The organism is Endozoicomonas sp. OPT23 (genome assembly GCF_009653635.1).
Taxonomy (GTDB): Bacteria; Pseudomonadota; Gammaproteobacteria; order Pseudomonadales; family Endozoicomonadaceae; genus Endozoicomonas_A.
Map to the genome: position 1 here is coordinate 116,753 of NZ_PPFD01000001.1, position 115,343 is coordinate 232,095.

The window sequence follows — 115,343 nt, forward strand, 5'->3', positions numbered from 1 at the left end:
GGGCAAGGTTCTGATTGTCTTCAAGGGCGCCGGCAACCTTGTTGCCAACCTGAGCATCAGCAAAGAAGGCCTTGGCTTCACAGTCTTTAACGATATAACTGATCTCATCAGCAGCCAGATGCCAGTTAACCGGCGTCAGTCGTGCACCAATCCGGTTGGATGCCATGGCAACAATGACAAACTCAGGGCGGTTGGTGCAGCAGAGAGCCAGAGGATCCCCCTCTTTCAGGCCAATAGAGCGCAGCTTGTGGCAGAGCTGGTTTATCTTGTTGTTCAGTTGTTCAAAGGTAAGGTCGCCAAATTCACTGTAAACAGCAGCTCGGGTTGGGTCCATTTCAGCAACTACGGCGATTTCCATACCTTCCGCAGCGCGAGCCAGTGCGGCTTCGAAAATACTTTGTGACATGATTTAACTCGTTATTCTTTTTATTGTTTGAACTACCTCCTCACATAATGAGAAAACAGTTCTTCTGTATAAGAGTCTGTTTACGCAGCCGTAAATTCTGGCTGACGCTTTTCGGTAAAGGCCTTGGTGCCTTCTCGGGCATCCTTGCTCATCATTACCACAGCGGATTCGTCAGCTTCTTTTTGGAAGGCGTCATTCCAGTTTTCGGTATAGCTGTCCAGAGCCGTACGTTTGATAGCTTGCAGTGCCAGAGGTGCATTCTTCGCCACCTGCTCAGCCAGCTCTTTCGCTCTTTGTTTCAGGTTGGCAGCAGGAACCACTTCACTGATCAGCCCGATTTTCTGAGCCGTATTGGCATCAATGGCCTCGCCAGTCAGCAGAATCTTCATGGCGTGGGCGTAAGGCAACTGGCGAACCAGCCGTACCATTGAACCACCGCCAGGCACGATGCCGCGCTTGGGTTCTGGCAGGCCAAAGCTGGCGTTTTCTGAAGCCAGGCGGATATCAGTTGCCTGTAGGATTTCACAGCCACCGCCGAGAGCCCGTCCATTGATCGCAGAGATAATGGGTTTGTAGAGAGGCTCAACCTTAAGCATAACCTTGTTAACGGTTTGGGGATCGTCGAGCAGCTTACGTTCGATGTCGTTTTCTGGCTGTTTGGCACCGGTCCACAGTGGAATAACACCGGCAAGGTCACCGCCACAGCAGAAGTCTTCTTCACCTTCGGCGGTGAGAATAGCTACACGGATATCGTCGTCATTACGCACCTTGTCCCAGCATTCGTTGAGCAGGACAAAGGCTTCGGCATTGAGCGTGTTTTTAGCTTTGGGACGATTGATGGTAATCCAGGCAATATGCCCTTCTTTTTTAAACTCTATCGCTGACATAGAGAGGCTTTCCGTATTGTTATTATTCTTATTGATGTTTTCTTGAGTCGTACTGTTTTGAACTGCATGGTCAGTCCTTATTTGAAACGAGGTCAGGCAACGAGGTGCCCGACCGGCATCAAAATCAGACTTCTTCCAGCAGGCCATTGAGACGGTCCAGTGACTCAAGATATTCATTCAGCATATCGAACATGATGGTTTTGCAGCCTTTCTCATCGTTCATCATGCCGACCACCTGACCTGTCGGGTAGAAAGCCAGTTCCTTGTTTTTTGAACGTGCGATACGGGTGTTGGCATCAGCGACAATCATGCCCTGCAGAGGCATAGGCAAAGTACCAGGACATTCTTCGCTGACCCACTCTTCTGTCCACTTGGACTTCAACACTCGAGCGGGTTTGCCGGAAAGCATCTTCGAACGAACGGTGTCTTCGCTGGTGGCATCAATCAATTTCTGCCTTGGCACATCATCCACTTCCGATTCAGGAGAGGTCAGCCATACGGAGCCACACCATACGCCTTCCGCGCCCAGAGCCATGGCTGCAGCCATCTGACGGCCACTGGCAATACCACCTGCCGCCAGAACCGGCGTTGGATAAACCGCATCAACCACCTGAGGAACCAGAACCATGGTGGTTACTTCACCGGTATGACCGCCAGCTTCGTGACCCTGAGCAATAATAAAGTCGAGACCGCCTTTCTTGTGGGCAATGGCGTGTTTAACACGACCCGCCAGAGCGCCTACCAGAATGTTTTTTTCCTTACAGATATCGAGAAGGTCCTGAGGTGGTGTTCCCAGCGCATTCACCATGACTTTAAGGCCCGGGTACTGGAATGCGATCTCTAAAAGCTCACGACAGATTTTGTGTGTCCAGCCAATCTCTGAACCACTGGCACCTTCATGACCACTGCGCTGATAATTGTCTGGCAGTGCTGGAATGTCGTATTTCTGCAGTACGGTTTCAACCCAGGCTTTATGCTCTTCCGGAATCATTGCTTCCAGATCGGGCACATCGTCACCGACATAGCTGGTAGGCATGATGACGTCGATACCAAAAGGCTTGTCGCCAATCTTGTCCTGAATCCAGTCTAGTTCCAGCTTTAGCTGTTCCGGAGTAAAACCAGCGGCACCCAGTACGCCAATGCCGCCAGCCTTGCTGACTTCTACAACAACGTCACGGCAGTGAGTGAAAGCAAAGATAGGAGCATCAAGACCCAGTTTCTTGCAGAGATCGGTTTTCATGGGAGATTACCTCTTTTTCTATTCTTGTTGTTTTCAGCGATCCGCCATCATTTGAATCCGAGGCGTTGCTTGATTGAGGTTTGCGCTTAAGCGCATCAAGAGCTTCTATACGGCTTTGAATCTCAAGAATTCTGGTTTCCAGCTCGCTGGCCAGCTCTGGTGCAGCCCAGGCTTTGATCAGCAACAGGAAATGGAATTTGCTGGTGTCGCAGTAACGTTCCAGGTCAATAACGCCGGCCGACCAGTTCTGCAGCAGGAATATCTGGGTAACCAGCATCTGTTGTGAAAGCAGTTGCGCGCTGATGTCTGGCAACATACGTCCAGAGTCTTGCAGCTGATTAATGGCGCTGACAAAAAGGGTTCGATTGTTATTAGCCGTCAGAAAAACAGGTGCTGAGTGGTCACGGGAAATATTGATCTGGAATACGGCTTTCAGAATAGCCTGATACTTTGCGATGTCCTGATTAAGGAACTCATAGGCTGAGTCACTGACTGCTTCAATAATGGCAATGGGGTCCTGAGACTCGGTAATCGGTTTGAAAGCCGATTTAAATTCATTAGAGAGCTGCTCAACCATCACGTCGAGAATACTGTCGATTGAACCCATCAGGTTATAGAGTGTTGCGACACTGACTTCAGCGCGTTCAGCAATCTTTGACGTTGAGAGTGCGGCAAAGCCTTCATCACAGAGAATGCTGACAACAGCATCAATGATCTGCTGTTTTCTGCGGGCTTTGCCTTTCTCTCTCAAGCTCATTGGAGTATCCGATAAGTATCATTAATTTCGATACTTAGAATACCTTTCTAAAAATAGAATGCAATTATAATTTTATGATTCCTGAGATCATTATCTGAATTTTTCTGCATCTTTATCTTCCAGCCTGCATCGAAGTATCGGGGATTTTTGATCATCAGAACGTGTCCATATTCTTTCTTGTCCCATAAAACCCCAGTAGGCATAAAGCTTCAGAGTATTGCCGACTACTTTCCAGTTTGAGCTATAGAACCCTATATACATCGGGTTAGAGGAAGAGCTTAAAAGTGTTCCGGTAGCAACTCCCGGTTTCTTTGCATCAGGTTTTAAGTTACCAGCTACAATCAGTCCCTCCGTATCAGGTTCTCTGCCAAGATATCTGGCGCAGCTGGTGCATGTTCCGCGATCCTGATCTCTCAATATTTTGCCAACCCATGCACGACAGCGCTCGTTATTACACTCAATGGCTACCTTGCTTACAGGCTCTTTTGTTTCTGGATCATAAGTAGTCCAGCAACCATTTAGAGGTTGCTCGGGATTTCTCTCAGGGCAATGGGTGTAATAAAGGTCTGGATCAGAAGGTGGTAGCGGTAGGGAAAGAGCTGTTACAGGAGAGGTCTTTTGGTTTACCGGAGGCACCTCTGGTTTCGGACTTGCTCCTACGGGCTCGTATGCATCCAGCGATTCCAGCGGATGATCTGAAAATGGATTTGATGAAAGCTGTTGTACAGAGGTTTCATGCTGACTGTTTGGTAGCCATGAACATTTTTTGGGGTCCATAAGGCAACTGGCTGCACTGCTGACCCAGGTCGATAAAGTACTCCATGATGAATGCTGCTGTATTTCTGCATAGGAATTCTGATTTTCGCTAACAGACGGTTTGCCTTGGCTGGGTGTACTTTCGTCGTTGGTTGATGTGCTTTTCTCACCGCCATCATCCGTAAGGCCACCTTCTGCCACTTCACTGCTTTTGGTGCGGTCTGGGATATAGAGAATCATGAGGTTGTTTAAAGAGAGGTCTGCTTTCAGTTTAATGCTGGTCAGTGTTTTTGAATGTTCATCTTTATCAGGCTCGCCCTCCTGACTATCTTCCATATAGCTGTGTCTGTGTGCTAGCTCTGAAGTCAGGTGTTGTTTTACAGTGTTTTCAGGAGGAGTGTCGAATGTGCTGATTTTGCTGTAAAACTCTCCGGATTTCTTCTTTTTAACAAGAAGACTGAGCATGAGATCCTTCTCTTCATCCTGCCATTTTGAAAGTTGGTTTTGCCAGCGCTTTTGCATGGCTGGGTTGCCAGATTTACGAATTTTTTCTAATAGCTCTGCCAGAGTCGGATCGACCAAAGTAAGCAAGTCAGGTAATGACAGCTCGGGAGTAAGCGATATTGTGTCTTCTGCTCCGAATTTAACCATATACACCGGTGTGGCAGAGGAATCTGTTTGAATGTGAAGAATCCATGGTTGTTCTTCAGAACCCTGAAGGTTGAGCTGATAACTGGTCTGAATACTATCGATAGATACAGAGGTGCTTGTAATAGAGCCCGACTGGTAGCAGGCTATTTTTTGCGGAGTTGTTTCAAAGCAGTTACTGGATGCCTCGATTGATAACTTCAGCATGCCTGTTGCATCGTCAGCACTTAAAGATGAGTAAGTGCCTAGTGAGGCGGTAGACAACCACTCCAGTTGCGTTGTTGACACATCCTTGTCAGGTTGTAGAAATGTTGAAAATGAACTAGTTGCATCGAGAGGCAGCTCAGAGAGTTGGCCGTAAGCAGTTGGTATAAAAAAAAGAATGACCTTGAGTATTCGAACCAGATTGAAGCCATTCTTGTGACTTATGTTCAGCACTTGTAGCTCCTGACAGGGAAACTAATAGAGCCTTAAAGTAGTTCAATTTCAAAGTGTTTCAAAAAATCTATTCATGAAGCTTAGATTATGACTTTGCGCCAAACGCTTCCGTCAATCGTGTCTGTTCGGAAGAAATGAGTAGAGAATTTTTTGCAGAACGGACTTTTGACAATAGGCTGAAGGGCATTGCAGTTATGAAAAAACAGGATGTCGCCTTTGTCTTCCAGAAACCCTTCTGCACTGATAAAAGCCAAGTTGTCGTCGTCGTATATTTCCTGTTCGGATGACGCCCATACAACGGTGTCATCGTTTTGAACAAGAAGGTGTGATGAGCTTGAATTATAGGCATTCATATCCTGCATGGTGAGATCACTGTCCTGCGGATCATACAGATAATAAAGCAGGATGCAGGGCAGCCCGAAAAGCCCTTCCTGCCTGTATTGTGCAGTGACAGAACGCCACGCTTCAGCAATTTTTTCAGAGTCTGCATTGAGATTTTGAACGGTACTATTAGCAAGATGTTCATTCTCTTCTGAGCTGACAGTTACCCGTTGAAGTTCTCTGACAGTCAGGCAGATATTTATTTTTTCCTGATTGATGATAAACAGGTTGTGCTCTGTTTTCTTATTGCCCAGTTCCGAAAAAGGAATGCTTTTTGATGTAAGGACGGTTTTCAACAGCTTTTCTGAATGAAACATAGTGTTGAGTTTGAATTGCTGAATGAGAAGCTGTTGAGAACAGCGGTGGGTTAATGCAGTTACATGACAAGCCTAGTCATCATTCAGGTATTAACAACAAGTAATAAGTACCAATACCTTGGAGTTGGTGAGCTGTTTTACTGTCCCGGAAGAGGAGAGGGTGTATAAAAATAAGGTAAAAAAAAGCCAGCATGGGCGCTGGCTTTTTTGAGTAAGAGAGAAACTTCTCTTAGAACTGCTTCAGAATACCTTCAACAGTGTCGTGTGCATCACCAAAGAGCATGCGGGCATTCTCTTTGAAGAACAGCGGGTTTTGAACACCAGCATAGCCGGTAGCCATGGAACGCTTGAACACAACTACTCGTGCAGCTTCCCATACTTTCAGAACCGGCATGCCAGCGATTGGCGAGCCTGGATCTTCAGAAGCAGCCGGGTTCACTGTGTCGTTGGCACCGATAACCAGAACAACGTCAGTTTCAGTGAAATCGTCGTTCAGTTCATCCATCTCTTCTACGATGTCATAAGGCACTTTGGCTTCAGCCAGCAGCACGTTCATATGACCTGGCAGACGACCAGCAACCGGGTGAATACCAAAGCGAACCTTGATGTTCTGGGCTCGCAGCTTATTCACCAGTTCACGCAGAGGGTGCTGAGCCTGAGCAACAGCCATACCGTATCCCGGCGTGATGATAACGCTGGAAGCGTTTTTCAGCAGCTCGGCGGTATCTTCCACGTTGATTTCAACATGCTCACCCTGTTCACCATCAGAAACAACGGTACCGCTTTCAGTACCGAAACCACCCAGGATTACAGAGATAAAGGAGCGGTTCATGGCCGCACACATCAGGTAAGACAGAATCGCACCGGAAGAACCCACCATGGCACCAGTGATGATCAGCAGGTTGTTACCCAGCATGAAACCGGTAGCTGCAGCCGCGATACCTGAGTAAGCGTTCAGCATGGATACAACCACTGGCATGTCGGCACCACCGATGCCCATAACCAGAGTGATACCGAACACAAAGGCCAGAGCGGTCATTACAACCAGAGCCAGAATGCTGTCCTGTTGCACGTATACCACGCCCATCAGAATGGCAGCAGCAATAACGGCAAGGTTTGCCCAGTGGCCGCCTGGTAGAGAGGCTGGACGACTGTTAATAGAGCCGTTCAGTTTCAGGCAAGCAACAACAGAACCGGAGAAAGTGATCGCACCAATGATGATGCCGATGAAGATCTCGATGCTGTGAATCAGCTGCTCAGTAGGCGACAGTTCTACGATGAACTTGCCTACGATTGGAGCAGCTCGCAGGTTGATGGCTTCAATCGCACTGGAGAAACCGATCAATACGGCAGCCAGACCACCAAAACCATTAAGAATGGCGACCAGCTGAGGCATTTCAGTCATCTCGACTTTCTTTGCCAGATACAGACCGATTGCTGCGCCTGCCATCATCAGCAGGGTGATCAGTGTGAGGCCTTCAGTAGCAGCATGTCCGAGAGTGGCCAGTACGGCGACTGCCATACCCACCATGCCGTACAAACTACCGGTTTTGGCTGATTCCTGACGGCTCAGCCCCGCGAGACTCATGACAAACAGCAGCGCTGATATCAGGTAAGCGGATACTAATAATCCTTGTGACATTCCTGTAACTCCTCGCGCCCTTAATCCCGAATGAACATCTTCAGCATCCGCTGGGTTACAGCGAAGCCACCGACAATATTGATCATGGCTACCATCAGGGCTATGCCCGACAACGCCAGAATAATGTTGTTATCACTGCCCATTTGCATCAGGGCACCGACAACGATGATGCCGGAGATAGCGTTGGTCACACTCATCAGAGGTGTGTGCAGTGCAGACTTCACATTCCAGATCACGTAGTAGCCGACGATGGACGACAATACGAAGACGGTGAAATGTTCAAGAAACGCTGCTGGAGCAGAGTTGGCAATCCAGCCAAACAGGCAGGCACCAAAAGCCATCATGGCTGGTTTCACCCAGGGCTTAGCTGGCTTTTCTTCTTTCGGTTCTATTACTGGCGCAGGCTTGGCCGCAGGCGCAGCACTGACCTTAACCGGTGGTGCAGGCCAGGTGATTTCACCGCCCTTAACAACAGTCAGGCCGCGAACTACTTCGTCTTCGAAGTCGATGACCAGTTCACCGTCTTTTTCCGGTGTCATCAGCTTCAGCATGTTCACCAGGTTGGTGCCGTACAGCTGTGACGACTGATTCGGCAGACGACTTGGCAGGTCGGTGTAGCCAATCACGGTTACACCGTGTTTCACAACAACCTTGTCCTTCTCTGTGCAGTCACAGTTACCACCGGTCTGAGCAGCAAGATCGACAATAACAGAGCCCGGTTTCATGGCTTTAACCATGTCTTCCAGAATCAGTTTTGGTGCTGGACGACCAGGGATCAATGCTGTGGTGATGATGATGTCGACTTCTTTAGCCTGTTCCATGAACAGTGCCATTTCAGCATCGATAAAGGCCTGGCTCATTTCCTTGGCGTAACCATCGGAAGAGTCCTGCTCTTCTTCGTAGTCCAGCTCCAGGAACTCGGCACCCATACTTTCTACCTGTTCCTTAACTTCAGGACGGGTATCGAAAGCACGAACAATGGCACCCATGGAACCGGCAGCACCCAGCGCAGCAAGACCTGCAACACCGGCACCGATAACCATCACCTTGGCTGGTGGAATTTTACCAGCGGCAGTAATCTGGCCATTAAAGAAGCGGCCAAACTGGTGAGATGCTTCAACAACCGCACGGTAACCACCGATGTTGGCCATGGAGCTCAAAGCATCCAGAGACTGTGAACGGGACAGACGTGGCACGCTGTCCAGAGCCAGTACGTTGATGTTGCGCTGGCTGAGTTTTTCCATCAGTTCCTGGTCTTGACCAGGCCAGATGAAACTTGCAAGAGAAGCGCCGTCTTTCAACAGAGCGATTTCTTCGTCTGTTGGCGGGTTCACTTTCAATACAATATCGGAAGACCAGACATCAGTCTTGTTTCCAATTTGAGCACCAGCTTCAGCAAATGCCGCGTCACCAAAGCTGGCTTTTTCACCGGCTCCACTTTCAATGACAACGTCATAGCCGAGCTTTTGCAGCTTGCCAACCGTATCTGGTGTGGCGGCCACCCGGTTTTCGTTGGCCTGGATTTCTCCAGGGATCCCTATCCGCATATCGGTCACCTAATGGTTAAGTAACAAACCTTTCCTGAATGCCCACTGTCTTGTATGCAGTAGTCAGGTGCAGTCTTTCTATAAGTCCATTCAAACCCGTTGCAGTGTATCCAGACACTCGAAATCATATGTCACTTTCCCGCCACTGGCGGGAAAGTGACTAGCTAATATTCGATTCTGCTGTCTATACACTTAACGAATTGATCGTTAACGGGTTGATTGCTAAATGCCCTGATCAGAACCGGCTTCGACGATCAGTCGATACTTCAGCAGGCAGTGAGCAGGACACTGTCATTCGGGCCTTATTCTGCATCTGGTATTGAGAATGCTGTTGTCAGCTAATGGTATGATTTCGCCATTTAGCCCAGCAGCTCTACAGCAATGAGGGATGAAGCTCATTGCTGATGGCTTGGCCTTGGAAAGTCGACTAAAGTCGAATTTCATTCACAAAGCGCACATACTATGTGATTTTACGTTAAAAGGGTAATTAACTACCTAGGCAGTATGGAGTACATGCCGGTAGAAATTGACTGGTAAGGCCGTAACCCTTTGCAATTCTGAACAAGGCTTAACTAATGGTGTCAGCATTGAACATGGTGTAAATATTGATACTGATGTTTTATGCTTTTTTTGAGAATAAATATGTTTTCTATTTTTTCTCTTTGCGAGTCTTATTGTTATTCTTTGGTATAAAATGTTTCTTGTTTTTCACAAATACGACTTCAAACCTGCAAACAGTTTAAGCAATAGCCGGAATTTTTGCGTAACGTGTTTGTGGGAGCGAGCTTGGTCACTGCCTTCGGGTGAAAACTGTTAGTAGTAATCTTATCTCAGCGTGTATCTTGCGCAGAATTGTTAATACCTATAGTGCTGATAGGTTGCTTGAATGATAGTTGTTGAACAGCTCCTTAGAAAAAGCAGGCAGTAAAAAAGGACTGGAAGTTTCCTTCACAGTCCTTTTGATTTATCGAGCTTTCCAGTTATCAGCCAAACTGATTCATGGTGTTATCTTCACCCGATGCTTTCAGCGCCGCATCACCAGAGAAGTATTCCTTGTGGTCGTCGCCCATATCGGAACCGGCCATGTTCTGGTGCTTAACGCAGGCGATACCCTGACGGATTTCCTTGCGCTGTACACCAGCCACGTAGCCCAGCATGCCCTGCTCACCGAAGTACTCTTTCGCCAGATTGTCAGTGGACAGTGCAGCAGTGTGGTAAGTCGGCAGCGTGATCAGGTGATGGAAGATACCTGCTTCACGAGCTGCATCTGTCTGGAAGCTCTGGATACGACGATCAGCTTCTACAGACAGATCAGTCTGGTCGTACTCTGCAGACATCAGGCTGTTACGGTCGTAAGCAGAAACGTCTTTACCTTCTTCAGTCCAGGCATCGAATACCTGCTGACGGAAGTTCAGAGTCCAGTTGAATGATGGACTGTTGTTGTATACCAGCTTGGCATTCGGGCAGGTTTCACGAATCTTGTTAACCATTTCAGCGATCTGGCCAACATGAGGCTTCTCGGTTTCGATCCAGAGCAGGTCGGCACCGTTCTGCAGGGAAGTGATGCAGTCGAGTACAACACGATCAATACCAGTATCTTTACGGAACTGGAACAGATTGGAAGCAAGACGCTTAGGCTTCAGCAGCTGGCCATTAGCCTTGATCACTACGTCGCCATTGGCAATGTCTTCAGGACCACTGACTACGTCACCGTCGAGGAAGCTGTTGTACTGGTCGCCCAGATCGCCAGGCTCATTAGTAACAGCAATTTGCTTGGTCAGGCCGGCACCCAGGGAGTCGGTACGAGCTACAATAACACCGTCGTTCACACCCAGTTCCAGGAAGGCGTAACGAACTGCGCGGATCTTGGCGAGGAAGTCTTCGTGCGGAACAGTTACCTTACCGTCTTGGTGGCCACACTGCTTCTCGTCGGACACCTGGTTTTCAATCTGGATGCAGCAGGCACCGGCTTCGATCATCTTCTTGGCCAGCAGGTAAGTGGCTTCAGCGTTACCAAATCCGGCGTCGATATCAGCAATGATCGGTACGATATGTGTCTGATGGTTGTTAATTTGATCCTGAAAGTTTTTCTTTTCTTCAGGAGTGGATGCTTTATCCATATCGCGGAACAGGCCACCCATTTCACGGGCGTCAGCCTGACGCAGGAAGGTGTACAGTTCTTCAATCAGGGCAGCAACGGATGTTTTCTCATGCATGGACTGATCCGGCAGAGGACCGAACTCGGAACGCAATGCCGCAACCATCCAGCCTGACAAGTAGAGGTACTTGCGGTCAGTACTGTTGAAGTGCTTCTTGATGGAGATCATCTTCTGCTGACCGATGAAACCGTGCCAGCAACCCAGAGACTGAGTGTACTGTGACGTGTCAGCGTCGTAACGAGCCATGTCTTCACGCATGATTTTGGCCGTGTAACGGGCAATGTCCAGGCCAGTCTTGAACTTGTTCTGAGCCTTCATGCGGGCAGCGTATTCAGGATCGATCGCATTCCAGGAAGAACCCTGAGTAGCCTTGAGAGTAGCAATCGCGTCGATATCTTGCAGGTACGTAGACATGATCATTCCTTTTATGGTTTGCGTTGCCTGTTGCACTCGTGAAAATCGTGCTGACAGTGGCTGATGTTTTTCTTGTTGGTCATCAACCGTGTGATTGCATTCTATGGAATTGTTAACTTTTGTGACTATCCAGTGGTTTTTATCTCTGCTATTCACTGAATGAATACTCGTGGATTTACGTGAGAATCTGGTAAGTTTTTCGAATCGTTTTTTAATGTATGGAATTGTAAAAACATTAAATATATCAATGTTATGAGAGAATATTTTTTGTGTTTTAAGGTCAGTCATTAAAATACGTCTATGCCTTAACAATTTTGATGAATACCCTTTATCACTCTGAGTGATTAAGGGGGAGTAATAACCAATTTTGAGATGTTGTTTGTGAATGTTTGTTAGATTGTTTTAGGTAAAAAATCAGCGTTAGGGCGTTTATCCGCGAGTGATTGCGGATTAATCGAAATGAGAGTTAGATAGCGCCATTAAAAATGAGTATGTCATCCCAATGATGCAGATTAATGATCCTGCCGTGCAGGAAACTACGACTCCGCTTTTTCGTCTGGCCTTCAGACCCTTTTTTCTCGGCGGTGCCTTGTTCAGTGTTATTTCTTTACTGCTGTGGGGCGGGAGTCTTTTTTATGGCGCCCGGTTTACGCCCTACGGAGGAATAGTCTGGTGGCACATGCATGAGATGATCTTTGGTTTTACTCTGGCAATTATTGCCGGTTTTCTTCTGACTGCTGTACAGACATGGACGGGTATTAAAAGCATCAAGGGTATGCCATTGGCTGCATTCTGTTTACTCTGGCTGGCTGCGAGAGTGATGCTGCTGTTTCCGGATGCGGTAAATCCATGGCTGGCTGGCATTGTCGATATCGCCTTTCCACTGGTGACAGCAGGTTTAATGGCCAACTGTGTTTTACGCAAAAAAATGTGGAAGAACCTGGTGTTTGCACCTGTGCTTCTGTTGATGACGCTGGCCTCCGGCATGATGCACTGGGGAGTGATCAATCAGGACTATGCCCTTGCCCATCAGGGAGCGTATGGCGGTGTTTATCTGATTGCCTTGCTGATGGTAATACTGGGAGGCAGGGTTATACCTTTTTTTACCGTGAATAAAATGGGTTTTGAAAAGTCTGTACCCAGTAAACCACGGGAGCTTTGCGCCATTATTCCTCTCGCTTTGATAGTATTGATGATGCTCTCGGGCTTGAACAATCAGCTGCCAATGGCTGTAGCCGTTCTGGCAGGAGTCAGCTTTGTGGCCAACTTGTTGAGGATGGTTAGCTGGAAAGGATGGAAAACAACTCCTGTGCCATTGCTTTGGTCGTTGCATGTTGCTTATCTGTTTATTGTATTGGGTCTTCTGTTTATGGCTATGCATTATGCAGGTCTGGCGATTGAGCCCACAATTATGATTCACGCTATGACGGTTGGTGGTATTGGTGGCTTGGTGCTGGCGATGATTTCCCGGGTTTCTCTGGGCCATACTGGTCGACCATTGAATGCAGGGATGCCGATTCAGTTTGCTTTTCTGATGATTGTTATGGCGGCTGTTGTACGACTGCTTCCTACTTTTATGCCCTCGCTTTATAACTCGCTTGTGCTGACCAGTATCTGCCTGTGGTCTCTGGCATACGGTATTTTCTTCATTGTATATCTGCCAATTTTGAGCCAGCCACGAGTGGATGGTAATCCCGGCTAAATACTATTATCAGACCTCAGAATGAAAAAAGCCCCGCCTATCTGAGATAGAGCGGGGCTTTCTTTTGACTAAAGACGCAACCCATTATTTTACAGGGCTGGGTTACTCTTCAGATCAATCTGGTAGTTAGCGAAACCAAACTCGTCACGATCACCAACCTTGGTCATCTTGCGTTGCTGGTAGTCGTTAATAAACTTGCTGGCCAGCTCAGTGTCCTGAGTCTGGAAGCGGACATCCAGTTTGGCAGCAGAATCAATGGCCTTGAAGTCCCAGTTATTGTCAGCAGATGGATCGACCTTGCCACCGTTTGCGGATTCGCTGGTGATGTAGGCCGCCAGCGCATCACGGTTCATGTCAGGCAATTCAAGAACAACATGGTCAGCACCGGTGCCGGCAAATTTGCCACTGAAAGCACGGTAGTTATTAGTCACTACAATGAACTCTTTCTCAGCCAGTTTGTTGCCAGTGAATACTTTGCCATTGTTGTCTTCAAAGGTCAGATCAACAATACGGCTGGCATCAGCGTTTACAACTTTGCAGCTGCCGTCAAACTTACTTGGCTGAGTTACATCAATCTTGTATGTCACACCATCAACAACATCAAAGTTGTAGGTGCGGTGACCACTCCAGTTGATCAGAGACTGTGGTTCGCTGCTGTTCGGGTTAATCTGATTGAACTGGTTAGCAGAACATTCCAGCCAGTCTTTCAGCTCAACACCGTTGATTTTCAGAGCTACGACAGTGTTCGGGTAGAGGTACAGGTCAGCAGCGTTTTTGTAGGTCAGCTGGCCTTTGGCAACTTGCACGTATGAGTCTGCATCAGCAACAGTACTGTGACGACCACCGGCTTTGAACGGCGCTGCAGCAGACAGAACTGGCAGTGCTTTCAGAGCCTTGTTTTCAGGCGTATTGGTCATGGCCTGAATCTTTTCGTTGATGTAGACCAGTTGTGCATCGGATACGATCTGTACAGTCGGGTCGTCCTGAACCAGTGACAGGAAGCTGAACATATCGCCAGTGGACTCACCGATAGGCTGGTTCACATAGTTCAGAGTACCTTCATGGTCTTCACTGACCAGCTTCTGAATACGGCTGACTTCCTGCAGGTTGGCCGTCACATCAGCGGTTTCAATCTTCTTGCGATCCTTGTTCTTGGTGTAGATAGGACGCGCTTTGGCAGTACCGGAAACAATACTCCAGTTGCCGTCTTTCAGTTCCAGCTGGAAATCAATCTGACCCATATTGTCGCCCCAGCGACCAGGCATAACTGCTGGAACACCGTTAATGGTACCTTTTTCCAGATCGATACCGAGACCTGCATACTTATCGCCAGAGAAAGTCTTGCTTGGGAAAACAGAGTGGCTGTGACCAAACATGATGGCATCAATGCCATCAACCAGGGTCAGAGCGTAGGTGGCATTTTCTTTACTGGTGTCAGTCGGGTTTTCTGAACTGCCGATACCGGAGTGTGGAATCGCTACAATGATGTCCGCACCCTTGGCTTTCATTTCAGGTACAAACTTCTCTGCGGATTCACGAATGCCCATCACAGAAACTTTTCCGGTCAGGTTCTGTTTATCCCAAACAAGAATCTGTGGCGGTACAAAACCAATGTAGCCGATCTTAACGGTTTGTTCTTCGCCGTTGCTGTCGACAATGGTTTTCTCTTTGATGATGTAAGGCGTAAAGAGGTTGTCGCCTTCTTTCTTATCATCCCAGCAGTCTGCTTTGCAGAGTACGTTAGCATTGATGTACGGGAAGTCAGCGTTGTCGATAGCACGCTTTAGAAAGTCCAGACCGTAGTTGAACTCGTGGTTACCAATATTGCCTACCACGTAATCCATTTCATTCATGGCTTTGTGAACAGGGTGGGTATCGAACTTATTGCCCTTTTTGTATTCAGCGGCAATGTAGTCACCCATCGGGCTACCCTGAATCAAGTCACCATTGTCGACTAATACGGTGTTGGCCACTTCACCCTTTGCAGTAGCAACGACAGCAGCTGCACGAGCCAGACCAATAGTGTTGTCTTTTCTGCCCTTGTAGTAATCAAAGTCCATGACGTTGGCATGGATGTCTGATGTTTCCATCAGCCTTAACTGTGCAGTTACCTTGTCACTGTTACCGGATTCAACTTCGTTTTTAGCCGCGCAACCAGATATGGCTACAGCAGAGCCAACTAACATAGCAAGCAGTGTCTTTTTCAATGTACACCTATCAAGGACAAAAGAAGGTAGGTATGAAGCAGATGCTTCATCTTTATGCAGAAGGATTATATGAAATAGTTTTGACTGTTTTGTGACCTGAGTCACGTGTTGTGACAATTGTTGTTTATTTGGTAAATATCGCTAATAAACAAGCATATAGAGGGAATTATCAATACCTAAAAACAGACTCTGGACTCAAACGTGTTAGTAACTGTTTTTATTTCACTCGATAAATATCTTTTGAATAAATTCTTCCTTCAGGATTTGTATAGCTGACACCTCGAATGTCAGGTTTGATCAGATAGTTGTTGCTGTTCCAAAAAACGGGAGCTATAGGCATGTCATTGGCCAGAATCAGTTCAGCCTTAACGTAGAGCTGGTTTCTCTGCTTTCTGTCGAGAGTTACACCAGCTTCGTTGAGCAGCTGATTATAGGCAGGGCTGTTGTAGAAACTGCTGTTATTGGCATGTTCCGGTGTGTGGTTATCCAGCATGGTCATAGCATCATCGTAGTCACCGCCCCAAAGTGCCCGAGCAATCTGGTAGTTGCCTGAAAGCTTATTTTGCAGATAGGTTGCCCATTCCTGACTTTCCAGGGTTAGAACAACAGGTAAATGCTTTTGCCACATCTCCTGAACAGCAATGGCTATTAGACGGTTGATGCCCGTGTTGTTATAGAGATAAGTCAGTTTGAGAGGGCTTTTCTTGTTGTAACCAGCGTCTTCTAACAGCTCTCTGGCAAGATAAATCCTTTCGCTGTCAGACATAGCCTGATAATCAGGAATAGGGGGGATAAAACCGGTCACTGTTGGTGGTGTAAAGGTATAAGCGGGCTTCTGACCCAGACCAAGAATACTGCTTGCAATCTTTTCTCTATTAATGGCAAAAGCGAGAGCTTTTCTTACCTTTTTATTATTAAGGGGAGGCTTTCTGGTATTGAAGGTCAGGTAGTAAGTACTGAGTGTTGGAGTTGATTTCAACTGGTCAGGCACTTTGTTAGCCAGAGATTTATAGTGGCTGGCGGGTATCCCGGAAACTATGTCTACTTCATTTGCCTTGTATCTTAATAAGGCGGCTGTTTCGCTTTCGATAGGCAGAAAAGTTACCTGAGTCAGGACTGTTTTGTTGTTATTCCAGTAATTATTGTTGCGATCAAGAGTCAGGAATTCCCTGATGACCCGCTTGCTCAGTATAAAGGGGCCGTTCACAACGATATTGTTTGCCATAACCCAGTTTTTGCCATGTCTTTCCGTAGCGTGCCGGGGAACTGGTTTAACGGAGCGGTGAGTTAGCATGGGGAGCAGGTATGGCGTAGGTTGAGAGAGCTCCAGTACAAGTTGATGATCAGATTGTGCCCGTATCCCCAGTTCAGAGGGAGGGGTTATGCCTTTAGTGATGGAGTTGGCGTTTTTAATTGACATAGATGCCAGATACCAGGCATAGGGTGAAGCTGTTTCAGGGTTAGCCAATCTTCTGAAACTGTAGACAAAGTCATGGGCGTTTAGTGCCTTGCCGTCAGACCATTTAAGTCCCTTACGAATATTAAAAGTCCAGACTTTGCCATCTGTGCTGGCTTGCCATGACTCCGCCTGGCCAGGAATGATATTTCCTTGAAGGTCTTGAGTTACCAGCCCTTCAAACAGCTCTCTGATCACATGGTCTTCAGGTATGCCAATAGCAAGGTGTGGGTCGAGAGATTCGGGGTCACCGTGAAGGGTTCGTTTGATGGTTTGGTTATCAGCGAGGTGTATCCCATTGGGCAAGTCGGCAGCCTGCAGGTTCAGGCTAAGAATTAGGGCGCATAGCCCTATGACTGTAGGCGTCAGGCTAGTCATTGGAAGTCAACAATCATTCGAATGAAAGCTTGTAAGGTAGCATATGAATAGCATGTTGCTATTCCTTTTTTACGCGGAATTGGCGCGAGAAGTGGTCGAACATAAGTTCTAAATTATCACTGTATTCAGAATCATCTGAACTCGAAAACTGAGATCAGATAGCATGGCTTCACGGCTGGTGCCAGCCCTTGCTCTTAAAACGTAGCCCTGACGTAGATCGAACATCAGGCGAGCACGTTCAAGAGAAGGGAAGTTTTCTGGCAAGTTGCCAGCATTCTTCTCACTGTCAAAACGGGCGGCTAGCCTGAGATCAGCTGCCAGAATAGCTTCCTGAAGAAGCTCCTGCACACCTTCAACGGTTCCGGCGCTGGTGGATACGCAGTTAGTCATAAAACAGCCCAGATGTTCCGGCGTTTCAGTGGCGTAATCCAGAGTTGCCTTCATAAAAGCACAGATGGCTTTTTCTATACTTTCTTCAGACTCAAAAGCGTCCATAGGGCCGCAGGATTCATTGTTCATATAACGCTGAATCGCCTGAATATAGAGACCTTTTTTATCACCAAATACTGAGTAAAGGCTAGGGCTGTTGATACCCATAGCCTGAGTCAGGTCTTTCATGGATGCGCCGTCGTAGCCTTTTTCCCAGAACACATGGATAGCGCACTGAAGAGCGGTATCGATATCGAAATTTCTTGGGCGTCCTACTTTCTTGCTTGGGGCCATTTAGGTCTATGTCCGACTCAAACTATTAAGCCAGACATTAAATGATGACTACCAGGTAACATCAAGGGCGTGGTGCTGGATAGTTTCTTTAACCTTCAGACAGTGGGCGCAGAAAAATCTGTTCACGAATAACCTGCCAACGTTCGTCTTCAAAACGAAACTCAATATTGCAAAGCAGTTTCATCTCTTCGCCGTTCATTCCACTGTGTATACGGCTCAGTACACATACAGCGGTGTCACCCAGAACATGGAAGTCATGCCAGTCGGCCCAGGTATTTAATTGGGTTTTGCCTTCTTCTGTCTGTTTTCTGAAGTGGGTAATAAATTCCTGTTTGTTATAGGTCTGCACGGTGCTATCTGGCATGACCAGAGTCGTGTGGAAATCCCGGTGATAAATAGTCTCCAGAGCATCAACATCGAAGTGGGTGGCGCGGTCGATCAGGTGATCCATGGCTGCACGGATCGCTTCATTGGTATGGGTAGATTTGGTCATTTCTCTTACATCTTCAAAGTGATTTAATTTTGTAATGACCGTTATTAAATTGAAATAAGAGATCTTAGTCAATGATTTTTTGTACTGATTGTTATGAAATTCATTAACCATTGAAAAGTAAGAGCTGAATGGAGGCGTGTTTTCTTAAAACACGTTGTGTATAGCAGCATGAAGTCGTCTACTGGATAGTAAAAAATACCATGGATTTCTTTGCAGCCGTCACGGTTTGACGTCTGTGATAGAGTAACTTCTTAGCCTGCCTGTGAAATTGAGTGATGAAAAACTGGAAACATCCGCCTCTTGATTCCGAGATCGCTCAGTACGTTGACTGTTATTGGTTTCTAGAAAAAACCAATACAGATATAAGTCACGATTCCCCTAGATTAAACCCGTACCCTGAAGCTCATCTCATACTGGCTCCGATAGATCAGCCCTATCATTACACTATGAATGAAATCGATACATCAGGCTTCGGTCCCCATTTGTTACTGCCGAGTAAGCACAGTGTGCAGCTGCATCACGCCGATCCTTTCATGTTTATTGGGGTCAAGTTTCGGGTAGGGGCTTTTTACTCTTTGTCTCTAACTTCAGACCAGCCTCAACTGAATCAAATCATAGAGAACCCTGATTTCTTTGGTTCTTTCAACGCATCTTTGATCGACCAGGCATCAAATACATCAACTTCAAACAGTATTCATAGGCTCTGTGCCATGCTGGACGAATGGTTGCGGCCTTTATTGGTAAATGCTCACGAAGATAAGTTCAGTAAGTTGGTGCGTACGACACTGTCTTTACTGAAGTATGTCGAGATAGCTGCACTAAATACACATCTGCATTGCTCACGAAGAACGATTGAACGATCGTTCTTGCGAGTAACAGGGCTTACTCTTAAGCAATATAACTCTATGCGTACGCTGGATGATCTGCTTACTTATCTGCATCGACGTAAAGAGAACTCGCTAGACTGGTCCGATATAGCGGCAAAATTCGGTTTCAGTGACCAGCCTCATCTTATCCGCTATTTAAAATCAACCATTCAGGCTACCCCGAACAATTACCTGAAACAGCGTGATTTGACCATTGATGTGTATGGGGACTTTGAAGAGTAAGAAAGATTGTCGCGATTATTCAATCCACAAGCGCTTCGAGTGATTAGTCTTGATTCCGAATTAAATCTGACTCTTAAGGAATCATGATGACACTGATCATTAGACCCTACACTGACTCTGACCTTCAGAGCGTTCTTTCGACTTGGGAAGAGGCAAATAGTTTAGCGCACCCTTTTTTGACTTCGGCATTCGTAGACAAAGTTCGCCACGATATCCCCAAACTGTATCTGCCGAATGCTGATACCTGGGTTGCTGAAGAGAATGGTTCTGTCATGGGATTCATTGCACTACTCGGTAACGAGGTTGGAGCACTTTTTGTTCAGCCGGAACGGCATGGAAAAGGAATCGGTAAAAAGCTGATGGACAAAGCTGCAGAGCTCCATCAGGAACTTGAGCTGGAAGTATTCAAAGCCAATTCAATCGGGCGTAATTTTTATTCCAGATATGGATTCAAACTGATATCTGAAGACATTCATCTGGAAACGGGTCAAGAGATTTTACGGCTAAGATACGCAAGTTAACTTTTTCAGTGTCTGGAGTGTATCCAGTGAATTGAACTTCTTAGTACCCCAACAAACTGGGGCACTAAGAATTATCTTAATGCTTTGGTTATCGCATCGTCACAAATTCTTCAGAAGACGTTGGATGAATAGCAATCGTATTATCAAAGTCTGCCTTGGTAGCACCCATCTTCAGAGCAACAGCAAATCCTTGCAGCATTTCATCAGAACCATGACCGATGGAGTGAATGCCGACGATTTTCTCTTCTTCGCCTACTGTCACCAGTTTCATTCGGCTTGGTTGACGGTGGCTGGTCAGGGCACTGTACATGGCAGTAAAGCTGCTCTTGTAGACTTTAACGTTTTCATCGCCGTGCTGTTCGATGGCTTCCTGCTCGGAAAGACCCACTGTACCGATAGGTGGGTGACTGAATACAACAGTGGCAACATTGTCGTAGTTCAAATGCTCTTCAGGTTTATTGTTGAACAGTCTTTCAGAAAGACGACGGCCAGCTGCTACAGCAACAGGGGTCAGCTCAATCTTACCGATATTGTCGCCTACGGCATAAATGCCGGAAACGTTGGTGTTCTGGAACTTATCAACCGGGATATAACCTCTTTCATTGGTTTCCACACCAGTGACTTCAAGGTTAATGCCTGAGGTATGCGGCTTGCGACCTGCCGCCCAGATCACGGTATCAACATTGAGTGAGCTGCCGTTTTCCAGATGAACAGTCAGGCTGCCGTCACCTTCTTTGGTGATTTCTTTTGGAACAGAGTGCGTGTGCAGCTTTGGTCCTTCAGCTTCCATGACTTCAACCAGAGTGTCGGAAAGCATCTCATCAAACGTACGCAGAGGCTTGTGTTTGCGAACCAGCAGGTGAGTTTCACTGCCCAGCGCATGCAGTACACCGGCAACTTCTACAGCAATATAGCCCGCACCCAAAACAGCTACACGGTTTGGACGGTCTTCCAGGTCAAAGAAGCCATCGGAATCTATACCGAGTTCAGCGCCAGGGATTTGAGGAACAGCAGGCTGGCCACCGGTAGCGATGGTGATATGGTCTGCAGTGTATTGAGTGCCATTAACTTCAACGGTTTTGGCATCAACAAAGCGGCCGTAACCTTTGATGACTGCTACCTTGTTGTTACCCAGCACACGATCGTAAGACTGGTGAATACGACCGATGTAAGCATCACGGCTTTCACACATCTTTTTCCAACTGAAGCTTTTTAGAATTTCTTCGCGATTCAGGTCAAAGCCGTAGTCAGGACCATATTGAACGGCATCAGAGATCTGGCCGGCAAACCACATGGCTTTCTTTGGAACGCAGCCTACGTTCACGCAAGTGCCGCCAAGGTGTTTGGCTTCGATCAGGCCAACCTTTGCACCATGCATGGAAGCACGGTTGGCTGTTGCGATACCGCCGCTACCGCCGCCGATTACGAGGTAGTCAAAATGTGTGTCTGCGCTCATGCTGGATTCCAGGTTAGATTTGTAATTGAGTACTTATATAGTGGCACTGTATGCGATTTAAAAGGCTATCGGCCAATTAGCTCTGTTTATCATCCTGATAGTTATCGTCAACGAGTGCCACTTTTCTTAAAGAGATGGTTGCTGAGCAAAATGATTATTAGAAGAAAAGTGGCACTGAATAGATGCAGGTGTGGTGCTCAATAGGCAAAAAAAGTGTCATTTTGCCCTGTGCAGAAAAATAAACTAAAACCGAAGGTGTTACTTGAGTGTTTACCTGTTACTGACAAAGTGTGCGAGGTAACGCTTTTGGAGTAGTCCTACTGTTACCGTATCAATGTCGTTTTTTGTGGAAACTACGTATCACAAGGGGTGCAGAGAGTTTTAAAAAAGTTGGCACAGGGTTTGTATATATACGAGCACAACCAAAAAATTTGCCACTAATAAAAATAATAACAGGCAAAGAATATCGACTGACAATAAAAATAATAAGGGTCGGTAGCAGTACAAGCGGATTGGTTTACAGGGTGTTTTTTTGTGGTGTAGCTACCAACAGGGAAACCGGAAAGCTGAGAAGATTGCGCAAAGCAACGCGAGCAAACCGGGCGGCTAAGGAAGGAAACTAAAGCCATTAACCACACAGCCTGCAAACCAATCCGCTTTTTCTTTTCAAAACTTTTTCTGTTTTTAAAAACGCCTCTTTTACCTTGCCTCTCTCGTTTTTCTGTACTTCAGTTCAAAGCTCTTTTGACCTTCATGATCCGCTACATAGCCGTATAACCGATATTCGTTACCAACGTGAAGCACCTGCTCCAGATAAATTTCTTCATTGTCGTATAGATGCTGAAACTTGGGGCTGGCATCAAGCACACGAACCGGCTTGCTATTATTGCCGTAGTCAAAATAGATATGCAGCTTATACATCAGGCTCTCATCCATAAGTTTTGAGAAAGCTATCTGTTGGTCGTCTGTTATGTATAGAACAGGTGCATATTCTTCAGGTTCAAAGGACTTCCGCTGACACTGATCAGGAGGAGGGGGAACCGCTTCTGTGGAACCTATCTTTGCTTCATAGAAACACTCGGAGTAGCTTTTGCAGTTTCCGGAATCGTCTTCAATTTGATAGGCAAAAATAAAGGTTTCTTTTGCCCAGTTAATCCCAGCTATACGCTCATCATGGTGAGTGAGAGGCGCGTCAATACAGGTGCCTTTATCGAGGTCACAGATACCCTGGTAGGTGTCTTTCGCATGGTGAATGATGGAGCTGTCTTTGGCTTTCAGGTTGAAGCAGTTGAGCAGTATCCTGTTTTGAAATCGCTGATAGCCAAGGTTCAAATCAATATTGCAGCGGAACAGCTCACTGTCTCCATCTGAACTTCTTCTTGCCATGGCCATGGGGAAGTTGACTATATCCTCAGTGCTTCTGATGGCGTAGGTTGCTTCAAGATCTCTTTTGGCACGTCTCTCGAAGTTCAATAAAGTGTTGGGGTTTGAAGTAGCTGTAAGTTCTGCAGAGAGTGCTGAAGTAGGAATTGTTTCTTTGACTTCATAGATAGATAACCGGTTACCTGTGCTGATTTGGCAGGCATTTTTGTTACTTTCAAAATCATACTGAGTGACATGATAATGGTCACCCTCGAGATCAATTCTTGCAGGCTTAAATCGGCAGCCTATTTCTGACTCTGTGGATTCTTCCCAGGTTTCACAGCCATAAATTGAATTGTTCACTGCTGCTTGTGCAAAGAAAGAGCTATTTCGGCTGTTCATAAATGGCTGAGACAGCTTAAGGCTCAATAGGTTTATGTAGGCACTCTGCTGGTGACCCGATTGATTGTAATAATTTACACCGGTCTGATTCGGGCTGATATAAAAAGTCAGTGGATGAAGCCTGCTGAAGTTAGAGATGTCTTCATCGTCATTCGGACAGCTGGATGACTTTGGTCGTAAGCCTGTAGCAGGTGTTGCTTTGTCGGTTAGGATTTCGCGATAGGTGTACTCGTAACCATCCCCATAACCTGAAGTAACCGGATACCACTCTTCACCCTGAGTGCTGCGATAGTCATTTACTGGCAGCGAGTTTGCGAACAGTGGTGTCATAAGAAAACATAAAAGAATAGACGCTCGTACATTCGGCATATATGGCTCCAGAAACTTCATCCGAATCGAAGTAGCTCAGGAGTATAGGTGAATATGAGCTTTGAATAGTTTTATGAAGAGTCAGTCGACCAATGGTATTTCTGAGGCATAAAAAAAGGCCGGATATACCGGCCATAATAGAGATTCAAACAATCAGCGTTGAGCGTCTTCGCCAATATGGTGGAAGTCTATATGCTCTTCATCCACGGCCGCATGCACGTTATTGAAGACATCGAAATCGAGCTCTTTTTCACTCTTGGCAACAATACAGCTGACAACACTATCGCCAGTAATATTGACTGCGGTGCGAACCATATCCAGCAGACGATCCACACCCATGATCAGAGCAATGCCTTCCAGCGGTAAACCAACCTGTTGCAGCACCATTGCCAGCATAACCAGACCAACACCTGGTACACCAGCTGTGCCTATAGATGCCAGTGTTGCTGTGACGATGACCATCATGTAGTCGCCCATGGACAGGTCAACACCAAAAGCCTGAGCAATAAATACGGTGGCAGCGCCCTGCATAATTGCAGTGCCGTCCATGTTAATGGTGCTGCCCAGAGGGACAGTAAATGATGCTACCTTGTTGGACACACCCATACGACGAGTGACGGCTTCGAGAGTCACTGGGATAGTGGCGTTACTGGAAGCTGTTGAGAAGGCAAACATAAAGGCGTCCTGAATCTTGGTAAGAAACAGCCAGGGGCTCAGTCCGGTGAACGCTTTCAATAGGCCTATATAGGTAATGAATAGCTGCAGTGCAAGAGCTCCGAGCACCACCAGGAAGTACTGAATCAGGTTGCCTATAGCACCAAGGTTAATAGTGAAGAACAGCTTCGCCATCAGGCTCATAACACCGTACGGTGCAAGGTGCATAATCAGGGTAACCAGCTTCATCATCACTTCATTAAGAGCGACAAACAGCTTGGCGATAGGCTCGGCAGGCTTGCCTGCTGCGGCAATAGCGATACCGAACAGTAGTGAAAAAACGATAATCTGAAGCGTATTACCCTCAGCCATAGCTTCAATAGGGTTTGTGGGGAACATTCCGATAATAACTTCAGAAATAGAAGGAGCAGTTTTTGAAGCGAACTCGGATGTACTTTCAAGGTTTGCGCCAATACCCGGACCGACAAGGAAGGCGAGCCCCATGGCGAGGCTGATAGCAATACAGGTAGTAGCCAGATAGAAAACAACGGTTTTGATACCCAAACGACCCAGTACGCTGATGTCCTTGAGCGAACAGGCACCACAGACTATGGATGCAAAGACGAGAGGGACAACAATCATTTTCAGGGATACCAGAAATATCTTCCCAATGACGTGAAATATGCCACCGACAAGATATTGTTCAACAAAAATGCTGCCTGAAAACTGTCTCATGATAAGGCCGATCAACAATCCTGTGACCATACCTATCAGCACCTTTGCTGTAAGGGATAAACTGCTCCAACGCTTCATAGAATTATCCTGATTTGCCTGACAAATAGTTCTTTCCTGCCGAACCATTCCTGTGGAACTCGACACTAATAATAGTGTGATTGCAGGGTTTTCAATTAGCTGATTAAGTATTTATTCTGAGGCGGCACAGCTTAAGCAGGCTTGGAAATAATACGGTTGATACGAGTCAATAATTGGCTAATCGATAACCATAGGGTGCTATTGAAGCGTTTATTTTTCGAGAATGGTTGCTTTTGCAGGCAAATAAACTGGGGTTTTAAGACTGTTTTAGCCGCTTTCAGCTGTTTTAAGTGAAAAACGTACTGATATGAATCAATAGGGTAATGAGGCAATAGTAATAAAAGCGTCCATAGTGGTGTTCTATGGACGCTGATGCTTTTTAGTAGAAAGACAGTTTAAGTAGAAAAACAGCTTTAGCAGAAAGACATACGAATACGTTTGTACTCAGGGTGCCAGCGTTTACTTCTGATGCGATGTTCGAGTTCTGTCATTTCGGTCACAGTAGCCAGACCTTCTTTTTGTGCCTGGAGGGCAACAGCAAGAGCAATGTCATTGGTGACCTGCTGAATGCGATCCAGCAGTGGTAACAGAGGTGCGTCTTTGCTGATCAGGGCAGGAGAAGACAGTGCCAGTGTTTCTACCGCTGCATCCAGCATACTGTCAGAAATACGGGAGGCACCGGATGCCAGAACACCCAGCCCCAGACCAGGGAAAATATAGATGTTGTTGCACTGGGCAACAGGGTAACTGTTTTCCTTGTACTGTACCGGGTCAAATGGACTGCCTGTGGCAATCAGGGCTTTGCCGTCAGTCCACTTGATGATGTCTTCTGGCAGTGCTTCTACCTGACTGATCGGGTTAGACAGTGGAAATACGATGGGCTGTTTATGGTTTTCAGCCATCAGCTCAATGATTTCCTGAGTAAACAGGCCAGGTTGACCGGACACACCAATAATGGCATCAGGCTTGGCGTGACGAACTACGTCCATCAGGGATGCTGAGTCACCACAGCTCCAGCTTTGGATAGTTGTCTGGCTCTGAGCCAGTTTCTGCTGGAAAGGGCGCAGGTTTTCATGCTGGTCGTTTACCAGACCATCACGGTCAACCATATAGATACGACTTCTGGCTTCCTGCTCGGAAAGTCCATTGCTGATCATCAGTCGGATGATCTGTTCAGCAATACCGCAACCTGCGGAACCGGCACCAAGGAAGGCAACTTTCAGGTTCTCAACGGACTTCCCTGCTGCTTTGGCTGCTGCAACCAGTGTTGCTGCAGTAACACCAGCTGTTCCCTGAATATCGTCGTTAAAGGTGCACAGCTCGTCGCGGTACTTTTCCAACAATGGTGTCGCATGGTTGATAGCGAAATCTTCGAATTGCAGTAGGGCATTAGGCCAACGACGTTTAAGAGCTTTGATAAAAAGCTCAAGAAATTCGAAGTACTCATCCTCCTGAATACGAGGGTGACGCCAGCCCAGGTAATTAGGATCATCCAGCAGTTTCTGGTTATTGGTGCCACAGTCGAGAGCGATCGGCAGTGTCAGGTTTGGAGTAATACCGCCAACGGCAGAGTATAGAGACAGTTTACCAATGCAGATGCCCATGCCACCGATGCCCTGATCACCCAGGCCAAGAATACGTTCGCCATCGGTGACTACGATAACTTCAATGTTACGTTTGAAGTTGGCCAGCATGGCGTCAATACGATCGCGTTCAGGGTATGAGATGTAAAGACCACGAGGGCGACGGTAGAGGTCGCTGTAACGCTGACAGGCCTGGCCGACAACCGGCGTATAAATGATGGGTAGCATTTCCTGCAGATGACGCTGTACCAGTGCGTAGAACAGGGTCTCGTTGGTGTCCTGTAATGAACGCAGGTAAATATGCTTCAGAATCGGTGTCGGTTTGATGGCAAAAGCTTTGTAAGCCCTTCGACACTGTTCTTCGAGGGTTTCTACTTTCGGGGGAAGCAGGCCGTGGAGGTCGAGTTCGCTGCGTTCCTCTTCAGTAAAGGCTGTACCTTTATTCAGCAGAGGGTTTTCGAGCAGGATGCGTCCGGAAAGGCCAGTATGAATACTGTTTATGTGGGTGTCAGTCATTGTTTTTGTGCCAGTGATAAAGCCAATCGGGCAGGTGAAGTAGCAATAAAGCCAGGAGAGGTTGGTGTCCGATTTTGTGCAGCTAAGGATAAATCCTGTTAGTGGTCAGAAACAGACAGGGAAAGCCGAAGTTATAGGTATTTTTGTAACTAGTTGCCTATAAAAAAGTCAGATGTCGTTTGTGTGGGGAAGAGTGTTACGTAGTCATCCTGCAGTTACACCTCTTCAGTGTGAGGTAACAGAATTCTTTCTCAAAAAGTGCGTGCGCTTTTCGAAGGTTGTTACGTAAACCTACGTGCATAGGGGGCTGGCGGTATAAATAAAAAAGTTGGCACGACAGTTGTATATATACAGGTACAAAAACAAAATTGGCCATAATAAAAATAATAGAGGCCATGCACTGACCGACAATAAAAATAAAAAGTGGTCAGTTACAAGTGAGTGGGAAGGTTTTTTGTATGGTGTTTTTTGAATATCCATACCCGAGCAGTAACTCCCATTCGCTTGACTGTTTTTTTTCATAAGAAATTCTCCCCATCTACTTTTTTGAAATACCTCTCTTCTCCTTTCTGACAGATATTGGATTTGCACCATACTTGGTCACTCTCTGATATATGGTTCATTTCATGTATGCCGCTCCGCAACTGGTTTTTACTTTGGCTGCTTCTGTTCTGCTGTGGTTGTGCACAGGCTGCTTTTGAGCAGTTATCGCAATTAGCGCGTAAGGAAGGTGTGCTGATGACAGCCACCATGCCTGATGACTGGGCGAACTGGGGGCAAACCTGGAGAGACATGAAGAGTTTGTTCGGCGTCACCTGCAGGGATACTGATATGAGTAGCGCGGAGGTGATATACAAAATAAAGGCCGAGAAGAAACATTCAACACTGGATATGGGCGACAGTGGTTATGAATTTGCCGGCCTTGCCAAGGCGCAAAAGGTAACCCTGCCACATAAAACAGAAAACTGGGAAGACATTCCAGAATGGGCGAAAGACCCTGAAGGACACTGGGTACTGTCCTATACGGGAACCATGGCTTTCATCGTTAATAGAGAAAAGGTTAAGAAGATACCCCGCAGTTGGTCTGAGCTGTTAAAAAGCCCATATAAGTTATCAGTGGGGCCAGTCGGTATTGGCAGTCAGCCAACCAATGCTGTTCTCTCGGCGGCCATAGCAATGGGAGGGAGTGAGAGAAACCTGATGCCAGGTATTAAGCTGTTTGCACAGCTGGCCAAAGAGAAGCGGCTCAGTATGGTGTCGCCCACTCTTTCAAATATTGAAAGGGGGGAGATAGAAGTTGCCACATTATGGGATTTTAACGCGCTCAACTATCGCTCCAGGATCAATGCAGAGCGTTTTGCTGTGTTTATCCCTTCAGATGGTGCTATTACCAGTGGTTACAGCACTATTATCAACAAATGGGCCAGACACCCTAATGCAGCAAGGCTGGCTCGGGAGTACATCCTGAGTGACAGTGGTCAGCTTAATCTTGCCCGGGGTCTGGCACGGCCAATAAGAGATATAGATATTCCCGAGAAAATACGCTCAGAACTTTTACCTGACGAGCAATATAAAAATGCCCGTCGTATTTCCAATATTAAAGAGTGGCGTCGAAGTATTCGAGAACTGTCATATATGTGGCAGGAACATGTTCTGGTTCATTTCAACTGATTCAACCACTGTGTTGTATGGGGTATTGTGTGCCTGAAAACACTCCGTCTGAAAAAGTGATACTGATTATTCTCGATGGTCTGAACTACGAGGTAGCCAGAGATTGTCTGGGTAACCTGATGGCCTATGTCGAGCTTTTTAAAGCGCGGTTATTTAAGCTCCGCTGTGAACTTCCCAGCTTATCTAGACCCATGTATGAAACCATTATTACGGGTACCAGACCCATAGACCACGGGGTGGTTCATAACGATATTATTCGCAACTCCAGAATTGAAAGTATTTTTTCTCTCGCTAGAAGTCAGAAACTGACGACCGCCGCTGCCGCTTTTCACTGGGTTAGTGAATTATACAACGATTGCCCTTTTGAGATGATGGAAGGCAGGTATCAAAACGACCCTGAACAACTGATACAGCATGGTATTTTCTATTGGCAGGAGCAGTACCCTGACAGCCATCTCTTTGCTGATGCTGAGCATCTGAGAGTAAACAACGACCCTGACTTTCTTCTTATTCATCCAATGAACATCGATCACGCCGGACACAGGTCAGGTTTACTATCTGCAGACTATCATCTGGCAGCCAAAACAGTTGATACGGTGCTGGCCGAATATATGCAGAAGTGGCTGCCTCTGGGCTATCAAATACTGGTCACCAGTGATCACGGAATGAATGCTGAGTGTAATCATGGAGGAACTACCAGAGAGGAGAGAGAGGTTCCGCTGTTTTTACTGGGAGACAGTTTTAGCTGGCTGGACGATCTTCAGCCAGAGCAGTTGCATATCTGTGGCATTGTTTGCGAAACCCTGGGGATTAGAGATCATGGCAAATTGTTGCCTTCACGACCGGGCTTGGCGTGAGGGTGGTATGAAAATCTGGCGAACAGTTGGTCTGGCATGGTTGTGCCTGATCCCATTTTTTCTAATCATTCTTTTATTTCAGATTTTGCCTTTTGCTCTGGTTCTTGTGAACAGCTTCAAGGCAGATATGGGAGAAATATGGGGGCTGGGAAATTACGCTTATCTTTTTTCCAGCAAGTTCTTTATGCAGAGCGTTACGAACAGTCTGCGTATCAGCCTTTACTCCAGTTGTGCAGGTTTACTGCTGGCTCTTCCCTGTGCCTGGAGTTTGTATAAGAGCGAAGGTCGAGTCAGGCAGTTTGCGCTGACGCTTTCTAATATGGTGGCAAACTTTTCGGGAGTCCCTCTGGCTTTTGCTTTCGTCATAATTCTTGGCAGTAATGGCTTCTTAACATTGCTGGTACTGGAAACAGGGTTGAAGTTGAATTTGAATCTTTACTCAGGCACAGGCCTTGTTCTTATTTACAGCTATTTCCAGATTCCGCTGGCAATACTGCTCATTCTTCCGGCCTTTTCCATTATTAGAAGTGACTGGCAGGAAGCAGCAAGCCTGCTTGGCGCCAGTCATTCACGATTCTGGATAAGCATTGGCTTGCCTGTACTCAGTAGCAGTTTACTCGCGACGTTTATTATTTTATTCGCAAATGCCATGGGCACTATGGCAACAGCTTTTGCACTAACGGCTGGAAACTACAACCTGATCACTATCCGTATTAATAATCTTATTTCCGGTGATATTTTTCTCGATCCCTGGTTGGCCAGTGCGCTCTCGATATTACTGGTCATTTTATTATTGATCATCACGCTTACGAATGAATGGCTGGCGACGATAAGGAGCCGTTATGGCAGAGGGTAATCATCCTGCTTACCGGCTTATTATTTCTTGTTATGTAATAGTTCTGCTATTGCCGTTACTTGGTACACTGCTCTATTCATTAAGTGATCATTGGTCTACAGGGTTAATACCAGATCAGCTCACGTTAAAATGGTATTTTAAGCTGCTTTCCGATCCTCGGTTTGTGATAGCTATAGGTCATTCTCTACTGGTTTGCAGTGGAACGTTAATATTAATGATATTGACAGTTCTTCCAGCAAGCTTTGTTGTTTTTGCCTATTACCCTTCTTTAAAACCAGTAATGAATCTGTTGGTTTTATTACCTTTTTCGGTCCCGCCAGTTGTCTCGTCCGTTGGGCTGCTTGAGTTGTTTTCTGAAGAACCTCTGCTTCTGACGGGAACTCCCTGGTTGTTATCCGGTGCCTACTTCACACTGGCATTGCCGTTTATGTACAGAGCTATTGCTAATAATCTTGATGCACTGGATCTGCAAGGTCTGATGGATGCGGCTCGGTTATTGGGTGCTGGACCTTTCAGGTTGTTCGTTACTGTTATTTTGCCCAATTTAAAAACGGGTATTCTGGTTTCCGTTTTCCTTTGCTTCTCACTGCTCTTTGGCGAGTTCGTTTTCGCCAATATTCTGGTAGGAAGTCAGTTCGAGACCATTCAGGTTTATCTTTTCAACATGCGTTTCTTCAGTGGTCATTTCAGCAGTGCGATTGTAATGAGCTACTTTCTCATATTGATGGTTTTAACGTTGCTGGCCAGTAAGTGGGGGAAAGTCTGATGATGGCACTCCGGGTTGAGAAACTGACGAAGGCGTTTCAGGAATCACAGGTCTTTTCAGAGATCAGCTTTCATATTGCTCAAGGGGAATTTGCTACTTTTCTGGGACCATCAGGTTGTGGCAAATCGACTCTTCTGCGGTGCATAGCCGGGCTCACCACACCTGATAGTGGTGAGATCTTCATTAATGAGAATAATATAACGTCTGAGCCTCCAAGGCTCAGGGGAATAGCTATGGTTTTTCAGAGCTATGCCCTGTTTCCCAATATGACGGTTTGGGACAACATTGGTTTTGGCCTGAAAATGAAGAAGCTACCAGTAACCCAGCAGAGCTCATTAATAGAGGAAGTTATTGCGCTGGTGGAATTGCAGGGCAAGGAACAAAAATACCCGGCTGAATTGTCCGGTGGGCAATGCCAGCGAGTTGCTCTTGCCCGCTCTCTGGTACTCAAACCAAAAATACTGCTGATGGATGAACCGTTTTCGGCTCTGGATACTCGAATACGGAAAAAACTCCGGGTTCAGCTGAGGACTATTCAAAAGGAACTCAACCTTACGGCTTTGTTTGTAACTCATGATCAGGAAGAAGCTCTGACCATTTCGGACCGGATTCTTTTAATGAATGAAGGGAAGATCGTTCAGGATGGAACGGCTGAGCAGATTTATACTGAGCCATCCAATTCATTTGCTGTGCGCTTTATTGGGAACTACAACCTGCTGGATAATCACCAGGCACGAACATTGTTGGGTATCACCAGTGACCATCAGATTGCCGTGAGACCCGAGTCAATCTATGTACGTGAGGACGGCCGTAATTACCCGGAACATGTTAGGCATCCGGTTAAGGGGAAAGTTATGGACAGCCTGTTGCTTGGTAATGTGATTCGTTATCGTGTTGAGGTGGCGGGGTTGGAGTTAAAGGTAGATTTGCTGAACCGCAGCTCTGAACGATTGTTTGCGACAGGAGCTGAGCTACAGCTCCTGTTTAACGCTCAGGAAATCAGGGAAGTGGATTAGAGGTCAATCAGACCTCTGGCCTGTTCAAGGCTATCGATAATGGCATGAGCCTTTTCAGCCACTTCTTCTACAGGTGAGGAAAAATCAGGAACCATGACGGCCTTACAGCCTGCTCTGATCGCTGAAAGAGCACCATTGTTGGAATCTTCAAAGACCATTACCTTTGCTGGATCAACGCCAAGCAGTCGGCAGGCTCTGCTGTATGGTTCAGGGTCAGGCTTGCTGTTTGTTACCTGTTCTCCGGTGACAATAGTATTGAATGCGTCCAAAGCATCCATACCAACAAAGTTATGGTGTACAGTCTGTTGCCGTGAAGAGGTTACAAGGCCCAGCTTCACTGGTTGGGCTCTCAGCCAGCTGAATAATTCCGCAAACCCGGGTTTTAACTCGATGGTTGCCAGGCCTATTTTTTGGTTAAAAAGCTTTCGCTTGTGTAAGTGAAGAGCCTCAGCAGGACACTGCTCGCCGAATGTATCCTTAAGCAATCTCAGGGTGTTCTGTCCTGTGAGTGAAGCACACTGCTTGAGGAAGGTGTCGTCGATGCCATAGCCGAAGCTTTTCCCTGCTTCCTGCCAGCAGGCTCTGTGATACTTCTCTGTATCAAAAATCAGTCCATCCATGTCGAAAATGATGGCCTGTAAGTCGTTCAGCATGGAGCTACTCCACATGCAGAGTTTTGAGGGGATGAGATTCTTCAGCAGGCTTGTACTATTGTTCAATTAAGCCTGTGAGAATCAGGCTGGGACTTTAACTTTAGAGTGAGACATTTTCATTAATCGATGTCATGAAAAATGATTCGATATTAAGTAAATGTCGATTTCCGTCAGCAGATGACTGAAATCTACTCTAAAATGTAATTCTTGATACACAATAGCTTTTTTGGAATAGCCTAATCTAGATAGTGAAGGAATGATAAATAGCTCTTGTGAATCACAAAAAATTTGAATAAGTAATTGTAACGAAACAAATTTATGACTGATCAGAACCATGTCTGCAGTACAGATCTTCCGGATTTATCCAAAGATCATTTGACCAGAGTTGCCTCACTCTTCAGGCTTCTTGGTGACGAAGGTCGCCTGAGGCTGGTTATGGCATGCCTGGATACGCCTCAGCCTGTGTGTTGCCTGTCAGAACTGACGGGTATGTCACAGCCGCTGACCAGCCACCACCTTCGTGGATTGAGAGAAGCCAGAATTCTCAAATCCAATAGAAGAGGCAAGCAGGTACTTTATGAACTGGATGACCATCATATCCGTCATGTAGTTCTTGATCTCTGTAGCCATGTTCTTGAAGAGTGCCATGGTACTGATTCCGAATGTGGCAATCAGCCCAAGGCAGATCAGGATCAGCCTTCCGGCGAACCCTCCTGACATCGCTGCCTGTATAGTCAAAAATTATACAGGTAGCAACAAATCCTAAATGTTTTTCATTTCTGGGCGACTTTTCTAGCAGACTTCATTCTGCAAAGGACAGCCTGTGTCTACTTCCGATAAAAATGATAAAAAATCAGCAAAAGCTGGCCAGGTTCCAGTTCTGGATATTGATGGCCAAAAAGCGCAAGGTCTTGATAGCTCGATTACCATCAAGCTCAAAGGTGTAAAGAACTATAAAGTTGCGGTTAAACCTGCTGTTGAAGCCAGGCTTATTCCCGATCCTGTTCTGGTCGCCAGAAAAGAACTGTCAGAGCAGCTGCATCCTGGAATGAATGTTCCTCCCCATGCTTCCCTGCGCAATGAACTGCTAAAAGAACGTGACCTGGAACGAATCTGTTTTAACCAGACAGACCTGACTCACTGCAATTTCCGTAACAGTAAGCTGAGAGGGGCGAGGTTCAAAGGGTGTAACCTTGCCGGAGCCGATTTTCGTAATGCCGATTTAGTGGATTGTATTTTTGAAGATTCAAACCTTGAGGGCTCTGATTTAAGGTTCTGTCAGCTGAAAAATATCAGGATTGTTGATTGCAATCTCTTCGCTGTAAATATGGACGGCAGTTGCCTTGATAATGGCATTATTGATAGTTGCAATATGGGTGCCCAGAGTTTTCATGGCAGTTCCTGCAAAGGCCTCAGGCTGTACAGTAGTCAGGTCGTTCATGGTTTTTTTGATGATGCGGATATGGAATCCTGTGAACTGAGGAATATGGAGTTCAGAAACTGCACATTGACCAATACCAGCTTCAAGAATGCCTTGATTGATGACTGCCAGTTTCGTGGTTGTGAAAGCTTTCAGGCAGGGCCTATCTTCTCTGGAGCAGTGCTCAACCTGGTATCAATGAGCGATACCGAGTTTCAATTGCCTAAAATGGTCAAAACCCGTATCACCAACAGTCAGTTTATTCGGGTTGATCTGGACTCCTGCCTGATGGATGGAACCCTGTTTGACAAGGTTGTGTTTGAGAAGGGGGAAATGAAAGAGTGTTACAGCCTTGATCAGGCACCTGTTTTCAGCCATTGCAGGCTCGATCACCTCTCGATGAATCAGCTTGAGCTAAGCGATGCCCGGTTTGACCGAAGTGCCTTTGTCGGCGCCATTATTCGTGATTCCGATTTCAGTCAATGGAATATGAGCCACACAGGTCTGGACAGTGAAACCAGCATTGAATAATTACAGGTTTCTGTAGGCGAACTCTTTTATAAAAGCGGTTATAACGAACTTCTGCCAATGTTCATCACGTCAGCGGTTTGCTCTGGCCAATTGATGTCCAGAGTAATCAGCTCCGGCTCTTTTTGATCTTTCCCTTTTTTATCCATGTTATGGATAACGACGGATGCTGTGAAGTGTTCGGGCGTGTCTTCAGAGGGGAAGAACGTTAACTCATCCAGGTTCCAGGTACTGATGTTAACAGGGTGACCATCGGTTTTTACCCGCTCAAAATCATCCTCCAGTTCACAGCCTTCCGGTAAATCCTCGATGATGATCGATTGAGCAATAGTCTCATCTTTCTGCACCAGCTTTGACAGAAATTCCAGTGATAGTGGTGGGGCATCAAAAGCGACCTGATCAGTTTTCGCCTTGGGTTGCTTCTGTACTGAGTGGTTTGTTATCAGAACCTTAATATCGAGTGTTTCAGAATGGAGCTCTGAGTCAGCAAGAACCTGAATCTTGTAGACAGGCTTCACTGTAGAAGGGGAGCCTGTTGTTCGAATATCACCTGTTTGGCCATCGATAATGAATAAGCCGCCAGCATCGTCAACCATTGAAAAGCTAATTTGCTGATCAGAGTCCTTCTGGTCAGAGTCAGCCGCTTCCAGTGTACCAATCAGCTTTTCGGGTTCAAGGCCTGAGGTATAGAAGTTCAGCCCTAATGCGTTCTCAACGGTATCAGCCAGATAGATAGCCATGATGGCATCAGAGCCGAGACAGCAGCTGGTCATCAGCAAGTCATCAATATTACCATTAAGATAACCGTCACCAGCCCAATGACTTTTCCCCAGATAGTTACCGGTACGAAACATTTTTTGCGGAACGGCGCCTTTTCTGGATTTGATCAAAGATCCGTTGCGATAGACAGACATTAAGCCTGACTCGTCTATCGTTGCCGCTATATGCACCCACTGCTCTTGCTGAAAAAAATCATTAACCTCCAGAGCGTTATAGTGATTACTGTCGTCGGAATAAACTCTAAAGCTCAAACCGTTTCCTGTATCAAGGTGGCTGAGAATGATGTTGTTATCCGCAGGCCCATTACCCAGATCAATAATTCTCGACCATGGCTGAGTGAACTCATTAAACCGAACCCAGGCAGTAATTGTCATCGGGCCTCCGGTTTCGAGTGGTGTAATTTCTGCGCAGCCTTCTGTGCCATTCATAGCGAATGTACTGCCACTGTGTTTTCTGCAGGTCATCCAGCTGGCATCACCAGCCAGCATTGCGTGATTCTGATGCCCTGACTCATCAAGTAGCTTAAGGCCGGCTCCAGTATTGCAACTGAATGCCAGAGAGATTTCTTCGAGCATTGATTTTCTTTTAATCAACGGCATAGCTGGTACCGGGGTGATTTCTTCAGGATGAGTTGCTCCAATAATCGTTGCCTGAAAAGAGAAGGTTGCAACCATGGGGAAGGGTTGCTCTGAACCAGGCTCATATTTCAGTCGACCTGTCAGCAAGTCCGAGCGGGTAATTGTTTGTCTGGAGCTCAGTAAACGGTTGTTGAACAACAGTTGCCCTGTTTCTGGCTGACCGGTTATGGCGAGCTCAAACGATAAGGCTTCTGTTTGAAACTGGAAGTCACTGTCAGTAAACAACACCGGTGTGTCATCTATTACTGAAATATCAAAGCTACCAGTCTCAATGGTTAACTGCTCACTGTCATCCTGTTGTTGCTGAGTTTCGGTGGCTTTTGTCTGAAGGGGTAATAATGCTGGCTCATGCGTTTTGCTTATGACGGGTTCAGGTTTATCAGAGTGAACCTGATTTGAACTATTTATATTAACGTGTAGCAGTTCTGAAGGCAGCTGATGATCATCGGGAGGTGAAGTAGAAATGGTCAGCTCAGCGATTACCGCAGGTTTGGAAGAAGCGTCGATAAGAAATGATAGTTGTCTGTGCAATCTGAATCCCTGAGTCGTCAGCAGATCATAACTGTAAGACAGTAACTCCGAGTGCTCTTCGTATGTGGCAGCGCTTATATTCAGGCAGTGGGAATCAGTACTGACGGTAATACCTGACTCTTTTCCTGAATCCAGCTTTAAATTTGCAACAGTATATTGATCAATTTCTTCAGGGCTTAATAAATCTACCTTAAGAATACTTCCGCCTGATGTTTTATTCATGATGGGCTCTTTGAAAGATTTCCAGGTGGATAAAACCAGTTTAGCGACTATTGCCATGAAAAATCATGATCTTTTTATTAATTAAGGTTTGCTTCGGGTTACAGGCGGGGTAATCAGGTTGATGAAGGAGAGCTGATTGCTGGGTAATTAGGCTTAACTTTATGGAAACCTTATTGGTATTTCTGAGAACGGAATTAAGTGAAATACCCCGAAGCGTCAGTATTTTGACAGGGAGAAAAAATGATTCAGTTTGATGCAGTTCGATCATTTCTAACTGAGCAATTCAGTGCTAAATCCGTTGCAGGAAATCTTAACTCTCTAAAAGGTGCTTTCAGGGGAATGTTGGCTGAAGCTGTTGAAGTAATAAAAACACAGCTTGATCGCATGGGCAGGAAATGTGTTTCTGGATATCAACCCTTTCAGAAAGTTACGGAACGAAGCATAGCCAAATGGAATGTGCTGGGTAAACGTTACTGTAAACGATGTGAGCGAATGGAGCAGGCATCAGTAGAGCTTTTGAAAAACCTGATGACTGGAATAGATAAGACCCCTTATCAAGGCATCAAGCAGCAGCGTGAAGAACTGATGCTACAGGTACAAAGCACGTATCGTACCGTCCACGGCAAAAACCCTGACAACGAGCAGTTCAATGAAATCTTCAGGCAACTGTGTGATAAAGCAGGGCACTCAGTGAAAGATTACATGACTCAAATGAGAGGCGTTGAAATAAAAGAAAAAAAGCAAGAAATTGAAGGGTATATGAAAGGTCTGATTCTGGCAGGGAGAGATAGCGAGCCAGAGAATGCTGAGCAGGGCTATCAAAAACTACGGCACGCTATAAATCAGTATTTCTTTCAATTTGAAGGTAGCTACCCAACGACAGATCAGTTTAATGACATGATTACTGATTTATGCGAATTGATTGGTTGGGAACCGGACAGGCACAGAGAAGAATTATTTCAGGTAAGAAAGCCTGAGCTCAAGAAGCTGTCACAGCGATCAGAAATAGCAGTAGGAAGTTTTATAGAGAACCTGAAAAAAGGGAAAGTAAGACGGGTAGCAGAGGGGCTCTTGAATCTTAGAGAGACAATTGGAGCCAAACTGACACTTGAAAGAGAAGGGCGTTCTTTTTCCGCAGAAGATCTTGGCTTGCAGGCAGCAAGAATGCTTCAAAAGAAGGAAATTATCCCAGGTTTTGAAACTGAAATGCAGGCATCTCTAAAGCCAGAAGGTGAAGCTTTCTCCATTCTAAAGTCCCTGTACGAGCTCTCAAATAAAAACTATCCAATAAATGGCAGGGAGCTGGGGCTTCTTGGTTATGCTGGAGAAGAAGCCGTTGTCAGTGTTGAAATGGTTCCCCTGTTATTTGCTGACCTGACTGAGCATTATTTTCCTGGTGAGGAAAATAAGGAGCAGAGGCAGCATTTGCAGCGAGAGTTTATCAAGAAGGTAGCTTTGGGCGACCCATCATTAAAGTACACTGATATGTTCAGTATTGATTTTCAATCAGCCGCTGCGAAAGGCTGAGCCTGTATTACTTCGAGATAATAAAAGAGCCGGCTTCTCAATAAGTGAGGCCGACTCTTTATTTCCAGAAAAGTAATCAACCTTCGTCGAATACTTCTTCCTGAATCCGCTTGATTCCAATGTGTCGTACATCGGTACCCTTCACCAGATAGATCACATACTCGGAAAGGTTACGGGCATGGTCACCAATTCTCTCCAGAGAACGCAGTACCCACATGATATTAAGCACTCGTGTGATAGAACGAGGATCTTCCATCATATAAGTCACCAACTCACGGGTGGCACTCTTGTATTCACGGTCAACCGCCTTATCTTCTTTGGCAACAGCGAGAGCAAGATCAGCATCAAAACGGGCAAAGGCATTCAATGAATCGTGAACCATCTGGCGAACATGGTTACCGATATGACGGGTTTCGATATAGCCTTTTGGCGATTCGCCCTGTTCACTGAGGCTGATGGCAAAACGGGCAATCTTTGCCGCTTCATCACCAATCCTTTCAAGGTCAGTAGACGCCTTTGAACAGGCTATTACCAGGCGAAGGTCGCTGGCCGCAGGCTGGCGACGAGCCAGAATACGGGAGCACTCTTCATCAATGGCAATCTCCATGTAGTTGATGTCTGTATCTTTCTCACACACTGTCATGGCCGCTTCACTGTCGGCACTGATCAGTGCATCGATAGCGTCTGTTACCTGCTTTTCAACCAGGCCGCCCATAGAGAGCAGGTTGTTTCGCAGCTCTTCCAGCTCATTATTAAATTGCTGGGAAATATGATGGCTGAGCAGTTCGCCTTTTGTATCCATTGTCGTTCAGGTCCTGAGTGCTTCAGCCGTAGCGGCCGGTAATATAATCTTCGGTTTGCTTCTGTTTCGGGTTAGTGAACAGAGTATCAGTATCACCAAACTCGATCAGCTTGCCCATATACATAAAGGCAGTGTAATCCGATACACGGGCAGCCTGTTGCATATTGTGGGTAACGATCACAATCGTAAACTTCGATTTGAGCTTGTTGATCAGCTCTTCGATCTTAAGTGTCGAGATCGGGTCGAGAGCAGAAGCCGGTTCATCCAGCAGCAGAACTTCAGGTTCTACGGCAATGGTACGGGCAATAACCAGACGCTGCTGCTGACCACCGGACATACCCAGTGCACTTTCATGCAGTCGGTCTTTTACTTCATCCCAGAGCGCGGCGTTACGCAGAGACCACTCAACCACATCATCCAGTACACGCTTCTTGTTAATGCCCTGAATACGCAGACCGTAAGCGACGTTTTCATAGATGCTTTTCGGGAAAGGGTTTGGCTTCTGGAATACCATGCCTACTCGACGACGAAGGTCGGCGACATTGACACCTTTCTCGTAAATGTTATTGCCATCGAGGGCAATTCTGCCACTGACCTTGCAGCTTTCAACCAGATCGTTCATCCGGTTCATGCTGCGCAGCAGAGTAGACTTACCGCAACCGGAAGGACCGATAAAAGCCGTTACCCGCTTTTTTGGTACTTTCATGGCAATGTCGAAAAGAGCCTGCTTCTGACCATAGAAGAGGTTGAGATCGCTGACATCCATGCAGGTCTCTTCGTCTTCAAGATTCAGTTTCTGGCGCGTGCGGCCCAGGCTTTCCAGGTTAAAAGCAGGCGAGCTGCTAACCGGCGAAGCTTCAGGCGATTGTTCCCGTGTTGGTGTGCTCAAGTCCAGTGCCTCATCCAGCATGGTGATACCTTTGAATTTTTATTAAACCTTTTAGCCAGCAGTAGTGGAAGAAAAGTCATCACTACTGCTGATTATTTCTGCATCAGATATCCGTCGAAGGCGGATATCTGAATAAATAGAGAACTTAAGCTTCCAGACTCTTATACTTTTCACGCAGCTGGTTACGAATAGCCACTGCTGAAAGGTTAAGAACTGCGATCACCACAACCAGCAACAATGCCGTTGCATAAACCAGTGGTCTGGCGGCTTCTACATTCGGGCTTTGGAAGCCAACGTCGTAAATATGGAAGCCAAGGTGCATAAACTTCTGATCCAGATGCAGGAACGGATAGTTAGCATCCAGTGGCAGGCTTGGTGCCAGTTTCACTACACCAACCAGCATCAGAGGAGCTACCTCACCCGCAGCTCGGGCAACAGCCAGAATCAAACCGGTCATCATTGCCGGGCTGGCCATGGGCAGAACAACGCGCCAGAGCGTTTCAGCCTTTGTTGCCCCCAGTGCCAGACTGCCTTCACGAACCGAGCTTGGAATGCGTGAGAGACCTTCTTCGGTAGCAACAATCACCACAGGGAGTGTCAGCAGAGCCAGAGTAATGGATGCCCAGAGCAGTCCTGGAGTACCAAAGGTTGGTGATGGCAGAGCTTCCTGGAAGAACAGCTGGTCAATCTGGCTACCTGCAAAATAGATAAAGAAACCAAGACCGAATACGCCGTAAACAATGGAAGGTACGCCTGCCAGGTTGTTCACTGCGACACGAATGGTTCGAGTCAGCCAGCCTTGTGGTGCGTATTCACGCAGATAAACCGCTGCGATTACACCAAAAGGTGTCACGATGATGGACATAAGAATAACCATCATTACGGTACCGAAGATCGCCGGGAAAACACCACCTTCGGTGTTGGCTTCACGAGGGTCGTCAGAAACAAACTCACCGATCTTGTCGATGTAGAAACCGATCTTGTCAGTCAGGCTCATGGCATTTGGCTGATAAGCACGAACCACCTTGCCAATAGACTGCTCTATCTGACTACCTTCAATGGTCTCTGCTACGAAGCTGTCACGGTTAAACTCAACGTAGAGGTCGCCCAGCTTATTTTCGAGCACCTTATATTCAGCATTAAACACCTTTCGTTGGGCTTCGATATCAGCCAGTTTTGCTGGTGTGTCATTGCCGCTTAGTTCAAGGCCTCGCTGTTCCAGTCTTAATCGCTCCAGCTTGGAGTTAATGGCGCCAATGTCGTGCTTTTCGATGTCGTAAATATCTTCGTAGATATTCAGGGCTCGTTGCAGACGTTTCTGAAACTCGGGCCAGGCACTGTCGCCTTCAACAACAATATTGCCATTCTGCTTGATCGTCTTCAGATAGCCGTAGAAATTACCCCACTCACGGCGTTCAAGGGCCATGATGTTTTCGGGATAGCTGCGATTTTCCAACCAGGTATCAAGCACCCAGGCAAAGTCGGAACCGGTGACATCACGGTTACCTACTTTCAGAAGGTTACGCTCAAGAAACTCTTTACCTTCCGGAGTAGGAATACCAGCTGACTGCAAACGTGTTGCAGAAACTTCTTCTACATCGGCTATTTCGCCAGCTACTACTCGCGAGATCTGGCCGGGCAGAGCGTAGTCAGCCACCAGAATCTGTCCGGGCCAGAAATGCCCCAGACCCCGAGCAGCAATTAATGAAAGCAGGCCTACGACCAGAATGACACAGATGGCTACGGCGCCGGCATTCAGCCAGACCCAGGGTGAACCACTCTTGTACCAGGCTTTTACGGATGTACTCATGATTAAAGCCTCATTCCTTAAAGCGAACTGTATTTCTTGCGCAGACGATGGCGAACCATCTCGGCGGCGGTGTTAACGACAAAGGTAAACAGGAACAGTACCAATGCTGCGAGGAACAGAATACGGAAGTGCGAGCTGCCTACTTCCGATTCCGGCATTTCTACGGCGATGTTAGCCGCCAGTGTTCGCATACCTTCAAATATGTTGGCGTCCATAATCGGTGTGTTACCGGTCGCCATCAGTACGATCATGGTCTCACCCACTGCACGTCCCATGCCGATCATTACTGCTGAGAAAATACCCGGGCTGGCCGTGAGAAGAACCACTCTCATCAATGTCTGCCAGGGTGTAGCTCCCAGTGCCAGAGAACCGTAACTGAGATGCTTTGGCACACTGAAGATGGAGTCTTCAGCGATGGAGAAGATCGTTGGGATGACCGCAAAGCCCATGGCCAGACCGACGACCAGAGCATTTCGCTGGTCATAAGGAATACCCAGTTCGGAAGTCAGCCATGTGCGCATATCACCGCCGAACATAACGGTTTCCAGAATTTCATTCATTCCCATGGCGACACCACCGCTGATGATGACAACAGGGATCAGTAGTGCAGCCTGGTAGCCGTCAGGAATAGCGTGGCGGATACGCCCTGGTAGTGAATCCCAGACAAAAGCAAAGGTCAGAATGCCTAAGGGAACAAAGATCAGCAGGGCAAAAATACCGGGCAGGTTATTCTCAATCAGAGGTGCCAGCCAGAGGCCAGCGAGGAAACCCAGAATTACCGTAGGCAGCGCTTCCATCAATTCAATGACCGGCTTCACCTTGCGGCGCATGCCTGGAGCCATGAAGTAAGCCGTATAGATAGCACCAGCAATGGCCAGCGGTGTTGCCAGCAGCATGGCGTAGAAAGCGGCTTTGAGAGTACCGAAGGCCAGTGGTGTCAGGCTCAGTTTAGGTTCGAAGTCATTATTGGAAGCAGAGGACTGCCAGATGTATTCCGGCTCCTGATAGCCTTCGTACCAGACTTCACCCCAGAGGGCCGACATGGACACTTCAGGGTGTTCGTTGTCGAGGCTGAAGAATCGTGTAGAGCCTTCACTATCACGTATCAGCAGGTAGTTACTGCGAGGTGAAATGGTCAGCTGATCAATATTACTGTCAGCCAGTTTCTCTGTCAGCAGAGTACGTTCTGCTGTTGTATAGAAAATACCGACATTGCCCTGTACATCTGAAGCCAGAAAACCTTTACGACGACGCTCAGGTATGATCTGGGTGATGGCAGCGTCTTCCAGTTTGAAGCTGCGAATCTGTTCAAGGCGCCATTTGTTCTGGTCATTACGCACCATGAACCACTGACTGATATTACCGCTGTCGTCACCAACTAGCAGAGATGCTCCGCCGAGCAGGAAAGTCATGGTCTGAACTTTCTCAGAGCCTGCTGTCAGATCAATTTCTGAAAGTTGGTAAGGCTGGTTAATGTTGTTGATATTGATCAGATTCAATTGATCAGAACCTGACTGCACAAACAGCCAATGCTGTTCGGGGTCTATCAAAACACTGTTAACATCACCATTAATCAGAGGAAGAGTCACACTGGTTTCTTCCAGAGTGATTTCTTCAGTCAGGAAGTCTTCTTCCTTGGTGAAGGCGGTCATATAGAGCTGTCTGCCACTATAACCGGAGATCAGCAGTTGCTCTTCACCGTCACTCAGGCTGAGCAGCTCAGCGGATGTACCATTGGTAATCAGGTCGAGAGCATTTTCGCCATAGGGGTAGGTGATGACAGGAGTAATCAGTCGCTTGTCATCTGGCCAGGTGATCTTGTAATCATGCTTGAATATAATTACCTGACCAGTACTGAGGCCTGCTGCCAGAAGGTTAGCGTTGGCAGTATCTTCGGTAATGGATGTCAGGCTGGTGCCAGCAGGAAGTGGCAGGCTGAAATTGTATTTCTGCTCACCAGTATGAGTGGCAGTAAAAGCCAGTGCCCCGGAGGAAGAAACGTTGAGAGCCAGCTCGGCCTGTTCTTCTATGCTCTGGTAAAGCGTGGGTGAACCTCTTTCAAACTGTTGAGTCCAAGTGGCTTGCTCCTGTATCTCTGCACTTTTGAAAAGAGGCACAACCTCATAGAGCAAATAGATAAATATCAGCAGGATGGCGACGATAACGCCAAGTCCTCCGACGGCTACACCCCATCGGGCAAACTGGTCCTTAAGGAAACGAAGCGACTTGTGTCGCTGCAGGGCGGGGCTGTTGTAATCAACACCGGGGCTGTCTTCTATTATTGGCTGATACATGGCGCTGCTTGCTCGGTATTTTGCTATGAAAATGCAGCTTTATCAGGCTTGGCAACCTGTCCATATTTTGGTGTGGGCTGCATTTCCCGCTCATGGCTGTCTGAGCGTACAATAAGATTCTTGTATGACAAAAATGTTACAGGTCGACAAAATTGAACATGCAAAGTTTGTTTACAACAGACATCAACTCAGGCTATTTTAATGGCTCATATTTCTGGCTGATGATAGCTTATTGATTGTCTTGAGCTTTTTGCTTTTCTGCGAGTAACGAGAAATGATACGAACGAAAAAATATGAACCCTTAGGTTCAAATAAAAAACCTGAACTAACTGTTTCATTCTGCCCCCTTTCAAGCTCCCTGCCTGTTGCCTCCCTGCATCTCCACCATCATCATACCCACCATTGATTCCTGACTCCGTTCAGCGAACCTTTTTATATTTAATTTGAGCTATTTTTGTACTCTTCTCAAAGAGACAAACTGACATTCGTCTGATCAGGCTCAAAAAAATACTCTTGCTGATTCGTCATAGTCCATAGTTAGTTACAAATGGTTAGTGACGAACAAAAAAACTATTAGAAAATTGGTATTTATATGAATGCAGTCATTATTGCGATTGCTGTGATGCTCGTGCTGAGTCTTGCACGCGTCAACGTCGTACTGGCACTATTTATTGGTGCATTGACCGGTGGCCTGACTGGTGGCCTTGATCTTTCTGGCACGCTCAATGCCTTCTCGACAGGAATGAGTGGCGGCGTTGGTATCGCCATGAGCTATGCGATGCTGGGTGCTTTTGCCGTGGCTATTTCCCGCTCAGGCATTCCTGAGTGGTTGTCTGTAAAGATTATTAACCGGGTGAAGAGTGGTGAAATTTCCGGAAACCAGCTGATGCTGAAATATGGACTTTTCGCTGCTTTGCTGCTCATGGCATTTTCTTCCCAGAACCTGATCCCGGTTCACATCGCGTTTATTCCTATTCTTATTCCGCCGCTGCTGGTGGTTTTCAGTTCAATGAATATTGATAGAAGACTGATTGCCTGCCTGCTGACCTTTGGTTTGACCGCAACTTACATGCAAGTGCCTATCGGTTTCGGTAGTGTTTACCTCAATCAGATTCTGGGTGGCAACCTGGTTGCCAACGGTCTGGAGATTGATTTGGCGCTGATGCCGAAAGCTATGGCTATTCCAGTTTTTGGTATGTTTTTAGGACTGTTGGTGGCTGTGTTTATCAGTTACCGAAAGCCGAGAACCTATCGAGTGGAAGAAGCTCAGATGATTACTGCGACAGAAGTTAATCTGAATGTCAGTACCGTCGTGATCTCTCTTCTGTCCATTGTCATGGTTCTGGGTGGGCAACTATTGACCGGTTCCATGATTCTTGGTGCAGCGATGGGCTTCGCCACCATGGTTATTGGTCGAGTAGTTTGCTGGCGCGAAGCAGACAGTGTATTCACTGATGGTCTGAAGCTGATGGCAGCCTTTGGCTTTATCATGATTGCTGCTGCAGGTTTTGCTGAAGTCTTGAGAACCACGGGTGAGATTCCTGCACTGGTTGCCCAGATTCAGAGTTTGGTTGGTGATAACAAGGCTCTGGCCTCACTGATGATGCTGTTGGTTGGTTTGTTCATCACCATGGGGATTGGCTCTTCCTTCTCTACCGTTCCGATCATTGCCACACTTTATGTGCCGCTTGGTATGGAACTGGGCTTCACACCTCTGGCGATTGCCTGTCTGGTGGGTGCTGCAGGAGCAGTGGGTGATGCGGGTTCTCCAGCGTCTGAATCAACCATTGGCCCTACAGCTGGTTTAAATGTTGATGGCCAGCACGACCACATTCGTGACTCTGTGATCCCAACCTTCCTGCACTTCAACGTGCCAATGGTTTTGTTTGGCTGGGCCGCGGCGATGGCGCTGTAATTTAAAAGTTGCCTGGTACACCATTTCAATTGGGTACTGAGTAGCAGGCAGGGGGACTCTTGAGTGAAAGTTGGTCAGAGTGCCCCTTATGTAGTTCGATCATCAAGAGTTTAATTGGGAGGGTTTTTTTTTGCCTTCTTTTGAAGAGGGAGTAGTGCATCACTAACATTTAGAGGTGATTTTTTTCGAGAAGCAGATGCGCTAATGCTGTTGTCTATAGTAGCATTTGCGTGTCCCCTTTTTTGCCTCGGGCTTAGCGGCGAATCCTCCATAGAGTCAGAGAATATTTCACTGAGTGCTGGGTTAAACAATTTCTGGCAAAGCGCTACTGTTTCTTGTTCAAGAGCCTCGGGAAACTGTTTTAGATACTCTTGTCTTTCAGCCAGTGATGAAATTTGAGCAACTACTTTTAAACAGGTTCTAGCTTCTTTCTGATTCCTCATTTGTAATAGATATCGGACATACTCTGTTTTAACTGCGGAGGAAGATTCTGACAGGTCTCGCCATGCTCTTGATGTTTGCTCCTGAAAAGCCGAAGAAGTAAACTCTCTGAACCCCTTTTGAAAAAAAGTTCTAAAGTATTGTCTTCTTTCACTATCGGGGTATTCAGTCAGCAAGTCATAGAAAAGCCGCTGTTCAGCAGCGGAAGTAATGTCCGCTAAAATTTTTAGGCACATTAACGATTCAGAACGTGCTTTGTAATTACGTAGATGTAGTCTAACTAGGGTTTCTCGATCATTAGTAGGGCCTTTCGACCATCTTTGTCGTTTACCTTCGTTTACCTGAATTATGTCGTCAATATCGCCATTAGGATTAAATTCACTCCGAATAAAACTTGCCAATTCTGGGTCGGTGTCGGGTGTAATCAGATCTCTGATTGTCCAGAATTCTGAAAAATCCATTGTTATAGCTGGACTGGCTATCGCGTGAAGGTGTTTACGTGCAACCTCTTTATCCTCAATATTGAGGAGGTACTCTACATACTTGACTCTCACATAAGGAGAAGCGCCAGCAAACTCTCGACAGACACTGGAGTGATGATCTTTCAGAACTTCCAGAGAAATTCCCTCATAGTCGAGGCTAAACCATATCCGACAAACTCTCTCAGTTTCAGAGTCAGTGGCGACGTTCGGTAATAATTGGAGGTATTTATCTCGCTCAGTTATGGAAGATAAACTGGCAACCACTTTCAGATACTGTCGAGCGAGGGCTTGGTCTTCCAAGGCAAGCAGGTGTTCCACATAACTCTCTTTATCTTCAGCAGAGGCGCGGGCAAGACAGATATAAAGGGGCGACTTTCTATCCTCAATATCCTTTAGAGAGGCTGACTGATAGTCTGGGGTGAATTCTTTCCGGCAAAATGCAGCTGTTTCTGCATCAATATTATCAGTAAGCAGTTGTAGGTAAGACTGCTTTTCCGTCATGGTAGATAAATTGCTAACTATTTTCAGGTACTTTCTGGCGACCTTTTTATCATTGAGAGAAAGAAAGTGCTTTATAAAGAGTGTTTTGACGGAAAGGGGGGCTATGGAGAGATTTTCCCATTCTGGAAGTTTGCAATCACACAAGGGGGTGAGGTCTGGCTGGTGTTCTAATAGATCAGCAATAAGAGGCAAGTCATTAGTTGATATAGCTGTGGATAGAGGGGATGCTTCTCCCCATTCTGAACCGGACAGATCTGCACCATAACAGATTAATAATCCGGCAAGAGTGTATTCTTTGTTTTGTATTACCTTAACCAGTAATGGAATTCCTTCGAGTGTGATATTGGGATCAGCACCGGTTTTAAGAAGTTCTTCCGCTAGAGCCAGATCAATGTCTTCTTCATAAACCATTTGCATCAAAGGCTTGTGATAGCTGGCACTGGATCGTTGATGCTTTGAACTGCGTGTTAAATTACTGATAGTGTCTTTCATTGTCTGGTCAAAAGCTTGGTTATTTTCGATGCCATCGTCAGTATTTCGATCAATCCGACACAGCCTGAATGTGACGATGTTGTTAGCGCAGGGATAACAAGATGAGATCAGGGGAGGGCTAAGTTCATGAATTGTTTCCCGGGAAGTCTGTATAAAGTATTCGGGTAGATTCAAGTCGAAAATTGTGGCAGTAGTATCAGCAATATGTATCGCCAGAGCGTGTGCTCCGGATGCAGAGCGGGCAGTTATTTTATACACGCCTTTAGGCAGATTCCTCAAACAGTAGCTGATTTCCTGTTTGTCTCCAAAAATGGGCCAGTAGCTTGATTGTGTGAGTGCAGCAGAGCCAGGCTGGTTTAGAACTTCACTTTGTAAATATCTTGATCCATGAGTTAATGATTGATATTTATGCAGACCATCCAGTAAATCATTGTTGGGATACTGATGACGCATCACCAGTTCAACCCAGGGACGAACCTCCATCAGAGCTACAATATCAGGGTTCTCTTTCTCCAATTTTTTCCAGACTGCCAGTGCTGAAAGGTTTGGGTGAGAGGTCCGGAATCGTTTATATTCTGCATTCGCGTCCTGCAGAGCTTTTTCCATAGAGTGGTACTTCTCGCCCATTAATTCCCAGCCATCCTCTGGCCTTCTACTCATCATTTGTAACCGAGAGGTGAAGCGTCTCAGTTCTTCTCGATTACCGGAATCTGATAAAATGGCGTTGATGTAGCTTGCTGTAAGGCCAAAGCATTCTCCTGCAGAATTCCTCCTTAGCCGCTCGTTGGACGTTACATCCTGCCATATAGGATGCACCGACAACATATTTCTGAATAGTTGATCACAGGCCAAAACGGGTGTCAGCGAAAAAAAATGAGTGAACCGCGATACTAAAGATTTGACTGGCTCCATAATGGCAGAAGTATAACTGAAGTAGCTACTTCCAGGTTTGTCAGGCTGAGGTCTAACCGCTCTGCCCCCTGTCGTTTTTCCTTCGAAGGGTTCGTCCTGATCAACATTAGCCGGAGGTGATGAAGTACCCAAATAGCAGTCATAACCGACTTTTAAATTCATAACTAACTCACAGTGCAGAAATTTATAACAGGGTCATAAAATGTCCTTTAGTTATATCGACTGTTGGAAACAGTATTTGAAATAGGAGAATAATCCCGCCGCTTGCTGATAGCCGCTCAGAACAAACTTGATACACGAAAGCTTGCTCTGGAGTAGTACATAGATGTGCTAGTTAGATAACTTGATGCGGAGATAAGGCTGATTTACCTTCAGCCTTCCGTCACCTACTCCAGCAATGGCTTTGAAGAACGCTGATGTTACTGTCAGCAACCCGCCTGCTTTTACCTTCCTAACCTTGATCACCAACTCATTTGTTGCTCTGTCCAGATGGATTTCACCCTGCCCTTCAGCAGGCATATTCCATACCGGTGTGGGGAGTTTGAGTGAGAAGTGTATCTTATGATCTCTGATCTTAATGCTGACATCTTTGACGGTGTTACCAGAGTCAGAACCTTCAGAATTGATATGTTCAGTCAGGTCACCGGCGAAGCTGCTGATTGAAGGTTTGTTTGCGGAAACTGATTTCAATGTTCCCAGTTTCAGAGAGCCTTGCTTCAGGCAGGAGTCCAGCAGGTCTATCACTTCGCTTTCCAGTAGAGAGAGCCTCTGAAAGCAGGTCAGCTGAAAGTCAGACATGGTTAACTGACCGCGACGCTCAATGCCATTGAAATGTTTGAATGAGATGGACAGCTGGTTGTCCTGATAAAGGGCATTCAGAGCCTTCATTTCGCCTTTGATGACCTTCTCGAAAGTGCCAATCTGGTCGGTATAGGGAATTCGTATGCCAGCAAACTCAAATAAATACTGATTTGCCTGAAATCCCTTACTCACTTCAAGTTGGAGGTCTCCGCTGAGTAATATTCCCTGATAGCCCACCGATACCGCTGTGCCGAGACCTGATGGTTTGTTGTAGAGAAAATTAACATTATCGAGCTTAAGCTCAGGCTGTCCTGCCCAGGAAGAGAGAGGTAATAGTAGTAAGCAGAGAAACAGTGATTTCATTGAAAAGGCATCCTTTCCTTCTAACAATCGTTCTTGTCAGTTTAGAAGGCTGCCGTGATACTTTTCTAAAGACATAAAAAACCACCTGATCGACAGGTGGTTTTTTAAATAGCTGGTTGAAGTAGTGATTACTTCAGGTTCAGCTGGGACAGGTACTTTTCAACAACCTTGGAAGGCAGAGGGATGTAGCCGTCTTTCACCACTACTTCCTGACCCTGTTGAGACAGCACCATCTTCAGGAACTCGGACTCCAGAGGAGACAGTTTCTTGTTAGGCTGCTTGTTGATGTAAACGTAGAGGAAACGGGACAGTGGGTAGCTGTTGTTTACCGCATTGTCTGGAGTAGCTGCAACGAAAGGCTGACCGGCTTTCTTGGCCAGAGGTACAGTACGTACGCTGGAAGTCTTGTAACCGATACCTGAGTAGCCGATGCCGTTCAGGGAAGCAGAAACAGACTGCACTACAGAAGCAGAGCCTGGCTGTTCGTTTACGTTGTTACGGAAGTCACCCTTACACAGGGCTTTCTTCTTGAAGTAGCCGTAAGTACCGGATACAGAGTTACGTCCGTATAGCTGAATAGAGCGGTTCTTCCAGCCTCCGTCCAGACCAGTCTTACCCCAGGTTGCGATATCAGCATCGCCACCACACTTTCGGGTAGAGGAGAAAATGGCGTCAACCTGAGCCATGGTCAGACCCTTAACAGGGTTGTCCTTGTTGACGAATACGGCCAGAGCATCGATAGCAACAGGAACGGCAGTAGGCTTGTAACCGTGCTTCTTCTCAAAAGCAGCCAGTTCCTTGTCCTTCATCTTACGGCTCATAGGACCGATGTTTGAAGTACCTTCAGTCAGGGCTGGAGGCGCAGTTGAAGAACCGGCAGCTTGAATCTGAACATTTACGTTAGGGTATTCACGTTTGAAGTCTTCAGCCCACAGGGTCATCAGGTTAGCCAGAGTATCGGAACCAACGCTGGAAAGGTTACCGGAAACACCGCTGGCCTTTTTATAAGCCGGGATATCTGCATCGATCTGGCTGGCACTTACTGCCTGAATGCTTGTTGCCAGAGCTATTGTTGTTATTAGTGCTTTCAGCTTCATCCTTGTTTCTCCAAGTAGAATTCGGTTAGGTCTGCTGTTCAGAAAATCAGTTGTTTTATCTACTGGCTGAAACTATAAAGTTGCAATGTGACAGTTAGATGAAAGTTTTATTCAACTTCAATGACAGTGGGCAGGGTTTATAAAGCAGTAAGCGAGCAGGTGCACGTAATAAACTATTACGGCGAAAAAAAACCGGAGCCAGAACTCCGGTTTTTAAGTTTGAATGCTATTTTTTGCGAGTAAAGCTAGTGAGTGAAGTTATCGAGTAAAGGATGGAGCGTGTCCACCGTCTACATTAATAATGTTCCCCGTGGACTTTGAAGACTCTTCACTGATCAGGAAGTAAGTTGCGTTCGCAATATCTTCAGGGAAGATATTCTTCTTCAACATGCTGCGCTGACGGTAATGCTCTTCCAGCTCCTGCTGACTAAGGTTGTAAGCACTGGCGCGCTCTTCACGCCACTTGCCGGTCCATATTTTGGAACCACGAAGCACGGCATCCGGGTTAACCACGTTTACACGAATATCATGATCTGCACCTTCCAGTGCCAGACAACGTGCCAGCTGGACTTCAGAGGCTTTGGCGGTGCAGTAGGCGGATGCATTCTTGGAAGCAACCAGAGCATTCTTGGAAGCAACAAATACCATGCTTCCACCCAAACCCTGATCAGTCATCAGTGAGAAAGCTTCACGGCTTACCAGAAAGTAGCCGGTGGACAGAATGTCCATGTTCTTCTGCCATTCCTGCAAACTGGTTTCAGTGATAGGTGAAGAGGAAGCAATACCGGCATTGGATACGAGGATATCCACACCACCAAAGGTGCGGGCTGTTTTCAGGAATGCCTGTTTAATGTCCTCTTCTTTCGTAACGTTACAAACGACAGTTGAAACCTTGTCGGCACTGAACTGTTCACTCAAACCGGCTTCAGCATTAGCCAGCGCTTCCTGATCAATGTCGGCAAGCATAACGCAGGCACCTTCATGCAGGCAGCGGTGAGCAATGGCCTGACCGATACCGCCTGCACCACCAGTAATAAAGGCAATCTTGCCAGCCAGAGATTTTGGCTTAGGCATACGCTGCAGTTTGGCTTCTTCCAGCAACCAGTACTCAATATCAAACGCTTCCTGCTCAGGAAGTGCCTGATAGTTACCCATCAGGCTGCTACCACGCATAACGTTAATAGCATTGATATAGAACTCACCGGCTATACGGGCAGTGGCTGCGTCCTTGGCAAACGACAACATACCAACACCTGGAATCAGTGTGATAACAGGATTCGGGTCACGCATGGCCGGACTCTTGTCGTGCTTGCAGCGGTCATAGTAAGCCTGATAATCAATACGGTAATCGGCGATAGCCTTTTCAAGCTTTTCATCCAAGCCAGCCAGAGGCTCCTGACCGTCTTCCAGTCGAAGAATCATTGGCCGGATTTTGGTTCTGAGAAAGTGGTCAGGGCAGGAAGTACCTAAAGCAGCCAAGCGGTCAAACTCGGCAGAGTTCACAAACTCCAGAACTTCTTCACCATCAAAAAAGTGGCCCAGCTTTCCTTCGTCCTGACCGATCTTGCCTCTGATCTTTGGCATCAGGTTGCTGACGATGGTGTCTCTGTTTTCTTTCTTCAGCGGCTCAACAAGGTTCTTACCAAATGCCTGTCTGCTACTGGAAACCTCTTCAATCCAGCTGATGGCTCTGTTGATAACAGAGAGGGAGTTCAGATAGCAGTCATAAGATGTATCACCCCAGGTGAATAGACCGTGGTTTTCCAGCACTACACCTTTCAGATTTGGTGACTCCTTTGCCAGCTTTTCCAGCATCAGACCCAGTTCATAACCTGGCTTCTGCCATGGTAGCCAACCCAGCTCACCACCAAAGATATCCTGCGTCAGCTGTCTACTGTTGTCAGATGCTGCGATGGCGATAACTGCGTCAGGGTGCATGTGGTCAACATGGGCGAAAGGCAGGTAAGCGTGCAGTGGCGTATCAATACTGGCTGCTCGCGGGTTCAGGTTGAAGGTGCAATGAGGCAGATAGCCAACCATTTCATCTTCAAACTCGAGACCACGATAAAGAGGTTTAAGCTGATTCAGCTTATCCATATAAAGAGTGGCAAAACCATCAAGATCAATCGTGCCTACATCACCGCCAGAGCCTTTTACCCAGAGAATCTCAGCCATCTGGTTGGTCAGTGGGTCATTTTGCTGAACTTTGGCTGAAGTATTACCGCCACCGTAATTAGTGATGCGCTTGTCGGAACCGAGAAGATTAGAACGGTACTTCAGCAGTTCCTGCTCATTCAGGGTTGATGCGTATTCTGAGTCCCAGAGGTCAGGAAGAAGAGATGTGCTCATTGTCTGCCTTTCTTAATGTTGTTATTGAAATTGAAAGTGGTGGATATAAACGACAATGCTTAATGGTTTTTATTGTCAGCATATCAGCCAGGAGTGAAAGGATTATTTCATTAACAGTCAATATTAGTCAAACTGCGTCAAAACAAATCTTTGCGATTGTCATTAGTCTCCATAAAACTCCATGTATATCAGATAGTTAGGCAGCTTGACGTACTGAAAACTCGTCTACACTCAATTTACAGTCTGGCTAACGCAAGAAATTGTATGCCGTCTGGTAGATGAACTGCCCTATACATGGAGGTCCAAGCGTGAAAGCACTATTACCTGTTTATGCACTGACCGCAGTAGTTGCTCTGTTTCAGAGCCATGCGATTCAGGCGCAGTCCCTGTTTACCAAGGAGAGAATGCCAACTATTCCATTTACAGCGGTATCCCCAACTTTGGGCGAATCGAAACTGGTTATGGTTGGTGTTGATAAGGTTCAATACTTCAACGATAAGGATGGCAATCGCATGTTGTTTGGCGGTCAGGCTGAAGTCTGCACTCGCTACTCTGTAGCGGGTAGCCAAAGCGACCGTATATGCCTCGCGTCTGAGAAGGTTGATCTGGTCAGATCTGCAAAGTATCAGTTCTCATACTGTACTTTTCGCTCCGGTGACGAATGTATAAAGGATGCGTCTGTTTCCAGAGAGTATCCAGATACCTATACTGTCGACACTCTAACCCGCCAAAGTGTTTCGGATGACTTCAATTTTGTCAGACCGGCTTCTTCAAGAGAGCTCTCCCTGCAGGAATGCAAGGATTGCTCATCCATGAAGTACTGACAGGTGTAAATAGTAAGAGCCCTGCAGCAGCAGGGCTCTCATTTTGCTATCAGAATGTGTAGTTCAGACGCAGACGCAGAGCAGTAGTCTTATCGCTCACGGCCTGAGACACGTCACTGGCAGAAGAGTAAGAACCGGCTACAGTCGCTGAAGCGCCTTCAATACCGAGCAGAGGCATAGTGTAAGCAGCATAGGTCGTACTTACTTTTGTGTCCTTTGTGGCAGCTGCATCGAAGTCTGTCTTGGAGTGGATGTAGCCCGCACCGAAGTCGCCATAAGTTACGTTAATAGCGTAAGTATTAACTTTGTCCTTGGATTCTTTGTCTTTGCTCTGAGCAAGGTTCAGGTTTACATCAGCACCTGAAACGTTGAAGTTGGCATTAGCACCAAAGCCGTTTTTATTAACCTTTTTAGTGCCTGCAGGAGTTGCTGCACTTGTAAATGTTGCTGGAACAGCTGCAAACTCGCTGTCATATTTAACCTGTTCATAGCCAACGGTCAGGTTAACAACTTCCGAAGACCACATTACAGCAGGACGAATACCTGTGAATGCCTGCTTATCAACTTCGTCGCCACCTTCAAAGTCGCCGAAGGCTGTAGCCAGTTCGAACTTCAGGCTGTCAGATGCATTGAAGTGCAGGGCAACCTGGCCTGAATCATTCTTGCCGAAACGGCCACGAACGTAGCTAGCTTCATAGACAGAAACTTCGCTGCCGCCAGCGTGTTCAATAATAGTATCCTTGCCCTTCGGAGTCAGGTTTACGGCTTCAAAACGGCCCGCCTGAACATCCCAGGTGTTGTTACCCAGCTGAATAAAGGCATCCCTGATAGCTACGCCATCACTGGTTTGCAGACGAAATGCGCCTTTGCCAGCGACAAAGTATTCGCCCATTTCACGCTTGGCAGTAGCAGCGATCTCAACGTGACCGCTTTGTTTGTATTCTGCAGATTCAAGAGAGGTATCAATCATATCGGTGTTGAGCTCAAGATCCGCACCAATATTCAGGTCAGCAAAGGCTGGAGTGATCATTGCCCCGGCAATGACAGAGGCTAATAGTGATTTTTTAAACACAGTGGCTCCCAGGTGTCTAATTTATTGTTATTGGTTTAGGTAGATCTGCTGGCCAGCTGTGAAAAGATTATTGGGCAAAGGTGTCAAGTTCAATGAAAATCTGTCATGACAGGTCATGAATGGCACTGCGCCAAAAATGGTAAATGACAGAAAATGCAAAAACTCCTGATAGTAAGGGCTATTTGTTAACCTGTTATAAGTTTGTTTATGAGTAGATTTGTTGTTATGTGTGTTTAATATGAAAAAGATTCAAATTGGTGAAATATTTTTTCAATACCCCTGTCAAAACTGACTTTATATCTTGAAAAAACATTCATTCTTGGCAATATTCCCTTGTTTATTAGGCTCTGCATAATTACCAACCCGAGCTGAGTAAAGATTAACTTCTTCGTTTTCCCTATATATCCAGTGCTGTACAGTCTTCATTGAAGTCTCTGCTTTGGAATATTCTGGTTGATAAATGATTTATTTTGAGTGAATATGACCGAAAGAGGTGAAAGATGCTCGACATAGAAAGACACAGACTGATACTCAGTGAGGTTTCCCAACGTTCTGTTGTAACCATTAAGGACATGGCTGACCTGCTCTCTGCATCTGAGTCGACTGTCAGAAGAGATATTACCGAGCTGGATGAGAAAGGATTACTCCGCAAGATTCGTGGTGGCGCAGAAGCACTGACTGCTCCCGCTATTGGTAATCTTGTAGGTCGTCCTTTCAATATCAGTCAGGGGATAAACTCCGGGCAAAAACAGGCAATTGCCAGAGCAGCCGCGAATCTTTGTCATGATGGAGACTCCATCATTATAAATGGTGGCACAACGACCAGCTTGCTGGCTCAGTACGTTTCAGACTTCTCCCTGCACGTACTGACCAATTCATTGCCGGTCTTTGAGTACCTGCTCAAATTTGAGAAGGTCAATCTGACCATTGCCGGTGGCAGTATTTACCGGGAGCAGAACATAGTTCTCAGTCCTTTCGAAAACGATGTCGTTAATCACTTCTTTGCGTCCAAGGTTTTTCTTGGAGCACAGGGAATCAGTAGAGTCGGTGTTATGGAGTCCGACCCTCTGGTCATACAGGCCGAAAGCCAACTCATCAAACAAGCTGAAAAAGTCGTAGTTCTTGCTGACTCCGAGAAATTCCAGAGAAAGAGCTCAATGGTGCTCTGCACGCTGGAAAAGATCAGCACACTAGTGACGGACGCGGGTATTGATGACCACTCGGCTTCGGTACTGGAAAGTCATGGTGTCGAAATTATCATCGCTGATGAAAATGATGTGCCACCACCAAGTATGCTCTGACAGCACTGCTGTCGTATAAAAATAAAAATATAACGGGAGTACACCAACCATGTGGATTAAGAAGACTGCGGCAGCTTTGATGCTGGCTGCTGGTGCCATGACAGTTCAGGCAGCTGAGTCGACAGATTCCATACGTATTGCCATGCTGGTAAAAAGTCTGGGTAATGGCTTTTTTGAAGCAGCCAGAGATGGCGGCGAAGAAGCGGCAAAAGAGCTGGGCAATGTTGATCTGATCTATACCGGCCCAACGACAGCAACCTCGGAAGGCCAGATTGATGTTATTAACTCTCTGATTTCCCAGAAAGTTGATGCCATTGTTGTTTCCGCTAACGATCCTGATGCCTTGGTACCTATTGCCAAGAAAGCCATGCGCCGTGGTATTCCTGTCTTATCCTTTGATTCCGGCATCTCTAAAGATGGTCGGGTATTCCACATCAATCCTTCCAACGCTGAGCTGATTGGTTACAAGCAGATTGCCATGATAAGCGAAACTCTGGGTGGCAAAGGAGAGATTGCTGTATTGAGTGCGACTGCACAGGCAACCAACCAGAACATCTGGATCAATGAGATGAAGAAAACTCTGAAGAAGCCCGAGTTTTCCGGTCTGAAGCTGGTTGATGTTGTTTATGGTGATGACCAGTCTGACAAGAGCTATCGTGAAGCGGTTGGCCTGTTCCGTAAACACCCTAACCTGAAAGGCATTATTGCTCCTACTACTGTTGGTATTACTGCTGCAGCCAAGGCCGTTGCTGACCAGGGTCTGGTAGGTAAGGTTTATGTTTCCGGTCTGGGTCTGCCTTCTGAAATGGCGGGGCATGTTAAGAGCGGTGCTGTTGATACCTTCGCTATCTGGAATCCGATCGATCTAGGTTACACCGCTGTTTATGCAGCTCATGAAATCGTGGCTAAAAAGTCCAAAGGCGAGCCGGGTGACCGCGTAAGAATCGGTCGTATGGGTTCTCTGAAGATCGATGGTAAAGGTGAAACTGCAATGGCTGAACCTTTTGTTTTCAACAAGGTAAACGTGGATAACTTCGCAAAGATCTTCTGATCCGCTATGTGGCTACAGGAAGAGTTGAGAGGCTCTTCCTGTCTGGCAAAATTCGGACTCGCCGTCAGGCATTTTTACTCAAGCAGTAATCTGAACGGAAGCCATGTCCGGCAGGTTGTAAGAGAAAATAATAATGATAAATGACGAATCTTCCGGGATACCTGTTCTACAGCTCAAACATCTTAAAAAACACTTTGGTGGCATCAAGGCTCTGGACGGTATTGAGCTAAGCCTTTATGCGGGCGAAGTGGTTGCTCTGGTTGGTGAAAACGGCGCGGGCAAATCTACAGCAGTAAAAATAATGACCGGTATTTATCAGCCAACAGACGGCGAAGTACTGGTAAATGGGCGGCCTGTTAAATTGTCGAATACTCAGGATGCCTGGACGCAAGGTATTTCAGCAGTTCATCAGGAAACAGTGATGTTTGATGAACTGAGTATTGTTGAAAACATATATATGGGACACCCCATCACTAATCGTTGGGGCGTTTATGACTGGTCTGCCATGAGAAAAAAGGCGGCTCAGTTACTGCAGGAAGTGGATATGGATATTCCTGTAGATACTCCGGTGCTTAAGTTGAGTGTTGCTCAGAAACATCTCATCGAAATCGCCCGTGCACTTTCTCACGATGCTCAGGTGGTTATTCTTGATGAACCTACGGCTGCACTCTCACGTCAGGAAATTATCGATTTCTATGGCATTGTCCGACGCCTGAAGGCTCGCGGCAAAGCCATACTTTTTATTACCCATAAGTTTGATGAAATATTTGAACTCTCAGATCGTTACACCGTATTTCGTGATGGGCAGTATGTTTCAGAAGGTTTGATTAAAGAAACTTCTCAGGACGAACTGGTCAGCATGATGGTGGGTCGAAGTGTTACCCAGGCTTACCCGAAGGTTGAAGCAGAGATGGGTGAAACCATTCTGGAAGTGGATGGTATTGGTAATGACGTTGAGTTTGAAGACATCAGCTTCTCGCTTCGTAAAGGTGAAGTACTGGGCTGTTATGGTCTGGTTGGTGCCGGTCGTTCGGAGATGGTTGAGGCTCTGTTTGGCTTGAAACCATTAGTCCATGGCAGTGTTTTTCTGAAAGGTGAGAAGGTTGATATCAAATCTCCTGCTCAGGCTATCAAGAGTGGACTCGTTCTGGTGCCTGAAGACCGGCAGCAGGCTGGTGGCATTCTGCCGCTGAATATTCGCGAAAACATTACCCTTCCTACGCTCGATAAAGTCAGTAGCAAGTTTTTCATCAGCTCTGATCAGGAAAACAGACTGACGGATACTTACGCCAGAAAACTGGCTGTTAAATCATCCGGGTATGAACAAAAACTGTCTGAACTGTCCGGTGGTAACCAGCAAAAAGTCGTTATAGCCAAGTGGCTGTCTACCCAACCGGAAATCATCATTCTGGACGAGCCCACAAAGGGTATCGACATAGGCTCCAAGGCGGCGGTTCATGAGTTCATCAGTGAACTGGTTTCTGAAGGTCTGTCTGTGGTTCTGGTTAGTTCGGAGCTGCCTGAAGTTATGGGCATGTCGGACAATATGCTGGTTATGCATGAAGGCCATATTACCGGCCGTTTTACCCGCTCGGAATTTGATGCCAAAGATATTCTCAAGGCAGCAACGGGTGAGTCAGAAGAGCTATTACAAAAAGAAGAACAAAAAATGGAGCAGTCCCATGACCAGCCTGTTGCAGCGGCGTGAAACGCAGCTCTTCCTGATACTGTTATTAATGCTGGTGTTTATAGGAATCAGGGCACCGGTTTTCTTCAGCGCGCAGAGTATGGATACCCTGCTGACGGATCTGGCGATACTGGCCATGGTGGCTTCCGTACAGATGCTTGCGATCATGACCCGTGGAATAGACCTGTCGGTTGCTGCCAATATAGCTCTAACAGGTATGGTTACAGCCATGTTGTCGTCTGAATTTCCTGCAATGCCAGTCTGGCAGACGGTTATGACGGCTCTTGGTCTGGGCTTGATGCTGGGCACGGTTAATGCGGTTCTTATAGCCAATGTTGGCATTCCGCCCATTGTTGTGACCCTGGGCACCATGAGTATCTATCGTGGCATGGTGTTTGTAGTGAGCGATGGCAACTGGGTAAATGCTCATGAGCTTGCCGAGCAATACCTTGGCTTTCCTATCGATCGTTTCCTGACACTGACCAATATTGTCTGGATATCAGTGGTGCTTCTGGCACTTCTGCACCTGTTTCTGTCAAGGCATCGGCATGGACGTGAGCTGTATGGGTTAGGCGGAAACCCGGAGGCAGCGAAGTATGTAGGCATCAATGAAAAGCAGAAGTTATATATTGTTTATTGCCTGACAGGAATGGTGTCCGGACTCTGTGGTTATCTCTGGGTTGCCCGTTACGCCGTTGCTTATACAGAAGTCGCTTTGGGCTTTGAACTCTCTACAGTAGCTGCCTGTGTGATTGGCGGTGTCAGCATGGCAGGTGGGATTGGTACCGTTTTAGGGACGGTGCTTGGTTCAGCGTTCCTAGTACTGATTTTTAATGCTCTGCCTGTTATTAACGTTTCACCCTTCTGGCAAATGGCTATTTCAGGAAGCGTCATTCTGATCGCTGTCATCCTGAACTCCATCAATGACCGTCCTCAGATGAAAGTTATCCTAAAAAAAGCACAACTCGCTACAGCGAAGGGGGCAGCGTAATGATTGCCACTGAAACTATGAGCTGGAAAGAGAAAGGTTCCAGCCTGTTCAAAAGCTGGGAAAGCCTGCTGCTTATTCTGCTGCTGCTTATATGTCTCGCAAATACATGGGCATCGCCGTATTTTCTGGATATCTATAACCTGATGGACAGTACCGCGATTTTTTCTGAGAAAGCGGTAATTGCCTTGTCGATGGCATTGATCATTATCTCACGGGATATTGATCTGTCGGTAGCTTCCATAATTGCTCTGACATCAACGGTTATTGGCTATTTCGCAACACTGGGTTTCGATACTTTTACGTTGCTATGGATCGGTGTTTTCACTGGTGCGATTTGCGGTGGGCTGAATGGGTTTATTGTTACCAAATTCGCGGTTCCTGCGATTGTTGTAACCATCGGTACCATGTCTCTGTATCGAGGTATTTCCTGGATCGTACTGGGAGACCGTGCTTATACCGACTATCCAGAAAACTTCTGGGTACTGGGGCAAGGTTATCTCTTTGATCTGATTCCTTATGAGTTTATTGCTTTTCTGGTGCTGGCTGTTGGTTTTGGGCTGCTGCTGCACAAGACAACTATTGGTCGAAATATTTATGCGCTGGGTAACAACCCTCGTGCTGCCCTTTACTCCGGAATCAATGTTAATCGCTATCGCTTCTGGCTGTTTGTCCTGAATGGCACTATGGCAGGTCTGGCTGGGGTATTCCTGACTTCACGTCTTGGAGCAACCCGTCCGAACATTGCTATGGGCTGGGAGCTGGAAATTATCACCATTGTTGTGTTGGGCGGCGTCAATATACTGGGCGGCAGTGGCAGTATTGCTGGTGTGGTTCTGGCGGCCTTTATTATCGGCATGCTGACCTTTGGTCTTGGGCTGTTGAACGTCCCCGGCATTCTAATGACCATCATAATTGGTCTTCTTTTGATCTCTGCAATTGCAGCCCCAATTCTGATCAAGAAATTCAAACCGGCCGGAGGAAAATAATAAGAAAGAGATAATTACCTGACATATAGACCCTCGAATGAAATGCCATGCACTGAAGCAGTTGTCCCTGTAGGTGTGTGGCCTTTAAAAAAATGTAGTAGCAAAACCAATAAAATAAAAATATTAGCTACGAGACACCTGATGAAAAAAATAATAAAAATTCTTGGAGCAACGGCAGCTCTGAGTGGAGGTTTTTTACCCAATGCATTTGCATGGGAAGACTCAAAATGGTTATGGACGGCCAACAATACAGCTGACAATCAGTGGGCTGCTTTCCGGAAGCAGATCAATCTGGATCAGAAGCCCGACTCAGCAATTATTAAGGTTGCAGTGGATTCGAAATACTGGCTTTGGGTAAACGGCCAGCTGGTGGTATTTGAAGGTGCGTTGAAGCGTGGCCCAACTCCCCAGGATACCTGGTATGACGAAGTTGATATAAGTCAGTATCTGCAACAGGGTGAGAATACGCTGGCTATTTTAGGCTGGTACTGGGGCAAGCAGGGCTTCTCCCATAAAGACAGTGGTCGTGCTGGTATGATCGCGCACCTCACCGCAGATGGTCAGCAGTTGGCCAGCGACAGTTCCTGGAAAGTTAAAAGCTATTCAGCTTACAAGAACAGTAACTCTGGCTCACAGCCAAACTACAGGCTGCCTGAATACAACGTAGTGTTTGATTCCAGAGAATCACTTGGAAACTGGTACAGTGCTGCCTACAACGATCAGAACTGGGCTTCAGCCTCCACCTATGGGGCAGAAGGCAGTGCTCCGTGGAATGAGCTGGTGAAGCGAGATATTCCGCAATGGAAAGACAGTGGGCTGGTGGCTTATGAAAATACACCTTCATTGCCGTTTACCAGTAATGGTCAGCCAATTACGGTTAACCTTCCCTATAACGCTCAGGTAACGCCTTACTTTAAGGTGAATTCCAGTCAGTCTGGCCAGACCGTACATATCAAAACAGATGGTTATAACGACGGTGGACCCGTTAACGTAAGAGCTGAATATGTTACCAAAGCAGGTGAGCAGTCTTACGAATCATACGGCTGGATGAGTGGTCACAGCATGACCTATACCTTCCCGGCGGGCGTAGAAGTACTTGAGCTCAAGTACCGTGAGACAGGCTATAACACCGAGTTTGTTGGGCAGTGGTCAACTAATGACGTGTTCTATAACAAGCTTTGGGATAAGGCAGGTCGTACTCTCTACATAAACATGCGAGACACCTTCTTTGATTGCCCAACCCGTGAGCGAGCTCAATGGTGGGGTGACGTTGTAAACCAGCTGGGCGAGGTCTTCTACGTCTTTGACAGTGATGCTCATAAGCTCATCAAGAAAGGTATTACTGACCTGTCCAACTTCCAGAGAAGTAATGGAACACTCTACTCCCCGGTTCCTGACGGTAACTGGAATCGTGAACTGGCCTCTCAAATGCTGGCCAGTGTCGGTGAATATGGCTTCTGGACTTACTATTTCAATACCGGTGACATTGACACAATCAGACAGGTATATCCGAACGTAAGAAGGTATCTGGAAGTTTATACCATGCGTGGTGATGGCCTGATCAATTACCGTTCCGGTGATTGGAACTGGGGTGACTGGGGTTCTGAACAGGACCGCTACGTTATTCAAACGACTATGTATTACATGGCTTTGAATGCTGCTCGCAAGATGGCTGCTGAGCTGGGTGAAACTCAGGATTTCAGCTGGTACGACACCCGTATCAACAGCATAAAAGCCAACTTTGACAGAGTACTCTGGAAGAACAATCACTACCGTTCCGGTGATGTCGCTACTGCTGATGACAGGGCCAACGCGCTTGCAGTTGTTTCCGGACTTGCATCACCTGATAAATATCAGGGAATCACTAATGTCCTGAGAAGCACCTATCGTTCCAGCCCTTACATGGAAAAATATGTGCTGGAAGCTCTTTACCAGATGGGTGAAGAAGACTTTGCTCTTACTCGAATGAAGAGCCGTTATGCACAAATGGTTGCGGATGATTACACCACATTGTGGGAGTTGTGGAGTAAAGGCGGTGGCAGTACAAACAACCATGCCTGGAATGCGCCTAATACCATTCTTGCTCAATATACATCTGGTGTCGCACCGACCAGCGTAGGCTGGAGTACGTATTCTGTGTTGCCGCAAATGGGTAAATTGACGTCTATTCAGCAAAGGGTTCCCAGCATCAAGGGCAATATTGATCTGACGCTTAATAAGGAAGACTGGGGTGTAGGTATAACGCTGGATTCTCCAGTCAATACCGTGGCAAAGGTTGGTATTCCGCTTAACTATTTCACACAACTCAACAGTGTCGAGATCAATGGCACAACTGTTTACAGCGATGGAAGTGCTTCTGGCAGCTTGGGTGGTGTCGAGTTTGCCGGTCAGAACAGCCAGTTCGTCATGTTTAATCTGCAGCCAGGCAGCTGGACTATTGAAGGCCGAGGAGAGGTTGTACCGGTTCACGTTCCTGACTGGACACACTGCGCTAATGAAAATGAGACATGCTCATTTGATGGCAAAACCAATGTTCGCTATGGCGCAGGCAGTCAGTACACCGAGCTGGAAGCGACCAATCAGGTTCAGTGCGATAACGATACCTTTGGCGACCCAGCCTCAGGCCTTGTGAAGAATTGTGAGTACGACGCTGCAGCATTAGTGCCAGTTACAACCTGGACTCATTGTGCAGATGAAAACGGCACCTGTACTTTCACAGGCACCCGCAAGGTTCGTTACGGTGCAAATGGTCTGTTCGCACAGCAAACTGCTACGGGTTCAATCGCCTGTAATAACAGTGTTTTTGGTGATCCGATTTCAGGCGTCGTGAAAAGCTGTGAAGTAGAAGAATTGCCTCAAACTCAGTGGACACAATGCGCTACTGAAGGACAGACCTGTAATGTCCCAGCGCTCAGTGAAGTTCGCTATGGAGCCAATGAAACTTATTCGGCGGTACAACAGGTGAGCAGTTCTGTGAGCTGCAGCAACACGGTGTTTGGTGACCCAATTTATGGTGTCGCCAAGAGTTGTGAATATCGATTGCTGCCTTAATTGGATGTAGTTGTGCTGGAGAGGGAAGGGCCTCTCCAGCTAAATGGACAAAACTATCTCAATAAATTTGGCCAACTGCACAATGAAAAAAATAATAAAACAGCTTCAGGCTTTACTCTTGATGATGGTAAGCCTGATTACGACATCCACTGCATACGCCTGGAGTGATGCACAGTGGATATGGACTGATGATACGTCATCTGTCAATCAGTGGGTGGGATTCAGAAAACAGCTCAGTCTTGCAGAAGCGCCGTCATCCGCGACTCTGAAGATTGCTGTGGACTCAAAGTATTGGTTATGGGTCAACGGTCAGTTAGTGGTCTATGAAGGAGGTTTGAAGCGCGGCCCGACGCCACTTGATACCTGGTATGACGAAGTCGATCTGAGTCAGTACCTGAAGTCAGGAAATAATACTCTCTCCATACTTGCCTGGTATTGGGGTAAAGAAGGTTATTCTCACAAAAGCAGTGGAGCGGGTGGCATGGTTGCTAACCTCTCTATTGCGGGTACAAACACTTTTGAAGTTAACTCTGACCACACATGGAAGGTCAAAAGGCTGGCTGAGTATGTCAATAGTGCATCAGGCACGCAGCCAGATATACGGTTACCAGAATATAACGTTGTTTACGACGCACGCCTAGCTGTTGGTGATTGGTTCTCAGAGAGTTTTGATGATCAAAACTGGAGCCTTGCCTCAACACATGGAGCTGTTGGCAGTGCCCCCTGGAATCAGTTGGTACGGAGAGAAATTCCACAGTGGAAAGACTATGGGTTAAAAAATTACGCTAATGTTCCACAGCTGCCTTTGGTCAGTACAGGTCAGACCATTGAAGTTGATTTACCGTACAACGCTCATATTACACCTTACTTCAAAGTAAGAGGTTCAGAAGGGCAGGTCGTACATATGGAAATGGATGCGTATCGTGATGGAGGCGCACCCAATGTAAGGGCTGAATATATTACTAAGGCTGGTCAACAGGCCTATGAATCACTTGGCTGGATGAGTGGTCACACTGTTAAGTATCGCTTTCCTGTAGGCATTGAAGTACTCGAATTAAAATATCGCGAAACTGGCTATGATGCTGAGTTTGTCGGCCAGTTCTCTTCCAATGATGCATTCTATAACAAGCTTTGGACCAAGGCCGGACGCACACTCTACGTCAATATGAGAGATACCTTCTTCGATTGCCCTACGAGAGAAAGAGCTCAGTGGTGGGGAGATGTCGTCAACCAGCTAGGTGAGGTGTTTTATACACTGGACCCGAAATCTCATCAGCTGATCAAGAAGGGTATCTACGACCTGACAAACTTTCAGAAAGGTAATGATGTGATGTTTGCTCCTGTGCCAACTGGTATCCCGTCTTACCAGTACAGGGACATGGAGTTATCAAACCAGATACTGGCCAGTGTCGGGGAATACGGATTCTGGAAGTATTATTTTAATACCGGTGATCGAGCGACTATTGAGCATGCTTACCCTGCAGTGAAGCGTTACCTTGAGCTTTGGAGTATGAGAGGTGATGGTTTGGTTAACTACCGGGCAGGCGACTACAACTGGGGTGATTGGGGAGGGAATGTAGACACATACACTCTCCAGGTTACCTGGTATTACATGGCACTTGATGGTGCAAGAAAAATGGCTCAGTTACTGGGCAGAACTCTGGATCTAAGCTGGTATGAAGCTCGAATGAGCAGCATTGATAACAATTTTGATGCCGTGCTCTGGAAAGGTGATTTCTATAAGTCGACGAATGTTGCTTACCCTGATGATCGTGCTAATGCGATGGCGGTTATATCCGGACTGGCTGACAGTAGTAAGCATGCAGACATTGGTCAGGTTTTGAAAACGCGCTTCTATGCTAGCCCATTTATGGAAAAGTATGTTCTTGAGGCTCTTTTCTTGCTTGGTGAAGATACTTTTGCTCTGAATAGAATGAAGAGTCGCTATAACAACATGGTAGCTTCTGAGTACTCGACTTTATGGGAGGGGTGGGCTCAGAACTCTGGGGCTACTTACAACCATGCATGGAATGCGCCCAATACAGTGCTTTCACAATATGCAGTTGGTGTTTCGCCATCCAGTGTTGGTTGGGCGACCTACTCTGTCCTACCACAAATGGGCAAGTTGACGTCTATTCATCAGGTTGTACCAAGCGTTAAAGGCAATATCGATATCAGTCTGGACAAGGAAGACTGGGGTTTTGGTATCAGTCTGAACTCTCCAGCCAATACGGTTGCAAAAGTCGGAATTCCTCTCGGTTACTTTACTCAACTTAATACCGTTGAAGTTAATGGGGCAGAGGTATACAGCAATGGCAACTTCAGTGGCGGTGTTAGCGGTGTTGAGTTTGCCGGTCGGAACAGCCAGTTTGTCATGTTTAACCTGCAACCAGGCAGCTGGACTATTGAAGGCCGAGGAGAGGTTGTACCGGTTCATATTCCTGACTGGACACACTGCGCTAATGAAAATGAGACATGCTCATTTGATGGCAAAACCAATGTTCGCTATGGCGCAGGCAATCAGTACACCGAGCTGGAAGCGACCAATCAGGTTCAGTGCGATAACGATACCTTTGGTGACCCTGCTTCAGGCCTTGTGAAGAGTTGTGAGTACGACGCTGCAGCACTGGTGCCAGTTACAACCTGGACTCATTGTGCAGATGAAAACGGTACCTGTACTTTCACCGGCACCCGCAAGGTGCGCTACGGCGCTAATGGACTGTTTGCCGAGCAAACGGCAACGGGTTCAATCGCCTGTAATAACAGTGTTTTTGGTGATCCGATTTCAGGCGTAGTTAAAAGCTGTGAAGTAGAAGAGTTGCCTCAAGCCCAGTGGACGCAATGCGCCACTGAAGGGCAGACCTGTAATGTTCCGGCGCTCAGTGAAGTTCGCTATGGCGCGAATGAAACTTACTCGGCGGTACAACAGGTGAGCAGTTCTGTGGGCTGCAGCAATACGGTATTTGGCGACCCGATTTATGGTGTCGCCAAGAGTTGTGAATATCGATTGCTGCCTTAGCAATAGTAAAAGCTACTTCGATAGCTAAAGGGATGTCGGGGGTTAAGTCGTTCCCCGACAGTTATAACAACAAGAAAAGGAAGTGCGATGAAAGAGAGTCTTATCTGCGCTGTAGATCTCGGCGCCTCTAGTGGTCGCCTGATTGTTGGTTGGCTGGAAGAAGGCTTGCCTGTTATCAGGGAAGTTCATCGTTTTGAGAACGCATTAGTTAACAAGAATGGCCATGATTGCTGGGACCTTGAAGGGCTCTATCAGAATATTCGTATAGGGCTGGAAAAAACGGTCAGAGGATACGGAACGCCGAAGTCTGTCAGTGTTGATAGCTGGGCTGTAGATTTTGTTCTTGTTGATAAAGAAGGTGAACTCGTATGTCCGCCTGTGGCCTATCGAGACAGCAGGACAGAAGGTTATCTCGATAAACTTTCTGATAAAGAAAAAGCGGGCGTCTATCGCCGTACTGCTATTCAGTTTCTGCCGTTTAATACGCTTTATCAGCTGCAGGCTATTTCAGATCAGAATCCTGAATGGCTGGAAGACGCTGACTGTTTCTTAATGATTCCGGATTATCTCAACTACCGACTCAGCGGTGTCCGGTCGTCTGAATACACTAATGCCAGTACTACCCAGTTACTTCATGCCGCTAACGCGGACTGGGATGATGAGCTTCTTTATATGGCGAAAGCACCAACGCGCCTTTTTCCCAAGCCTCAACTGCCTGGTACCAATCTTGGTCTGGTCACTGACTCAATAGCAACGGTCACTGGTCGTACGTCTGTCATTCTGGCTCCCAGTCATGATACTGCGGCATCAGTTGCAGCCAGTCCGTTAGCTGGAGAAAACAGCTTTTTCCTAAGCTCCGGAACCTGGTCACTAATGGGTTTTGAATCTGATGATTACTTTAACGATGAACAGGCGCTTGGTTTCAACATAACCAGCGAAGGCGGCATCAATCGTCGTTTTCGTGTGTTGAAAAATATTATGGGACTCTGGTTGATACAGAGAGTCTCTAAAGAATTAACTGATACCGACTTTAGCCAGTTGGTAGAAGCGGCTGAAGGAGCGATGCCTTTTCGCAGCCTGATCAATCCTAACGATGACCGCTTTCTCAATCCTGCTTCCATGATTGCTGAAATACAAAGCTACTGTCGTGAAACAGGGCAGCCTGTCCCCGAAACCGAAGGGCAGTTGGCTAGATGTATTTTTGAAAGTCTGGCTTTTCTCTATGCCAGAGTTGCTCAGGAACTGGCAACAGTCAGAGGCATCATGCCTGATAGCATCAATGTGTTTGGTGGTGGTTGTCAGAATGAACTGCTTAATCAGATGTGTGCGGATGCCTGTAATCTTCAGGTTGTTGCCGGACCAGTAGAGGCTTCAAGCCTCGGTAATCTTATCAATCAGTGGATTACCCATGGTCAGTTGGAGTCTCTTGAAGCCGCAAGATCCGCCATTGCTAAATCCAATGATCTGACAACTTTTTATCCAGATGCGATAAGCAGCTTTGAGTCTCAGAGATCGAGATTTAATGAACTGTTTGCGCGCTCTTCATCCTAATAACAATAATCAGACCGGGAAATAATAATGAAACCAAAGCATATTGAAACCGTATACGGCATCGCAAAAGAACAGTTTGCAGAACATGGAATTGATACTGACGCAGTAATGTCGAAACTCGATACGATCGCTGTTTCCATGCACTGCTGGCAGGGTGATGACGTTGCCGGTTTTGAAGCGCCGGATGGCCCGCTTACTGGTGGTATTCAGGTAACCGGTAACTATCCGGGCAAAGCCAATACACCACAGGAACTGCGTCAGGATATTGATAAGGCTATGAGCCTGATTCCTGGTGACCTGCGGCTGAACCTCCATGCTATCTACCTGGAAGCTGATCAGCCTGTTGATCGTAATGAAATCAAGCCAGAGCATTTCAGCAACTGGGTGGAATGGGCAAAAGCAAAGAATGTTGGGCTGGACTTCAATCCAAGCTGTTTCTCTCACCCATTAAGTGCTGACAATCTGACTCTGAGTCATCACAACGATGAAATCCGTCAGTTCTGGATTGAACACTGCCAGGCCAGCCGTAAGGTTAGTGAGTCTTTTGGTCAGGCGCTGGGAACACCATCTGTAATGAATATCTGGATTCCGGATGGCTACAAAGACCTGCCGGTTGATCGCTTCTCTCCCCGTGAACGTTTGATGAACTCACTGGATGAGATCATCAAGGAACCTATCTCAAGAGACCATCATTTGGATGCGGTAGAGAGCAAGCTGTTCGGAATAGGAACAGAGGCTTATACCGTCGGTTCGAATGAGTTTTACATGGGCTATGCAACCACCAGAGACATTCTGCTCTGCATGGATGCTGGACATTATCACCCGACCGAAGTCGTATCTGAAAAGATCTCTGCGGTTATGAACTATGTGCGCGAAGTGCTGCTGCATGTTTCCCGTCCAATTCGTTGGGACAGTGATCATGTGGTTCTGCTGGATGATGAAACTCAGGCCATTGCCAATGAAATCATTCGTGGAAACTTCCTGAATCGTGTCCATATCGGTCTGGACTTCTTTGACGCTTCTATCAACCGCATTGCGGCCTGGACCATAGGCACACGCAATATGAAAAAAGCGCTGTTGAAAGCCCTGCTGGAGCCGGTTGATCGCCTCAAACAGGCAGAGCTGGATAGCGACTTCACCAGCCGTCTTGCCTTGCTGGAAGAACAAAAATCTCTGCCGTGGAACGCTGTTTGGGATTACTACTGCATGAGCCGTGATGTGCCAGTTGGCGAGCAGTGGCTGCAGGAAGTTAAGCAGTATGAGCGTGAGGTGCTGAGCAACCGAGCTTAATCAAGAGGTGGTGTGTGTTTGGCCAGGGACGGCCAACCTTTTTTATTCCGTTTTATTGAAGTTTGAAGTAATGATCAGAAAAGCATTTGTGATGACTGTTCTGCCTGATGCTCATGATGAGTATCAGCGCAGACATGACGAACTCTGGCCTGAAATGGCTTCGCATCTTAAAAGACATGGCGTCAGTAATTACTCGATCTTTCTAAACCCCGGAACCAGTCAGTTGTTTGCCTATGTTGAGCTGGAGTCAGAAGCTCGCTGGGAAGCACTGTCCGAAACAAAAATCTGTCGGAGGTGGTGGCTATATATGAAAGACATTATGAGAACAGAGCAGGATGGGAAACCATTGACTGACGATTTGCAGCAAGTGTTTCATTTAGCCTGACTTTTAGCGCCTTATTAGCCTATTACTTGCAGTGTGCTGTCGCTATAATCCCTGAACAATAAAATCAATAATAAAACAGGGTCGCCTATGAGCACCGGCTGGATTTTAATATCAAAGGCTGTCGCCGGTATAGACAGTTTCACCGAAAGACTCGGACGTCTTCTCAGTTGGTTCAATTTGCTGCTGGTGGGCAGTGTTTTCACCGTCGTTATTCTTCGATACTGGTTTAACTCTGGCTCCATTGCGTTGCAGGAAGCGGGAATGTACTTCCATGCGCTCATATTTCTCGGAGCCAGCAGCTACTGCCTGAAAAATGGCGGCCATGTGCGTGTTGATGTCCTCTACAACCGTATGAATGCAAAACAGCAGGCACTGGTGAACAGTCTGGGAACCCTTCTGCTGTTAATGCCAGTCTGTCTGTTTATTGGCTTAATGAGCTGGGACTATGTCGCTCAGTCATGGCGGATTCAGGAAGTATCCCAGGAAGCAGGCGGCCTTTCTTTTGTTTATCTACTGAAAAGCCTGATTCTATTTTTCGTTGGCACAATGGTTTTACAGGGACTGGCTGAGCTTCTTCGCTCTGTGATGATTCTTATGGGCAAGGAGGCTGTATCCCATGGCTGATTTTATTCCCCTGTTTATGTTTGCCTGTGTCTGCCTGGTATTGATGGCGGGCTATCCGGTTGCCTATTCACTGGCAGGTACGGCTCTTATCTTTGCCGGAGTAGGAAGCCTGACCGGTTATTTTGAACCGACTTTTCTCAGTGCTTTGCCCAGTCGAATATTCGGCATTATTAATAACCAGACATTGATAGCAGTCCCGCTATTTGTGTTTATGGGCTGTATGCTGGAGAAGTCGAAAGTAGCGGAAGGCCTGCTGGAAAGTATGGCTCGATTGTTTGGCAAAACTCGTGGCGGCCTTGGTCTTTCGGTGACTCTGGTAGGTATGTTGTTGGCAGCCAGTACTGGCATTGTCGGAGCAACGGTCGTCACCATGGGGCTTCTGTCTTTGCCAACCATGCTTCGTCGTGGTTATTCACCGAGCCTGGCCACAGGCACTATTTGTGCGACCGGTAGCCTTGGTCAGATTATTCCTCCCTCTATTGCTCTGGTTCTACTTGGTGATGTGCTTTCAACAGCTTACCAGCAGGCACAGTTAAAAATGGGCATCTTTTCACCTAAAACAGTCTCTGTAGGTGATCTGTTTGTCGGTGCCATTATTCCTGGCCTATTACTGGTTGCAGCTTATTCTATTTATATATTGCTGGTGGCATGGAGAAAGCCGGACGCTGCACCGGGTCTTACTGATGAGGATATTCGTGAATACGACGAGAGCGAACATACGTCACTGTGGATGAATCTGATTCCACCGCTGTTACTGATCGGTGCTGTTCTTGGTTCGATCCTGGCGGGTGCTGCCACGCCAACAGAAGCGGCTGCTGTAGGTGCAGTGGGCGCAGTCGTATTAGCGTTAGCAAAACGACAGATAAGTATTAAAACCTTGTCAGAAGTCGCAAAAAATACGACTGAAGTCACCTGTATGGTCTTCCTGATTCTTATTGGTGCTTCTGTGTTCTCGCTGGTGTTCAGAGGTTTTGGTGGTGAAGAGCTGATTCATGAAGTCTTCTCGGCTATGCCAGGCGGTGTCTTTACTGCTGTGCTGGTAGTGATGATTGTTATGTTCCTGCTGGGCTTTATTCTCGACTTTATCGAGATCACCTTTGTTATTGTGCCGATGGTTGGTCCGGTACTGCTGGCGATGGGACTCGATCCTGTCTGGTTGGGTATTATGATTGCAGTTAATTTGCAGACTTCTTTTCTGACCCCGCCCTTCGGCTTTGCTCTCTTCTACCTCAGAGGTGTTGCGCCGCCGGAAGTGAAAACCTCAGACATCTACCGAGGTGTCGTACCGTTTATTGTGATTCAGCTGATGCTGTTGGCTGCTCTGGCCATATGGCCTGAACTTGCTACTTGGCTACCAGAGCAACTTTATGGATAATGCCGGAAAATTAATATCTGAACTGTATAACTCAATAGCTCAGACATAAAAATAAGAACAAGTCGTCTACATGGATGATAGGACGACAACTGGAGGTGCGAGATGGTGCTGGATAGTGATACACCTGCTCCTGAAGGTGAGCTGACACTCAAGATCCTTGCTGATTACAAGTCCGTTAATTCTACGGGTGATGTATTTGGTGGCTGGGTTGCCATGCAGGTTGATCTGGCTGGTGAGATCATGGCCAAGAAAGTTGCTAATGGTCGTGTAGTAACGGTGAGCATAGGCTCGATGAGCTTTATGCGATCGGTAAAAATTGGCGATATTCTGTCGCTCTTCACCCGAATTACTGAAGTAGGAAAAACATCGATTCGTGTCGTCGTTGAAGCCTGGGTGGAAGACAGCGAAGGAAGCGCCAAATTGACAGAAACCAGTATGGTGTTTGTCGCCGTTGATTCGACTGGTAGAACTCGAAGAATCAGTGACTACAGCGCTTGATAAGCGTGTAGCGACACGCAATCGAATATTAGGTAATTGTTTGCCCGCGGCAGGCGGGCGAACAACTCTGGATTTCATATGTCTGGGTAGTTGGTTATAGATAAGTCACTATGACTGATATTTAGTCAGCATTGCAGCCAGCTTCTCGGCAGATGCAGGTTTGCTGAGAAACTCGTCTATGCCGGCAGCAAGGCAGGTTTCTCTGTCTTTACCGGAAACGCTGGCTGTATAGGCTATGACAGGGATTTTCGAGTAGCTGTGGTTAGAAGCCCGAATTTGTTTTGTGGCCTCGATACCGTCCATGACCGGCATCATGATATCCATAAGAACCAGGTCAAAAGGTTCTTTCTTCAAAAGCCCACTCTCCAGCAGCTCTAACGCTTTGGCTCCGTCCTCTGCCAGCTCAAAACTACAGCCCAGTTTTTCCAGCAGTTTGCGGGCTACCATCTGATTAACCTTGTTATCTTCAGCAATCAGAATATTGAGATTCAGCTTTTCCGTATCAGGCATAGCTAGCTCCGAAGAGTGTTCTACTAGCAATATCTGAATTTCCGGCTGGTTCTTTAAGCTGGGAGGCTCTTTAAAGAGAGAAGAGCTTTGCACAGCTGGGATATACCATTCCAGTCAGCGTTCTGAACCAGCTCATCCGGAGCCAGCCAGGTGCCTGCAACACAGGGAACAGAAGGCAATAAAAGGTATGCCTGATAGTTTTCACTATTAATGCCACCAGTAGGACAGAAGCTGATTTCAGGCAGAGGCCCCGCCAGAGCCTTCAGCATTTCTGTGCCGCCAGAGGCTTCGGCCGGGAAAAACTTCAGACAATTAAAGCCTGCTGTGAAGGCGGCTATAGCCTGAGTGGGGTTGGATACTCCGGGGAGAAAAGGCGCGGAACAGTCTCTGGCAGCTTCAAGAATACTGTCCGTAGACCCAGGTGAGACCAGAAAATCAGCACCAGCCTGCTCAGCCAGTTGCAGCTGGAAGGGCGTTAATACGGTGCCAGCTCCCATAATAAGGTCTTCAGGAAGCTGTTCTTTTATAGCTCTGATCGCATCAAGAGCACAGCTTGATCGCAGGGCTATCTCCTGATTTTTCAAGCCACCGTCATAAAGTGCCAGGGACAATGAAAGAGCCTGATCGACCGAATCAGGCGTTATTACTGGAATAACCGGGCTGGCGGAGGTCAGGATATCTTTCATTGTCATTATTCTTATTCCTTTTATTTGTTATGGACTGACACCTGTTAAACCTTTTTCAATAGCATGAGGTCTGAATATTGATTCGATCCAGAATGGATAGTTCAAGTTGATCACCCTTTTCAAGTGGACCAACACCAGCGGGTGTACCCGTCAGAATGATATCGCCTGGCTCAAGGGTAAAGTGGCGACTGATATAACTGATTAGTCCGGGAATAGACGTCAACATATGGGAGCTATTGCCCTGTTGTCGCATTACATTGTTCACTTTCAAATCAAAACTGATGTCGTCCAGATCATGAAAATGTTCTTTGGCGATAAAACCAGATATTGGACAACTGCCGTCAAAAGCTTTTGCAGTTTCCCATGGCAGGCTTTTGGCTTTCAGAGTCGATTGAAGATCACGCAGGGTTAAATCAAGTGCCAGAGCAAACGCCCTGATAGCCGCAATACTCTCGAGTTCGCTGGCGTTTTTCAGACGTTTATCGATCAGCAGAGCAACTTCAGTTTCGTGATGAACACTGCCACGATCTTTCGGGATAGAAAAAGGCACGTCGAGAGGCACAAGGGCGGTTGCCGGCTTCATAAAAAGAACCGGATCGTCAGGCAACGGGTTGTTGAGTTCGTGAATATGTTCTACATAGTTACGACCAACACAGACAACCTTGCCGGTAGGAAGATCAATTCTGTCGCCACTTAACCAGTGATGTCTGTACTTCATAAGACTTCCTTTTTACTCCGACCTTTCTTATTCTAGGGCTATCAGGCTCTCAAACGTTTCTGCAACTGGCAGGAGCAGTTTTACTCTCAGCAGGCACTTTTAGCCAGACCCCAGGTCCGGCACCCAGATCTCAGGAGCGAACAATGTCCGAAGAGCTTCACATCAATATTCAAAACCTTCACGACCTTCTTGAAGGCCAGCCTGTTGACGACTGCACCGCCGGTTCGTTGAAACAGATCACCGATGAAATACAGCTGGCTCTTGCCCAGGCGGAGGGTGAAATTCCTCTGCAGGACTATAACGAGCAGCTGGAGCAGGAGCTTATCAAGTTTGGTGAAGAGCATCCGGCACTGGCCCAGGCCATCAGACAGGTCATGAATACACTGTCCAGTATTGGTATCTGAACAGGCATCATACCTTTCAACTTGATCAAGTTTAAGCCCCGGCGGAATCGTTTGTCGGGGTTTCCCGTCATAGTGTTTCGGTGTTTCACGTTAAGGCACTTTTCTGTGCTATGATTCCCACCCGGTCCGTTATACGCCAGCGACTATAACAATTCCAATGCTTGAAGCAGTATTCGGTCTGTCAGGAATGAACAGAAACTAACGTCAGTGTTGTGTGGCAACTGTGCATAATTGAATAGATGAATATTTTTCACCCACCGTGGGTGGGTGAAAATGTATGACTCAGTATATTCGATTACATATGCCAACTGTGCACACTGGACGGCAGAAGAAATATAATCCGAGCAAACACTATGCCTTCTATTTCCCTGGACAAGAGCAAGATCCGTTTCCTTCTGCTGGAAGGGGTTCACCATTCAGCTGTTGAGATTCTCGAAGCTTCCGGCTACACCAATATCGACTATGTCTCCAAGTCACTGCCAGACGATGAACTGAAGCGTCGTATTTCCGAAGCTCATTTTGTCGGTATCCGCTCGCGTACTCAGTTGACCGAAGACGTCTTTGCTGCGGCTGAGAAACTGGTCGCAGTGGGTTGCTTCTGCATCGGTACCAATCAGGTTGAACTGGCTGCAGCCACTTCCCGTGGTATTCCGGTATTCAATGCGCCTTATTCCAACACTCGCTCTGTAGCAGAACTGGTTCTGGCTCAGGCTATTCTGCTGTTGCGTGGTGTTCCTGAAAAGAACGCGGCGGCACACCGTGGTGGCTGGATCAAGAGTGCGGCTAACTCATACGAAAGCCGTGGTAAGAAGCTGGGTATTGTTGGTTACGGCAGCATCGGCAGTCAGCTGAGTATTCTGGCTGAATCTCTGGGCATGCACGTTTATTACTATGACGTGGTGACTAAACTGTCTATGGGTAATGCCAGGCAGATCAGCAATCTCGATGAGCTGCTGGCGAAAGTTGATGTAGTCAGCCTGCATGTTCCTGAAACACCAGCAACCAAGTATATGTTTGGTGAAGAACAGTTCGCAGCCATGAAAGAAGGCAGTGTTCTGATCAATGCTTCCCGTGGCACAGTGGTGGATATCAACGCGCTGAAGTCAGCGGTAGAGTCCGGCAAGTTGCTGGGTGCGGCTATTGACGTATTCCCTGAAGAGCCACGTTCCAACAATGACGAATTTATCAGCCCGTTACGAGGCCTGGATAATGTGATTCTGACACCTCACGTAGGTGGCAGCACTCAGGAAGCTCAGGAAAATATTGGTCGTGAAGTCGCTGAGAAATTCGTGATGTACAGCGATAACGGTACAACTCTGTCGTCTGTTAACTTCCCTGAAGTTGCGTTGCCAGGCCATTCTGACAAGCATCGTCTGTTACACATTCACAAGAATATTCCAGGTGTGCTGGGTGCGATCAACAAGGTGTTCTCCGAGAACGGCATCAACATCAGTGGTCAGTTCCTGCAGACTAATGACAAAGTTGGTTATGTAGTGATGGATGTAGATGCTGATCGCAGTGAGATTGCGCTGGAGAAGCTGAAAGAGATCGAAGGTACTATTCGCTGCCGCGTTCTTTACTGATTTACAGTAGCAACAAAAGTTGTCGAGAGGCTATCCTCTCGACATTTATCCCGCCTTAAACCGCCATCATCTTTAGAGCTTCAATTTCCTCTGGCCAGATAGTGTCGTCGATTGTTTCCAATACCATTGGCACACCGTTGAAACGGTCATCAGACATAATGTATTTAAAGACATCCCAGCCGATTTCACCTTGCCCAAGACTATGGTGACGGTCCTTTCTTGAACCTAGTTCACACTTGCTGTCGTTCAGGTGCATACCTTTCAGGTACTGGAAGCCAACAATGCGCTCAAAATCGCCAAAGGTTTTCTCGCAGGCTTCTGTGGTGCGCAGGTCATAACCAGCGGCAAAGGTATGGCAGGTATCGAGGCAGACACCAATACGGCTTTTATCTTCCACGCCATCAATGATCTCTGCCAATTCTTCAAACTGCCAGCCAAGGTTGCTGCCTTGGCCTGCTGTATTTTCGATAACAGCGATGACACCTTCGGTTTTATCCAGAGCCATGTTGATGGATTCGGAGATACGACCAAGACAGTCTGAAATGTCCATTTTTCTCAGATGGCTGCCAGGGTGGAAGTTAAGACGGTCTAAACCCAGCTGCATGCAACGTTCGAGCTCATCAATAAAAGCATCACGGGACTTATCCAGTGCTTCCTGTTCGGGGTGGCCGAGGTTTATAAGGTAACTGTCGTGAGGCAGTATCTGCTCCGGTTTAAAACCAAACTTCTCACAACGCTCTTTGAAAAGATTGATGCTTTTGGTTGTCAGAGGTTTGGCCTGCCACTGACGTTGGTTTTTAGTAAACAGGGCAAAGGCTGTTGCACCTAGCTTGTGGGCGTTCAGGGGAGCATTCTCCACGCCGCCTGCAGCACTGACATGGGCGCCAACAAATTTCATTTAGGTCAAAACCCCTATATAAAAAATAATTTATATCTTAGACGATGGTATGGATAGTTTATAACATGAAGTTGTATTCATAATTGTCCTTCAGGGGGGGACTCATAATGAAAAAAATGATGGCGGCAGCTGCACTTTTACTGGCTATGCCTCTGACTGTATTTGGCTACAGCTTTTCTGAAGGCAAGAATTACACTCAGCTTCCGGAAACCTTCCAGAAGAGCGAAAAACCGACTCTGACCGAGGTTTACTCCGTCTATTGCGACCACTGCTATAAGTGGGAACAAAAAGGTATGATTCAGTCTATTCAAAATGAAATGATCAAGAAGAAGGTCGACTTTGAGCAGGCTCATATCGCCTTTGTTGCCAATTATGGTGACAAGATCAGTAAAGCACTTCTGGCTGCTGGCAAAACGGGCGAGAAAAAGGCAGTGAAAGACACACTGTTTTCTGCGTTGCATGAAGATAAAATTGGCGACTGGAAATCGGATGATCAGTTTTTTGCTACCCTTGCCAAAGCAGGCCTGACTCGCGAAGAGTTTCAGAAGGGAGTGAGCAGCAAGGACATTCAAAAGAAGTTCAAGTTGTGGGAAGCTTATGAAAAAGCGGTTACTTCCACACCTTCTTTTGTGGTGAATGGCAAATACGTCATCAAAACGGAAAGTCTTGAGTCTTTTGAGCAATTTTACGCTCTGATTGATTACCTGCTGGTACGACCCTGATCACGATAGAAATAATAGAAAGACAAATGGAGCAGCACCAAAGTGAATGCACTGGCTAAAATCTGGAGTGACTTTCGTTCTGCTCCCATGGGAGCCATCAGAGAGTGGCAGAACCACCGGGTCATCTGGCTGATTATGCTGGTGACGGCTCTGTCACTGGAATCCACAGCCTGGTATTTCCAGTATGTGATGCTGATGGATCCTTGTGAACTCTGTGTCTATCAACGTCTTGCAGTAATGCTACTGGCGATTGCTGCCGGTATTATGCTGATTGCCCCTAAGAATAAACTGGTTCGGGCTTCAGGGTATCTTGTCTGGATCACAGGAGCACTGTACGGCTTGATGGCTGCTATTAAGCAGCTGGGTTATTACGGTGATAATGACCTGTTTATGACCTGTAAAGCGCTGCCAGACTTTCCGTTTGGACTGAAACTGTATGAATGGTGGCCTGAGATGTTTCTGCCTTCCGGTTTCTGTGGGCAGGATGGATGGCTGTTCCTGGGTTTAAACATGGCAACCTGGATGACATTTATCTTTGGTATTTATGCTGTTGTTTTTGCTCTTTGTATTATCAGTGAACTGAAGAAGCGTTGATACGCAGTCTTTCAGAGAAAAGCCTCTTCAGAAATGAATAAGGCTTTTTTTGTATCTTCAAAATCACAGAAGTGTTTTGACACAGGTAGTCGAATATTAAGTTGCTATATCCCCGCCGTTGGCGGGGATATAGCTTATGAATTCGTATGTCTGGGCACTTATAGCCCTGCTGTATCGAGGCTATAAAGAATTTATAAGACCAGTTATTTCTTAATGCCTGTACTCTGTAATTGCTAACAAAATAAGAATATGGAGGCAAGCAATGAACGTTTATATAGAACATGCCAATGTCACAGTGAAATCTATTCAGGAATCCTCTCGACTGCTTCAGGCCGCTTTCCCTGACTTTCAGTTACGTGGTGAAGGTGTCTCGGGAGACAAACGTTGGGCACACTTTGGCAACGAAGTGATTTACCTTACACTGAATGAACCACTGGAAGGTAAGGCTGATGCATTGGCAAAAAACTATGCAGTATCAGGCCTGAACCATCTGGCATTTGTCGTCGATGATATTGATTCTATAGACCAGCGTTTACAGGCTTCAGGCTATAAAAGTGACCCCGTTTTTCAGGAAGAAAGCGAGCTTCGACGCCGTCATTACTATGAAGATAGCAACGGGCTTGAATGGGAGTTTGTTCAGTATCTGACAGACGATCTCAGTTTGAGGAATCATTATTAAGAAGGTGGGTCTTCAGAATTTTTTGAATGGAACATACTGTTTTAGGCAGCTCGTTCATCAGATGGTGTCCTGCTTCACTTTGGTAATGAACTTCAGGATTGCTAAATAAACGCTGTAGCACAGGTATATTGTGAGCTGCATCGACAGTGCGATCCTGTGTCCCCTGAAAGATAACAGGGCTAACAGAACTTCTGAAACTGGATGATTCTATACGTTTTATCCATCGATCCAGAGAAGATACCCACTCTGTAGGCAGTACATCCGGGCCAAGTGGATCGTTGTGCGCTAACTCAAGGAATTCCCTGTTTCTGGAGTTATCGGTATACCTGCGTCGGATGCCTTTGGTAAAAGGCTTGAGAATACGAAGCTGAACTCGTCCGAGTTTCCAAAGCCAGGGTCTTATCAGAGGAGCCGAAAAGAAAACCTTCTCGAAAGGTCCTGTCTGCTCAGTTTCAGCCAGTCCAGCAAGATAGTCGGTCAGAATTGCACAACCTGTGCTTTGGCCAAAAGCATGCCAGGGTTTTGGCAGGCTTTCCTCAAACCGGGCAAAAATATCCGTGAGAATTTCAGTGTATATTCCAAAGTCGGGAATACTGGCGGGAGCACCACTGGAAAGTCCATGTCCCGGTAATTCATAGGCAACAACGTTATAGTCGTTTTCAAGCAGAAAGCGAATGAGGTTGCTGAACAGTCCCACATGGTCGTAATAACCATGAAGCAGGAAAACACTGCCTCTGGCATTGTCTTTCAGAAACAGGTGGCAAGCCAGTTGATAGTCGTGGCTATCAATCCGGCCTATGACGTGCCTGACTTCAGACATTTGATGCTCAAAATCAATGCCGTAGAATTTGAAATAATCATTAAACATACCTGAGGTGGATACAGTGCTGTTTAAGCTCGCTGTATCCAGAATTTCAAGTAATGCTTTTAATGATTTAGGATCAGGACGGTATGCTGAAGCTTGGCCTATATGATGAGTCATCCGACTTTCTGAAGATCCTTTTTTCTCACTGTGACTTCCTGTCGAGAGACGATTTGGTTAGTCATAGAGCCATCAGCGCAACGCTGTTGCTTGATGTGCTGAATAAGAATTGCCCCACGGTCACAACCAACATCGTACATAAAGGTCATTTCAAGGTTCTTGTAGAGCGGGTGATCCACAATCACCTTGTCTCCCTTCTTTAAACCACTACTGCCGGATTTACCTTCAGCTTCATCATTGACTAGAGCAACAATACTTTTGATGGTCTCGATTACATGCTCGCCATTTGGAACAGGACGAGGCAGTAAGGCCGCATCATTTTGCATTTCAGCTTTTGAGAGACGTCCGTCCCGGTGAAGCTGGCGGGTAACCCGATTGAAATACACCATTTCACTGACACCCCGAGTGGAGCGAATCTTGTGATAACGGGTAAGGTCGTGCAGATCCAGATAAAGAAAAATATACCCGGGAAATAAGGCTTCTTCTTTCAGAAGGCCTTTTTTACGTACTTTGATTTCGGGGTTATAGGCATCAAACCCCTGTGCCTCGAGGTTATCGAAGGCAACTGCTTCCTGCTTTGACTTGGTTTTGAGCAAGTACCAGCCTTCCTGCAAGGTCATTCCCTCTTGCATATACTCTCCCTGATTTTGCTCCAGATGCCCTGAATTAGACTGGGTTACAGTCATATTAAGTGAGCCTCTGCCAAGTGTCATCTATTTGAACGCCTTATTATAGTTGGCATAAGTAATGTTACACAAACGGTCTGAACAGATTTTGTACTTACTAACTTAATGATTTTTATATAAAAACCACTATAAAATACGTAAGTTAAAAATTAATAATATTTATATTTGTGAGGGAGTGAAAAAGAGAGGGAAGTGGTAAGTATGAGAGGTGACCGATCTGGAACGATCGATCACCCGAATGGCAACAGCCAGTTTACTTGGAAGCTTCTTCCAGCATGGCTACTGCAGGCAGTGTCTTGCCTTCTACAAACTCCAGGAAGGCGCCGCCGCCAGTAGAGATGTAGGAAACCTGCTGCTTGATACCGTACTTGTCGATTGCCGCCAGAGTGTCACCGCCGCCAGCGATAGAGAAAGCAGAAGACTCAGCAATCGCCATGGACATGGAGCGTGTGCCTTCACCGAACTGGTCGAATTCAAATACGCCAACCGGGCCATTCCACAGAACTGTTTTGGAGGACAGCAGAACTTCGTTGAAAAGCTTCTGGGTTTCAGGGCCAACGTCAAAGATCATGTCGTCGTCTTCAACTTCAGTCACCAGCTTAACGACAGCAGGCTCGTTCTCGTCGAACTTCTTGCCGCAAACCACGTCAACCGGCATCGGGATATCAACCTTTTCCATCAGCGCCTTGGCGTTAGGAATCAGGTCTGCTTCGTACAGGGACTTACCAACGTTATGACCGGCAGCGGCCAGGAAAGTGTTGGCAATACCGCCACCTACAATCAGCTGGTCGCAGATGTCAGACAGGGATTCCAGGACGGTCAGCTTGGTAGACACCTTGGAACCACCAACGATGGCGCACATTGGGCGATCAGGCTTGCCCAGGGCTTTGCCCAGTGCATCCAGTTCGCCAGCTAGCAGAGGGCCCGCGCAGGCAATGTCAGCAAACTTGCCAACACCGTGAGTAGAAGCCTGAGCACGGTGAGCTGTGCCGAAAGCGTCCATCACGTAAACGTCGCACAGAGCAGCCATTTTCTTTGACAGCTCTTCGTCGTCTTTCTTTTCGCCCTTGTTGAAGCGAACGTTTTCCAGAATAACCAGTTCGCCAGTGGCTACTTCAAAGCCTCCGTCAACCCAGTCTTTGATCAGACGAACTTCTTTACCCAGCAGGTTGCCAATGTAATCCGCGACTGGCTTCAGGGAGAACTGCTCATCGTACTCGCCTTCAGTCGGGCGACCGAGGTGAGAAGTAGCCATAACTTTCGCGCCAGCTTCAAGAGCCAGTTTGATAGTAGGCAGGGATGCAAGAATACGGGCGTCGCTGGTAACCTTTCCGTTTTTAACCGGTACGTTCAGGTCTTCGCGAATCAGTACGCGTTTGCCAGCCAGATCCAGGTCAATCATTTTCTGGACGTTCATGAGGGTGTCTCCCTATGCAACGAGTTTCACAGAAGGGGAGCAGCTATCGCTTACAGGCCTTGCAAACAGTACGAAAGAACCAGTCAGCGAAAGTGCTGGAATAAGAAATCGAGCTGGACAATAGCATAAAAAAATAACAGCGGGTATGGCTTACAGACCGTAAATGACGTGGGTCAATGCAAATATCAGGGGTTAACGGAAACGCACATTTATAATGTTTAAAGTTGAGAATAAACGTGCGTTTTAAGGTAAGTACTCGAACCTATGAATTCATAGATCATCTCCCCGCCGTAGGCGGGGAGATGGCAATCAAATATTCGATTACGTGTGTCTGCACACTTATCGAAATAGCGTTTATTTCTTCAGCCAGTAGCTCGCTACATCCAGCATCCGGTTAGAAAAACCCCATTCGTTATCAAACCAGCAAAGCAGTTTGATCAGTTTGCCGGAAGTCACTTTGGTCTGTGTACCGTCCACTATGCAGGAGCGAGCATCGTGGTTGAAGTCTACAGACGCATGGGGCTCGTTGGAAAAACCAAAGATACCTTCCAGCCTGCCGTGAGTAGCTCGTTCAAGAATTCGGTTTACTTCATCTTCGGTGGTTTCCTGTGTGACATGGACGCATAAATCCATGCAGGAAACATTGATGGTTGGTACACGAACCGAGTTGGCTTTGAACTTTCCTTCCAGCTCTGGCAGTAAACGGTCAATACCTTTTGAAAGACCAGTATCTACAGGAATAATGGAGTGCAGGGCGCTGCGGGTCAGCCTCAGGTCGCTCTTGTGATAAGCGTCAATGACCGGCTGATCGTTCATGGCTGAGTGGATAGTCGTAATGCTGCCGTATTCAATTCCAAGTGCATCATTCAGAGTTTGGATCACTGGGACGATGCAGTTGGTCGTGCAGGAAGCACTTGAAACAATCTGATGATCAGAAATCAGTGTTTCTTCATTGATGCCATAGACAATGGTGGCATCAACATCGGATTGGGCTGGCTGAGAGAACAGCAGCTTTTTGGCACCACTTTCCAGATGCAGCTCTGCCATATCCCGTTCATTGAATGAGCCGGAGCACTCCAGCAGCAGGTCAATGTTCATGGACTTCCAGTCCACATTACGAGGATCTTTCTCATGGAAGACCTTGATGCGATCGCCAGCAACAATCAGGTGTTCACCTTCATGGCAGACTTTGGCGGGAAATCGACCATGAGTGGTGTCGTAGCGGGTCAGATAGGCAAGAGTATCGAGATCAGACAGCTCGTTGATGGCAACTATTTCAAGCTCGGAGCGATAGCCGTTTTCATAGAGCGCACGGAGTACGCATTGTCCAATTCGGCCATAGCCATTAATTGCCAGTCTGAATGCCATTCTTGTTATTCCAATCTCTAAATACTGCTTTGGCGACAGTATAAGTGTGTAGCCACACGTAATCGAATATTAAGTAACCATTGCCCGGCGAAGGCGGGCAAACAGCTAAGAAATTCATATGCCTGGTTATTTAAGCAGGATTATCACAATTGAGCAGGCTGGCTGTGATTTTTCTGTAAATGTTGTGAATTATTGAAGACTTGTTCCAGCAGGAGGTGTTTTCTTTTTTTATTCAGTCGTGTAGCTTACGCGAACAAGGATCAAGCGTCTGACTTAATTGTTTTTCTTCAATAAAAGCCGGATGACTTTACCCCGTACTTTGTGATGTACCTACGGGTGACCATTACAGCCATGAGCGCAAAAATTACTTTTCATCATCATAGTGATGAAAAGTAATTCATAAAAATAAAGTAATAAAAAAAGGAACAAATCATGACTGCACGTTTCCAAGGCAAGCGCGTTTATATCACCGGTGCTGCGTCTGGCATGGGTCAGGCTACTGCTCTTCAGCTCGGTGCTGAAGGCGCTGAACTTTACTGTGTAGACCTGAACAGCGAAGGCGTTCAAAACACCGTTGATGCTATTAAAGACGCTGGCGGTAAAGCGACTGCTGCAACTCTGAACGTTACCAGTAAAGAAGACTGTGTTGCATCTATTGCGGCTGCCGTTGAAGTTATGGGTGGTTTGGACATCCTGCTGAACGTAGCTGGTCTGGGTGGTATCGCCCGCTTTGAAAATGAAACTGAACAAGCCTGGAAACTGGCTTTTGCTGTAAACGTTGATGGTCCATTCTTCCTGAGCCAGACTGCGTTGCCACACCTGCTGGAAAGCAAAGGTAATATCGTTAACGTATGTTCTACCGCTGGTATGAAGGGACAGGCTTACATGTCTTCCTACGTAGCTTCCAAGCACGCTCTGCGTGGTCTGACTCAGACTATGGCTCTGGAATTTGGTAAGCGTGGCATTCGTATCAATGCTGTTTGCCCAGGCGGAACCAAGACTGCATTCCTGGCTGCTTTCTCCAATATTACTGAAGATATGGATATCAGCCTGATCGAGCGTAACGGTCTGCAGGAAGAGATGGCTGATGCGGCTGATATTGCCAAGAGCATCTGCTTCCTGGCTTCAGATGACGCCAGCTTTGTTAACGGTGCTATGTTCTCCGTTGACGGTGGTTCTACTGCAGGTTAAGTCCTCCATAGACGAAAAAAAACCGCGGGCATATACCTGCGGTTTTTTTTTGCGTTTGAAAATGGTTAAAGGTTATTGAGTAATCAACCCTTCATTCATTTTTTCTTCCGTAGCAACCTGCGCACGAATTGCTGTAATCGGACTGACCAGTGCGGCAAGAATAGGTGTATAAATCATCTTGCCAATAATGGCCTGCATCGGAATCAGTGTTTCACCACAGAAGAAATAGAAGCTGGCAAACACCATTGGTGCAATAATCAGAGTCGCAACGGTTCCAAGAGCAATGGAATAAATCAGTCCGTTTGAGGCTGGCATCACCTGACCAATACCAGCCAAGAAACCCTGCCCTCTGCGTAGAGGCTCAGGCATTACATCCGCATTTCCTTTCATTACTTTGGAACGAGTCTGGGCAAACAGAATCCAGGTGCTGATCTGGGTCAGCAGGAAAACCGTTAGCAGGGTATCCAGAACCATGCCATGCAGGTCAAACAACCCGATAGTTTCTTTGCTTGTGAAGATAGCGTAGGCAATACCACCGTTAATAATGGCGTTTATGATTGCTGGCTTGATCATATGCTCTTTGCGAAGGTGAGCACTGAAGGAAGCTGAAGACATGGTAGGCATTCCGTTGTTGTTATTATTATTGTGCTGACAATACTTCCTCTACTACCTTGCCATCATCAGGTTAACACGGAAGGTTTTGAGTAAAATTCACCCTGTTGGACTACAGGGTGAACTCAGGGAAGTGCTATTGGAAGGGTTTGTAGATTATGCAGGCTGTTCGCTTGAGAGGACTGCTTCCTCTTCAGGATCGTCCAGCGGAATGCCTTTATTCTTGATCAATGCCAGACTGCAGACCGAAAGCACACCGCAGGTTGCCATTACCGCAACCATCGGCATGGCTGTTCCATTGTGGAAAAATCCAACGGCGGCTGTAGACAGTGCACCAATGCCAAAACGTAAAGCACCGGCAACCGCATTGGCTGTACCTGCTGATTTTGGAAAATGCGACAGTGCCAGAGCATTAGAATTTGGGCCGGTGAAGCTCATACAGGCTACGTAGCAGACGATAGGGATCATCAAACCAATCAGTCCACCAATTTCCAATTCTGCCACAGTTAGCAAAGCCAGAGCGCTGATTGCGGCAACCGTGCAACCCGCTCGAACGATTGAATAGAGTTCAAAACGGTTGATGATCCTGATATTGATCATATTGGTGGTCATCATTCCAAGGATGTTGATACCAAACAGTAGGCCGTAGTTTTCCGGTTTAACACCAAACAGTTCAATATATATAAACGGTGAGCCAGCAATAAAGGCAAACATGCCACCAAAGAAGAAACCGTGGCAGAGAATCAGGCCAACCGCTTCACGGTTTTTCAGAACATTCATATAGGTTGAGCCAAGCTTATTAAGTGGCACAATCAGTTTTTTATCTTCAGTCAGTGTTTCAGGAATTCTGACGCTGGCGAGAATGAAAGCAACACCAGCCAGCAATGCAAGAAACAGGAACAGACTTTCCCAGCCGGCAAATTTCAAAATTTGTCCGCCCAGTAAAGGTGCTGCCAGAGGAGCAACCGTCATTACCATAAGAACGGATGACATCACCCTGGCGCTTTCCTTTCGTGGGAATAGGTCACGCACCATGGCTGGAATAGTGACCATTACTGCGGCACCCGCCATAGCTTGAAGAATTCGAACAATAATCAGCTGCATGCCGGTTTCACAGAAAGCGGCCAGCGCATTGGTGATGATGTACGCGATTAACCCTGGGAACAGCACCTTTCTGCGGCCAAAACGATCAGACATTGGGCCGTAAATGAGCTGCCCAAGAGCAAAACCAATGGTGTAGGCGCTGAGTGTGAATTGAATGGTACTCAACGGTTCGTTCATATCTCTGGCAATGGCTGGAATGGCTGGAAGATAAAGATCTATTGCCAGTGGCCCAAGGGTGGTTAATGCCCCAAGAGTTAGAATAAAGAGCAGTCGATCGCTCTTCTGATTAATGTTTATTGTCATTCGAACTGCCTGAATATTTTTATCGAGTGATGATTTGAGATTCCTTCTGTCGCAGGTCTTTGGAAGACTCTGGATACGGCGCAGCTGCCGCGGTTTGTAGAAAAAGGATGCTGTCGTTTAACAGAGGAAGAACGATAGTCTAATTGTTATCGGATCTAAAAAATATTGTTGATAGTCGAATTAAAAATAACTATCTCGAGGGGCGCCTTGTGGCCACCCCTACGCTGAAAGACAATGAACGAAAGAAAACTTAAGGCATGAATAAAAAATGAACGAATGGCAAGATCGTTGGCAGGAAGGGCGAATAGGTTTCCACCTTCCTGAATACAACAAGCAGCTTTTGAAGTACTGGCCTGAACTTGAAGTAAAGGAAAACAGTTCGGTCTTTGTTCCTCTGTGTGGCAAGACGCTGGACTTGGTCTGGCTGAGACAGCAGGGCAACAAGGTAACAGGGTCCGAGCTGATTGAGATGGCAGTAAAAGCCTTTTTCAACGAACAGGGTTTTGATCCTGAAGTTAAGCAACAGGGTGAGCTTAGCTACTGGAGCTACTCAGGACTGAGCCTTATTCAAGGTGATTTTTTTGCGATTCCTGATTACAGCATCGATGCTTCCGTCTTTTATGACCGTGCGGCTCTTATTGCGCTTCCGGAATCGATGAGAAAACAGTATGTGGAAAAGCTTCTTCAGGCAGCACCTGCTATCGAAAAGGGACTGCTGATTACTGTTGAGTATGAGCAGTCTCAAATGTCTGGCCCTCCCTTCTCAGTCAGTGAAAGCGAAGTTCGTAGCCTTTACTCGAACCGGTTTGATATTAAGTTGCTTGCCCGGGAAAGAACCGATCTGTCGCCTAAAATGAAAGCGGCTGGTTTGACAGGAATGTCAGAGGTGGTTTATCAATTGGTGAGAAAGTAAATTCTCAAAACTTTGAAGTGGAATACACATTCTTTTTCTAGGAATGAGTATTCTGTTCTTCTGTAAATGTCACTAGGATTATCTTTGTGGTTAGTCGTTTAGATAATCCTCGAACGACTTCGTTCTGAACAGATAATAAACAAGTTTACCACTTACAAGTATTCACATTAAGCTTCCGCATCCTGATTGGTAGTACTTCCTATTCCTGTCTCGCGTATATGCAAATTGTTTATTTTATAATCAGATTTTATGCTTAAATATTTTCGCTAATAACCTATGTTGTTGTTTTTTCAAAAGTTTTACATTCTTTCACGATAACAATTTTGAACATTTTTACACCAACTACACATAGGTTTTTAATGAAGCTATTAACAAAAATCGCATCTGCTGCTGCGTTGACTGCCTGCTCTTTCGGAGCAATGGCTGCTGACTACACCGACGGTGATATCCACAAAAACGATTACAAGTGGATGCAGTTTAACCTGATGTACGCTTTTGATGAGCTGCCAGGTGGAGCATTTGGTTCCGGTGACCACTCTTCCAACCATGACTACCTAGAAATGGAATTTGGCGGACGTTCCGGAGCTCTGGATTTATACGGTTACCTGGACGTATTCAACCTGAGCAACAGTGATAGCAGTGATAAAGATGGCTTCGACAAAATGTTTCTGAAGCTGGCACCACGCCTGTCTCTGGATGCAGTAACAGGTAAGGATCTGTCTTTTGGTCCTGTTAAAGAAGTGTATTTCTCTACTCTGCTGAACTACGGTGGTGGTAAGAGTGCTGACGGTGATCACGTTGAAAACTTCTTCTACGGTGTTGGTGCGGACGTAGAAGTGCCATGGTTGGGTAAAGTGGGCATGAACCTGTACTCACTATACGATATGAATGCCAAGAAGAATGATGGTTATCAGTTCTCTGCTAACTGGTTCAAGCCTTTCTACTTCTTTGAGAACGGTAGCTTCCTGAGCTATCAAGGTTATGTTGACTACCAGTGGGGTGTTGACAAAATTGAAGGCGTTAAGACCGATAAGGGTGGTGCTACATTCCACGGTTTGTACTGGCACTCCGAGCGTTACGCTCTGGGCTACGGCATGAAACTGTTCAAAGATGTTTATGCTCTGGACAACAACGAAGCATTTGCTCGTACCACCGGTCTAGGCCACTACATTGCAGCTACCTATAAGTTCTAATAAAACTTTTTAGCTGATTGAAAAAAACCGCTGCCTTTCGAGGCTGCGGTTTTTTTTATGCCGGCCAAAAATGGGCTTATGACAATGTGACTCTAGTTCTGAGAAAGTCTCGGATCTTGTCGATAGAAGCGAGCAAGTTTTTAAAAATGTCTGGACTGAACTACTTTTAATGACCGAATTAATTGAATGTTAGTTTATCTATATGTTGCAAGCCTTCCGCTCTGTTTTATGGGTTTTCATATTTAATATTGCCGTTGTAAGTCTTGAGGTTGGAGCATTTGGCTCTGGTGTTGAGTTTGCAGGCCTGCCCCAGTTGCCAATCATGGAACCATCCAGCGATCTTGAAGGAGAAAGCTATTTTCAAAAGGCAATGAATAGGTACAGGCAGGATCATTATAATTACTGGGGGACTCAAAGGCATACACAAACCGATCGAGTAGAGCATCCGTACTCCAGAGGTGGGGGAAGAAGTCCATTACTTCTCAGTGGGAGTGTAGCTTTAAGGAGTCATGGGCATGGTGGAGCTGCATCATCAACTTCAACGGCCTCTTCTGGTTCTTCAGATGGTTCATCTGGTCAGTCGGCTCAATCAGGCTCACCCAGTGATCTGAAGCGACTGGCAATGAGAGCCGTGGTGAAAAACCTGGCTACCCGCCAGGAAGCTGCTCAATACTTATTACAGCTCATTGATACCAGAGAAGGTTTGCCTGCAACATTAAAGGCTCTTTATATGTTTGAAGAAGAGTTGGGTTATCTGAAAGCCGGATGGAGTGACCCTCAAGCCTTGGAATGGCTCTCTTTTGATGATCCAGGCAGCGACAAAAAGTACACAGCTGTTATTAATCATGTCCGTACCGAATACTCAAAAAGTCATTTGCACGGAAAGTCTGAACCAGATAAAACCAAATGTGTGCTGTGTGCAGAGTATAATGTTGAGCAGGCCGGACATGAACAAAAGCAGTACCTGCGTGTTTATCACTTTGATCTCAATGGTGTTCGGTACTTTATACAAGCTCCCCCCTTTCCTTACCAGCCTCTCCACTTTGTCCTGATCGAACATGCGCACACCCCCATGCACCTCGATCATCATTCACTGTTGTCTGCGCTGGAGTTTCTTGACAGGGCACCTGAATTTTCCCTTTGTTCTAACTCTGATATTGCAGGGGCTGGTTCGACAGTTCCTGCACACCATCACTTCCAGATTCTTCACGACTTCAAACCGGCAGTGACCAGAAGCAACGTGAAGGAAGGCTTTCAACAATCGAATGGGATTTTGACGGTGTCTCAAATGGATTATCCGCTGGCAACCATCAGGCTGGAAAGCTCTGACAGAGAGGAAATAGCTCGAGCTGTAGCGCATGTTATTAAAAACTGGAAGCAAAGAAATGAGCCCAGGTATACCGTCAATTTTGTTGCCCGAAAGGAAAATGATGACTATCGGGTATGGGTTATGTTTCGGGATCTAAGCCTGAAGCCTCCAGAGTCATTCAGGAAAGTGAAACCTGAGAATATGGGCTTTATCGAAGCCGCAGGGCACCTTTTGTTATCAACACCTGCCGATGCAACGATTGAAGAAACACTGGCAAATAATCACTACATGGTGGAGTTGATCGAGGAGGCTCTGAGCTCTATAAGTCCTGATGCTTTTATAGATGAAGCTATTTTCTGGGAGTTAGTAACTTTATATTTTGTGCGTGGTTTATAAACAGGCCGTATGAGTTGAAACTACTGCCGGAGAACCCGGCAGCCAAATGTTGTTCAATTCAAGGTGTCTGACTAATCTGGGGAACTATCGAGGTGAGCCAGTACATCATCAATATCTCCCCTAAAGCCCGCTTTGTTTAGTCGGCTTAAGAGTTCGGTGAGCTGTTCCTGAGCCTTAGTGAGCTTTGTCAGTTCACCAGCTATGTCTTCGGTAGAAACGGTATGGGCGTCAGCGCCATTGCCAAACGCGCCTTTCATAAGTTCCTGGCCAATTTGAGCATACTCTTTCTGCTTAGATAGAAGATGTATCAGTTGGCTCTGGTCGATTTGTTTTCCTGGCATTTCCAACGCTTCTGGTGACACTAGCTGCTGTAATTGAGCGTATAGACCTTCAAGTTCTTTTCCAAGCTTACGTCTCTCTTCATCAGTTCTGTTCCATTGTTGTTCTAATCCAGAAACAGTTTCCTCCTGATTATCCTTTTCGATAGAAAAATCATCTAACTGCTTTTGAGCTATTTTGAGTTTTTTATCTAACTGATCGCGGCTGGTTCTAAGATTTCCCAGTTCTTGCTTAACATCTTTGAGCTCATTTCTTACGGAAGTATTTTCTTCATTTAAAAGAGTAAGCTGCTGCTTTAATTTTTTATTTTCTTCCTGCTCTTCACTAAGGCGATTAACAACTCGATCTTTCCCATCAAGGGCTTCTACTATCTCTGTTTTTTCTTTCTGAAGACTATTTACTTGTTCTTCCAGCTCTGTGACTTTGCTTTCTTTGAGTTGAAGCTGTTCTGCAGTGTCTACCAGCTTTTTCTTGATGCCGTCTCTTTCTTCTGTTAATGGCTCTACTGTATCTTCGAGTCTACGCAACTCATCCTTTTTAAGCGTGAGCTGTTGCTGAGCCTCTTCAAGTTCCGCTTTTAAAGAGTCGTCATAGTCTGAAAAGGACCCAGATCTGGATAAATCAAATGCACCGCTATCGCTGTCTGAATCATAGTCTTGTGGCTGAGATAGTTCATCAAATAAAGTACGAGGGACTCCCTCTTGTGGAGTAATACCGATTCTGGGGTCAGGGGCATTAGTTGTAACAGTCTGAGAAGAAGTGGATGCGGTTTCTGGTACAGCTTGCTTAAGTCTGGTCTGCAGTTTTTGAATTTCATCTTCTTTACTAGAGAGTTCAGCTCTCAGGCTATTTACTTCTTTCTCTTTTTCAGAGGTGTTTTCTTGCAGCCTTTTTATTGTTGTATCTTGTGCAGAGAACTTAGTAAGTGATTTTTGTTGTCTTTCTAACTCAGCAAGGCTGGAGTCCAGCCTGGTCTTTAGCTCTTCTTTGTCATCCAGCGCTTTATCATATTGATTGCTCAGTTCATTTAGCTGGGTTTCAAGCTCTTTGATTTTTATGCTCTCTTTAGCTCTCTGTTGACCTTTCTTATCTACAGTTTTCTGCTTGGTTCTTACCTGCCTTTCAAGATCTTTTATTGTAGTACGCAAGGTTGCAATATCGAACTGGCTTACCTGCTCTTTCTGTTGTGAAATCATAAGCCGTTTATTGGCAGTTATTACCTGCTTCCCTAATGCCCGAATATCTTCCTCCTGCTGTGGATTGACCGGTACCGGTTCATTACTTACCTCCCTACTGCCAGTCCAGTAGTCATAAGCAATCTTGCCACTAATCCCCAAGCCAACCCCAACCCCAGTCAATCCCAGTACTGGCCAAGTCATCACACCAACTGCTGATACAGCGCCAACTTTAAAGGTTGTCTTGAGAAAAGAATCTGAGTTACTTGTACTTGATACTTTCCGTTTTTCGAGAGCGGTAGTTGGAAGCTTTGAAGGACTGGACTGGGAAGGCATGTAGCCTTCAGTCACACTGGCTTCCTGAATGCGACCATCATGACTGGTTTCTGACGTTATATTATTATTACTATCAATAGGCCTGCTCTGGTCACTGTTTCCTGTCACTGGTCTGTGACTATTCATCGGTTCCATTTTTATCCCCAATATCCCTGCTGGTCATATCATTAGACTCAGAGTAGCTTCAGGGTGGACAGGGCTGGCTTTTGTCGCATCCAGACATTAAAAAACCCGACACAAGGTCGGGTTTTTTGATCGATTAAGAACCAAAGCTCTTATTAATCAATGGTTCTGATTAACCAATCACTTCTTCAGCAGCAGCAACGATGTTTTCTACTGTAAATCCGAAGAATGGGAAGAGGTCGCTTGCTGGCGCAGACTCACCGAAGGTGGTCATACCGATTACACGACCGTCCAGGCCAACGTACTTGTACCAGAAGTCAGCAGCCAGAGCTTCAACAGCTACACGTGCTGGAACGTCCAGAGGCAGTACAGACTGCTTGTATTCAGCGTCCTGAGCATCAAATACGTCAGTAGAAGGCATGGAAACAACGCGAACCTTACGGCCCTTGCTTTCCAGTTCTGCTGCAGCGTTCATGGTCAGTTCAACTTCGGAACCGGTCGCCATCAGGATCACTTCAGGAGTGCCTTCGCTGTCCTTCAGGATGTAACCACCGCGAGCGATGTTAGCTACCTGCTCTTCGGTACGATCCATGTGCTTCAAGTTCTGACGGGAGAATACCAGGGCAGAAGGACCGTCTTCACGCTGGATAGCGTGCTTCCAGGAAACAGCAGACTCAACGGTGTCGCATGGACGCCATGCGTTCACTCCAGGAGTCAGACGCAGGCTGGCCATCTGCTCAACAGGCTGGTGAGTTGGGCCGTCTTCACCCAGACCGATAGAGTCGTGTGTGTAAACGAAGATGCTGCGCTGCTTCATGATGGAAGCCATACGTACGGCGTTGCACGCATATTCCATGAAGACCATGAAGGTTGCACCGTAAGGTACAAAACCGCCGTGCAGAGCAATACCGTTCATCATGGCGCTCATGCCGAACTCACGCACACCGTAGAACATGTAGTTGCCAGCAGGATCATCCTTGCTGACACCCTTGGAACCGCTCCAGATGGTCAGGTTGGAACCGGCCAGGTCAGCAGAGCCGCCCATCAGTTCAGGCAGCATAGGGCCGAAGGCTTCCAGAGTGTTCTGGGACGCTTTACGGGAAGCGACGGTAACGCCTTCTTCCTGCAGAGACTTGATATAAACCTGAGACTTGGCATCAAAGTCAGCTGGCAGATCACCTTTCTGGCGACGTACAAATTCAGCGGCCAGTTCAGGGTAAGCAGCCTTGTAAGCTTCGAACTTTTCGTTCCATGCAGCTTCTTTGGCAGCGCCGGCTTCTTTCGCATCCCATTTGCTGTAAATGTCAGCAGGAACTTCGAAAGGACCGTGAGTCCAACCCAGACGTTCGCGGGTCAGTTTGATTTCTTCATCACCCAGAGGTGCGCCGTGACAGTCTTCCTTGCCTTCCTTGTTAGGAGAGCCGAAGCCGATCACAGTCTTGCAGCAGATCAGGGTTGGTCTGTCAGTTTCAGCTTTAGCAGCAGCGATAGCCACCTGCAGAGCTTCAGGATCGTGACCGTCAACCGCTGGAACTACGTGCCAGTTGTAAGCTTCAAAACGCTTCACTGTGTCATCAGTGAACCAGCCTTCAACTTCACCATCGATGGAGATGCCGTTGTCGTCGTAGAAGGCAATTAGCTTGCCCAGACCCAGAGTACCGGCCAGGGAGCAAACTTCGTGGGAGATACCTTCCATCATGCAACCATCACCCAGGAACGCGTAGGTGTGGTGGTTAACGATGTCATGGCCTTCACGGTTGAACTGGCCAGCCAGGGCTTTTTCAGCAGTAGCGAAGCCGACAGCGTTGGCAATACCCTGGCCCAGAGGACCAGTAGTGGTTTCGATGCCTGGCGCATAGCCGTATTCAGGGTGACCTGCGGTCTTGGAGTGCAGCTGACGGAAGTTCTTCAGATCTTCGATAGAGAGATCGTAACCGCTCAGGTGCAGCAGGGAGTAAAGCAACATGGAACCGTGGCCGTTGGACAGCACGAAGCGGTCACGGTCAGCCCATTCAGGGTTGCCTGGATTGTGGTTCAGGTGGCCGCGCCACAGTACTTCGGCGATATCAGCCATACCCATTGGGGCACCCGGGTGACCGGATTTGGCTTTCTGTACTGCGTCCATGCTAAGGGCACGGATAGCGTTGGCTAACTCACGACGAGAGGACATAGAACTCAGGGCTCCTGATGATCGTGTCGGTAAAAGTGCGGGTATTCTAATCGGTCTGGGTAAAAACTGAAATCGGAATATCCACATATCACTGCTATGTATAGCCTTGATACCCATCGTTTGGGAGGCAGGTTGGGACAAATTTGTGAATCGTACGTCAGTTCCTTATGGAAAAACTGTTAATTTCTGAACCGATGCGGTGGTTTTGATGCTTTTTCCTGTCATCAATGTTCATATCTGTAACAGGTTTTCCGATTCAGCACTTTTTTTGGCTTATATGCTACAGGTTGGTATTTGCTACAGATAACCCATTAAATATGAAACCATGGTCTGTTTTTAATCGTATATTTTTAAATACCCACAAAAAAGTAGAGAGAAGTCATGGTTCTGAATGAAGGCGTAGCATCAATAAGAAAGAGTGATGAATGCTGCATGTCAGAAGACATCAGCAAACACCTTCAAACCATTATTGACCGCTACTATGAGACTGAACGACACTTGTTTGATTATGAGCAGTGCCGAAATTCTGAAGAATATTACCGTGCTGTACTGTTTACGCGACAGCTAAAAGACTTTGATCCGGTACTGAAGCTGACCACTGACGCTAAGCGACTGGCTTTCTGGATGAATGTTTATAACCTGCTGCTGATTCATGCAGCTTGTTTTTCAGGCGTTGAAGGCAGCCTGAAAGAGAACAGCGGCTTTTATCGGGATCATTCCTATGAAATAGGTGGTTATCAGCTAAATCTTGATGAAATTGAACATGGCGTTTTGAGACGAAATGCCAGACTTCCAGGCACAATTAGCAAAGCGTTTAGCAACTCTGATTCAAGACGGGTTCTGGTACTTTCCAAGCTGGATCCAAGACTTCATACCGGTCTGTACTCAGCTTGCTTTTCATCACCACCGTTGAAAACGTTCAACTCCTCAACGGCAGAAGAGTGCATTGGAAAAGCTGCTCAAGGCTATCTGCAGAAATTTGTTTCTATCGGTGACCGTAAGCTGAACCTGCCAATGATTTTCAAGTGGTATGCTAAAGACTTTGGTGACTCAGGTGTACGACACTTCATTATTAATCACCACCCTGATCGAAAACTGGTTCAGGAACTTCTGCAAAATTCAGCAATAAAAGAAAACTATATCTCCTACGACTGGCATTTAAATGCAGCTTAGAGGCTGTTTGATAAGTATCCTCGATTTACTGTAACCGCATTAGGACAGACGCTCTTCAAACAGCCTCTTAATCGGAGCGTTTTTGATTCAGGCTGTAGATGGCCTTTATCCAGAAAATAATGGCCACAACAAACAGTCCTGAAAGCCAGAACATGGACAGAGCCAACGACCCCAGCATTATGATCAGGCCTTGCTGCAGTAATGCACTGCCTGACTTTCCTACCCGGCTTACAACCAGCTCAATAGCGGCTTTGCCTTTGTATTTCTGTTCATTATCGAGAGGAACAAAGGCTATCTCTTTGGTGGCATCGAAGAAAGTGTATTTGGCTGACTTACTCAGCACATTATTGATAAGTCCTATCAGCAAGGTAACCTGTAAAAGTATTTGTGAAATAGCACCAGAAGCATTGAGCAGGTATTGATTGTAAAGAACCAGAGCAAAAAAAGGGGCACCCGTTGCCAGCATTAACCAGGGCGTTGCTAATGCAGCGGGCTTCCATCCCTTTTTCAATAGATGTTGAAGAATAACGCCGCACACAAGGCAGCCAATGCCATTTAATAACGTCATCTTGCTCATAAAAATGGAGTAATCCCGCTCACTGTTGTAAACAACCACGAGCTGGCTTTTCCATGCCACTTCGATCATGTTGAATGAAATACAGTAAAACAGTACCAATAACGCCAACAGGTACAGTTGTGGAGATTGTGTCAGGTATTTAATGCTGGCATGAAAAGACAGCATGGTAGTGGTATTTTTTACGTGTCTGGGATGCTTTGAGCTCTGGCAGTTTGCGTGGATGAGTAACATAACCGCAGCATTAAATAGGAATAAGAGAGTGAGCCTGTCCAGATTTCCCTGCCAGTCAGCGCCATTTTCCCGCAAAAGACAGTAAAGAATCAGCGGACCCGATATGAGAGAAGCGGAATTCCCGAGCATGGCTATCAGGGGATAATTGTCTGTGGCCGCATTGGAATCATGAAGATCATTTGCCAGTGTCCAGAACAGTAGGGCTATAACACCACTCCCCCACAGTTCTCCAACGCCAAAAAACAACGTTAATGGCCAGTATCTGACCAGCTCAGGCAATGCAGAAAGACTGCCTGGAGTTATCAGGGCTAACCGGTCAGCTGCCTGATTCAGGGCAAGATTGCTCAGGTTTGGGTAGAGGTACTGGCTAAACAGTGGTACCCAGATAATAAAAGGCAGCAAAGTGAAGATAAACAGTCTTTTAGGTGACAATCTATTGGCCATGAAGCTATAAGTTGCCAGAAAAATGAAAGCCTCGGGGATAACCAGCCAGAACTTTATAAATGGAATGACCTCCGCACCGAACCTGGGTAGCAACATCGATTCTTTGAGGTTTCTGAGAATGTCGAAATTGATAATGGTGCAGAACATCATCAAAACCAGCTTCCAGGTCAGGGAGGAGAGCCGATTGAAAATATTCATAAGTGTTTATAAAACATAGAGAAAAAACCTTTATGCCATTTGGGGTGATGAGTATGGACGCTGGCATAAGGTCCGACTGAAATTATTTCTTGTCTGTCCGACTAACCTATAGATAGTTGAATTAGAAAAGGAATTCAGGGATGTCTACAGGCCCACTGGATCAAAACCGGAGCCGCAGTAATTCAGTCACAACTTCAGCACCTACGCATGTTGAACAGCCCCAGGCTGCTTCTTGGAGTAGTAGGGGAGTGAAGAAGGCCCACGGCTCCAGCTCGAAGTTGTCAGATCACATGAGTCTTTCTTTACAGAAAAGCAAATCTCTAACGGACTATCTGGTTAAGGCAACAGGGGCAACCAAAGTCTTTTTGTATGTTTTTACTCTGGCAGCAAAATCCTACGTTAGGAGCAAAGCCCACAGAGCAGCAGTAGCAGCGTATGCGGATACGAAGCCTGATGAGCAAGCGAGACATCTATCAGACTTGAACCATTATTCAGAACTACTGGGAAATGAAATGGTTACTATGCCTGATGGCCAGACAGAGTCACTTTTCTCATTAGAGGAGCGTGCTTTGATGTTGTACATAAAAGGTACCGTATCTGGCTTAGAACAGACTGATGACACCGCCAGCCTAAAGGTACAACGCGAATCGCTTCAGCAACTAATGGCTGGACTGAGTTTACTTCAGACAGAGAATAAACTTCCTTCTACGAGCAATGTTGAGCTAAAAAAGGAAGTAGAAGAGTTGGTGAACTCGCATTTAACAAGAATAGAAATACTTGTTAATCCACATTCAGTTATGACAGTAGAGGAAAAAAATAGAGAGTTATTTTCAGAGGCTCAAGCTGTGCTCAATAACATGGGACGAGTTGCTTCAATTGACGAAAGAGTTGGCTGTCTCAAGCTATCTCTGGACACACTGGACCATCTTGACGGTTCAGATGGTAGTAAGGAATCTGCGGAATTAATGAAGTCGTTCAACAAAAGCTTTCTGACGAAACTTGCAGAGCTTTTTGATCAAGCTGTTAATGACGAAGGTATTGGGCTTGAGGCAATGGTTGACCTCAAAGCTTTGATTGAGGAAGTTTACAGTGGGCAGGGGATGCCCCCTCCGGGCGACTACAAGAAATTTCTCGTGAAACTCTCGGAAAAATATACAGCCATCGTTCCGTTGACCTTAAAACATTGTGAAAGTGCCAGGCAGGCACTAGATACGAAATTGGGTATCGGTGACATGATGAGCCTGAGATTCAGGCAGGTTGAAGTTGATCTGGAGAGTGGAGCAGTACTTTGCAAAATGGGTGACTGGGCCAAAGGTCTGGAAGTCATGGAAAAGGCGATTTCATCAAGAGGCTGGTTATCTGGTGAGTGTATGAAATATGTTGAGCTGTGTATGAACTCTGATGTGAAGATACCTAAGCCAGTTGATTTGCCTGTCGATGGCGTCATCTGGGATCGAGGGCTTAAGGCTCTTATGGACAAGAGGGGCTCTATGGTACCTGATGAATCCAGCCGGCTTGAGGACTTTATTGACCCTCCTCACATTGAAGTCAAAAGGAAGTAAAGCGCTGCCAGTTGATAGATGACCATGGTTAGTGGCTGAGAACACTAGCTTATTTATAAAAATCATAGGGAAAGGAATTCTACTATGAATCGATCTGGGCCTGTTGATAAGCCTGCTTTTAGGGCACCTGGTTCATCTAGTGCTGGAAAAGAACGTTCAAGCAGCGGCGCGTGGGTGAGCTGGAAAGTGGCCAGGTATGAAGTGGGTAGTCTTCAGCTTGATGATTTAATGGCACTTCCTCCTCATAGTAAGAGACCCATTTCTGATCGTCTGGTTCAAGCGAAAGGGTTGTTAAAAGTCTTTAATCCTATTGCCCGTATTTACATAAGGGCGAAGGCCAGAAAAACCGCAAAAGCTGCTTATCAATCTCAAGATATAAATGAGCTTAAGCAATGTATGGCAGACCTAAAACGCTATCAGTCAGTATTGGGTGATGAGGCGATTTCTGTGCCGGGATTGAAGAAAAAAGAAGTGTTTTCTTCTCTGGAGCAAGTAGCTCTTTTACGTTTTTCGAAAGCGGCAACTGCTTCTGAATCAATGATGCTGGATAGTAAGCTTTTGCAGGAGCTGCAGGCTGAATTACAGCGGCTATCTCGTCAGGATTCGGGGATAAGCAAGAAGGATAGAATTGAGCTTGTGAAAGAAGTCTATGACACTGTAAGTACTCATGTAAAACTGGCTGCAGCGAGAGATAATGAAAAAGTGATCTCTTCGGTTTCTTCTGCGTTTAAGGAAATTGAAGATAAAGCTGACTTGGCTGAAAAAATCACCTCCTTGAAACAAGCTATAAAAAGCATTCAGGAATTTGATGTTGTAGATGAAAGCCAAGAAAGCATGGGCACTGTATCAGCGCAATTGGAACAGCTGAATGATACGGCTAAAGAACTCTTCCTGAAAGCTAAAACGGGTGAAAATCTTAGTGCAAATAATTTGGAAGAATTGAAAGACGTTATTGAATACTTGAATACAGTATCTGATTTTGAAGCGCCCAATCAGTACAGTGATTTTCTATTAATGCTGGTGGAAAAACATATGAATCCAGTGTTGAAGCCATTCAGTCTTGAGAGATATAAAAGAGCTATTAAGGCACTGGAATCAAATCATACATTGACCAGCACAAGTCTAATTACCAGAAAAAAGAATGAACTCGAAATGGAGTTAGGCGTTCTCTCTTGTCAAAAAGGGCAGTGGAAAGAGGGTCTGGAACTTATGGAACTGGTCATCTCAAAGACAGGATATAAGGGTAAGGACTGTGAAAGATATGTTCTATTAAATCATGAACATAATCGTGAAGAGCCAGCGAAGATTGATGTGGATCTGACAACACTAGAGATATGGAAAAGAGGAAAGGACGTGTTGCATGCGAACAATGTCGCTAAAGCTGAAACCAGACCTAGACGAGGTATTGATGATGAGAGCAGTCTCTGGGGGGCCTCAGGACAAGATCAATAGGATCTCTTTATTAGCTATATCGTTGTCGCTGAGAATACTTGGGTAGCCGTTAAAATGTTTCTACTTCCAGCTTTTACTCCTCTAAAGTTATTTAGCCTCTCATAGATCGTAATTTTACCTATATCAAAAAGTTTTGATATACCTCTATTCCCTTGTTAGACTTCGCCGCCAGACAAATGGACTAGTAAAAGGCGATGCCTGCCTTCGTGAAAACATGATTTTCGGTGAAGAGATTGCTATGAATAAGGCTTCACCCGATAAGTGTGCAGACACACGCAATCGAATATTAAATTGCTGTTTGCCCGCCGCAGGCGAGCAAACAGCTCCAGAATTCGTATGTCTGGGTACTTAAGCATGGCCTACCGATAGCCAGAAGCTAAAAACAGGAGCCTTTTGTGTCAGATTCAGGATCAGTGGAACAGCTGGCCGCTTTGGGAAAAGCGTATGGTGATGTGCTGAGGCTGAAAATCCTTCGTGTACTCAGCACCGACTCGTTTGGCGTACTGGAGCTCAGCAGTATCTTTGATATGCGACAGCCTGCCATGAGTCACCATCTGAAAGTTCTGGCACAGGCCGAACTGGTCAGTACCCGCAAGGAAGGCAACACCATATTTTACCGGCGCTCTCTGCCTGCAACAGAAGGCATCAGCAGTAATCTGATGCGTTCACTGTATGCAGCGGTGGATGAGCTGGTTCTTCCTGACGAATTAAACCGTCGGGTTGAGTTCATCAGGAGTCAACGGGCTGAACAGTCCATGGCTTTTTTTGCCAGAAATATTAATCAGTTCCGACAGCATCAGGAACTGATTGCAGATCACGATCTTTATGCCCGCTGTGTTGCAGACGTTCTGGAAAAAACAGAGCTGCCTGCACAATCACTGGCAATGGAGCTTGGACCGGGTGAGGGAGAGTTCCTCGATACCCTGAGCTCCCGTTTTGATCGAGTGTATGCAGTTGATAACTCGAGCGAAATGCTGGTTATCAGCGAGCAGAGAGTAAAGGAAAACAATCTGCACAATGTTCAGTTTGTTCATGGCGAAATAGACACGCTGAACGAACTGAACGAACAGTTTGACTGCATAGTGGCTAATATGGTGTTGCACCATGTGGCCAGCCCATTTGGCATATTTTCATGGGTGTCCAGGTTACTGAAACCCGGTGGCAGTCTGCTGGTGAGCGAACTCAGCAGCCACGATCAGGATTGGGTCAAGGAATCCTGTGGCGATTTATGGCTGGGTTTCAGTGTCGAAGAGCTGGATGGCTGGGCACAGGAAACCGGTCTTGAAATAGGTGAGTCCCAGTTTCTGGGGCTTCGTAATGGTTTTCAGATTCAGGTCAGACGCTTCTATAAGACGATGACGTGATGGCTCTTTTGAACACAAATTGTTCTGAATAGCCGGTTCTGAAAAACATCTTTTGAATACGTAGTTATAGATAGGATAAGAGGCGGAAACGACAATGGCAGATTATTCTCTGTTTACCTCTGAGTCAGTATCCGAAGGTCATCCGGATAAGATTGCCGACCAGATTTCTGACGCTATTCTGGATGCCATCCTGAAAGATGATCCGGATGCACGTGTTGCAGTAGAAACCATGGTTAAAACCGGCATGGTCATTGTGGCCGGTGAGGTTCGTACTGAAACTTACGTGGATATTGAAGATCTGGTCCGCAAGGTTGTAGTTAAGATTGGTTATGACCATGGTGATCTGGGCTTTGATGGCGAGTGTGTTGCGGTACTGAACGCTATCGGCAAGCAGTCTCCGGACATCGCTGTGGGTGTTGATGAAACCAATGAACATGAACAGGGCGCTGGTGACCAGGGTCTGATGTTTGGTTACGCTACCAACGAAACTCCTGTGCTGATGCCTGCACCGATTTACTACTCACACGAGTTGGTGAAACGTCAGGCTGAAATGCGCAAGAATGGCACTCTGCCTTACCTGCGTCCTGATGCCAAGAGTCAGGTAACCATGCGTTATGACAGCGAAGGCAAGGTTGTCAGCGTTGATGCCGTGGTTCTGTCTACTCAGCACAACCCTGATGTGACTCAGGAACAGCTGAAGAAAGACATTCTGGAACATGTTATCAAGCCGGTTCTGCCTGCTGAATGGCTGCATGCAGACACCAAGTTCCACATTAACCCGACTGGTATCTTCGTGATTGGTGGTCCGGTTGGTGACTGTGGTCTGACAGGTCGCAAGATCATCGTTGATACCTACGGTGGCATGGCTCGTCATGGCGGTGGTGCTTTCTCCGGTAAGGACCCATCAAAGGTTGACCGTTCTGCTGCATACGCTGGCCGTTATGTTGCCAAGAACGTGGTTGCTGCGGGTCTGGCTGACAAGTGTGAGATCCAGGTTTCCTACGCTATTGGTGTTGCCGAGCCGACTTCTATCTCTATCGATACATTCGGTACTGGCAAGATTTCCGATGCCAGGATTGGTGAGCTGGTTCGTGAGCACTTCGACCTGCGTCCTAAGGGCCTGATCGATATGCTGGACCTGAAACGTCCAATCTATCAGGCGACAGCTGCTTACGGTCACTTTGGTCGTGAAGAAGCTGACTTCACCTGGGAACGTACTGACAAGGCTGACGCTCTGCGTGCTGCTGCAGGCATCTGATTCAAACTGAATCAATGTCTCTGAAAAGGCTGCCTTCGGGTGGCCTTTTTTATTGTTAGTCATTCTTACTGCTTTGATAGTGTTTATGCTTCGCTCAGCCTGCAAACTTTCCCACGTAACCAATCTGAATAATACAAACTTGGGGGGAGTTATTATGGATATTGGTGGAATACAGCGATTTTTCTGCAGTAGTAGTCAGTCTGGGGGACTATCAAACCTGGTAAAGAAAGCCCTGGATACAGTGAAAGGCATGTTTGGCAGGTTTATGTGTTCGATAGTTGAACCTGGAGCCAGGTTACTCAGCCGAGTACCCGCCCATTTACGCAAAGCAGTAAGCCCATTGGGGAGCAAAGCAGCTGCCAGCGTTCAGCCAGATAGTCTTGCAACTCATCTTAAGGAAAGCGCTCCTGTGGTTGCTCAGTCAGCCAAAATTGAAAGCCCTTCGAAAGATGTAGTACCAGCAGCTGATCAGGACAATCTGCTTCAGATTTCATGTCAGAATGATATGACGTTCGTGATTCGAGCTGAGAAAATGAAATTGCCACTAGAGGGAGAAAAACCGAAGGGATACCTCAGTGCAACGAAAAGTTTTTTATGGAAAGCGGCTGGTAAAATTGGTACCGGGCTGGCTAATGCTGGCATCAATATTGGTGAGAACTTAGGCTATGCCACAGGGTATGGTGCTGGATCTGTCTCTGGTGCTGCTGTCGGAGCTGTAGTGTCTCTTCCAGTGGCTGGCCTGGCAGCTTTAGTTTCTGGTGGCGATACAGCCAAGAGGGCTGTACGCGGTGGTGCTTCAATCGGTAGCGGATTCGGTGGTGCAATCTGTGGTGCCATAGGTGGTAAGGCAGGAAAGCTTGCTGTCAAAGGTAGCTACTATGCTGCAAAGACCGGGGCTCAGCTTACTTCCAGTACCATTAAAGGAGCAGGTAAACTGGCTGCTGGTGCATACAATGTTGTCAGTTATGTACCTGAAGGCCTTACAACAAACGATATTATCTCTATGTACTGATTAGTGGCAGGCTATGTGCCTGGACACATATAATCGAATGCTCTTTGAGAATATCAAAGAGCATTTTTTATATCCCCTGACTTTTAGTCGCATTTAGCTCTCAACAATCATCACAGTATTCACTCTTTCATCTATCCTGAAGATCTCCGGTGACCTGATTTTTTTGAGGTATAGATTTATGGAGATCAATCACCCTGAGCGTCTTGAGCCTCACATTCTCCTTGGTATTGCTAATGAGCGATTAAGGCTTGGTTGTGACGGTCTTGAACAATTGTCGGATGACCTGAATCTGCCTTTAAAACAGCTCGAAAGAGCCATGAAGCAGATTCATTATCACTATCAGATTGAAAATAATCAGTTTACTGCTGACTGATGGATTCCCATGCCATGGATGGTTGTCGTTTATCTTCCACTGAAAAATGAGAGTGCATTATGTTGAGTCATTCCAGTCTCTGGAAATCGACACGGTTTTCCCTTGCTGTTGTTTCTACGGTTTTGTTGTCGACAGTCAGCTACGGAAAGGAAACTACTGTCTACAAACAGGTCGAGAAAGCCTTCAACAAGGGGGAGCAGATAGAGGGCTCTCTGGACATGGGAAAATGTACTCTGGTTAGACCCAGAAAATCACCAAGGAAAGATGATCCTTATAGTTTTGCTTTCATGCTCAACCCTGCCCAGATATCCAAAATCTACAGTAAAGATGGCAACCTGCTTAAAACCACTTACAAGATAAGGCAGCAGGACTTCCTGATGACAGCTATGGGCATGCCGCCGGGTATCTATATTCGTGAAGTCGATATTTCTGCAGACGGTTCCAATACAGTAAGAATTAAGGAAAGTGAGTGGCAGGGTTTGTGGGAATGCCCCGAAGGCGCATTTCGGTTTGATTGAGATATAATCAACCTATATCAAAATTATTTGATATAGGTTGAGGCCGCTGTTAAACTTCATACTAATTTCGGTAAATACGCATAACGGGACTCGAACATGAGCTCAAACCCCGCAGCAGTAGGAAGCCTTACAAACACCTCATTCACAGACTACCGAGTGGCGGATATGTCACTGGCAGAATGGGGACGTCGTGAGATTCGAATTGCTGAGGGGGAGATGCCAGCGCTCATGGCTATCCGTAGCAAGTACCGTGATCAGCAGCCTTTAAAAGGCGCTCGTATCATGGGCTGTATTCATATGACCATTCAAACCGCTGTGTTGATTGAAACGCTGGTGGATTTGGGCGCAGATGTTCGCTGGTCTTCCTGTAATATTTTCTCTACTCAGGATCATGCTGCAGCGGCTGTTGCCGCAGCTGGAATTCCGGTTTTTGCATGGAAAGGTGAAACCGAGGAAGAGTTCTGGTGGTGCATAGAGAAAACTATTGTTGGTGAAGACGGTCAACCCTGGGGGGCAAACCTTGTTCTGGATGATGGTGGTGATCTGACACTGCTGCTCCATGAAAAGTACCCACAGTTACTTGATCAGATTCACGGTATTTCGGAAGAAACCACCACAGGTGTTCACCGACTATTGGAACGCTTGCAGGATGGTTCATTGAAAGTACCTGCCATCAATGTGAACGATGCGATTACCAAAAGTAAGAACGACAATAAATACGGCTGCCGTCATTCATTGAATGATGCCATCAAAAGAGCAACAGACCATTTACTGTCAGGTAAGAAAGCACTGGTGGTTGGTTACGGTGATGTAGGCAAAGGTTCGGCAGCATCTCTTCGACAGGAAGGGATGATTGTGAAGGTAACCGAGATTGATCCTATCTGTGCCATGCAGGCCTGTATGGATGGCTTTGAAGTTGTTTCTCCCTATATTAATGGTGTCAATGATGGCTCTGCTGAGTCTGTGAATCAGCTGGTGTTAGGCACAACTGATTTACTGGTGACGACAACAGGCAATGTTCACGTCTGTGACCGGGAAATGCTCAAAGCGCTGAAAAATGGCTGTGTAGTCTGCAATATTGGTCACTTCGATACCGAAATTGATACTGCTTTTATGAGAGATAACTGGCAGTGGGAAGAAATTAAACCTCAGGTTCATAAGATTCAGAGAAGCAAAGCAGACAATGATCATCTAATCCTTTTATCCGAAGGCAGACTGGTCAACCTGGGTAATGCAACAGGGCATCCCTCCAGAATCATGGACGGCTCTTTTGCCAATCAGGTGCTTGCTCAGATACATCTCTACAAGGCGGATTTTGCCAATCTGCCGGCAAACCGGAAAGCAGAAATGATCTCTCTGCAGGTTTTGCCCAAAGAGCTGGATGAAGAAGTTGCCAGTTATATGGTGGAAGGTTTTGGTGGTGTTATCACCCGGCTGACTGACCAGCAGGCAGGCTACATAAACGTTTCAAAGCATGGCCCGTTCAAGGGTGATGATTATAAATATTGATCTCTAGTTGAAAACTAGCTGATAAAAAAACAGAAGCAGTGTTGAGCTGTAGAAGTAAATGACCTGCAAAAGCAGGCGAAAGCAGAATATAAAAATGACAGATACAGTACTCCCAATCAGTTTTGAATTCTTTCCTGCCAAGACCCCTGAGGGCTCTCAGAAGCTGAATGAAACAGCTAAGGAACTGGCGGAATGTAATCCTCACTTTTACTCAGTCACTTATGGCGCTGGTGGTTCTACCCGTGAAAAGACGGCAGGTACCGTTCGTAGTATTAAGGAATTTACCGGTATAGATACGGCTCCGCATCTGTCCTGTGTGGGGGACAGTCGTGAAGAACTGAAAGCATTGCTGGAACGTTACAAGTCAGAAGGCGTAAGCCGCATTGTTGCTCTGCGTGGTGATCTGCCATCAGGTATGGGTCGTTCCATGGGTGAGTTTCAGTACGCTAATGAACTGGTGTCGTTCATCCGTGAGGAAACCGGTGATCACTTTCATCTGGAAGTAGCTGCTTATCCGGAAGCCCACCCCCAGTCTCCGAATTTTGAAGTAGACCTGTTGAACTTCAAGCGTAAGGCTGAGGCTGGTGCCAGCTCTGCGATTACCCAGTACTTCTTCAACGCTGACAGTTACTTCTATTTTGTTGAACGTGCACAGGGTATGGGGCTGGATTTGCCTATTATTCCGGGCATTATGCCAATCACAAACTACAGCCGCCTTGCTCGATTCTCCGACGCCTGTGGTGCTGAAATCCCACGCTGGGTTCGCAAGCAGCTGGAAGCTTACGGTGATGATGTCACCAGCATTAAGCAGTTTGGTGAAGAAGTGATGACCGGAATCTGTGAGCAATTGATCAGTCAGGGTGTTCCGGGTTTACACTTCTATGCGCTGAATCAGGCTGCACCGGCAAAGAACATCTGCCGTAACCTGAAGCTGATATAAATTGACGCTCTATAGAGCCAGAGAGTAAATGCTCTCTGACTCTGTAATCCTCTCTGGGATATAATGCCTTTTATTTCCCTGTAGATATCTTTTTCATGAGAAATCCCCGCATCTATACTCCGCAACCTCTGGCAGTTAACCAAGTTGTTGAGCTGACTGACAGTGCCGCGAACCATGTTGGTAAAGTTTTGCGTATGAATCCTGAAGAACCTTTGGTTCTCTTCAATGGTGAAGATAGTAGTTTTCAGGGAAAGATTACTGAAGTCAGCAAAAAAACGGTCAGTGTAGTGCTGGAATCGGAAATAGAATCTGCGACATCATCTCCGCTCAAAATCCATCTCGGTCAGACTCTCAGCCGTGGTGAAAGGATGGATTATGCCATTCAGAAAGCAACGGAAATGGGTGTCACCGAGATAACACCACTGTTTTCAGAGCGTTGTGAGGTAAAACTGAAGGCAGACCGCCTGGAAAAGCGTTTGAACCACTGGCAACAGGTTGCTATCAGTGCCTGTGAACAATGTGGCTTGAACAGAGTTCCAGTTATTCATCCACCAAAATCTGTCAGCGACTGGGCTAAAGAACAGCAAAGTGAACTGAAATTTGTGCTCCATCATCGCACGGAGAAAAAACTGGAAGGTTTTGATCAGCCGAAATCCGTGTCTTTGATGATTGGGCCAGAAGGTGGTCTGACAGCAGATGAGATTGTTATGGCGGAAGGTCAGGGTTTCAATGCTCTGGCTCTGGGGCCAAGGGTTCTGAGAACAGAAACTGCTCCGATCACGGCTGTTACGCTAATGCAGTATCTCTGGGGAGATATTTGAATAAAGGCATGCCTGCATTTGCTGGCATGCCATAGCCGACTGATTAATCAGTAAGCATCTGTTCCAGCCTGGCCAGATCCGGGATAGCCATAGCCATTTCTCTTACTGTCACACGGAGCGTTTCAGCAGGTCTGGGCTGATCATCGGAAGCAGTGATATTTTCCTCAGAAACGGAAATGTTCTGCGGAACGCCCTGAACCACCATTCCGTAAAATGGCAGCTGCTCATTCCCTGTTGCGCTGTGCATAACTGCGATACGAGCGGTTGCTGAAAACTCGGCAAATCGACCTTGATTAGCCCGTTCAAAGGTAATCAGGGGAATAGACTGGCCACGCCAGTCTATCTTGCCCAGATACCAGTCTTCATCATTATTGGTCTTTGTCGGACGACTGTAATCGATTACATCAGCCAGGCAATCGACCGGTATCAGTAATGGCCGTTGTTGCATTGGCAGCAGAAGTGAATCTACCGTACTGGTCATCAGATAACTCCTTTTCTAGCGCCAATCAGCTTATCAATGGATGACAGCAGTGTAGTCTCCTGGAACGGCTTACCCAGATACTCATTAACCCCCAGGCTGAACGCCCGGGTCTTATGCTTCTCACCGGTTCGAGAAGTAATCATGATTATTGGCAGCGCTGCAATTCTACTATCGTTGCGAACCGCACTGGCTACTTCGTAACCGTCCATCTTCGGCATCTCGATATCCAGCAGCATGATGTCGTAGTTGCTTTCAGACAGTCGAGTCATTGCTTCTACGCCATCACGAGCACTTTCAACTTCAAAGCCGGAGCGTTCAAGCAGGCGCGTGGTTACCTTACGTACCGTTACCGAGTCATCGACTACCAGTACACGACGAGCAATATCCGCACTCTTGGAATCATCAGTCAGGCTGACTTTTCTGGATACTGTTCTCTGGCGTCTGGCCAGTGCTGCAGGGTCAATGATGATTACTACACGACCGTCACCCAGTATGGTAGCTCCGTTTACACCGATCAAACCGGTGAACTGTGGCCCCAGACTCTTGGTGAAAATTTCACGACCACCGATGACTTCATCAACGTGAAGGGCAAGGTTCTGGCCGCCACGTTGAATAATAATAACCGGGCATTGCTCTGCCTGAATGCGTGGGCGAGATGTTCCCAGCAATTCTCCAAGGAACATTACTTTGTGCTCCTGGCCTGCATACATAAGAGGTTTGGAGTTCTGATAACAGTCAGTCAGTACATCGGGTGCTACTGTGGAAATACCGTCGATTGCCTGCATGGGCAGTGCATAAAGGTTTTCGCCAATAGCGACCATCAGTGCACGGTTAACCGATAGGGTAAAAGGCAATCGCAGTGTAATGGTAGTGCCCAGATCCTTTTCAGAATGGATATGGATGCTACCGCCCAGCTGACGAATCTCAGTGTTTACGATATCGAGGCCAACGCCTCGACCTGAAATCTGGGTAATAGAATCGGCAGTGGTAAAGCCAGGTTCAAGAATCAGCTCTGCCATTTCCTGGTCAGTCAGCTGGTCATTCGGACTTATCAGACGTTTTTCTACTGCTTTGGCATGAACTTTCTCAAGATCGATACCACGACCGTCGTCTTTAAGCTCCAGAACGATGTCGGCACCATCCCGGGAGATGGACAAGTCGAGGTTACCTTCTGCTGACTTGCCTTTTGCCAATCGATCATCTGACGATTCTTCGAGACCATGACCAATAGCGTTACGCAACATGTGTTCGAGTGGAGCAAGCATGCGTTCCAGCATGGTTCGATCCATCTCACCTTCAGCGTTGGTCACGTTCAGGTTGGCAGGCTTACCCAATTCACTGGACAGCTGTCGGGAAATTTTTCTCAGTCGTGGCAGCAGTCGGCTGAACGATACCATTCGAGCCTGAATCAGCTTTTCCTGAAGGTCGAGCTGAGTTCTGTGCTGCTGCAATAGCAGAGTTTCCGCATCACGGTTCTTGTCCTGAATAGCTTCTTTCAGGTCTTTAAGGTCAGTTGCGGACTCAACCAGAGAGCGTGAAAGCTGAGTCAGTTCTGAGTACTGGTCCATTTCCAGTGGATCGAATTCAGGGTTGTCCGCTTCTTCACCGTCGTAGGTCGAGATAATCTGTGCCTGGGTCTCGGTATCAAGACGACGGAGCTGTTCTTTCACACGGTCGATGGTGCTGTCCATCTCTTCCAGAGTGTGACTGATATCCTGAATCTGCTGTTCGATTCGTCCACGGTTAATACTGGACTCACCAGAAAGGTTGATCAGTTGTTCAATCAACAGTGCCGGAACTCGGATGAGCTCATTGTTCTTCACCAGGTTCTGGGTAACCGGTGTATCAACTCTGGTCGCAACAGGTTCGGTTCTTTCAGTCAGAACCTGAGTTTTGGGTAGAGAATCGTTTACAACCGGCGGCTGAACCTTTGCAACAGCAACAACGTCTTTAGTGTCCAGAGCTTCTTTATGAACAGTTTGTCTCTGAAGATCATCATTCTTGAGAGTGTCACTCTCAAAGGTAATAGTTTCAGACTGTCCCAGATAATCCGGAAGCTCTTCAGTTTCAGGCAGTTGTGCTTGAACAGGAAGATCTTGTCCAAGGTCTTCATTATTGAGAACCCAGCTTTCCAATCGCTCAATCAGTGGTGTTACTGACGGCGGTGTTTGCTGATTTTTCAACGTCTGAATCATCAGATCGATGTGGTCGTGGGCTGCCTGAATCATTCTCAGGGGCGGGTTATCCCCCTGGCGACCATTGGTAATTGCACTGTACACATCTTCCAGGGCATGGCTTAGGTCACCAATGTCCGGCTGATCTGCCATTCTGGCGCTGCCCTTCAGGGTGTGCAGAATACGCTGTAGCTCAGCAAGTGGCAGGGTGTTTTTAACATCGTGAAGCCACTGTTCAAGAGCGAGGTTGGAGTCTTCAAGCAGATCTCCAGCTTCTTCCAGAAACAGTTCCTGAAGTTCAAGATCGTGTTCTTCAACTTCGATATTCAGGCTTGGAGCAGGCTCATTGACTTGTTCTGCTTCAATGGCGATTTCAGCTGCTGCTACGGGCTCAATAGCTGCATTGTCAATGTATGGCTCAGCAAGAACGATTTCTTCTGGTTCATGCAGGAGATCAGATGTTGAATCAGAACCCTCAAACATGGATTCCAGAATCATCTCTTCAGCATCGCCAGCATCAAAGCTCGTCTCCAGAGTGTCGACGTCTATATCATCAGCCCACTCGAGGTCTTCAGAAGCTTCCAGCGTAATTTCTTCAACATCTGGTTCTTCAGAAAGATTGAGAGGTACTTCTTCTGCAGCAAACTTCTCTACAGTAGGCGTCAGAAGTTCTTCCAGAGACTTTCTCAGCTCACTGAAGACACTCTGTGGTGATATGGGTGTTTGTTGTGCAGCTACCTGATTCATCATATCGATCAGTGCTTCAAAGCCGTTTGATAACGGCGCTGATAAAACGCCTGGCAGCACTTGCTCATGAGCATAGAGGTAGTTAACGACACCGGTGAGCACATCACAAAGCTCAGCCATCGCTTCAAGAGTTGCATCTTGAGATCTTGAACGGATACAGCCAAGTTCAGCCATGAACTCCATGAGTTCATCGGCGGATAATCTGTCTTTCCACTTGTTCAGATAAAGGTCTGCATCGAGCAATACTCTAAGCTCAACATCGGCAAACAGGTCTGACTTCTGGCCACCGGTATAAATTCGGGAGCCTTCTTCCTGCTTCTGCTGCTCAGAAAGCAACTGAGCGTGCAGAGCTTCCAGCCAGCCCAGGTAGTCCTCAAGCTCTAATGAAGGTTCATTAGCTGAGACAGAAAGCTGCTGGAGGCCATCGTCAATCAGCTCCAGACCTTTTTCAAGCATGTTGATGACACGATCATCGGCTGGAATCAGATGCGCTCTGAAGTCTTTGATGTTTTTTTCGAGTGCAACAATCAAATTTGCCAGCGGGGCAATCTCGGTCATCAGGGCAATGCCCTTCAGAGTATGCAGAGATCTCTGAACATTATCGCTGATCTGTCGTTTGCCTTCCTGAGCCTTAACCTGGTCGACAAAATGCTGAACGGTTTCCAGATGAAGGTGAGATTCAGAAAGAAAAACATTAAGCAGTTGAACATCGTAGTCTGTTTTTGTGCTGTCTTCTGTTTCGGTCGCTGTCGCAGCTTCTTCAGACAGTAGTTCTTCAGATAGAGTTACTTCAGAGAGGCTTTGAGAAAGAACAACAGACTCTTCTATGTCAGCTGCTTCGAAACTGCTCAGATCAACGACAAGATCAGCCTCTTCAGTGTTGAATTCGAGGTTGGTCGTATCGTCTTCAAAATCGGCAATATTTTTTGGTTCGCTGGCTGTGTCATCACCAGGGATTGTGTACTGCTCGCCTTTTGCCAGTGCATCAGCCTTTTCCATGCATTCAAGCACTTCGGGAGTCAATACCTGGTTCTGTTTCGCAAAATCATCGATCAGGGACGGCAGCATGCCGGCCACCTGATCAAGCAGCAGACGCAGTTCGTGGGTTGATTGAATAGTGCCGTCAATCAATCGGTTGAGCATGTTCTCAACAGACCAGGCCAGTTCACCAACAACATTGGCACCAACCATTCGGCCGCTGCCTTTCAATGTATGAAAAGCACGACGCATATCCGCCAGTGTTTTATTGTCTTCCTGGTTGCTCAACCAGAGAGGAACACCTTCAGCCAACTGTCGTTGAACATCACCAGCTTCCTCGATGAAAACTTCCAGTAACTCATCATCGATCAGGCTGTCATCAATCTCTTCATTCAGACTACTACCTGTAGAAACCTCAACAGTTTCAGCTACTTCAGGTGCAGTCAAGATACTGTCAGAAGCGGGGAAGTCCAGAGTATTGGTCAGCTCAGAAGTGACTTCCTGCTCAGGCTCAACTTCAGTATCTGCAGCATGGGCTGCAGAGAAATCAAACTCGATAACGTTTTCACTGGAGACAGTCTCCAGCGGAGACTCTGAATTTACAGTTTCAATCTCGCTATCAAATGCGATAGGCGCCGAGCCATCGAGGAAGCTTTGTTCTTCATCGAGGGTTTCGGGTTTGCTGAGTTGAGCTTCTTCAATCAACGGGTTGAGAGCGTTCAGGCTTTCTTCAGCGACATCAAGAATCGCATCGTGGCTGCTTTGAACCTTGTCGTCCAGTCTTTCCAGGTAGTACTCAACACTGGTTACGGCATCGGCAAGGTGTTCCAGCTCTTCTTTTTCAGGAAGACTTTTGTGTTCCACCCATTCCAGCTGAATATGTCGTGCACAGCGCTCCAGAAGAGCAGCTGCACGAGACAGAGGAGTCATGGCCAGACCACCATGAACCTTGTGGAGTAGTTCAGGAATCTGTGTCAGATACTCTTCACTGTGCTGACTGTCGATATAGTCGACGATGGCATCTTTGGTCTGGATCAGTTGCTGGCGAGCTTCTTTAATAACAGCCTGATAAACCTCGCGGATGAGCAAGGTTTCATCGCTTTCTGTACTGCTTTCACCAGCAGCATATCGGCCGAGAGCAGATTCCAGTTGTAAGATCGTACCAGCAACATCCATCAGATGTTCTTCAGCATCCTGACCGGTATTTATAACGGATCGGACCAGTTCCGCTTTCTCTTTCAGGCGGGCTTGAAAATTGTCCATACCCAGAATAGAGAGCGTATCGGCAACCTGTTGAATAACAGGCAGCTGGTTCTGTAAAACCAGAGGGTCTGGAGTAGGCGACAGAAGATAGAGGTCTAGAGCTTCCTTGATACCAGCCAGTTCGAAATTAAGTGCTTCGACAACTGGGCCGGTAGCATCGATACCTGCCAGAGCAGGGCTAGCTTCTGATCTGAAACGGGCCA

General features: G+C 46.7%; 90 protein-coding genes (1 of these 90 cut by a window edge). 47 read left to right on the forward strand and 43 right to left on the reverse strand.

The window, feature by feature from the left end; all coding sequences use genetic code 11:
- The 9 genes from EOPP23_RS00465 to EOPP23_RS00505 all read right to left on the reverse strand — a co-directional run.
- On the reverse strand, positions 1 to 406 hold the beginning of the coding sequence (locus EOPP23_RS00465) for an AMP-binding protein (protein ID WP_153764013.1). Its footprint begins 1,184 nt before the window's first position; only the first 406 of its 1,590 coding nucleotides appear in the window; it begins with the start codon at positions 404 to 406; the stop codon falls past the left edge of the window.
- A gap of 80 nt (positions 407 to 486) precedes the next feature.
- Complete coding sequence (locus EOPP23_RS00470) at positions 487 to 1,440, reverse strand: enoyl-CoA hydratase/isomerase family protein (RefSeq protein ID WP_194842441.1); 954 nt, start codon at positions 1,438 to 1,440, stop codon at positions 487 to 489.
- Positions 1,418 to 2,533, reverse strand: a complete 1,116-nt coding sequence (locus tag EOPP23_RS00475) for a nitronate monooxygenase family protein (protein WP_153764015.1) — start codon at positions 2,531 to 2,533, stop codon at positions 1,418 to 1,420. The genes EOPP23_RS00470 and EOPP23_RS00475 overlap by 23 nt, the downstream gene beginning before the upstream one ends.
- The gene (locus tag EOPP23_RS00480) at positions 2,499 to 3,290 is read right to left on the reverse strand and encodes a TetR/AcrR family transcriptional regulator (RefSeq protein WP_153764016.1); all 792 of its coding nucleotides are present in this window, start codon (positions 3,288 to 3,290) and stop codon (positions 2,499 to 2,501) included. The genes EOPP23_RS00475 and EOPP23_RS00480 overlap by 35 nt, the downstream gene beginning before the upstream one ends.
- Positions 3,291 to 3,380: 90 nt before the next feature.
- Positions 3,381 to 5,132, reverse strand: coding sequence for a hypothetical protein (locus EOPP23_RS00485; protein ID WP_153764017.1), 1,752 nt, complete (start codon positions 5,130 to 5,132; stop codon positions 3,381 to 3,383).
- Positions 5,133 to 5,212: 80 nt separating this feature from the next.
- A complete protein-coding gene (locus EOPP23_RS00490; RefSeq protein ID WP_153764018.1) occupies positions 5,213 to 5,809 on the reverse strand; it encodes a hypothetical protein in 597 nt (198 codons plus the stop codon).
- A 250-nt stretch (positions 5,810 to 6,059) separates the two neighbouring features.
- Positions 6,060 to 7,472, reverse strand: a complete 1,413-nt coding sequence (gene pntB / locus EOPP23_RS00495) for a Re/Si-specific NAD(P)(+) transhydrogenase subunit beta (RefSeq protein ID WP_153764019.1) — start codon at positions 7,470 to 7,472, stop codon at positions 6,060 to 6,062.
- A gap of 20 nt (positions 7,473 to 7,492) precedes the next feature.
- Positions 7,493 to 9,019, reverse strand: coding sequence for a Re/Si-specific NAD(P)(+) transhydrogenase subunit alpha (locus EOPP23_RS00500; protein ID WP_153764020.1), 1,527 nt, complete (start codon positions 9,017 to 9,019; stop codon positions 7,493 to 7,495).
- Between the two features lie 983 nt (positions 9,020 to 10,002).
- Positions 10,003 to 11,592 (reverse strand): isocitrate lyase, encoded by a 1,590-nt coding sequence (locus EOPP23_RS00505; protein ID WP_153764021.1) that lies wholly within the window; start codon positions 11,590 to 11,592, stop codon positions 10,003 to 10,005.
- 502 nt (positions 11,593 to 12,094) lie between these two features.
- Between EOPP23_RS00505 and EOPP23_RS00510 the strand changes: the two genes are divergently transcribed.
- Entirely contained in the window at positions 12,095 to 13,294 is a 1,200-nt protein-coding gene (locus EOPP23_RS00510) for an NnrS family protein (RefSeq protein WP_153764022.1), read from the forward strand.
- An 89-nt stretch (positions 13,295 to 13,383) separates the two neighbouring features.
- Here the strand turns inward: EOPP23_RS00510 and EOPP23_RS00515 are convergent, their stop codons facing one another.
- The 4 genes from EOPP23_RS00515 to EOPP23_RS00530 form a co-directional block, all read right to left on the reverse strand.
- Entirely contained in the window at positions 13,384 to 15,480 is a 2,097-nt protein-coding gene (locus EOPP23_RS00515; protein ID WP_153764023.1) for a bifunctional 2',3'-cyclic-nucleotide 2'-phosphodiesterase/3'-nucleotidase, read from the reverse strand.
- Positions 15,481 to 15,718: 238 nt separating this feature from the next.
- Positions 15,719 to 17,335, reverse strand: coding sequence for a peptide ABC transporter substrate-binding protein (locus EOPP23_RS00520; RefSeq protein WP_153764024.1), 1,617 nt, complete (start codon positions 17,333 to 17,335; stop codon positions 15,719 to 15,721).
- A gap of 108 nt (positions 17,336 to 17,443) precedes the next feature.
- Complete coding sequence (locus EOPP23_RS00525; protein WP_153764025.1) at positions 17,444 to 18,058, reverse strand: TetR/AcrR family transcriptional regulator; 615 nt, start codon at positions 18,056 to 18,058, stop codon at positions 17,444 to 17,446.
- Between the two features lie 88 nt (positions 18,059 to 18,146).
- Positions 18,147 to 18,551: a nuclear transport factor 2 family protein gene (locus tag EOPP23_RS00530; protein WP_153764026.1), complete on the reverse strand. Its 405-nt coding sequence runs from the start codon at positions 18,549 to 18,551 to the stop codon at positions 18,147 to 18,149.
- A gap of 275 nt (positions 18,552 to 18,826) precedes the next feature.
- Here EOPP23_RS00530 and EOPP23_RS00535 point away from each other — a divergent pair, with 275 nt between their 5' ends.
- A complete protein-coding gene (locus EOPP23_RS00535; RefSeq protein ID WP_153764027.1) occupies positions 18,827 to 19,660 on the forward strand; it encodes a helix-turn-helix domain-containing protein in 834 nt (277 codons plus the stop codon).
- Between the two features lie 83 nt (positions 19,661 to 19,743).
- Positions 19,744 to 20,181 carry a GNAT family N-acetyltransferase gene (locus EOPP23_RS00540; protein ID WP_228550513.1) on the forward strand — a complete coding sequence of 146 codons (438 nt, stop codon included), beginning with the start codon at positions 19,744 to 19,746 and terminating at the stop codon, positions 20,179 to 20,181.
- 88 nt (positions 20,182 to 20,269) lie between these two features.
- Here EOPP23_RS00540 and gorA read toward each other — a convergent pair whose 3' ends face one another.
- The 4 genes from gorA to EOPP23_RS00560 form a co-directional block, all read right to left on the reverse strand.
- Entirely contained in the window at positions 20,270 to 21,637 is a 1,368-nt protein-coding gene (gene gorA, locus EOPP23_RS00545) for a glutathione-disulfide reductase (protein ID WP_153764028.1), read from the reverse strand.
- A 699-nt stretch (positions 21,638 to 22,336) separates the two neighbouring features.
- Positions 22,337 to 23,770, reverse strand: coding sequence for a hypothetical protein (locus EOPP23_RS00550; RefSeq protein ID WP_153764029.1), 1,434 nt, complete (start codon positions 23,768 to 23,770; stop codon positions 22,337 to 22,339).
- 153 nt (positions 23,771 to 23,923) lie between these two features.
- Complete coding sequence (locus EOPP23_RS00555; protein WP_153764030.1) at positions 23,924 to 25,237, reverse strand: dicarboxylate/amino acid:cation symporter; 1,314 nt, start codon at positions 25,235 to 25,237, stop codon at positions 23,924 to 23,926.
- A 413-nt stretch (positions 25,238 to 25,650) separates the two neighbouring features.
- Entirely contained in the window at positions 25,651 to 27,336 is a 1,686-nt protein-coding gene (locus tag EOPP23_RS00560; protein ID WP_153764031.1) for an NAD-dependent malic enzyme, read from the reverse strand.
- A 630-nt stretch (positions 27,337 to 27,966) separates the two neighbouring features.
- Here EOPP23_RS00560 and EOPP23_RS00565 point away from each other — a divergent pair.
- From EOPP23_RS00565 to EOPP23_RS00585, 5 genes are all read left to right on the forward strand, one after another.
- Positions 27,967 to 29,007 (forward strand): ABC transporter substrate-binding protein, encoded by a 1,041-nt coding sequence (locus EOPP23_RS00565; RefSeq protein ID WP_153764032.1) that lies wholly within the window; start codon positions 27,967 to 27,969, stop codon positions 29,005 to 29,007.
- 29 nt (positions 29,008 to 29,036) lie between these two features.
- A complete protein-coding gene (locus tag EOPP23_RS00570; protein WP_370514570.1) occupies positions 29,037 to 29,864 on the forward strand; it encodes an alkaline phosphatase family protein in 828 nt (275 codons plus the stop codon).
- Between the two features lie 7 nt (positions 29,865 to 29,871).
- Positions 29,872 to 30,720, forward strand: a complete 849-nt coding sequence (locus EOPP23_RS00575) for an ABC transporter permease subunit (RefSeq protein ID WP_153764291.1) — start codon at positions 29,872 to 29,874, stop codon at positions 30,718 to 30,720.
- A gap of 214 nt (positions 30,721 to 30,934) precedes the next feature.
- Entirely contained in the window at positions 30,935 to 31,486 is a 552-nt protein-coding gene (locus EOPP23_RS00580) for an ABC transporter permease (protein WP_228550514.1), read from the forward strand.
- Positions 31,486 to 32,502, forward strand: a complete 1,017-nt coding sequence (locus EOPP23_RS00585) for an ABC transporter ATP-binding protein (protein ID WP_153764034.1) — start codon at positions 31,486 to 31,488, stop codon at positions 32,500 to 32,502. Before EOPP23_RS00580 ends, EOPP23_RS00585 begins: the two co-directional genes overlap by 1 nt.
- Here the strand turns inward: EOPP23_RS00585 and EOPP23_RS00590 are convergent.
- Complete coding sequence (locus EOPP23_RS00590) at positions 32,499 to 33,155, reverse strand: HAD family phosphatase (RefSeq protein WP_194842442.1); 657 nt, start codon at positions 33,153 to 33,155, stop codon at positions 32,499 to 32,501. The two genes, EOPP23_RS00585 and EOPP23_RS00590, sit on opposite strands and share 4 nt — an antisense overlap.
- Before the next feature lie 318 nt (positions 33,156 to 33,473).
- On the opposite strand from EOPP23_RS00590, the gene EOPP23_RS00595 reads away from it, so the two are divergent.
- Both EOPP23_RS00595 and EOPP23_RS00600 read left to right on the forward strand, forming a co-directional pair.
- On the forward strand, positions 33,474 to 33,872 hold the full coding sequence (locus EOPP23_RS00595) for a helix-turn-helix transcriptional regulator (protein WP_153764036.1): 399 nt from the start codon (positions 33,474 to 33,476) through the stop codon (positions 33,870 to 33,872).
- 106 nt (positions 33,873 to 33,978) lie between these two features.
- Positions 33,979 to 35,106, forward strand: coding sequence for a pentapeptide repeat-containing protein (locus EOPP23_RS00600; RefSeq protein ID WP_153764037.1), 1,128 nt, complete (start codon positions 33,979 to 33,981; stop codon positions 35,104 to 35,106).
- A gap of 38 nt (positions 35,107 to 35,144) precedes the next feature.
- On the opposite strand, the gene EOPP23_RS00605 is transcribed toward EOPP23_RS00600, so the two are convergent.
- Entirely contained in the window at positions 35,145 to 37,274 is a 2,130-nt protein-coding gene (locus EOPP23_RS00605; RefSeq protein ID WP_194842443.1) for a LamG-like jellyroll fold domain-containing protein, read from the reverse strand.
- 240 nt (positions 37,275 to 37,514) lie between these two features.
- Here EOPP23_RS00605 and EOPP23_RS00610 point away from each other — a divergent pair, with 240 nt between their 5' ends.
- On the forward strand, positions 37,515 to 38,801 hold the full coding sequence (locus tag EOPP23_RS00610) for a hypothetical protein (protein ID WP_153764039.1): 1,287 nt from the start codon (positions 37,515 to 37,517) through the stop codon (positions 38,799 to 38,801).
- 76 nt (positions 38,802 to 38,877) lie between these two features.
- On the opposite strand, the gene phoU is transcribed toward EOPP23_RS00610, so the two are convergent.
- The 4 genes from phoU to EOPP23_RS00630 form a co-directional block, all read right to left on the reverse strand.
- Positions 38,878 to 39,603, reverse strand: coding sequence for a phosphate signaling complex protein PhoU (gene phoU, locus EOPP23_RS00615; RefSeq protein ID WP_153764040.1), 726 nt, complete (start codon positions 39,601 to 39,603; stop codon positions 38,878 to 38,880).
- 22 nt (positions 39,604 to 39,625) lie between these two features.
- Positions 39,626 to 40,513 carry a phosphate ABC transporter ATP-binding protein PstB gene (gene pstB / locus EOPP23_RS00620; protein ID WP_153764041.1) on the reverse strand — a complete coding sequence of 296 codons (888 nt, stop codon included), beginning with the start codon at positions 40,511 to 40,513 and terminating at the stop codon, positions 39,626 to 39,628.
- Between the two features lie 124 nt (positions 40,514 to 40,637).
- The gene (gene pstA, locus EOPP23_RS00625) at positions 40,638 to 42,302 is read right to left on the reverse strand and encodes a phosphate ABC transporter permease PstA (protein ID WP_153764042.1); all 1,665 of its coding nucleotides are present in this window, start codon (positions 42,300 to 42,302) and stop codon (positions 40,638 to 40,640) included.
- 17 nt (positions 42,303 to 42,319) lie between these two features.
- Positions 42,320 to 44,596 carry an ABC transporter permease subunit gene (locus tag EOPP23_RS00630; RefSeq protein ID WP_153764043.1) on the reverse strand — a complete coding sequence of 759 codons (2,277 nt, stop codon included), beginning with the start codon at positions 44,594 to 44,596 and terminating at the stop codon, positions 42,320 to 42,322.
- A 592-nt stretch (positions 44,597 to 45,188) separates the two neighbouring features.
- Here EOPP23_RS00630 and EOPP23_RS00635 point away from each other — a divergent pair.
- The gene (locus EOPP23_RS00635; protein ID WP_153764044.1) at positions 45,189 to 46,511 is read left to right on the forward strand and encodes a Na+/H+ antiporter family protein; all 1,323 of its coding nucleotides are present in this window, start codon (positions 45,189 to 45,191) and stop codon (positions 46,509 to 46,511) included.
- Positions 46,512 to 46,621: 110 nt separating this feature from the next.
- On the opposite strand, the gene EOPP23_RS00640 is transcribed toward EOPP23_RS00635, so the two are convergent.
- The 4 genes from EOPP23_RS00640 to EOPP23_RS00655 all read right to left on the reverse strand — a co-directional run bounded on the left by EOPP23_RS00640 (position 46,622) and on the right by EOPP23_RS00655 (position 53,949).
- Positions 46,622 to 49,033, reverse strand: a complete 2,412-nt coding sequence (locus tag EOPP23_RS00640) for a hypothetical protein (protein WP_153764045.1) — start codon at positions 49,031 to 49,033, stop codon at positions 46,622 to 46,624.
- Between the two features lie 636 nt (positions 49,034 to 49,669).
- On the reverse strand, positions 49,670 to 50,503 hold the full coding sequence (locus tag EOPP23_RS00645; RefSeq protein ID WP_153764046.1) for a hypothetical protein: 834 nt from the start codon (positions 50,501 to 50,503) through the stop codon (positions 49,670 to 49,672).
- Positions 50,504 to 50,631: 128 nt separating this feature from the next.
- Positions 50,632 to 51,600 carry a PstS family phosphate ABC transporter substrate-binding protein gene (locus tag EOPP23_RS00650; RefSeq protein ID WP_153764047.1) on the reverse strand — a complete coding sequence of 323 codons (969 nt, stop codon included), beginning with the start codon at positions 51,598 to 51,600 and terminating at the stop codon, positions 50,632 to 50,634.
- A 258-nt stretch (positions 51,601 to 51,858) separates the two neighbouring features.
- Positions 51,859 to 53,949 carry a bifunctional rhamnulose-1-phosphate aldolase/short-chain dehydrogenase gene (locus EOPP23_RS00655; protein WP_153764048.1) on the reverse strand — a complete coding sequence of 697 codons (2,091 nt, stop codon included), beginning with the start codon at positions 53,947 to 53,949 and terminating at the stop codon, positions 51,859 to 51,861.
- A gap of 308 nt (positions 53,950 to 54,257) precedes the next feature.
- On the opposite strand from EOPP23_RS00655, the gene EOPP23_RS00660 reads away from it, so the two are divergent.
- The gene (locus tag EOPP23_RS00660) at positions 54,258 to 54,773 is read left to right on the forward strand and encodes a hypothetical protein (protein WP_153764049.1); all 516 of its coding nucleotides are present in this window, start codon (positions 54,258 to 54,260) and stop codon (positions 54,771 to 54,773) included.
- 49 nt (positions 54,774 to 54,822) lie between these two features.
- Here EOPP23_RS00660 and EOPP23_RS00665 read toward each other — a convergent pair whose 3' ends face one another.
- Positions 54,823 to 55,845, reverse strand: a complete 1,023-nt coding sequence (locus EOPP23_RS00665; protein WP_153764050.1) for a carbohydrate porin — start codon at positions 55,843 to 55,845, stop codon at positions 54,823 to 54,825.
- 500 nt (positions 55,846 to 56,345) lie between these two features.
- Between EOPP23_RS00665 and EOPP23_RS00670 the strand changes: the two genes are divergently transcribed.
- The 13 genes from EOPP23_RS00670 to EOPP23_RS00730 all read left to right on the forward strand — a co-directional run bounded on the left by EOPP23_RS00670 (position 56,346) and on the right by EOPP23_RS00730 (position 73,654).
- A complete protein-coding gene (locus tag EOPP23_RS00670; protein ID WP_153764051.1) occupies positions 56,346 to 57,146 on the forward strand; it encodes a DeoR/GlpR family DNA-binding transcription regulator in 801 nt (266 codons plus the stop codon).
- A gap of 49 nt (positions 57,147 to 57,195) precedes the next feature.
- Positions 57,196 to 58,197, forward strand: coding sequence for a rhamnose ABC transporter substrate-binding protein (gene rhaS / locus EOPP23_RS00675; RefSeq protein WP_153764052.1), 1,002 nt, complete (start codon positions 57,196 to 57,198; stop codon positions 58,195 to 58,197).
- A 133-nt stretch (positions 58,198 to 58,330) separates the two neighbouring features.
- Complete coding sequence (locus EOPP23_RS00680; RefSeq protein ID WP_153764053.1) at positions 58,331 to 59,905, forward strand: sugar ABC transporter ATP-binding protein; 1,575 nt, start codon at positions 58,331 to 58,333, stop codon at positions 59,903 to 59,905.
- Positions 59,880 to 60,875, forward strand: coding sequence for an ABC transporter permease (locus EOPP23_RS00685; protein WP_153764054.1), 996 nt, complete (start codon positions 59,880 to 59,882; stop codon positions 60,873 to 60,875). The genes EOPP23_RS00680 and EOPP23_RS00685 overlap by 26 nt, the downstream gene beginning before the upstream one ends.
- Entirely contained in the window at positions 60,875 to 61,861 is a 987-nt protein-coding gene (locus tag EOPP23_RS00690) for an ABC transporter permease (protein WP_153764055.1), read from the forward strand. Before EOPP23_RS00685 ends, EOPP23_RS00690 begins: the two co-directional genes overlap by 1 nt.
- Positions 61,862 to 62,002: 141 nt before the next feature.
- Entirely contained in the window at positions 62,003 to 64,912 is a 2,910-nt protein-coding gene (locus EOPP23_RS00695) for an alpha-L-rhamnosidase N-terminal domain-containing protein (protein WP_194842445.1), read from the forward strand.
- A gap of 82 nt (positions 64,913 to 64,994) precedes the next feature.
- Positions 64,995 to 67,931 (forward strand): alpha-L-rhamnosidase C-terminal domain-containing protein, encoded by a 2,937-nt coding sequence (locus tag EOPP23_RS00700; protein WP_194842446.1) that lies wholly within the window; start codon positions 64,995 to 64,997, stop codon positions 67,929 to 67,931.
- An 87-nt stretch (positions 67,932 to 68,018) separates the two neighbouring features.
- Positions 68,019 to 69,482, forward strand: a complete 1,464-nt coding sequence (gene rhaB, locus EOPP23_RS00705; protein WP_153764058.1) for a rhamnulokinase — start codon at positions 68,019 to 68,021, stop codon at positions 69,480 to 69,482.
- A 27-nt stretch (positions 69,483 to 69,509) separates the two neighbouring features.
- Positions 69,510 to 70,772 (forward strand): L-rhamnose isomerase, encoded by a 1,263-nt coding sequence (locus EOPP23_RS00710; RefSeq protein WP_153764059.1) that lies wholly within the window; start codon positions 69,510 to 69,512, stop codon positions 70,770 to 70,772.
- A 70-nt stretch (positions 70,773 to 70,842) separates the two neighbouring features.
- Entirely contained in the window at positions 70,843 to 71,157 is a 315-nt protein-coding gene (gene rhaM / locus EOPP23_RS00715) for an L-rhamnose mutarotase (RefSeq protein WP_153764060.1), read from the forward strand.
- Between the two features lie 87 nt (positions 71,158 to 71,244).
- On the forward strand, positions 71,245 to 71,781 hold the full coding sequence (locus EOPP23_RS00720) for a TRAP transporter small permease subunit (protein ID WP_153764061.1): 537 nt from the start codon (positions 71,245 to 71,247) through the stop codon (positions 71,779 to 71,781).
- Positions 71,774 to 73,156: a TRAP transporter large permease subunit gene (locus EOPP23_RS00725; RefSeq protein WP_153764062.1), complete on the forward strand. Its 1,383-nt coding sequence runs from the start codon at positions 71,774 to 71,776 to the stop codon at positions 73,154 to 73,156. The genes EOPP23_RS00720 and EOPP23_RS00725 overlap by 8 nt, the downstream gene beginning before the upstream one ends.
- A 102-nt stretch (positions 73,157 to 73,258) precedes the next feature.
- Positions 73,259 to 73,654: an acyl-CoA thioesterase gene (locus tag EOPP23_RS00730; protein ID WP_153764063.1), complete on the forward strand. Its 396-nt coding sequence runs from the start codon at positions 73,259 to 73,261 to the stop codon at positions 73,652 to 73,654.
- Between the two features lie 108 nt (positions 73,655 to 73,762).
- Here EOPP23_RS00730 and EOPP23_RS00735 read toward each other — a convergent pair whose 3' ends face one another.
- The 3 genes from EOPP23_RS00735 to EOPP23_RS00745 are packed head-to-tail and all read right to left on the reverse strand — an operon-like array spanning position 73,763 to position 75,568.
- Positions 73,763 to 74,164 carry a response regulator gene (locus EOPP23_RS00735; RefSeq protein WP_153764064.1) on the reverse strand — a complete coding sequence of 134 codons (402 nt, stop codon included), beginning with the start codon at positions 74,162 to 74,164 and terminating at the stop codon, positions 73,763 to 73,765.
- A 53-nt stretch (positions 74,165 to 74,217) separates the two neighbouring features.
- A complete protein-coding gene (gene eda / locus EOPP23_RS00740; RefSeq protein ID WP_153764065.1) occupies positions 74,218 to 74,856 on the reverse strand; it encodes a bifunctional 4-hydroxy-2-oxoglutarate aldolase/2-dehydro-3-deoxy-phosphogluconate aldolase in 639 nt (212 codons plus the stop codon).
- A 49-nt stretch (positions 74,857 to 74,905) separates the two neighbouring features.
- On the reverse strand, positions 74,906 to 75,568 hold the full coding sequence (locus EOPP23_RS00745; RefSeq protein ID WP_153764066.1) for a fumarylacetoacetate hydrolase family protein: 663 nt from the start codon (positions 75,566 to 75,568) through the stop codon (positions 74,906 to 74,908).
- A gap of 143 nt (positions 75,569 to 75,711) precedes the next feature.
- Here EOPP23_RS00745 and EOPP23_RS00750 point away from each other — a divergent pair, with 143 nt between their 5' ends.
- The gene (locus EOPP23_RS00750; RefSeq protein WP_153764067.1) at positions 75,712 to 75,972 is read left to right on the forward strand and encodes a DUF4404 family protein; all 261 of its coding nucleotides are present in this window, start codon (positions 75,712 to 75,714) and stop codon (positions 75,970 to 75,972) included.
- Between the two features lie 353 nt (positions 75,973 to 76,325).
- A complete protein-coding gene (gene serA, locus EOPP23_RS00755) occupies positions 76,326 to 77,555 on the forward strand; it encodes a phosphoglycerate dehydrogenase (protein WP_153764068.1) in 1,230 nt (409 codons plus the stop codon).
- 55 nt (positions 77,556 to 77,610) lie between these two features.
- Here the strand turns inward: serA and nfo are convergent, their stop codons facing one another.
- Positions 77,611 to 78,453, reverse strand: coding sequence for a deoxyribonuclease IV (nfo, locus tag EOPP23_RS00760; RefSeq protein ID WP_153764069.1), 843 nt, complete (start codon positions 78,451 to 78,453; stop codon positions 77,611 to 77,613).
- A gap of 107 nt (positions 78,454 to 78,560) precedes the next feature.
- On the opposite strand from nfo, the gene EOPP23_RS00765 reads away from it, so the two are divergent.
- From EOPP23_RS00765 to EOPP23_RS00775, 3 genes are all read left to right on the forward strand, one after another.
- A complete protein-coding gene (locus EOPP23_RS00765; RefSeq protein ID WP_153764070.1) occupies positions 78,561 to 79,175 on the forward strand; it encodes a thioredoxin domain-containing protein in 615 nt (204 codons plus the stop codon).
- Positions 79,176 to 79,217: 42 nt separating this feature from the next.
- The gene (gene dsbB / locus EOPP23_RS00770; RefSeq protein ID WP_153764071.1) at positions 79,218 to 79,769 is read left to right on the forward strand and encodes a disulfide bond formation protein DsbB; all 552 of its coding nucleotides are present in this window, start codon (positions 79,218 to 79,220) and stop codon (positions 79,767 to 79,769) included.
- A gap of 262 nt (positions 79,770 to 80,031) precedes the next feature.
- The gene (locus tag EOPP23_RS00775) at positions 80,032 to 80,448 is read left to right on the forward strand and encodes a VOC family protein (RefSeq protein ID WP_153764072.1); all 417 of its coding nucleotides are present in this window, start codon (positions 80,032 to 80,034) and stop codon (positions 80,446 to 80,448) included.
- Here EOPP23_RS00775 and EOPP23_RS00780 read toward each other — a convergent pair.
- The 4 genes from EOPP23_RS00780 to EOPP23_RS00795 form a co-directional block, all read right to left on the reverse strand.
- A complete protein-coding gene (locus tag EOPP23_RS00780; RefSeq protein WP_153764073.1) occupies positions 80,426 to 81,430 on the reverse strand; it encodes an alpha/beta hydrolase in 1,005 nt (334 codons plus the stop codon). The two genes, EOPP23_RS00775 and EOPP23_RS00780, sit on opposite strands and share 23 nt — an antisense overlap.
- On the reverse strand, positions 81,427 to 82,143 hold the full coding sequence (locus EOPP23_RS00785; protein WP_153764074.1) for a transcription termination/antitermination NusG family protein: 717 nt from the start codon (positions 82,141 to 82,143) through the stop codon (positions 81,427 to 81,429). The genes EOPP23_RS00780 and EOPP23_RS00785 overlap by 4 nt, the downstream gene beginning before the upstream one ends.
- Positions 82,144 to 82,369: 226 nt before the next feature.
- Positions 82,370 to 83,533, reverse strand: a complete 1,164-nt coding sequence (locus EOPP23_RS00790; RefSeq protein WP_153764075.1) for a phosphoglycerate kinase — start codon at positions 83,531 to 83,533, stop codon at positions 82,370 to 82,372.
- A 354-nt stretch (positions 83,534 to 83,887) separates the two neighbouring features.
- Positions 83,888 to 84,901: a type I glyceraldehyde-3-phosphate dehydrogenase gene (locus EOPP23_RS00795; protein ID WP_153764076.1), complete on the reverse strand. Its 1,014-nt coding sequence runs from the start codon at positions 84,899 to 84,901 to the stop codon at positions 83,888 to 83,890.
- Between the two features lie 432 nt (positions 84,902 to 85,333).
- Between EOPP23_RS00795 and EOPP23_RS00800 the strand changes: the two genes are divergently transcribed.
- Positions 85,334 to 86,092 carry an SDR family NAD(P)-dependent oxidoreductase gene (locus EOPP23_RS00800; RefSeq protein WP_153764077.1) on the forward strand — a complete coding sequence of 253 codons (759 nt, stop codon included), beginning with the start codon at positions 85,334 to 85,336 and terminating at the stop codon, positions 86,090 to 86,092.
- A gap of 72 nt (positions 86,093 to 86,164) precedes the next feature.
- Here EOPP23_RS00800 and EOPP23_RS00805 read toward each other — a convergent pair whose 3' ends face one another.
- The gene (locus EOPP23_RS00805) at positions 86,165 to 86,707 is read right to left on the reverse strand and encodes a hypothetical protein (RefSeq protein ID WP_153764078.1); all 543 of its coding nucleotides are present in this window, start codon (positions 86,705 to 86,707) and stop codon (positions 86,165 to 86,167) included.
- A 153-nt stretch (positions 86,708 to 86,860) separates the two neighbouring features.
- On the reverse strand, positions 86,861 to 88,111 hold the full coding sequence (locus EOPP23_RS00810) for a Bcr/CflA family multidrug efflux MFS transporter (protein ID WP_153764079.1): 1,251 nt from the start codon (positions 88,109 to 88,111) through the stop codon (positions 86,861 to 86,863).
- Between the two features lie 268 nt (positions 88,112 to 88,379).
- Between EOPP23_RS00810 and EOPP23_RS00815 the strand changes: the two genes are divergently transcribed.
- From EOPP23_RS00815 to EOPP23_RS00825, 3 genes are all read left to right on the forward strand, one after another.
- On the forward strand, positions 88,380 to 89,024 hold the full coding sequence (locus EOPP23_RS00815; protein WP_153764080.1) for a thiopurine S-methyltransferase: 645 nt from the start codon (positions 88,380 to 88,382) through the stop codon (positions 89,022 to 89,024).
- 359 nt (positions 89,025 to 89,383) lie between these two features.
- Complete coding sequence (locus tag EOPP23_RS00820) at positions 89,384 to 90,217, forward strand: outer membrane protein OmpK (RefSeq protein WP_153764081.1); 834 nt, start codon at positions 89,384 to 89,386, stop codon at positions 90,215 to 90,217.
- 202 nt (positions 90,218 to 90,419) lie between these two features.
- Positions 90,420 to 91,922, forward strand: a complete 1,503-nt coding sequence (locus EOPP23_RS00825; protein ID WP_153764082.1) for a DUF4922 domain-containing protein — start codon at positions 90,420 to 90,422, stop codon at positions 91,920 to 91,922.
- Positions 91,923 to 91,993: 71 nt separating this feature from the next.
- Here EOPP23_RS00825 and EOPP23_RS00830 read toward each other — a convergent pair whose 3' ends face one another.
- Positions 91,994 to 93,907, reverse strand: a complete 1,914-nt coding sequence (locus tag EOPP23_RS00830; protein WP_153764083.1) for a hypothetical protein — start codon at positions 93,905 to 93,907, stop codon at positions 91,994 to 91,996.
- Between the two features lie 160 nt (positions 93,908 to 94,067).
- Positions 94,068 to 96,065 (reverse strand): transketolase, encoded by a 1,998-nt coding sequence (gene tkt / locus EOPP23_RS00835; protein ID WP_153764084.1) that lies wholly within the window; start codon positions 96,063 to 96,065, stop codon positions 94,068 to 94,070.
- A gap of 381 nt (positions 96,066 to 96,446) precedes the next feature.
- On the opposite strand from tkt, the gene EOPP23_RS00840 reads away from it, so the two are divergent.
- Positions 96,447 to 97,238, forward strand: a complete 792-nt coding sequence (locus EOPP23_RS00840) for a DUF547 domain-containing protein (RefSeq protein ID WP_153764085.1) — start codon at positions 96,447 to 96,449, stop codon at positions 97,236 to 97,238.
- Positions 97,239 to 97,305: 67 nt separating this feature from the next.
- On the opposite strand, the gene EOPP23_RS00845 is transcribed toward EOPP23_RS00840, so the two are convergent.
- Positions 97,306 to 98,688 (reverse strand): Npt1/Npt2 family nucleotide transporter, encoded by a 1,383-nt coding sequence (locus tag EOPP23_RS00845; protein ID WP_153764086.1) that lies wholly within the window; start codon positions 98,686 to 98,688, stop codon positions 97,306 to 97,308.
- Between the two features lie 140 nt (positions 98,689 to 98,828).
- On the opposite strand from EOPP23_RS00845, the gene EOPP23_RS00850 reads away from it, so the two are divergent.
- The 10 genes from EOPP23_RS00850 to EOPP23_RS00895 all read left to right on the forward strand — a co-directional run bounded on the left by EOPP23_RS00850 (position 98,829) and on the right by EOPP23_RS00895 (position 109,497).
- Complete coding sequence (locus EOPP23_RS00850; RefSeq protein WP_153764087.1) at positions 98,829 to 100,250, forward strand: hypothetical protein; 1,422 nt, start codon at positions 98,829 to 98,831, stop codon at positions 100,248 to 100,250.
- An 84-nt stretch (positions 100,251 to 100,334) separates the two neighbouring features.
- Positions 100,335 to 101,702 carry a hypothetical protein gene (locus EOPP23_RS00855; RefSeq protein WP_153764088.1) on the forward strand — a complete coding sequence of 456 codons (1,368 nt, stop codon included), beginning with the start codon at positions 100,335 to 100,337 and terminating at the stop codon, positions 101,700 to 101,702.
- Positions 101,703 to 102,097: 395 nt separating this feature from the next.
- Positions 102,098 to 103,066, forward strand: a complete 969-nt coding sequence (locus tag EOPP23_RS00860) for an ArsR/SmtB family transcription factor (RefSeq protein ID WP_370514571.1) — start codon at positions 102,098 to 102,100, stop codon at positions 103,064 to 103,066.
- Between the two features lie 94 nt (positions 103,067 to 103,160).
- Positions 103,161 to 104,324, forward strand: a complete 1,164-nt coding sequence (metK, locus tag EOPP23_RS00865; RefSeq protein ID WP_153764089.1) for a methionine adenosyltransferase — start codon at positions 103,161 to 103,163, stop codon at positions 104,322 to 104,324.
- A gap of 154 nt (positions 104,325 to 104,478) precedes the next feature.
- Positions 104,479 to 105,336 (forward strand): hypothetical protein, encoded by an 858-nt coding sequence (locus EOPP23_RS00870; RefSeq protein WP_153764090.1) that lies wholly within the window; start codon positions 104,479 to 104,481, stop codon positions 105,334 to 105,336.
- A gap of 178 nt (positions 105,337 to 105,514) precedes the next feature.
- Complete coding sequence (locus tag EOPP23_RS00875; protein ID WP_153764091.1) at positions 105,515 to 105,709, forward strand: DUF4250 domain-containing protein; 195 nt, start codon at positions 105,515 to 105,517, stop codon at positions 105,707 to 105,709.
- 59 nt (positions 105,710 to 105,768) lie between these two features.
- The gene (locus EOPP23_RS00880) at positions 105,769 to 106,227 is read left to right on the forward strand and encodes a hypothetical protein (protein ID WP_153764092.1); all 459 of its coding nucleotides are present in this window, start codon (positions 105,769 to 105,771) and stop codon (positions 106,225 to 106,227) included.
- A 96-nt stretch (positions 106,228 to 106,323) separates the two neighbouring features.
- Positions 106,324 to 107,736, forward strand: coding sequence for an adenosylhomocysteinase (ahcY, locus tag EOPP23_RS00885; protein WP_153764093.1), 1,413 nt, complete (start codon positions 106,324 to 106,326; stop codon positions 107,734 to 107,736).
- Between the two features lie 94 nt (positions 107,737 to 107,830).
- Positions 107,831 to 108,676 carry a methylenetetrahydrofolate reductase [NAD(P)H] gene (gene metF / locus EOPP23_RS00890; protein ID WP_153764094.1) on the forward strand — a complete coding sequence of 282 codons (846 nt, stop codon included), beginning with the start codon at positions 107,831 to 107,833 and terminating at the stop codon, positions 108,674 to 108,676.
- Positions 108,677 to 108,771: 95 nt separating this feature from the next.
- On the forward strand, positions 108,772 to 109,497 hold the full coding sequence (locus tag EOPP23_RS00895; RefSeq protein ID WP_153764095.1) for a 16S rRNA (uracil(1498)-N(3))-methyltransferase: 726 nt from the start codon (positions 108,772 to 108,774) through the stop codon (positions 109,495 to 109,497).
- A gap of 43 nt (positions 109,498 to 109,540) precedes the next feature.
- Here EOPP23_RS00895 and EOPP23_RS00900 read toward each other — a convergent pair whose 3' ends face one another.
- Both EOPP23_RS00900 and EOPP23_RS00905 read right to left on the reverse strand, forming a co-directional pair.
- Complete coding sequence (locus tag EOPP23_RS00900; protein ID WP_153764096.1) at positions 109,541 to 109,978, reverse strand: chemotaxis protein CheW; 438 nt, start codon at positions 109,976 to 109,978, stop codon at positions 109,541 to 109,543.
- Positions 109,978 to 114,807: an Hpt domain-containing protein gene (locus tag EOPP23_RS00905; RefSeq protein ID WP_370514582.1), complete on the reverse strand. Its 4,830-nt coding sequence runs from the start codon at positions 114,805 to 114,807 to the stop codon at positions 109,978 to 109,980. The genes EOPP23_RS00900 and EOPP23_RS00905 overlap by 1 nt, the downstream gene beginning before the upstream one ends.
- Before the next feature lie 60 nt (positions 114,808 to 114,867).
- On the opposite strand from EOPP23_RS00905, the gene EOPP23_RS21720 reads away from it, so the two are divergent.
- Positions 114,868 to 115,032 (forward strand): hypothetical protein, encoded by a 165-nt coding sequence (locus EOPP23_RS21720; RefSeq protein WP_370514583.1) that lies wholly within the window; start codon positions 114,868 to 114,870, stop codon positions 115,030 to 115,032.
- The last annotated feature ends 311 nt before the right edge of the window (positions 115,033 to 115,343 follow it).

Coding starts and splice junctions, on each gene's coding strand:
- EOPP23_RS00470 (WP_194842441.1), bottom strand. CDS start 1,440: ATGGCCTGCTGGAAGAAGTCTGATTTTGATGCCGGTCGGGCACCTCGT.
- EOPP23_RS00475 (WP_153764015.1), bottom strand. CDS start 2,533: ATGAAAACCGATCTCTGCAAGAAACTGGGTCTTGATGCTCCTATCTTT.
- EOPP23_RS00480 (WP_153764016.1), bottom strand. CDS start 3,290: ATGAGCTTGAGAGAGAAAGGCAAAGCCCGCAGAAAACAGCAGATCATT.
- pntB (WP_153764019.1), bottom strand. CDS start 7,472: ATGTCACAAGGATTATTAGTATCCGCTTACCTGATATCAGCGCTGCTG.
- EOPP23_RS00500 (WP_153764020.1), bottom strand. CDS start 9,019: ATGCGGATAGGGATCCCTGGAGAAATCCAGGCCAACGAAAACCGGGTG.
- EOPP23_RS00505 (WP_153764021.1), bottom strand. CDS start 11,592: ATGTCTACGTACCTGCAAGATATCGACGCGATTGCTACTCTCAAGGCT.
- EOPP23_RS00510 (WP_153764022.1), top strand. CDS start 12,095: ATGATGCAGATTAATGATCCTGCCGTGCAGGAAACTACGACTCCGCTT.
- EOPP23_RS00515 (WP_153764023.1), bottom strand. CDS start 15,480: ATGTTAGTTGGCTCTGCTGTAGCCATATCTGGTTGCGCGGCTAAAAAC.
- EOPP23_RS00520 (WP_153764024.1), bottom strand. CDS start 17,335: ATGACTAGCCTGACGCCTACAGTCATAGGGCTATGCGCCCTAATTCTT.
- EOPP23_RS00525 (WP_153764025.1), bottom strand. CDS start 18,058: ATGGCCCCAAGCAAGAAAGTAGGACGCCCAAGAAATTTCGATATCGAT.
- EOPP23_RS00530 (WP_153764026.1), bottom strand. CDS start 18,551: ATGACCAAATCTACCCATACCAATGAAGCGATCCGTGCAGCCATGGAT.
- EOPP23_RS00535 (WP_153764027.1), top strand. CDS start 18,827: ATGAAAAACTGGAAACATCCGCCTCTTGATTCCGAGATCGCTCAGTAC.
- EOPP23_RS00540 (WP_228550513.1), top strand. CDS start 19,744: ATGATGACACTGATCATTAGACCCTACACTGACTCTGACCTTCAGAGC.
- gorA (WP_153764028.1), bottom strand. CDS start 21,637: ATGAGCGCAGACACACATTTTGACTACCTCGTAATCGGCGGCGGTAGC.
- EOPP23_RS00550 (WP_153764029.1), bottom strand. CDS start 23,770: ATGCCGAATGTACGAGCGTCTATTCTTTTATGTTTTCTTATGACACCA.
- EOPP23_RS00555 (WP_153764030.1), bottom strand. CDS start 25,237: ATGAAGCGTTGGAGCAGTTTATCCCTTACAGCAAAGGTGCTGATAGGT.
- EOPP23_RS00560 (WP_153764031.1), bottom strand. CDS start 27,336: ATGACTGACACCCACATAAACAGTATTCATACTGGCCTTTCCGGACGC.
- EOPP23_RS00565 (WP_153764032.1), top strand. CDS start 27,967: ATGCCGCTCCGCAACTGGTTTTTACTTTGGCTGCTTCTGTTCTGCTGT.
- EOPP23_RS00575 (WP_153764291.1), top strand. CDS start 29,872: ATGAAAATCTGGCGAACAGTTGGTCTGGCATGGTTGTGCCTGATCCCA.
- EOPP23_RS00580 (WP_228550514.1), top strand. CDS start 30,935: ATGATATTGACAGTTCTTCCAGCAAGCTTTGTTGTTTTTGCCTATTAC.
- EOPP23_RS00585 (WP_153764034.1), top strand. CDS start 31,486: ATGATGGCACTCCGGGTTGAGAAACTGACGAAGGCGTTTCAGGAATCA.
- EOPP23_RS00590 (WP_194842442.1), bottom strand. CDS start 33,155: ATGCTGAACGACTTACAGGCCATCATTTTCGACATGGATGGACTGATT.
- EOPP23_RS00595 (WP_153764036.1), top strand. CDS start 33,474: ATGACTGATCAGAACCATGTCTGCAGTACAGATCTTCCGGATTTATCC.
- EOPP23_RS00605 (WP_194842443.1), bottom strand. CDS start 37,274: ATGAATAAAACATCAGGCGGAAGTATTCTTAAGGTAGATTTATTAAGC.
- EOPP23_RS00610 (WP_153764039.1), top strand. CDS start 37,515: ATGATTCAGTTTGATGCAGTTCGATCATTTCTAACTGAGCAATTCAGT.
- phoU (WP_153764040.1), bottom strand. CDS start 39,603: ATGGATACAAAAGGCGAACTGCTCAGCCATCATATTTCCCAGCAATTT.
- pstB (WP_153764041.1), bottom strand. CDS start 40,513: ATGCTGGATGAGGCACTGGACTTGAGCACACCAACACGGGAACAATCG.
- pstA (WP_153764042.1), bottom strand. CDS start 42,302: ATGAGTACATCCGTAAAAGCCTGGTACAAGAGTGGTTCACCCTGGGTC.
- EOPP23_RS00630 (WP_153764043.1), bottom strand. CDS start 44,596: ATGTATCAGCCAATAATAGAAGACAGCCCCGGTGTTGATTACAACAGC.
- EOPP23_RS00635 (WP_153764044.1), top strand. CDS start 45,189: ATGAATGCAGTCATTATTGCGATTGCTGTGATGCTCGTGCTGAGTCTT.
- EOPP23_RS00640 (WP_153764045.1), bottom strand. CDS start 49,033: ATGGAAAAAGCTCTGCAGGACGCGAATGCAGAATATAAACGATTCCGG.
- EOPP23_RS00645 (WP_153764046.1), bottom strand. CDS start 50,503: ATGAAATCACTGTTTCTCTGCTTACTACTATTACCTCTCTCTTCCTGG.
- EOPP23_RS00650 (WP_153764047.1), bottom strand. CDS start 51,600: ATGAAGCTGAAAGCACTAATAACAACAATAGCTCTGGCAACAAGCATT.
- EOPP23_RS00655 (WP_153764048.1), bottom strand. CDS start 53,949: ATGAGCACATCTCTTCTTCCTGACCTCTGGGACTCAGAATACGCATCA.
- EOPP23_RS00670 (WP_153764051.1), top strand. CDS start 56,346: ATGCTCGACATAGAAAGACACAGACTGATACTCAGTGAGGTTTCCCAA.
- rhaS (WP_153764052.1), top strand. CDS start 57,196: ATGTGGATTAAGAAGACTGCGGCAGCTTTGATGCTGGCTGCTGGTGCC.
- EOPP23_RS00680 (WP_153764053.1), top strand. CDS start 58,331: ATGATAAATGACGAATCTTCCGGGATACCTGTTCTACAGCTCAAACAT.
- EOPP23_RS00685 (WP_153764054.1), top strand. CDS start 59,880: ATGACCAGCCTGTTGCAGCGGCGTGAAACGCAGCTCTTCCTGATACTG.
- EOPP23_RS00690 (WP_153764055.1), top strand. CDS start 60,875: ATGATTGCCACTGAAACTATGAGCTGGAAAGAGAAAGGTTCCAGCCTG.
- EOPP23_RS00695 (WP_194842445.1), top strand. CDS start 62,003: ATGAAAAAAATAATAAAAATTCTTGGAGCAACGGCAGCTCTGAGTGGA.
- EOPP23_RS00700 (WP_194842446.1), top strand. CDS start 64,995: ATGAAAAAAATAATAAAACAGCTTCAGGCTTTACTCTTGATGATGGTA.
- rhaB (WP_153764058.1), top strand. CDS start 68,019: ATGAAAGAGAGTCTTATCTGCGCTGTAGATCTCGGCGCCTCTAGTGGT.
- EOPP23_RS00710 (WP_153764059.1), top strand. CDS start 69,510: ATGAAACCAAAGCATATTGAAACCGTATACGGCATCGCAAAAGAACAG.
- rhaM (WP_153764060.1), top strand. CDS start 70,843: ATGATCAGAAAAGCATTTGTGATGACTGTTCTGCCTGATGCTCATGAT.
- EOPP23_RS00720 (WP_153764061.1), top strand. CDS start 71,245: ATGAGCACCGGCTGGATTTTAATATCAAAGGCTGTCGCCGGTATAGAC.
- EOPP23_RS00725 (WP_153764062.1), top strand. CDS start 71,774: ATGGCTGATTTTATTCCCCTGTTTATGTTTGCCTGTGTCTGCCTGGTA.
- EOPP23_RS00730 (WP_153764063.1), top strand. CDS start 73,259: ATGGTGCTGGATAGTGATACACCTGCTCCTGAAGGTGAGCTGACACTC.
- EOPP23_RS00735 (WP_153764064.1), bottom strand. CDS start 74,164: ATGCCTGATACGGAAAAGCTGAATCTCAATATTCTGATTGCTGAAGAT.
- eda (WP_153764065.1), bottom strand. CDS start 74,856: ATGACAATGAAAGATATCCTGACCTCCGCCAGCCCGGTTATTCCAGTA.
- EOPP23_RS00745 (WP_153764066.1), bottom strand. CDS start 75,568: ATGAAGTACAGACATCACTGGTTAAGTGGCGACAGAATTGATCTTCCT.
- EOPP23_RS00750 (WP_153764067.1), top strand. CDS start 75,712: ATGTCCGAAGAGCTTCACATCAATATTCAAAACCTTCACGACCTTCTT.
- serA (WP_153764068.1), top strand. CDS start 76,326: ATGCCTTCTATTTCCCTGGACAAGAGCAAGATCCGTTTCCTTCTGCTG.
- nfo (WP_153764069.1), bottom strand. CDS start 78,453: ATGAAATTTGTTGGCGCCCATGTCAGTGCTGCAGGCGGCGTGGAGAAT.
- EOPP23_RS00765 (WP_153764070.1), top strand. CDS start 78,561: ATGAAAAAAATGATGGCGGCAGCTGCACTTTTACTGGCTATGCCTCTG.
- EOPP23_RS00775 (WP_153764072.1), top strand. CDS start 80,032: ATGAACGTTTATATAGAACATGCCAATGTCACAGTGAAATCTATTCAG.
- EOPP23_RS00780 (WP_153764073.1), bottom strand. CDS start 81,430: ATGACTCATCATATAGGCCAAGCTTCAGCATACCGTCCTGATCCTAAA.
- EOPP23_RS00785 (WP_153764074.1), bottom strand. CDS start 82,143: ATGACACTTGGCAGAGGCTCACTTAATATGACTGTAACCCAGTCTAAT.
- EOPP23_RS00790 (WP_153764075.1), bottom strand. CDS start 83,533: ATGAACGTCCAGAAAATGATTGACCTGGATCTGGCTGGCAAACGCGTA.
- EOPP23_RS00795 (WP_153764076.1), bottom strand. CDS start 84,901: ATGGCATTCAGACTGGCAATTAATGGCTATGGCCGAATTGGACAATGC.
- EOPP23_RS00800 (WP_153764077.1), top strand. CDS start 85,334: ATGACTGCACGTTTCCAAGGCAAGCGCGTTTATATCACCGGTGCTGCG.
- EOPP23_RS00805 (WP_153764078.1), bottom strand. CDS start 86,707: ATGTCTTCAGCTTCCTTCAGTGCTCACCTTCGCAAAGAGCATATGATC.
- EOPP23_RS00810 (WP_153764079.1), bottom strand. CDS start 88,111: ATGACAATAAACATTAATCAGAAGAGCGATCGACTGCTCTTTATTCTA.
- EOPP23_RS00815 (WP_153764080.1), top strand. CDS start 88,380: ATGAACGAATGGCAAGATCGTTGGCAGGAAGGGCGAATAGGTTTCCAC.
- EOPP23_RS00820 (WP_153764081.1), top strand. CDS start 89,384: ATGAAGCTATTAACAAAAATCGCATCTGCTGCTGCGTTGACTGCCTGC.
- EOPP23_RS00825 (WP_153764082.1), top strand. CDS start 90,420: ATGTTGCAAGCCTTCCGCTCTGTTTTATGGGTTTTCATATTTAATATT.
- EOPP23_RS00830 (WP_153764083.1), bottom strand. CDS start 93,907: ATGGAACCGATGAATAGTCACAGACCAGTGACAGGAAACAGTGACCAG.
- tkt (WP_153764084.1), bottom strand. CDS start 96,065: ATGTCCTCTCGTCGTGAGTTAGCCAACGCTATCCGTGCCCTTAGCATG.
- EOPP23_RS00840 (WP_153764085.1), top strand. CDS start 96,447: ATGGTTCTGAATGAAGGCGTAGCATCAATAAGAAAGAGTGATGAATGC.
- EOPP23_RS00845 (WP_153764086.1), bottom strand. CDS start 98,688: ATGAATATTTTCAATCGGCTCTCCTCCCTGACCTGGAAGCTGGTTTTG.
- EOPP23_RS00850 (WP_153764087.1), top strand. CDS start 98,829: ATGTCTACAGGCCCACTGGATCAAAACCGGAGCCGCAGTAATTCAGTC.
- EOPP23_RS00855 (WP_153764088.1), top strand. CDS start 100,335: ATGAATCGATCTGGGCCTGTTGATAAGCCTGCTTTTAGGGCACCTGGT.
- metK (WP_153764089.1), top strand. CDS start 103,161: ATGGCAGATTATTCTCTGTTTACCTCTGAGTCAGTATCCGAAGGTCAT.
- EOPP23_RS00870 (WP_153764090.1), top strand. CDS start 104,479: ATGGATATTGGTGGAATACAGCGATTTTTCTGCAGTAGTAGTCAGTCT.
- EOPP23_RS00875 (WP_153764091.1), top strand. CDS start 105,515: ATGGAGATCAATCACCCTGAGCGTCTTGAGCCTCACATTCTCCTTGGT.
- EOPP23_RS00880 (WP_153764092.1), top strand. CDS start 105,769: ATGTTGAGTCATTCCAGTCTCTGGAAATCGACACGGTTTTCCCTTGCT.
- ahcY (WP_153764093.1), top strand. CDS start 106,324: ATGAGCTCAAACCCCGCAGCAGTAGGAAGCCTTACAAACACCTCATTC.
- metF (WP_153764094.1), top strand. CDS start 107,831: ATGACAGATACAGTACTCCCAATCAGTTTTGAATTCTTTCCTGCCAAG.
- EOPP23_RS00895 (WP_153764095.1), top strand. CDS start 108,772: ATGAGAAATCCCCGCATCTATACTCCGCAACCTCTGGCAGTTAACCAA.
- EOPP23_RS00900 (WP_153764096.1), bottom strand. CDS start 109,978: ATGACCAGTACGGTAGATTCACTTCTGCTGCCAATGCAACAACGGCCA.
- EOPP23_RS00905 (WP_370514582.1), bottom strand. CDS start 114,807: ATGACTCCTCTGTCTCGTGCAGCTGCTCTTCTGGAGCGCTGTGCACGA.